Below are 115,343 nucleotides of genomic sequence, written 5' to 3'. Positions count from 1 at the left end.
CAGTTTACGCTGATAACACGTCCAGTTCCTGAGAAGTAACGTGTTGCAGATGGATTTGTTTGACCATAATAGGTTATATAAAACTCATCAGTAAGGTTATCAATACCCACACTAAATGCGCCGAATTGCTCAGTTTGATAGTTAACAGACAAGTCTAGCGTTGTGTAACCATCAAACTCACCGCCGGTATTAAAGTCACGATCGAATAAGGTACTCACTTGCAAGCGACTATCAATATTATTTGACCATTGTTGCTGCCAATAAAAATTTAAACGTGTTGGTGAAATGTTACTGCCGGCTAAATCGCTTTCTACTTTATTATCGCCATCACCATCATATTGACCTTGCGTATCAGCAAAGCTAGTTCCAAATGTAGTGGTGTCATTTAAGTAGTACTGGGCATTAAGCTCGAAGCCTGATATTTCAGTCCGCTCACGTTTTACACTGTAAATACCATCTGCGTTAGGTTGTAAGCGGGCCCCTAATTTAGAGGTCGACTCAAAATAGCTGGCTTTGAAGTTTAATAAATCATTTGAATATTCAAAACCAATTTCACGATTGTCGGAAATAACAGGTTCAAGGTTTAAAAAACTTTCTACAGATAAACCAGGTTGGCTAATGCTACGCAGTACTCGCCCTACATCAGCCATGCTAAAGCCTTCGCTGTAACTGGCGTATAGGCGTAAATCATCAGTAACTTTATAAACCACACCAAGGTTACCCAATAACTCGTTAAAACTAGGGTCACCACCTTCTACAAACTGGCTACCGTATGAGGCTAGGGTCGTGAAGTCATTAATTTTCAACTTTCCATATTCGTAACGTGCGCCAAGGTTAAGGGTCCAATTTTCAAATCCATCAAAGCGCAATTGCGCGAAAGGCGCTGCATTAGTAAATTTGGTTTCAGGTACCCAATTACGGCCTGTTTGTGCCAGCTCCTGATAGGTTTCATCGTTAAGTAAGTCAAGGCCAGTAACAAGATCAAAATTGCTGCCAACTAAATTATCTTTAGCATACGTTAATCGGCTACCAAATTTTTGTGATTTATTTTGCGATTGGTCAAAAAGTTCACCAATGTAATCTGGATCTTGGAAAGTCGCAAAAATACCGCCGCCATACATAGCGGCAAAGTCTTGCATAAACACTTGGACAGATAACTGACCATTTGCCAAATTATTATGGTTATAGTCAACAGTGGCTGTGGTTACACGGTTACGCGGCGTATTACCCGCAACATTACCTTTTTTAGCGCTAGTAGGGAGATTGCTAGCGGGATCACCTTTAATGGCGGCATAATTTCCCTTGCCTTCAATTTTATAGTGGTTGAGCATTGCGTGTATGCTTTGCTCATTATCTAACTGGTATTTAGCTTTAAAAAACACATCTAGGCTAGTTGAGTCTTGAGTATCACCTTGCGTGCCATCAACACCGACAAAATCACCGTGACCGTCACGATACATGCCGGTACTACGCGTTGAAATGCCCGCAACGATACTAAGACCATCTTTTTCTTGGCTAAATATATAACTCGCTTTATAACTTTGTGTATCATTTCCCCCTGCGGTTGGCGCGCTAAAGCCTGCGATCACATGATGGTTATTTTCACCAGGTGTTTTAGTAATGATATTAATAATACCGCCGCTGGCACCCATACCTTGAATTGCATTGGCGCCGCTTATCACCTCAATACGTTCTATCATCGCAGGATCAATAGTATTACCATCACGCGAACCATTTCTTAGCGGGTTTGATTGAGGTACGCCATCAATCATGTAGAGCGGTTCACGGCCACGCAATGTCTCACCAGAAGAAGTCATTTTTTGGCGACTTGGTGAAAAACTAGGTAACAAATTACCTAGAATTTGTGATAAATCTTGGGTATGCGCAAGTTGTTTTGCAATATCTTCACTGCTAATAACATTAATGGTAGCAGGAACGGTACTTACCGGTGCCGTACTACGTGTTGTTGATACTGTGATCCGTTCAATATCTGTTTGAGGATTAGCAAGTGTAGCTAAAGGCGTTAATAGAAAAGGTAAATAATATTTAAAGGTCACAATAATTCCGCTATTTTTTATAGGTAGTAAAAATCGTTCGTATTTATACATTCATTTACTTATTTTATCAATCTCGAGAATTACGCAGAAAATGAGGTGAAACCAATTTAATTCTAATGTTTCTTACTAAACTGTTGTGATTAATATAATTAATTGTGTGTTTATGTCGTGGCTATTAAAGTGGCGAAATAGGAAAGGTGATAAAAAGTTGGCAAATATAGCTTTCTCCTTTAACTTTAATATATGTATAACACGAGTGAGAAAACTATGAGCGATAAAATAACAAACCATCCACACGGTGTTTTCTGTTGGTCAGAATTGTGCACATCTGATTGGAAGAACGGTAAAGCATTTTACACTGAGCTATTTGGCTGGGGAGCAGATGATCAACCTATAGGCGACGATCTTTATTACACCATGCTACAAAAGCAAGGTGATGACGTGGCTGCAATGTACCAAATGCCTGTGGATCAAGCCCAATCAGATATACCAAGCCATTGGTTGGCGTATATAGCCGTCGATAATATTGATAGCGTGGCAGAGCAAGCAAAGTTACTCGGTGCAGAAATTATTGCTGGCCCCCATGATGTAATGGATGCTGGCCGTATGGTGCTATTAAACGAACCCGGAGGTGCGCTTTTTGCTCTTTGGCAAGGTAATCAGCATAAAGGGAGTAAGCGATTAGGTGAATTAAATACGCCATATTGGCATGAATTAGCCACTAGAAATAGTGAAAAAAGTCGCGCTTTTTATTGTCAATTATTAGGCTGGGAAAGTGAAATAACACCTATGGAAAACATGGATTATACTTTGTTTAAAGTCGATGGTAAGCCTGTAGCTGGTATGCTTGAAATGACAGACGAATGGCCTGCGGAAATTCCAGCGCACTGGATGATTTATTTAGCTGTAGATGACTGTGATAGCTATGCATTAAACGCACAGCAACTCGGAGGAGAAATATGTGTACCACCGACAGATATTCCTGACGTTGGTCGGTTTAGTGTGATCACAGATCCGCAAGGGGCAGTGTTTTCGATTATTACCTCCACAACGGATGATATAAAGTAAAGGTAGGGTATGTTTATCTTTTGAGGTTAAATTTGCTGCTGTGTGTTTGGTTTTTAGGCAAAGCAGCGCCTATGGTGTGCTGTTTCCCATAAATAGGCGATAACGCAGCATAAATGCCAAACACGCGCTGCCCAAAGGGTTCTGACTCGGGGCTATTTACCTACATGGGGGTAAGTAAGGGGCGTGAGCAGGACGCACAAGCTTTGCTCGATTCTTACTTATTCTGACATGGATGTGAGCCAGTAGAATAACGCAGGAGCAGTTATCGAGCTCACTCGATTCCAAACCTCGCGCCGCGATTAAATCGCCCCTAGATTGAACAAATTTCAACCCCACAGGGTAAGTAGACCCTCATCTAATTTATTAAAAAGTACCATGGTGCTTTTTTTATTTATATTTGCCCCAAAGTCTTACCTATTGATTGTTTATTGGAGCAAACGTATGACAAAGCACGTAGTAATCACAGGCGCAAACCGCGGTATAGGTCTTAATTTATGTCAGCAATATTTGGCACTCGGGTATGCAGTAACAGCCGTGGTCCGAAGCCCAACTGCCGAGCTTAAAGCTTTGGGTGTAAATGTGATCAGTAATATAGATGTTGCTAATTCAGCTGATATAGAAACGCTTGGCAACCAACTAGAGGGCCAAAAAGTTGATGTGTTGATAAATAATGCAGGTGTTTTCCACAATGAAACTCTAGCTGATATTGATTTTGATACAATTAACCAACAAATAGCGATAAATGCAGTTGCACCAATCAGAGTAACTCATGCGTTGCTTAACTGCCTTAGTGTTGATGCAAAAGTAGCGATGATAACCAGTCGTATGGGCTCAATTGCTGATAACGGCTCGGGTGGTTACATAGGTTATCGAATGTCAAAGGCTGCACTAAATGCTGCATCAGTAAGCTTGGCGCATGAATTGAAAGGCAAGCAAATTGCCGTTGGGCTATTTCATCCCGGTTTTGTACAAACACAAATGGTTAATTTTGCAGGTGATATTTCTCCTGAGGATGCAGCAGGGCGTTTAATACTGCGGATTAATGAATTAAACATAACGAATACGGGAGGCTTTTGGCACTCAAATGGTGAGACCTTGCCATGGTAAGCACCGCGCAATAACAAATAAAACTGGCTCCTTAATCGAAAGCCAGTTTTACTTTAAATAAATTATTTTTGCTATAATGCTGGCATATCAACGATTTTAGTATTTGAGAGCAGAGCATGGAACTTGAGCAAAACAGTAATTTAACCCTCCCGTTATTCCTTTTTGATGACACGTTAAATTCACGCGATTTAGAAACCCCCGACTTACTGTTAACAGTGGTATTAGACGAAACAGTATTAGCCCAGCTGTGTCAAAACCCGGGCGAAGACAGCAGTATTGGCATTAGCATTACTGATTATCAACTAGAGGCAAGCTCGCCTTTATTTTTAGACTTACTTAACCACGAACATCAAGCCCAATTAACGTTAACGCACGGTCCACTATTGAGCGCGATGCTTGATACGGATTCAGGGCAAACATTTGTATCACCGCAAATGGATATGATGCCGACGTTTGATCTTGGGGATGAGGACGAGTAAAAAATGAAGAAGTCTCTATTAGTAAGCTTTTTGGTAATAGTAATGAGTGGCTGCGCCTATTTAGGCGCTGCGCATTACGATGAAATATTTGGCCAAGAACAGATTCAACTACGAATAGTTGCACATAACACAGGCAGCGGAGCTGAATTTCTGCAGCATGTAAAACCGTTATTAGATACGCGCTGCGTAGTGTGCCATGGTTGTTATGATGCGCCTTGCCAATTAAAACTTTCATCGCCAGAAGGTATTGATAGAGGCTTAAGTAAAGACCTTGTTTACGATGGCACGCGTTTATTAGCCTTGAACCCAAGTCGATTGCTTTTTGATGCAACGGATACGCAGCAGTGGCGTGAAAAAAACTTTACCCCTGTATTGAACGAGCGTGCGCAAACTGAGCAAGCCAACTTAGCGGGGAGTGTGCTGTATAATAGTTTGCTTTTAAAAATGAGCTCACCGTTACCGAAAGAAGGAGTACTAGGTAAGGAATTTGATTTTTCTCTTGATCGCAAACAGAGCTGTACGACAATGGGCGAGTTTGATCGTTTTGCAAAAGCTCAACCTCATGCTGGTATGCCTTATGGATTACCAGGGATAACGCAAACTGAATTTAAACACTTAGAAAAGTGGCTAAAAGAAGGCGGAAAAGTAGCGCATATCCCAGCGCCGGATAAAGTAGCGCTAGCGCAGGTTTTACGGTGGGAACAGTTTTTAAACCAAGATAGTTTAAAGTACCAACTGACTGCGCGTTATATTTTTGAACACTGGTATTTAGCAAATATTTACTTCAGTAAAGACGACAATAAAAGTTTTTTTAAGTTAGTGCGTTCCAGTACCCCGCCGGGTGAAGATATTAAATTGATTAGTACACGTCGCCCCTACGATGACCCTAAAGTAGATCGCGTTTATTACCGTTTAATGCACGAGCGATCAACTATTCTAGCAAAAACCCATTTACCTTTAGCATTAGATGACGCAAAGCTTGCCCGTTTATATACGCAGTTTATTGAACCTGATTATACCGTAACAGCAATGCCTAGTTATAAACCTGAGATCGCATCAAACCCGTTTAAAGTATTTGCTTTAATGCCTGTGAAATCTAAATACCAGTTTATGCTTGATGAAGCTGAACTTATTATAATGGGATTTATTAAAGGGCCTGTATGTCGTGGTCAAATAGCGTTAAATGTTATTAACGATCATTTTTGGGTCGCGTTTGCAGATCCAGATAAAGTTGCCACGCCAGAGGTTGGGCACATGCTGCTACAGCATGAAGATGCGCTTGCACTGCCTGCAGCTGAAGAAAGTAATGCATTACCAATTTCAAGTTGGGTTAAATACGCGAACCGCCAGAGTACTTACTTAGAAGCAAAGGTTAAATTAGCAAATAAAATGTTTAAAAATGGCGAACATTTAACGACCGATCTACTGTGGCGTGGTGAAAATACCAATAACAATGCTGCATTAACAATTTTTCGTCATTTCGATAGTGCGACCGTCGTTAAAGGTTTAATAGGGCAAGAACCAAAAACAATGTGGGTGCTTGATTATGCGTTATTTGAACGTATTCATTACTTGTTAGTTGCAGGCTTTGATGTATATGGAAATGTTGGTCATCAATTACTTACTCGTTTGTATATGGACTTTTTACGCCTAGAGGGAGAGCAAAACTTTCTAGCATTATTACCTAAACAACAGCGCCAAGAATTAAAAGCTAATTGGTATCGTAAATCGCCAACAAGTTTAACTAACTTCTTTAAAAGTGGCGATGAGTTTAGTCAGCCAACGGGTATTACGTACAACACAAACGATCAACAACATGAATTATATAAGCTAATTAAAAGTACCTTAAAGCCAATATTAAGCCCTCGGTTTGATTACACCCAAGTGCCAGAGCCATTACAACAATTGAACGCAATGCCGGCTAAAGCAATTAATTTATTACCACAAGTCTCATATGTTTTAGTAAAAGAAACAGATGGCGAGCATCAAGCGTATACTTTGATTCACCACAATGCACACTTTAATATATCGAGTTTATTGAATGAAGATGGACAACGTGCATTTGCCGAAGACACAATAACAATTGTGCCTGGTTTTATTGGTGATTACCCTGAAGCAATTTGGTATTTGAATAACCAAGACCAAGTGACTGAATTTGCGCAGTTACTCCCAATGATGCAAGTTGAGGCTGACTATCGCTCTTTAAAAAGCCGGTTTGGAATTCGTCGTACCAACCCTGAGTTTTGGCTGTACAGTGATATTTTGCACAAAGTAGCAAAACAATATCGAGGGATTGAATATGGACTGTTTGATTATAATCGTTTAGAGAACCGCTAATTTAAAACATTTGCGTCACTTTAAGGGGAGGCTTTAAAGTGACAATACACAGTAAAATGGTGGTTGTTTATCATTGGTAGTCTACACTTAGACAAAAAGAGATGAGCCCGCAATGTTACAGATAATTGCTAATATTCGATCACGTTACCGCTGGGCATTACTAGCGATAGCTATACTCAGTACTGCAGCCGCATTGCTGATGCAGTATTTATTTGCAATACAAAAAGATGAATCACTGGTGATTAACATTGCAGGTAAACAGCGCATGCTCTCACAAAAAATTGCTTGGTATAGCAATATAATAAATGACAGTCATAAGCTACAACAGCATCCCAAATACAAAGAGGCCCTTGAAAATGCAGTTACTGAGTTTCAACAAGGTCACCAATTTTTAACGAAACAAGATCAGCAAGGTCATTATCTTTATCTAAATACAGAGTTGGAAGATCATTATTTTTCGATGCCTGATATGCTCGCAATACAAAGTGAGCAGTATATTCTTACTGCGCAACAAATATTAAAACAGTCAGAATCGAATATTGCTAATCTGCATATTTTTAGTCTTGATGAAGCTGAATTACTACTAACTAAACTAGACGACGCAGTTACTTTGTTTGAGCAACAAACGACTCACAAAGTAGCGCTAATATCTTATTTAGAGCTCTCTTTTTGGCTACTAACATTACTGCTATTGATGATTGAATTGAAATTTATTTTTCAGCCAATGGAACGTCAAATAATCGCAACATTAAATAAATACCAACAACAAAAAAAATATGCAGAACAAATCAGCCAAAACAAGGAACGGTTCATTGCGCGTACCAGTCATGAATTTAGAACCCCATTACAAGGGTTGATGCATGCAATTGATGAGCTAGAAGTTAACACAGCGCAACAGGCTGTAAAACAACAAGCGCAATACTGCGCTAATCGCCTTATCAATATGTTAGATGAGTTACATGAAGCCCAGTTGATAAATAAAGGTTTGTGGCAACTCAAATTGTCTCGTGCGAATATATTAGATAGCTTACAGTCGGTGGTTAATTCGTATCAATTTGCTTGCACACAAAAGCAACTCGCTTTATTTATAAATTTATCGCCAGAGCTTGACTGTGATGTGGAGTTGGATCATCCCCGTTTGCAGCAATTGGTTGGCGAGTTACTGAGCAATGCGATTAAATTTACAGATAAAGGCAATATAACGGTATCTGCATCCATACATAAAATGCAGCAACTGCATTTAACAGTAAGTGATACCGGGACGGGATTTTTAGGGGATTCACCAGCGTTTTTTTTACAAAATGAGACGCAACAAAATCACTTTCAAGGCCTGCAAATGGGGCTCTCTCGCGTGCAGAATATAGTTTCGGCACAGCAAGGAGATATCGAATTTTTAAGTAACAAACCTTACGGTGCAAAAGTGCATGTGGTGTTACCTGTTAAAGTCGCAAATGCCGGTGATGAAACTCAATTACCAGTAAATTTACATTGCCTAGTTGTTGAAGATAATCCACTTAATGCAATGATATTAGGGCGTATTTTGGCAGAGTTAAATTACACTTATGACATGGCTGAAAATGGTTTAATTGCAACGGATAAAGTAACTGAATCTCAGTACGATTTAATTTTTATGGACTTAAATATGCCCGTAATGGATGGTTTTCAGGCGATTAAGGTTATTCGTCAAGAATTAAAATCGCAAGTGCCTATTATTGTCGTCACTGCAAATACCTCAACCGCTGATTTAGAGAAGACCTACGAATTAGGCGTCAATAATCATGTATATAAACCGATTAATGCTGAGTATATTAAAAAAGCCCTAATTGAAGCTGTTAAGGGCTAAACTATTTATTTGCTGACAAGGTTAGCGAGTGATTTTAATATCACCTACGCCCACTTCAACATTAATAGAATATTGACCATTGCCACGGTATAGCGTTTCAGAACTTACCATTTTACGGGTATGCTGAGCATCATTTTTCATGTTAGATACACGCGTGTCGCCCACACCACTATCAAGTTCAATACGTTTGTAATCATCAAGTTCGCTGCTAATACGCACCGCACCAACACCTACGTCAATATCGGCTGAGTTAGCAAAATCATTGACTTCAATATCGCCCACGCCAAGCTCTAAATCAATAGCCATGCTCGTTGGTAAACTAACAACCCACTTTTGTTGGATGTCGTCATTATCTACATTTAGGCTTAATTTATTGGCGTTTTGTTGATGATCTAACGTGATACTTTCAAGATCAATCTCAGATTTGAATCCGTTATTGTTTTTAGCTTTAAACTCTATCGATACTTTAACATTAGAGCCTTGGTGAGTCGTCAGTTCTAAACTGCCAACAGGGACATTAATATCCAACTGCTGTTGCCCTGAAATATTAAATGTTTGCTCAATATGTGGCTCAGCATGAGCAAAAACGCTGGTTGTTAATAGTGCGCTGGCGGCTGTGAAAAGTAAAAAATTGTTCATAGTATTGCTCATTATTAGTTGGTTTATAAGTTAGACGCAGTGACGTTTAAAAAGGTTTAAAAAGGTTTAAAAAGGTTTAAATTAATTTTTACCATCAGTAGTTATCTTTATCAAAGTCATGTATTTTCAGGTTAAATAACGTAGAGGATCGTTTAGTGCAATCAATTCAACTGCAAAATATTACAGCTCGGTTAGGCGCTGAAGAGCGAGATGGTTACCTGCTTAAAGATATAAGCTGGCAAGTAAACAGTGGTGAACATTGGGTATTATTAGGTGGTAATGGCGCCGGAAAATCCGCAATTACAGCAACTCTATTATTTTACTAGCAAAGAAAAGGTTCTAGATGCTAGGCATTAGGAAAAGCCACTTACTTCTCAATCAATAAAAATAAACTGGCTTAAAGTATATGGATAGTAAACAGTTACATAATTTGTTATTAATGAGTAATGTATATAAGGGTACGCGCCTTTTGTCTAAAAGAGGAAGGCACTCTTTGATTGAATTGTTAGATATATCACATTGGAGCTACTATGGATGCAATGACTTGGGGGTTTGCTGGTACGCTTGTAGGGGTTACAGCAAGTATTGCTACTACCGCGATGACAAATTAGATTACATATAAAACTTCAAGAAACACCAAAATTCAAGATCGAGAAGAACGTGCAAGAGTATTCCAAAGAGAAACGTTACTTGAATTATAAATTGAAATTCGAAAATATATTCTCACCTGTTCTCGCTCATATCGATCAAAAATGAACATTCACGACTTAACTTGTGAATGGAAAGAGCATATTCCTGAAAATTTAGATGAACAATTATTTGAGTTGAATTCAAAAACATCAATTTTAATTCAGCGTGTATCAAACGACAAACTACGCAATAAATTAGATGAACTACAAACAGCAGCAACCAAGTGTAATAGGTCTAAAAATGAATGCGATGCTGAAACACATTATGTTGCTTATTCAGATGTTTATGAAAAGTTGCATGAACAATTAGGCTATGAATTGAGAGGTTTATACTAGTCAGAATGCCTAATAGATATAAGCCTTAACCAGTCGATAGGCGCTAGTAGTCTTTTTGGCCGCTTTATACAATGATGGTCAATTCTAAATCAATAAACAAATTCGTTCACTTCCTCTAAAGTGCAGCGCCTATTAATCTTTTTGAAAATAATTGCTTAAATTTTTTGCATAAAGAGGAAATAATGCTCATCCGGTAGGTCGTCATTTATGGCGACAGTTTTTAGTTATTGTATTTTACGCGCTAAAGCACGACCTACGCCAATCCCTGACTTTTAGTTACCTAACATACTAACTTAGATTTTACCTCTTAAGCGCAGCGCCTATTAATCTTTTTGAAAATAATTCGCGTAATTTTTTTGCGCAAAGAGGAAAGAATGAGAAGTAAGTGAGGGTAATTTAGCGCTTATTATTGGTATGTTTAAATGTGTAATCAAATCGGTATTGAAGTTAAAGCAGCCCGCTTGGCTATTAATAACCAAGCGGCTGGATTGTTTATCCGTGGTTGCTTACAGTCGAGTGACGGTAAAACCGTGATCTTTAAACTGCTTTAATAAACCGTGTTGCTCTGGTAAATGCAGTGCGCCGACTGCAATGAATAGCTTTTCTTTACCAATGCGAGGAGTGAGTTCCTTCACCCAGTTGTTGTTACGCTCAATGAGCATGACCTGTTCACTGATTTCGCCGTAGCTGCTGTCATCAAAGCTTTCATTGTAATACTTGGTTAACGTCGCCATATCGCCGTTTTTCCACGCATTTACTAGGGTAATAAAGTAAGTTTCAACATCAGCGAGTTGCTCAAATGTTTCTTCAATCATTTCATTGCTTAATAAAGACATATGATTAAACATTTCCATCTGATACTCAAGGGTTTCTAGCTCACCAATACTAATGCCATTGCTTTTGGAGTAAGCAAGTACTTGCTTGTCAATGCCATTTTGATCTGAAAACCCAGCATTTTGAAATTCAATTTGCATCATAGTGACCATAACGGCCCACGGTGCTAAGTTGTTAAACATCGCAATATCAATCGACTTTTCGGCGAAGTATTCTTTGAGCTTTTTGTAGTTATGTTCAGAGAGCTCTGACTGTAGTGTTTTACCATTTTTAAGCATCATAAAAGGCATTGAACGGCGCTGCATTTCGATTGGACTAATGGCGCTGATATCAACTTCTACAATTACTTTTTCGCTGGCATCAATTGCTTTGATAACTTTTTTAGGAAGTCCTTTCATGGAAGTGTCACCTACATGCACGGTGCCAAAAAGGTAAGAGTTAATGCCGTTTTTTTCTATTTTCCAAAGGCCTGGCTCACTATGGCTGGCAAAACTGGCACACAGTAAAAGAGATAAAATAAAGTAGCTGCTAATACGCTGTGTAAAATTCATAATTGTCCTTATTGTTTAGGTATGCGTTCATCTTAAACCAATATGTTTAATTGGGTAATATTAAAATTAGGGCTAAGCGGGAGTTTGATTTATTTTCTGCTTTGATAGTAAATTTATTAAGTGTACAAATGCTTTTAACTATTGCTAATCCTAAGCCATGGCGTTGGTTATTTGTTCTTGAGCTGTCAAGTTGGTATAAGGGATCAAAAATAGCTTCAAGCTGCTGAGCCGTTAAAGGTGTTGCCAAGGTATTACATAAGGTGATTGTTGTATTAGCAGGTGATTGCTCAACGTGTAAGTTGATTGGATCAGTGTTTAGGCCATAGAATAAGGCATTATCGAGTAGGTTTAATAAAATAGTATGCAAACAAAACCGATCAGCGATAACGCGAGCTGTCGGTGCAACTGTAAGATTTAAACGCTGCTTAATGTTTGGGTGTTTAAAATTTAATTCGTTACAGGTTTGTTGAATAAAATCAGCCAGAGTGATGATTTCTTTGGTTAGCTCTATCGAACTGCTTCCAGCGCGTTGTAATAACAATAAGTTATTTACAATGGCTTTCATTCGCACCGAAATAGCCAGTATATCACTGGTATAAGTGGCGCTAATTCGTTCATCGTTAGGATAACGCAGTGCGACTTCAGATAAGCTTATTAATTCAGCAATAGGTGTTTTTAACTCGTGGGCTATATCGCTTGTGAGGCGTTTTTCATTTTGATACAGCTGCTGGTTGGTGGTAATAAATTTATTGAGCTCGTTACGTATCGGCTCAATTTCCTCTACAGGAAAATCACTTTTTATTGTTTGCGATACACCAGTAATATCCAATAACTTAATTTGTTCATTTAAGTTATTTAGCGGATAAAGCCCTCGACTTACAATGCGCGTGACTAAATAGCGCACCCCAAAAACAGCAATAATACAGGTGAGTACAAACACCACATCAATAATAATCAGTACTTTATTTAAAGCGGCGGTAGGGGCTGCAATCGTTAATGTCATTGTCATAAAGTGATTATTATCTTGGGGGAGATCGTCATCTTTTTGAGCAATAAAATGGCTGATCATAGCGCGACCGCTTTCACCATTAGGTAATACGTAATCAATAATTTTAAACTCGTTGATTGGAATGTCTAAATTAGGCAGTTCAACGAATGGGTATAACGCTAATGAATCTGATTTTTCAAAAGTACGTTGCTCATGCCATAGTTGATAAAACTCTGTGGCATTAGCTTGTTCGTATTCAGACATAAACTCACCTGCAAAATCAAACTCTAGTATGCCGTTATCGTCCTCAACCAATGTTTTTAAATAGTTCGATTTATTTGAAAGAGATTGATTAAATTGATCTTCAACCCAGCCATCAACGCTTAAATCCACGGTTAAAAAAATAGTGACTAAAATAACGGATATAACCGCACTGATATTATTTACGAGTTTACGTTTAATTGAATGAATTTTAATTTTCTGAGGCGACATAGCCAAATCCACGTTTATTTTTTATTGGTAGTTCGCCGCCTAATAGACGCACTTTTTTACGAACGGCTGAAATATGCGCCTCTAGCGCGTTTTTTGAGAGCATATCAAATTGCCCAACGACGGCTTCGCTGATCATTTCAAGCCCAAGGACTCTGTCTTTTGCGCTAAATAAACACTCGATAATTTTGTATTCATTACGAGTGATATTGACTGACTGCTGCTGATAATTAAACGTTTTTAAACTCAAGTCTAATACGCAGTCACCAACACGTAATGTATTTTGTTGGCTTTGTAGTTGCCCTCTACGTGACAACGCAAGCACTCGAGCATGCAGCTCTTCAAACGAGAATGGCTTAGTGAGGTAATCATCAGCGCCTTTCATTAAGCCATTTATTTTATCGTGCGCTTCACTGCGTGCTGAGAGAATTAATACCCGTGTTTGGCTGGGCGTACTCCTTAGCGCTTGTAATATGCTCATACCATCAACACTGGGTAGCATTAAATCGAGTATGATTAAGTCATAATCACTTGATAGCGCCATACTCAAACCTTCAGAGCCATCGCCGCTTTCATCCACGGTAAAGCCTAAATTGTTTAGCCCCACGAGAAGGCTGCGCCTTAGCGGCTCTGAATCTTCGATTATTAGTATTTTCATGCTGTTAGCTTTTATAAAACATAACCTTTAGCTTCTAACTGTAGCAAGCTGCTTAAATTAATGATACCAACTTTTTTGGTAGGCAAGGTTGCCTAAATTAGCGTGAGCTAACGCTTGTTTGACCATTATTGGATCATTGCTAGTCGGCACCAGTTTATTTTGTGTGTAAGTGTACGTTGTAGCTGGTTTTTGTGGTTGTAATATGACGACTTTATTGCCTTGCATATAAGCAAAGTTTTTATCGTACTGCATTATCGCGCGATGTTTATCTGAGTGCATTGTTTGCGATAGGTCATGACCTATCATTGGGTGTTCGCCACTGGCACCAATAAGTGATAACAGTGTCACTGGGATATCTAATTGACTTGCTAGCTGGTGGTCGCGTTTAGCGGTAATACCATTACCAAAAATAACAGCAGGAATACGAAAGTGATCGATAGGCACAAGGCTTGCGCCAGAAACACGTGAGTCATGATCAGCAATAACAATAAAGATGGTATCTTCCCAATAGCGTGATTTTTTTGCCTTCTCAATAAAAGTGCCTAATGCGTAATCTGCATATTTAGCGGCATTATTGCGGGTTTGCTTTTGGTTATCGTATAAAGTGATTTTACCATCAGGAAATTCATAAGGGCTGTGGTTTGAGCTTGAAAAAATTAAACTAAAAAATGGCTTATTCTGTTGCTGCAATTTATTTAATTCTATATCGGCTTGGTTAAATAGATCTTCATCTGAGGCACCCCACGAGCCATTAAAGTCAATATTAGCAAAGTCATCACTATCAATAATCTGCTTAAAACCATTACCTAAAAAGAAGCTTTGCATATTATCGAAATGACTTTCACCGCCGTAAATAAACTGTGTGTGGTAATCCCGCTTGGCAAGAAAATCAGCGATAGTGAAAAAGTCTCGTTGTGATTTATCCAATTTGACAACGGCACGTGAAGGGGTTGGCACAAAGCCGGTGATCACAGCTTCAATGCCTCTGACGGAACGAGTGCCAGTGGCGTACAAATTATCAAACCCCCAACCTTGTTGATAGAGCGCGTCAATATTTGGTGTCAGTGGTAAGCCACCTAATGTCCCCACGTAACGTGCACCTAAACTTTCTTGTAAAATGATCACCAAATTCTTTGCTTTGCCTTGGTTGCTAGCGCTATGAAAGGTTTTTGTTGGTGCTGTTGTATCGTTAAATAATGCAGATTCGTTTTGCATTGCTGCTCTGACTAAATTGAGTAACTCTGGTTCAGGTATTGTGCCGTAGTAATCTTGGCTGGATTTTTCATTGCCTAATTGTTTAATTGCAAAGGCGACGCTATACAGTGAGTTTAATGTCAGGTCATTTAATAAATGATCAGTGGAAAATGCGACCATCGCAGGGTTAAGTGGGCGGTGCCCTAACGAGTTTCGTGCACCTAATACAGTTAAGCACAATAAGCCTACAGTTAGGAGTGTATGCGTTATAGCTGAGAGTTTACTTTGACTACGCCATTGACTTGAAAAAATTTTAGTGGCTAGCTTCACGCCTAAAACCAACACGAGTAAAGTGATAAATACTTCAATTTTATAACCTGAAAAAATCATTTTTGAGACTTCTTTAGGGTAAATGAGGTACTCAATAAATAAGCGGTTTGGACGTAAGTCGTATTCGTTAATAAAGGTTGGTGTGATCACTTCAAAAAAGATTAATAAAGCGGCCATGAATACTAAATAGTATTTAATGATAACGCGAATAACATGTTCTCTGGAGAATAAAGTACTGGCAATAATAAGTAATAATGCAGGCATTAAAATATAACTTAAGGTCGCGATATCAACCCGTAAACCACCTATAAAAATAGACATCCACGCGTGGGAGCTAAAAACTCTTTCGCCTTGCCATATGCTCAGACTAAAGCGAGCGAGTGTGAGGATACAGAGCGATAAAGCAAAAAACACCAGTAATACCCAGTATGGACCAAGACGATTTTTAAATGCTGTAAACGCGGTTTGATTAACTAAGCCCATAATAGTGCCCACCAAATTGCAGCGCAAATAAGCATGGCAATAAATACACTCGCAGAAGCGATGTCTTTGGCGAGTCCTGACAGCTCATGGTGCTCAGTCCCAATGCGATCTACTACCACTTCAACAGCGGTATTAATGAGCTCTGCAAACAGCACAAATAAAAGGCTGGCAGCTAATAGTAACTTATCTGATAGCGGGATCGTTTGAAGCCATAAGTACAGTCCGAGCAGGCTAAATAGCATGAGCTCTTGGCGAAATGCGGCCTCGTGTTTACTCATCCATTTTAAGCCATTAAAAGTATGGCGTAAGGTAAATATAAGGCGCATTAGTCCGTGGCGTTTTATCACTGTTTTATTATTCATAAGATTACTTCGCTGTGATGTTTAAGTTGGGTGATTGGCTGGCAATGGGCAAGTACATCTAAGTTTTGTTGGTAAGTGAGAGTGTTAATGCCGATTAAATTCACTAAGGTATGAAAAATATTGTCATGAGAAAGGCTTTGCGTTGGGTTTGCTTGCGCTATACATGTATTTGTAATGCCTTGATTTGTATGATCAGCCCAAATATAAAGAGGAACATGAGTTTGGCCGCTAGGGGCAAAGCTATATGGAAAACCATGCAGATACGCACCATTTTCACCTAGAGACTCACCATGATCAGAAATATATAAAAAGCTTTTTTCTATATTGTCAGGGAGTGCATTTAGTTGTGCGATGGCCAAGCTATTTACGTAATCGCTATAGGCAATGGTGTTGTCGTATGTATTCGTTAATTGTGTGCTAGAGCAGTTTTGAATATCACTGCGATCACAAGTGGGGGTAAATTGTTTAAATTGTTCAGGATAGCGCTGAAAATACGTAGGCCCATGAGAGCCCATCATATGCAATACAATAACGGTATTAGCGTGGCTAAGGTTTGCCAATTTGCGTCGTAAAGGTGCAATTAGCGCTTCATCGTAACAATGTGCTTGTTGACAAAAAGCAGCATTATTAGGGGTCTTAATTGCTTCATTGTTGATTGTAGTAACACGGTTGCATACCTCTTTACAGCCGCTGTTATTATCAATCCACAGTACATCTGCTCCCGCACTTTGAGCTAGGTCCAGTATATTTTGTTGGTTGTCAGTGTCGCGACGAGAAAATGCAACTTGTGGCTGAGCTGAAAACATGCAAGGAACAGACACTGCGGTAGCTGTACCACACGAAGCCACATTATTAAAATAATGCACGCCCAACGGTTGCGTATATTGATTAGTATTACGAGGGTAGCCTTGGTAGCTAAAATTTTCAGCGCGGGCTGTTTCGCCTACCATAATGACGGTAACGCGTGTTTGGCTTGGTTTAACTAATAGTGGATTGGTATCAAGTTGTTTAAATGGCATATCTTTGTATAGCCATTGATCACGGATATATTTATAGCTACTCGTTAAATATTGAAATGGAATGAGCTCTTTTTTCAGAATCCGATTATTACGCCCAGTTGCAGCGTAATCAGCATAAAAATTAACGACCACAAGTGCGATGAGCACTAAGCAGCCGGCAACTAGCTTGCTACGACTGAGTAGCTCTTGATGTGGGCGATTGAAGTTAATTTTCACTTTATTCAAAACAAATAGCGGTATGGCGCAAAACAACATTAAAAAGCCAATGAGCTGGGGATTTAAGTAGCTCATTGCTTCTTTGCCGTCGGTTTCAAAAGTGTTTTGAATCATTGAATAATCAAACACCACGCCGTAATTAACAGAGCCATATAGCGCGGCGCTAGAAATCACTAACAGTATGTAGGCGGCGGGCTTTAGTAGCCAGCGAGTGGAAAGCAGTGAGAAAAACAGCACCAGCAAACACATTAACAAAAGTGGTACAGACAGCAAAAATAACCATGAAAATGAATTTAAAGCAGTAATTGCCGTAAATGCACCTTCTATAAAAGGTATGTTGATCACTAAACAGTAGTAACAAGCTAGCACTACAATAAATACGTTGGCGCTACAGTGAAAATAGACGTGTTTATTATTGGTCGTAACTTTAAGCGAGGGTAATCTTTTAATTAAATCTAACATAGCAATACTCTGTAAACATAACCTCGCTATATTAATTAATTAGACTTAAGAAACGCTGAGGAGAAACTACTCTTTACCTGAAGACGTTGCTGCTGGTGTGGTATTTTTTCTGGTTTTTTGAATTAGACTGATTTAGTCGCTTAAAAAGAATAATTTATTGAAACAGTCACAAAAATTAATCAAACCGTTAATTGGTTATAACGGGGTATGAAATATCAATACTTTCGAATATAGGAAAAATAAATCTATTTATTGGTTTATGTTGGATTTTTATACCTTTTAAATGATATCAACCTCTTCTTTTTGGATTGATTTTAAGGTTGACTTGAGCTGCTCATCGCGGTACTAATATAAAAAGACAGCGGGGGAATTGATACCCTTGCCTAATTCAACAAATTTTTGGTATTTATTACATGCTTACAAACGCACTAAACCTAGTCCTAATTAACGTCGTGGTGATTATTATTACCGCGGGGGCTACTTAGTGCTTTAAGAAAGTGAAGCATTGATAAAGCCCCCCGCCTTAACAGTCGGGGGGCTTTTTAGTTTCAGGGTTTAGAACAGGTTATTGAGCTTTAAAATGTCACTGAGGAATGAGGGTTATTTAATGACAGGCGCAGAGTTAACAATCGATTTATTAGCCAAACATGGCGTAAATGAAGTGTTTGGTTACCCAGGTGGAGCCATCATGCCAATTTACGATGCGTTGTACGGCGCGCCAGTGAAGCATTATTTGACTCGCCATGAGCAAGGGGCTGGTTTTGCTGCTGTCGGGTTTGCTCGCAGCACGGGTAAGTTAGGGGTTTGTTTTGCGACCTCCGGCCCTGGTGCTACTAACTTAATTACCGCCCTGGCTGATGCAATGATGGACTCGGTGCCGCTACTTGCTATCACAGGTCAAGTACCAACAGCCGCAATCGGTTCAGATGCATTCCAAGAGATAGACGTGCTGGGCATGTCACTGTCATGTACTAAACACAGTTATATGGTGGAACGCCCTGAAGATTTAGCTGAAATACTCCAAGAAGCAATGCATTTGGCACAAAGTGGCCGTCCAGGTCCGGTGTTAGTTGATATCCCTAAAGATATTCAAATGGCGCAAGTGCCATTCAAACCTTGGTTAGCAGCTGATGATTACCTTCCAGAACTAGATTTAAATCAAGTTGCTATAGCTAATCAGCTATTAAGCGAAGCAAAACGCCCCGTTGCCTATGTTGGCGGCGGTGTTCAAGCGGCGGGTGCGCAAAATGAGTTAATGCAATTTTTAAATAAAACGCAAATGCCAGCAGTATCAACCTTAAAAGCACTGGGTAGTGTATTGCCTGAGTACGAATATGAACTGGGCATGCTTGGGATGCATGGCGGGCAAGCGGCTAACTTTGCAGTACAAGAATGTGACGTGTTGGTATGCATAGGCGCACGCTTTGATGACCGTGTGACGGGGAATTTAGGTAAATTTGCAGCCAAAGCAAAAGTAATCCATTTAGATATCGATGCCGCTGAAGTGGGTAAGCGTAAACCCGCTAGAGCGTCATTAATTGCAGATTTAAAAACATCATTACCGCAACTTGAGTGTTTTGTGACTGAGCAAGCATGGCGTGATCACACTAAAGCAATGAGCATTGAGCATGCATGGCGTTATGACTACCCAGGCGATAAAGTATTCGCCCCGTATTTACTTAACCAACTTAGTAAGCGTATGCCAAAAACAGGTGTGGTGTGTTGCGATGTGGGTCAGCACCAAATGTGGGTGGCGCAGCACATGAAATTTAGTCATCCAAGTAACCATTTAAGCAGTGGTGGCGCGGGTACAATGGGCTTTGGTTTACCCGCCGCCATAGGCGCGCAAGTAGCGCGTCCAGATGACTTTGTAATCACGGTATCTGGCGATGGTTCTATCATGATGAACATTCAAGAGCTTGCGACTATCCGCCGTAACAATTTACCTGTAAAAATACTCATACTTGATAACCAACGTTTGGGGATGGTTCGTCAATGGCAAGAGCTGTTTTTTGAAGGGCGCTACAGCGAAACCGATTTATCAGACAATCCGGATTTTGTGCAACTGGCTGCTGTATTTGGTATCCCAGGGCAAACAATTACCCACGCAAATCAAGTTGATGGTGCTATTAGTGCGCTAATAAGCAGTAAAGGCCCTTATATTGTTCATGCCTGTATTGATGATAAAGAAAATGTATGGCCATTGGTTCCACCAGGTGCTGCAAATGATGAAATGATGACGGAGAGTGCAAAATGAAACACAGTTTAACCGTATCTTTAAAGAGTCAAAGTATCGCTGTTGAACGCTTTTTACGCGTTGTGCGTCATCGTGGTTTTGATTTAACCCATTTTCAACTCAATATGGATGATGGCCAATACCATGTCGCAATGACAGTCGACAGTGATAAACCTATTTATTTATTAACCACGCAGCTTAATAAGCTGGTGGATGTTAAAAATGTGACATTGGAAAATTTACAACAACAAGCAATGTAACTTGTTATAAAAAATCAACAGCGTTAATAGGCATGTGCTAATTAACAATAAAAATTTAAGAATGAGGAAGTCAGCGTCCTAAATGCTGGTCGCTGCAAACACTGAGGTAACTATGGCTAAATTAAGAAGTGCAACAACTACGGAAGGACGAAAGCGCGCAGGTGCTCGTGCATTATGGCGTGCAACAGGAATGACTGACTCTGATTTCGGCAAACCGATTATCGCCGTTGTAAATTCGTTCACACAATTTGTGCCAGGTCATGTTCATCTTAACCAACTCAGTGAATTGATGGCTGAAACCATCACTCAAGCGGGTGGTGTGCCAAAAGAATTTAATACAATTGCAATTGATGATGGTATCGCGATGGGCCACGGCGGCATGCTGTACTCACTGCCTTCACGCGACTTAATTGCTGACTCAGTTGAATACATGGTTAATGGTCATTGTGCTGATGCGATGATCTGTATTTCAAACTGCGACAAAATCACTCCAGGGATGATGTTGGCAGCACTGCGTTTAAACATCCCCGTCATATTTGTCTCTGGCGGGCCAATGGAAGCAGGTAAAACTAAACTTGCGAATATTGATATTAAACTAGATTTAGTTGATGCCATGGTTAAAGGTGCTGATCCGAGTGTGAGTGATGCAGACTCAGAGCAAGTGGAGCGCTCGGCTTGCCCTACGTGTGGTTCATGTTCAGGCATGTTTACGGCTAATTCAATGAACTGTTTGTTAGAAGCGATAGGCTTAGCACTACCGGGTAATGGCACAACGCTTGCTACTCATAAAGATCGTAAACGATTGTATGTTGAAGCGGGTGCACGCATTGTTGATTTATGCCGTGAGTATTATCAAAAAGATAACCACGATGTATTGCCTCGTGCGATTGCTAACAAAACGGCTTTTATGAATTCAATGGTTGTTGATATTGCCATGGGCGGCTCGTCAAATACCGTATTGCATTTACTTGCAGCGGCGCAAGAGGCTGGGGTTGATTTTGATATGTCGCACATTGATGAATTATCTCGTAAAACGCCATTTTTATGTAAAGTTGCGCCAGCAACTCCTGAGTACCACATTGAAGATGTGCACAGAGCGGGTGGCATGATGGCGATAGTACGTGAGCTTGGCAAAGCGGGCTTAGTAGACTTATCGGTTAATCATGTTGCTGGTATGACGATGGGTGAACTGGTTAAAAAATGGGATGCGACAGATCCTAATAATGAAGTTGCACAAAAGTTTTATCGTGCAGGCCCTGCGGGTATTCGTACTACTAAAGCAATGAGCCAAGAGTGCCGTTGGGATGAAGGGGATAATGACCGTGAACATGGTTGTATACGCAGTGTTGAACATGCATTTCGTCAAGACGGCGGCTTAGCAGTATTGTCGGGTAATTTGGCCGAAAATGGCTGTATTGTTAAAAGTGCGGGTGTGGTTGATGAAATGCTGCATTTTGAAGGCACCGCCGTGGTATATGAATCTCAAGATGATTCGGTTGACGGTATATTAAATGATGAAGTAAAAGCTGGTGACATTGTAGTAATTCGCTACGAAGGACCTAAAGGTGGCCCAGGTATGCAAGAAATGCTTTACCCAACCAGTTATTTAAAATCAAAAGGCCTCGCTGAAAAGTGTGCTTTGATCACTGATGGCCGTTTCTCTGGTGGTACATCTGGTTTATCTATTGGTCATGTTTCACCTGAAGCGGCTAGTGGCGGCGCGATAGCCTATGTTGAAAATGGTGATAAAATCATTATTGATATCGCAACCCGTGAGATCACATTAGCGATTAGTGATGAAGAGCTGCAAGCACGTAAAGAAAAGCAACTTGCGCGCGGTAAACAAGCGTATAAACCACTGGATCGTGAGCGTTATGTATCATCTGCGTTAAAAGCGTATGCGCTGCTTGCCACCAGTGCCGATAAAGGTGCGGTGCGTGACTTAGCCAAACTGGAGGAGCTTAGCTAATTATGGTTTCTCAAGAGCTCGATTATTTTCGCGCTATAATCCAAGCGAATATGGAGCCACTGGCTAAGGTCACTGATGTAAGTGACATGGCTGAGCTTAGTACTCGCCTTGGTAATCAAGTGTGGTTAAAGCGCGAAGATCAGCAACCGGTTTATTCGTTTAAATTGCGCGGCGCGTATAACAAACTAGTAAAGTTACCAAAAGGCTCGGTAGTTATTACCGCTTCTGCGGGTAATCATGCTCAAGGTGTGGCGCTCAGTGCGTCACATTTGGGCCATCAAGCGACCATTGTAATGCCGCTTACTACACCTGAAATAAAAGTTAATGCAGTGCGCGCACTTGGCGGTGAAGTGATATTACATGGTCATCACTTTGATGCTGCAAAAGCACACGCACTGGAATTAACTGAACAACGAAATGGCGTGTTTGTCCCTCCATTTGATGATCCTGATGTTATTGTTGGACAAGGCACAGTAGCGCGAGAATTAATGCAGCAACTTAATGAATTAGATGCGGTGTTTATTCCTGTTGGCGGTGGCGGATTGCTCGCAGGTATGGCCGTTTATATTAAGTCATTACGTCCTGATATTAAGGTTATTGGCGTAGAGGCCGACGAGAGTGCGTGTTTGCAAGCGGCACTTAAAGCTGGCGAGCCCGTTGAGCTTGAGCGCGTTGGTAGCTTTGCAGACGGCGTAGCAGTAAAGATTATAGGTAAAGAAACCTTTCGTCTAGCGCAAAAATTTTGTGATGAGGTGGTAACAGTAACTGGCGATGAAATATGTGCAGCGATGCAGGATATTTTCGTATCAACCAGAGCTATTGCAGAGCCTTCTGGGGCATTAGCCACAGCGGGGCTAAAAAAGTGGTGCCAACAAACGGGGTATAAAGGCCTGCATTTAGCGGCTATATTGTCTGGCGCTAATTTGAACTTTGATCGCTTACGTTATGTTGCTGAACGCACGGCGCTTGGAGAAAAAAATGAAGCGTTATTAGCCGTTACTATCAATGAAGAAAAAGGCAGCTTTAAGCAGTTTTGCGCTTCATTGGGGGGGCGTGCCATTACAGAGTTTAATTACCGTTATGCAGGCCCGGGCGAAGCGCAAATATTTGTCGGTATTGCACTGCGTCAAGGCCAGCAGGAGCTGGATGAACTCAAGGGTGATTTAGCAACTAATGGTTACCAATTTTGCGACTTATCAGATAATGAATTAGCAAAGTTACATGTGCGTTATATGGTCGGCGGTAAAGCACCGGAGCAAATGCATGAGCGTTTACTGCGCTTTGAGTTCCCTGAGTATCCCGGTGCATTGGCACGCTTTTTAGATACTTTGGGCTGTAATTGGAATATTACGTTATTTCATTATCGTAACCATGGTGGCTCTATGGGGAATGTATTGGCTGGTTTTGCAATTGAACCAAGTCAGTATGAGATATTTAACGAGCACTTAAACCGTCTTGGTTACAGTGTACAAGATGAAACACACAATCCATGTTTCACTCAGTTTTTGACTAGTCAGGCTTCAGTTAATACAGCAAAAGCTGCCAATCACTAGCGCAACACGCCCTAGGGCGTGCTGCGCTTTCGTGATTGATTTTGCAGCAGTATGTTTGGTATTTAGGCAAGGTATAGCCTATGTTGTGTGGTTGTTCCCCATAAATAGACGATAGCGCAGTATAAATGCCAAACATGCGCTGCCCAAAGGGTTCTTCCTAGGGGCAATTGACTCTTTGTTGCTCGATTTTTACTTAGCCCGCTAGGTTACAAACCTCGCGCCGCGATTAAATCGCCCCTAGATTGAACAAATTTCAATCCACAAAGGTCAACACGCCCTAGCACTTTGCAATAAACAGTATTTAACGCGAGATACTGTTTATTGCACATATTTTTTGGTTTTATCAAGCCTGTTATCTATAGTTATATAATTAAAGTGCCTAGCTAGGTTTGCATGTTGCCATTTAAAAGGTTGTTAACACTAAGTGTGGCTGCTTTGTTGTTCAGTACAGCAAGCTTTGCCAGTAAAAATGTTACACTGCAATTGAAGTGGCTCCATCAATTTCAGTTTGCCGGCTATTATATGGCTGCTGAAAAAGGCTTTTATAAAGATGCTGGCTTGAATGTCACTATCTTACCCGCGGATCCAGATAACCCGGATACTTTTAGTAAAGTACTGGGTGGACAAGCCCACTTTGGGGTTGGCCATTCAGGAATATTACAGCATAGAATTGATGGCAAACCGCTGGTGGCTATGGCCGCGATATTACAATTTTCACCGTATTGTTGGATGGTAAAAAGAAGCTCCGAAATTTTTCATCCTAGGGATTTTGCTAATAAACGCATTAGCAGTATTAGTCGTAAAGAAAGTGCAGAACTACTGGTAATGCTAGAGCGCAGTGGTATTAACACTTCAAAACTCCCCGTTTATTCAGGAAGTGGTGGGAGCCAAGACTGGCTTGATGGATTACTTGATGCGATGCAGGTGTATGTAACTAACGAACCATTTTTGATGCGCCAGGCGGGGGTTGAACATAGATTAATTTGCCCACAAAAGTATGGCATTAATGTCTACAGCGATATTCTTTATACCACCGAAAATATGCTTTTATACCATCCACAAACAGTGGAAAATTTTCATCAGGCGAGCTTAAAAGGGTGGCGCTATGCGATGATGAATTTAGATGAGTCAATTGCCGTTATCCAACAACATTACGCTCCTAATAAAAGTCTTAGCGAATTAACGTATGAAGCTGAGGTCTTAAAGGATTATATTTTACCTCCTGGGACTCATCTCGGCGCTATGTCGATGGCTAAATGGCGATTGATCGCAGACTTATATAAGTTCGATCAGACTGTGTTTAATAGCGCAAAAGAAGGGTTTATCTACTCTTATGATAGACCTGAAGAAATACAAATGTCCTGGATGTTGATCGCTGCAATTATTTTAACTTTATTATCAATACCGCTTTATTTACGACTGATGCTGAGAAAAAGCGTATAATATACACATTCACATTTCACCGCTTATGATCATATGACCCTTGCTGAGCAGTTTACAGCCCTTGATAACCTATTAATAACACACCGTAATTTTTGGCAGTGTACAGCTTTTGATTTTGACGAATTACCATGGCCTGAGTTAGTCCCAGTTTTTGATTTATTAAGCGATGAACAGGTTGCTGAACTTGATACTGATCAGAATGCGCTCTACCAACTTTTTAGCCCCTATATACCCGGTTTGGATACTCTTACTTCTTTGTGTGAGTTAACGGCTGCAAACACAGATCGTGATGAATATCCTTTTTGGCTAAGTAATGGTATTAAAGGGCGTAAATTTACACAATTACAAGACTTTGTCAGTGCACTTGAGCGACCACAGCCTGCGTTACCTATTTTAGAATGGTGTGCGGGGAAAGGGCATTTAGGTCGAATGCTTGCATTTAACAAAGCCTCTAATGTGCACAGTATAGAACTCCAGCAATCATTATGTGAGCAAGGTGAAAAAAGTGCACAACAACAAGGGCTGGCTATGCGATTTACTCAGGCCGATGTGTTAAAAGACAACGTTGCTAAGCATTTTTATCCAGCTCTGCATGCCGTTGCTTTGCATGCCTGCGGCGGATTGCATCAAACGTTTATGTATCAGGCCTGCCTTGCAAAAACGCAGCAGATCAGCTTTTCACCGTGTTGCTATCACTTATTTACAGAGGATACTTATCAAGGCATGAGCGTTGAGGCTAAAAAAAGCGAGCTGCGCCTATGCCATCGTGATTTGAAATTAGCGCTACAGGAAATGGTTACGGCACCATCGCGGGTGGCTAAAATACGTGAGACAGAAGTTGAATGGCGCTTAGGGTTTGATGCACTGCGTAAATCTCTCACAGGCTCACAATGCTATGTTAGTGTGCCTTCAGTACATAAAGCTATTTTCTCCGGTTCATTTAAAGCATTTTGTGCATGGGCGGCGGATAAAAAATCGTTAGAGTTACCTCAAGACATTGATTACGAGTCATTTTTACTAAAGGGGAAAATGCGCAAAAAGGTGACTGATCGCATTGAACTGGTTCGACATGTATTTAGAAGAGCAATTGAGGTTTGGCTTGTGCTCGATCGTGCTTTATATTTGCAGCAACAGGGTTATCAAGTGAGCGTGACAACATTTTGCGAAAAGCAATTAACCCCACGTAATATCTTGATCCAAGCAAGTTTACCGTCATAAAAAGAGATGCAATGAGAAATTTAAAAAATTTATTTGAGAATAATAAACGCTGGGCCGAGCGTACTTGCAAAGACGATCCTGAGTTTTTTAAAATTCTATCAATGCAGCAAAACCCAGAATACTTATGGATAGGTTGCTCTGATTCACGTGTCCCTGCCAACGAGATTGTGGACTTAATGCCGGGTGAGTTATTTGTGCATCGTAATGTGGCAAATGTAGTAGTACATACAGATCATAATTGTTTATCTGTTATGCAGTACGCTGTTGAAGTACTCAAAGTAAAACATATTATGGTTGTTGGTCATTATGGCTGTGGTGGCGTACAAGCGGTGCTTAATGATGCAAAATTTGGCCTTATTGATAATTGGTTGCGTCATGTTGGTGATGTTAAAGAAAAATTCCTTAGCCAAATAAATAACATGCCCGAGCAAGAGCGTTTAAATTGTTTGATTGAGCTAAATGTTATTGAGCAAGTGCGTAATGTGTGCCGTACTAATATTGTGCAAGAAGCATGGTCTCGGGGGCAAGAGTTAACGATTCATGGTTGGGTGTATGGTTTAGCTAATGGTCATTTGCATGATTTAGGATCAGTTGTAACATGTGCGGATGAAGTAAATAGCCAATACCAAAATGCCTCAGTCGAAGTGTTTAAGCGTACATTATAATTTATACCCAAATATAGTTTTAGTATGTTTGGGTATAACCATCGTTTGATGTGCATTTAAATATCAGGTTTAAACTCTAGGCTAACTGCTATTCTATTCCAGCTATTGATCTCCAAAATAACAGTTGTTAGTTCTAGCATGCCTTGTTCGCCAAAGGCGTTGATTATGCTTTGGTAGATTTCGTCGGTGATAGTTGCCTGACTAATAGTGGTTAACGCTTCACTCCATGCTAATGCGGTTTTCTCTGCATCAGTAAAGGCATCGACTTCTTGCCATTCACTTAAAATATCTAACCGAGCTTGAGTTTCATGGTTTTTTCTGGCTTCATTAATGTGCATATTTAGACAAAACGCACAGTGATTAATTTGCGAAACCCGTATTTTAACTAAGTGGATGATGGTTTGATTGAGCGCATTATTTTTTGAAAAATCAACGTTACCTAGTTCTATAAGGTGCTTGGGAATGCGTGGGATCAGTGTATATAGTGCTTGTTGGGATAGACGATTAGCCATGTTTTTCCTCAATAGTGAATTGTTATTGAGGTTATACATTAAGTAATTATGTGTTTGCTGCCTTGTAGTTTTGCGACATTGTGGGGTAGTTTAGGTGAGAATGCTTAATATTTTACGTTTGCGATATTGCTGTGGTGTTTCAAAGGTGAAATTGAGAAACGAATGAGTGAAATGTGCATGATCATAATAACCACACTGTAATGCAATATCAGTTACTGAGGCGTGACTATTACTTAGTAATGCTCGCGCAGTTTTGAGCCGATAAAATTGCTGCAATTGGCCGGGGCTCACGCCTGCTTCTTTTTTTAAGCGCCGCTCTAACGTTCGCCGTGTTAATCCTAACTCTTTGCTTATATCGGTGGCAGAGTTCTTATGCTGGATTAGCTTTTGTATCACCTGCAGCGTGCTGCTTTTAGCAAGTTTATTGCTAATAGCTTGGTTGAGCAGCCATTGTTCGAGTAGGTATAATTGGCTGGTAAGTGGGCTGTTGTGCATTTTTTCAACGCATGCGATTAAACTGCTATACCAACGAGGGGTAAAGTCATAGCCTAGCAAGTAACTCTCTTCAGCTAAGTCATGCAATGCTATTCCGAGTAGGTGGTAAGCGCCTGTAGGAGCAAAGCGAATACTTAATAGACTATCGTGATTAGAAAAGGTTTTTGCAAGAGTATGGCGATTGAACGTGAAACTAACGATCGGCGTATCATGGCTAAAATCAATGGTTAAGCTCGCCCCTGCATCTGGGTAGAGTTTTTCGTCAAAAAATTGCGCTGTTTGCGCGCCCGAAGCACCAATTTTCCAATAACACTGCACCCAATCAGCTAAGCGTTGATCGGGCGAGAATTTTTCAAAGCTCAGGTGAGACAGTTGATTATTTACCAATAAAGTGGGCATTGTTTAGCTTAGTCTACACAATCGTTGGTGAGCTCTTCTTCTCGCAAGGTTAGCACTTCATAGCCATCAGCAGTGACAACAATAGTATGTTCCCATTGTGCAGAGAGTTTCTTGTCTCGGGTGATCACAGTCCAGCCATCTGGTTTGGTTTTTACCTTTGCGGCACCTTGATTGATCATTGGCTCAATAGTGAAGGTCATCCCTTCTTTTAGTTCTACCCCGGTGTTGCGTTTTCCGTAATGCAAAACTTGCGGTTCTTCATGCATTTGCTCACCAATGCCATGGCCGCAGTATTCACGAACAACACTGTAACCATTAGTGTGGGCAAAGTTAGCAATGGCGTTGCCAATATCGCCTAACCTTATTCCAGGCTTAACAAGTTTGATCCCTTGCCACATTGCCTCATAGGTTTTCTCAACTAAGCGTTGCGCTAGCGGTGAGACTTCACCAAGCATATACATTTTACTGGAATCAGCGATATACCCATTTTTTTCAAGAGTAATATCTAGATTAACAATATCACCCGACTTTAATGCTCGTTTAGCGTCAGGAAAACCATGGCATACAACTTCATTTACAGAACTATTTAGTACATAAGGGTAATCGTATTGACCTTTACTGGCAGGGCGAGCGGCGAGTTCATCAACAATATAGCGCTCGACTAAATCATTTATTTCCATCGTTGTGATGCCGATTTTTACCTGCTCGTCTAAATAAGCAAAGACCCGAGCGAGCAAACGACCAGACTCTCGCATCAGTGCAATTTGTGCGGGCGTTTTAATAATTATCTCACTCATGTAAATGTTCTCCCACTGTTACATTGGCATGTGCGAGTTGTTGTTTGATAATTTCGGCGTAGGTCATGGTTGGATTAAGCTCGGCCAACATGCCAATTTTTATCCAGTATTCAGATTGAGAGTTAATTGAACGCACCATAGTGGTACTAGCTTTACGAATTTCTTCGTGGAGTTGATCGCTGATTTTTACAATGCCCATGCGCTTGCCAATATATAAAACGTATACACATCGTATATAGGCAAGGATGTAAATGCAAGAGCTAAAACAAATCAGGCAGCCGAAGCTGCCTGAAAAAATAATTTTGGGCGTTATTATACTTGCGAGTCAGTGTTGTCATTGCTGCTAGTGAGTTGCTGCTCTAATAAGGCAACTTTGGCTTCAAGCTCGGTTAGCTTTTCACGGGTGCGAATAAGTACTTGGCTTTGCACATCAAATTCTTCGCGGCTGACAAAGTCCATCTCAGCAAGCTTATTTTGAATAGCTTGTTTGGTTTTTGCTTCAAACGTATCGGCAAGGTTTTTAACACCTTGTGGCATGTTGTTAGAAATTTGCTTGGCAATTTCTTCAAGTTTTGCTGGGTTGATCATGTCTGTCCCTTACTCTCGCGTAAATGATAATGACCAATATTACCTTATTGGCTAGGCGTATTGTAGTGATTACGTTAAAATTGGCTGTCTTTAATGCAATCTCTTTGGTCGATATGAAACTCAATCCTAAACAAGATGAAGCGGTAAAATATATTAGTGGTCCATGCCTAGTGCTGGCAGGGGCTGGCTCAGGGAAAACCCGTGTAATTACTAATAAAATCGCTTACTTAGTACAAAAATGTGAGTATCAAGCACGTAATATTGCAGCGGTAACCTTTACCAATAAAGCGGCAAAAGAGATGCGTGAGCGCGTTTTTCAAACCTTAGGTAAAAAAGAGTCTAAAGGCTTGTGGGTTTCTACGTTTCATACCCTAGGGCTTGAAATCATTAAAAAAGAGCTCACAACACTGGGATTTAAACCAGGTTTTTCGCTGTTTGATGATCAAGATACCAGCCAGCTGATTGCTGATTTAACCGAAGAAGAGCTCAAAAAAGACAAAGATTTACTCAACTTATTAAAAATGCAAATAGGTAGCTGGAAGAACGAATTAATTCTACCAGAGCAAGCCATTCGCGAAGCGCGAGATCCACAAAAAGCGTTATTTTCACAGTTGTATGCGCGTTATCAAATTCAGCTACGTGCTTACAACGCGCTGGATTTTGATGATTTGATTATGATCCCAACGTTGCTGCTTACCAATAATGCAACGTCGCGTGAGCGCTGGCAGCAACGGTTTCGTTACCTGTTAGTGGATGAATATCAAGATACTAACACCAGCCAATATCAATTAGTTAAGCTGTTAGTTGGTGAGCGTGCGCGTTTTACAGTGGTAGGTGATGATGATCAATCTATTTATTCTTGGCGTGGCGCTCGGCCACAAAACTTAGTACTCCTTAGCAAGGATTACCCAGGTTTAAGGTTAATCAAGTTAGAGCAAAATTATCGTAGTGTGAAGCGCGTTTTAAAAGCGGCTAATATTCTGATTGCCAATAATCCTCATGAATTTGAGAAAAAGCTGTTTAGTGATTTAGAAAATGGTGAGCCGTTAAAAGTAATTGGTTGTCGTGATGAAGAGCACGAATCAGAGCGCGTTGTTGCAGAAATTATCTCGCATAAATTTATGAAGCGCACCAGTTACAAAGATTACGCTATTTTATACCGTGGTAATCATCAGGCGCGTGGTTTTGAAAAATCACTCATGAGTAACCGCATACCGTATAAAATTAGTGGCGGTATGTCGTTTTTCTCACGTTCAGAAATTAAAGATATTATGGCGTACCTACGCTTATTGGTTAATCAAGATGACGATAACGCATTTTTACGTATCGTAAATACCCCGCGACGTGAAATTGGTACAGTGACGCTTGAAAAACTGGGCACTTTGGCCAATGAAAAGCATGCGAGCTTATTTGCTACTTGTTTTGATAATGACTTGGGTTACCGTTTAAAGGGACGAGGTTTGAACTCGCTGGCAGGATTTGCTCGTTGGGTTGTTGAGCTTTCAGATAATGCAGTACGTGGCGATACGTTAGAAGCAGTAAAAGATTTAGTGAGACAAATAAATTACGAAGCCTATTTGTACGAGTCATCTCCAAGTGCAAAAGCGGCTGAAATGCGTATGAAAAACGTCTCTGAATTATATCGTTGGATCACCGATATGTTAACCGGCGATGCTGATAATCAACCTTTAACGCTTGCTGAAGTTGTGAGTAAGTTAACTTTACGCGATATGCTAGAGCGTAATGAGGAAGAAGACGAAGCCGATGCCGTGCAGTTATCAACGTTACATGCATCAAAGGGTTTAGAGTATCCTTACGTGTTTATGGTCGGTATGGAAGAAGGATTACTGCCGCACCAAGTAAGTATTGACGAGGATAATGTAGATGAAGAGCGCCGTTTGGCGTACGTAGGTATTACCCGTGCTCAACAGGAGTTGACCATGACCTATGCAAAAATTCGTCGTCAATTTGGCGAAACATCACAAACCGAGTTGAGTCGATTTATACAAGAACTACCGCAAGATGATTTAGAGTTTGAGAATCGAAAGGCACCAAATACCCAAGCTCAGCGGATGGAAAAAGGCCAAGCTCGTGTTGCAAATTTAAGAGCGATGCTTAAAAAGCCAGAGTAGTGGTTTGGGTATGTTTATCCAGGGCTGGGCTAATTAAGTATCTGTTCGTTATTGAGTGGAGCATTTTTTATAAGGGGAATGTTTATCGCATGTTGTTTCCCAACAAAAAGTGATAATCCATGGGTATCGAGTAGGGCTCTAAAATTAAGAATTGAAGGGCCCTTTGCAATGACTTTTATTTGTTTTATTTTCGTAATTGCTAACACGCCTTGCAGCTGTAAATCATAGCTTTCTTGCTGCAAAACACGTTTACTAAAAGTAGAGCTAAGCAATAAATAATCAAACTGTAACTCGGTCAATAAATTTAGCTCGCAACGGTCTTTGGCAAAGTCATTTAAGCCAATTGAATATCCTTGTTCGCTTAAAGTTTTTAGGTTACTTACTTGAACCGCCGATGCATAACGAATTTCTTGTTCGTTAAATAACAGGCAAATATGGTTTTTAATATTCAAGTTTTTAAGTGATTGGCATAAGGCCCTAAATTCCGTTTTTTCTAGTAGTAGTCCTGAGCAGGGAAATAAAATCATCGCTAATTGTGCCGATTTAGCTTGCTCGCATGCATTACGCAGTAGTTGTAACTCAACCTCTAATTGTTGCGCTTTATCAGCTGCAAATTTCTTGAGTATGTCAAAACTGGTACTGCCAAGTACAGGATGCTCTCCAAATGCTTCAAGTAATGTTTCTGACTGATATTGTTCACTAAGGGTAACAATTTCAGAGCTGCGAAAATTCATCGGGAGTGAGTCTAAATGGTGGCTTGATTCAAACACATGACGACTTGAAGCTGCATTAACACTCAGCAGAGGATGATAAAATTCAAAACGGCTACGACCTGCATTTTTTGCGTAATACATCGCGGCATCGGCATCTCTAATAATTTCATCGGTATGTTTATAATTCTTTTTTGAATATGTAATGCCTATACTTGCACCACTTTGTACGCAAATTCCTTTCATACAAAATGGTTTTTTCATTATTTTAATCAATCTTTTAGCAATGTCTTCAGCTTGCTGACGACAGGTTAAATGCGTTAATAAGATAACAAATTCATCGCCTCCTAATCGCGCTAATAAATCGTGTTCGCGTATACATTGGGAGAATGACTCACCAACACCGATTAAAAATTGATCTCCAGCCTGATGGCCGAGTTGATCATTTATGTCTTTAAATTTATCCAAATCAATAAACAGTACTGCAAACTCTTGCTCAGGGTAGCGCTGATAATGCTGTAATGTTTTTTCTAACTGGGTTAAAAACAAACTACGATTTGGTAGTCCTGTAAGAGGATCATGATGAGCGTCATGGTACAATTGTTGTTCTATTTTTTTACGCTCTTCGATTTGCATATGCAAATGCATATTTGTTTGGCTGATTTCTTTTGTTTTTTTTGCAACGCGAAGTTCAAGATCTTGATGGCTTTCTTTTAATGCTTGGTTAGCTAAATGAGCCTGTAATACGGTCGCTATTTGATGCGAAACAAATGTAATTAGTTCAAAGTCATCTTGGCTAAAGTTATGTTTGTTACTATAGGCTTGGCAAACAATAAGACCAATAACACCTTGTGCTGTTTTCAGTGGAGCGCCGAGCCAGCTTGTGGCAGTCTGTGATTCAGGTACTTGGGTTGGTCGTTCAATTATACCAGAATCAATGAGAATGTTTGCTCGCTTATCATCAATTAACTGCGTTTGTTCAGTGCTGATCACTAATTCGCTGTAACCCTTAGCAAAGGGGCGAGGTTGGGTATTGTGATTAAACTCATCAATGCAATAGGGGAAGCTCAGCCAACCAGACTCTCGGTCATGCAAGGCTATATATAAGTTATCAGCATAAGTAATTGATTTTATTATTTCATGTACTTGTTGGTACACTTCTTCTATGTGTTTACTCTGTGTTGCAAGCTCTGAGATTTTAAACAAAATATGCTGGCGTTCTAGGGTTTTTTTATGCTGCTCTACTTCTAAGTTAAGTGCTTCGTTACTTTGAGTGAGTGCGCGCGTTCTAATTTTTACTTCTGACTCGAGTAGTTCCCGTTTTTTAACCCGCTCGATTGCTGTTGATAGATATAGCGACATTACTTCAAGTAGCTCTATCTGTTGTTCGCTATAGCTTTGTTGCTTATCGTAACTCTGCGCAACTAATACACCAATTATGCTTTGCTCTCGGTAGACGGGCACACCAACCCAATGTTCCGCGGGCGTACCAAGCACGCGGAATAAACCTTTATCAGCAGCAACCTGCATTTCATCACCTTGATAGTAGATGGTTTTTCCGCATTTAAATACATAACCGGTAACCCCATAGCTAAAATTATGGTCTTGATGAAGAGGCACCGAAATACCATCTTTTTCATCTGCAAAATAAGACAGCTCAAGTGTATTGGTAAATTGATTTAGTAGAACAACATAAAAGCTTTTACTTGGTACGTAATCTTGCAAAATGTTATGTATGGCGGGGTAGAGCAGGCTTAATTCGGCAACAGTACTGGCTTGCTCTGATAATTGTATCAGGGCATTTTGCAAGTGATGTGATTGCTTGTACTTCTGTACTAGTGCATTTAAACGTGCATTCTTGTGCTCTAGTTTTTGCAGTAAAGCTGCTTTATCTTCCACTAACGTTGGACCGATTGTTATTATTGTATATTTATTATTCTTATATTTTCATTTTTTAGCTTAATCGTCAAGTAGATAATAGTATTAGAAAGAGATAATGAAAAATAATGATATAAGACTTTGTTTTTATACTTCAGCAATAAAAAAGGCTGATAAAAATCAGCCTTTCATAATTTAGTCTAAGTAATTAAGTATTGCTATTTAGTCATGAACGTAATAGCTGCTTGAATCTCATCATCAGAGCAGTCCATACACGTGCCTCTAGGAGGCATTGCATTAAAGCCATTAATAGCATGTTCTAAAAGTGTGTCAGCACCTTTAGCTAAGCGAGGCGTCCAATCGTCAGCAGATTTAGGTGCACCTAATGCACCTGTACCGTGACATGCAAAACATGATGCTTGGTAAACTTGCTCGCCAGTACGAGGGCCAGTAGGCACATCAGCAACTGCTGCTTTAGCGCCTTCAAAGTAAACGGCACCAATAGGTGCGATACGTTTTTTGATTGCATCTTCAGTCATAGAGTTATCATATGGCTGTGCGTATGCGGTAGTTGTTAGCAATAATAATGCAGCTGATAGTTTTTTCATTTTGCCTTGCTCACTTCGATTTGAACGTGATCAATCACGATAGATGACGGAATTTAGAACGATTATAACGCTTAGCCACCATTTATAAAACGCTACGATGGATTTTTATTATGAAAAAACAATATTTTTTGCGTTAGCGCAAGAAATGACACAATGGAACTTGTCGGTTTAAGGGACTTGGCTGGTATTTTAGGCACGTTAGGCATGATGAAGTTTATAGTGGAATAACTTAACCACGCTAAACGTCTAACTGGCTAAGTTATTCTAATTATTATACCCAAACCACCTCAAGATGCGAGCGTCGTTGGAATTTAAAGCGATTTAGGCAAGGTATTGGTTGCAAGTAATAGTCGTTCTATTGTTAAAATCAATCTTTTATAAAAGTAACGCAGTATAAATCTCTTTAAAAACAACCAACCGGGTGTTTTAAAGGTACTTACTCTCATCGTTGTTACTTCTTAAAAGGGACTGCCATTGTTGCAAAATAACGCCTTGATATTAAGCCCCTGTGAAACGCTGAATTCTGTATCTTGAGGTGGCTCGGGTATGGTTGCTAGCTCATGCGTAATACTGCGCCAACTAGCTTTTCAATTCCAGCATCTGCTTCTAGAATCGATTGCGCTAACATGTAAGCAGGGGTGCTCACGAGTTTGTACTGTTCATCAATTACGATGTCACTTACTGCGCAATCAACGTGCTGAGCACCTAATTTTTGCATGGCGTGTGCTGTATTAGCATCATTACCAATTGTTGCTTTTACGCCAGTATTATAAATCAATGGGATCATTGCAGGGGCGATGCACATATAGCCTGCTGGCTTATTTGCATTAGCAAAGGCTTGGCAAGCACGTAACATCTGAGGATTCACCTGTGCATCAGATCCTTTTATAGCAAAATCACATAGGTTTTTTGCTGCACCAAAACCACCAGGAATAATTAAGCCATCAAAGTCATTTGCAGTGAGCTCTGTGAGAGCTTTTATATCACCGCGAGCAATACGTGCGGCTTCCACTAACACATTACGGTTAGGTTGCATTTCTTCACCATTGAGGTGATTAATGGTGTGCAATTGATCAATATCAGGAGCAAAACATTGATAACTAGCGCCTGCTTTAGCTATATGTAATAAAGTTAATACAGCTTCGTTGATTTCTGCGCCGTCATAAACACCACAACCAGCTAAAATTACAGCTATCTTTTTCATGCCTTTACTCTCCTTTAGTTTTAGTCGTATCAGTTTAGCATGGTCAACTAACTTGAGCTTCGGAATCGAGCGGGCTCGATAACTGTTCCTGCGTTATTCTACTGGCTCACATCCTGTGAGAATAAGTAAAAACCGAGCAAAGCTTCCGCGTCCTGCTCACGCCCTTACTTACATCGGTGTAGGCAACAAAGAGTTAATCGCCCCTAGGAAGAACCCTTTGGGCAGCGCATGTATGGCATTTATAATGCGTTATCGTCTATTTATGGGGGAACAACCACACGCCCTAGTCCAAAGCGCAAGTTAACTAATCGTAGTCGTGATTTCTATAAGATCACTGATGATCTTAGAAAGTTAATTTAAAATAATTTTACTTTTAAAATTAACTTTAAGCGGAGTAAAAGCACGCTATATACTTTTTTTTAAGTTTGCTAATAGGAAAAAATTATAAAGGATCGCTATGATCTTTGATCCATTGTGGTAGAATACTCGTCCGGTTATTTAGAAGCTTTAAAATAATCGAGAAACTAGATTGAATGAACAAAGACTTAAAAATTTTTTCCACATTCAGCTAATAAAATAATAAAAAAGAACATCGTATTATCTTTTTAAATAAAACAATAACTTACATTTTTTCTAAGTCGTTTTTACTACTTTGGAAGAATTTTCCGTGGTTGTTATCTACATAGTTATCCACAACTTACTCTTTTAATGATTACTTGCGTAACTAATTCACAGTCGTTTTCTGTACTGCCTTATGGCATGCTTGTAATTATTTAGTTTTTATCTCATTTAGGATCCAATTACACCATGGCTCAGATCCCCGAAAACCCACTTATTTTAGTTGATGGTTCATCGTATTTATTTCGTGCTTATCATTCTCCGCCACACTTAACAAACTCTAAAGGCGAAGCTACTGGCGCTATTTATGGCGTAGTTAATATGATGAAAAGTCTGATCAAGCAGTATGATCCAAGTCATATGGTGGTGATTTTTGATGCCAAAGGTAAAACCTTCCGTAACGATATGTACAGTGAATATAAAGCCAATCGCCCGCCTATGCCGGATGATTTACGCACTCAGATAGCGCCACTACACGATATTATTAGAGCGATGGGCTTTCCGTTGATCAGCATTGAAGGTGTTGAAGCCGATGATGTGATTGGTACGTTTGCACGTATTGCTTCTGAGCAAAAACGTCACGTATTAGTGTCAACGGGTGATAAAGACATGGCTCAGCTTGTTAATGAGCATGTTACTTTGATCAATACGATGACTGATAGCATTTCAGATCCCGTCACTGTGGTTGAAAAGTTCGGTGTTGGCCCTGAATTGATCATTGATTATTTAGCTTTGATGGGTGATAAGGTTGATAACATACCAGGTGTAGATGGGTGTGGACCAAAAACAGCGGTTAAGTGGCTACAAAAATATGGATCATTACAAGGTGTATTAGATCATGTGAGTGAGATCAAAGGTAAAATAGGTGAAAAGCTGGCAGCAGCCGTACCTCATTTACCATTGAGTTATGAACTTGCGACAATAAAGTGTGATGTTGAGGTTGAATCAGATCTAGATACGTTCAAGCTACAAGAGCCTGATCGTGATGCGTTGATTGCTTTATATGGTGAATGTGAATTCCGCCGCTGGTTGGCTGAGTTACTCGACAATCCAAAAGATGCTGAGACTCATTTAGCCGTGCCAAGTGAAGTGAGTGAATTGCCGCAAGTGGTAGACGCTCACTATGAAACAATCCTTACTGAAACACAGCTTGATACGTTAGTTGAGCAATTAAATGCTGCTGAATTATTTGCTTTTGATACTGAAACAACCAGCTTAGATTACATGCAAGCGCAGTTAGTCGGCATGAGCTTTGCCATAAAGGCTGGTGAAGCGGTTTATTTACCCGTTGCCCACGATTACCCCGGCGCACCGCAGCAATTAAGTTTAGAGACTGTGATGGCGAAGATTGGGCCAATTTTAGCAGATGAAAATAAAGCCAAAGTAGGGCAAAACCTTAAATACGATAAAAGCGTATTAGCGAATGCTGGTTTTGAACTAAAAGGGATTAAGTTCGATACCATGCTTGAGTCATACGTGTTTAACAGTGTAGGCACACGCCACGATATGGACTCTTTAGCATTAAAATATTTAGGTCATAAGAATATCAGCTTTGAAGATATTGCAGGTAAAGGCAAAAAACAGCTAACGTTTAACCAAATTGAACTTGAAAAAGCCGCACCGTATGCAGCAGAAGATGCGGATATAACCCTACGATTGCACCAAGTACTTTGGCCTAAAATTGAAGCCGACGATAAGCTTAAATCAGTATTCGAAGAAATTGAATTACCATTAATTAGTGTTATTTCAGATATAGAACGCACCGGCGTAGCGATTGATAGCAAGATGCTAGCAGCGCATAGCCAGCGTTTAGGTGAGCGACTTATTGAGCTTGAAAAAGAAGCGCATGAAATAGCAGGCGAACCATTTAATTTAAGTTCACCTAAGCAGTTACAAGTATTATTGTTTGAAAAGCTTGAGCTGCCAGTTATTAAGAAAACGCCAAAAGGTGCCCCATCAACCGCTGAAGAAGTGCTGCAAGAATTAGCGCATGATTATCCGTTGCCTAAAGTTATTATTGAGCACCGTGGTTTATCTAAGCTTAAATCGACCTACACTGACAAACTACCGCTAATGGTCAATGCGCAGACTAACCGCGTGCATACCTCGTATCATCAAGCAGTGACAGCAACAGGGCGTTTAAGCTCGACGGATCCAAATTTACAGAATATTCCAATTCGCTCAGAAGAAGGGCGTCGTATTCGTGAAGCATTTATAGCCGCTGAGGGTTATAAAATTGTCGCTGCCGATTACAGTCAAATTGAATTACGTATAATGGCGCATTTATCGCAAGATAAAGGCTTATTGAATGCGTTCGCACAAGGCTTAGATGTACACAGTGCAACTGCGGCTGAAGTGTTTGGTGTTGACTTAGATGATGTAACCACAGATATGCGCCGTAAAGCGAAAGCGGTAAACTTTGGTTTGATTTATGGTATGTCAGCCTTTGGTTTAGCACGTCAACTTGATGTGCCACGCCATGAAGCACAGCACTATATCGACAAATATTTTGAGCGTTTCCCGGGGGTATTAGAGTACATGGAATCAACGCGAGAAAAAGCCGCTAAAAATGGCTATGTTGAAACCATTTTTGGTCGTCGCTTACATTTACCTGAAATTAATGCTCGCAACGGTGCTCGTCGTAAAGGTGCTGAACGCGCAGCGATTAATGCGCCAATGCAAGGCACTGCGGCAGACATCATTAAAAAAGCTATGCTGACAGTTCACAAATGGGTGCATGAGCAAGCACCCAATACAGTGAAGTTATTGATGCAAGTACACGATGAATTAGTATTTGAAATCAAAACAGAATGTGCTGAAAAATACACGGTAGAAATTTGTAGATTAATGTCAGAAGCTGCGAAGCTAGATGTGCCATTAATTGTTGAAGCCGATGTTGGTGACAACTGGGAGCAAGCACATTAATAGATAAACAAGCTCTGAGGAGTTTACAGAGTGAAAAAACGCGGCTAGAGCCGCGTTTTTTATGTACGAGGATAAATTGCCAAAAATCGTCGCTTTTGGTTAGGTGTTAAATGCTCATCAAGTAAAGCCGTAATTTTTTGTTTGGCTTGTTCTTTATCATATTGCTCATTTAATAAATTTATTTGAGAGATTAATTGCTTACTCAATACTTGCCATTGTTCTCGCTGTTGCTGCAATGCGATTAAACGTGTTGCGCTCGCATCACCAAACTCGCTCGCCAGTTGGTTGTAATCGGAATTGATGAGTGCCTTTTCAAATTCATTATTCAATGCCTGTAACTGTTTGCTGGGTTTTAGTGCTTGAGTAAGGCGTTCAGGTAATGCACTTTCAAGATTCACTAGTAGCTGTTGTTTTAACTCATCGCTTATTGTTTCATCTTCGTTAATTTCAAGCTTAGCAATCGTATAGCGTTGCCATTGGTTGTCGTCATCGAATAGTAAAGCGATTTCATCGTCGCTAAAAAAGCGGCTTTGAAAAGCGATCATTGTTTTTAATTGCTCTGACAGTGGTAGCGCAATCAGCGTATATTGCAACTGAGCAAGTTCCTGCTTAAAGCTTAAGTAACGTGTAAATAAAGCCGCATGTTTTTTACATTGTACTATTTGCGTGCAGGCGTGTTGTGTTTGTTCAATATTAAAATGCTCGCGTTCTTGCTCAGCTAAAATAACGTGTTCAAATATGTCGTCAACCGCTGTGGGTATTGTTACAGCTGGCAAGGAGGCCCGTTTGTCAGCGGGGTAGAGAAAGTAACTAACAACAAGGACTGTGGTGATTACCACAAGTCCTATTCGATATGAGCGAGACATACTCTATAAGCCCATTCTTTTTAAACGGTTCGCATGTTGGCGGTAAACCGTTAATGGGTCAGTTTCAAAAATATGATGAAAGCCAATCATCTGATTTACTTCATCAAGGTGGTTCATTTTGTAGTTGTCCTTCAAAACATAACCAAGGTGGCTGCTACAACGAGATACTAACCCATCATCGTCCCCAGGGATAAGGAGTGATGTGATTGCTAATGCGGCATCTGACGGGTCAAAAATATTAGTAAGTGTACGCGTTCCACTCCATGAAAAATAGTAAACCCCATTACTTGCTTGCATAGGGCCTTGTTCGCATTGTGATGCAGGCAAACCCTCAGGGTATTTTAGATTAAACGCGAGTGCACCTTCAGTGGTTAAGCTCTCAAGTGCACCCACCGCATTTTGTGGCAAACCACTATTACCTGAAAGTAAGGCTATTAACCCGCCAAAAGCATTGAATGCTGTTTTGGCTACTCCCTCAAGCTTTGAGCCGGGGGTAAGACCTTGACGAACAACGTCTGCAACAGGGCTACCAAAGTTAACGCCTCCAACGCTGGTTGCTGAAGCTACAATGTCTGGGCGAATAGATGCTACATAACGAATACTCTGAGCCCCTTGACTATGGCCAATTAAATTAACTTTACTCGCCCCTGTTAATGCCATTATTTGCTCGACTTGCAGCAATAATTGTTCACCTCGTTGCTCAGAACTATTTACAGAGGAAACCGAAGTGACATAAACGCGTGCGCCATCTTTACTTAAATTTGTTGGTAGACGATAGAAGTAATCAATCCCTAATACATCATCAAAACCCATAATCCCATGTGCTAACACGAGGGGGTATTTAGTTTGGGTATAACCTGCACTTGCTGCAGAGCTAAAAATAAACAATAAGCTACAAATAGATAGAACGATTATTTTTTTCATCAAGAGTACTCTTTGTGTGTGTTTTATAATCACACTATTAAATTGCACTGGGCAGTAAAATGGTGTGGAGCTTTTATTCTATTATTGCTAATAGAGCAAATTATCACCGCTTTATCAATGTTAATTTTAAGTTAAATTAAAATATAATTTGTAGGATTAGTTATATGTTTATCAATTCTTTCAATTCGTCTGTGTATTTAGTTTATTTATGTGAACTAGTTTGGTAAAGTCCGCGCCGTCCTCATCCTGTAGGACATCCTGTTGATGATGCACTCGAAAGGGTGCAACGTATTGATAGCTTCTCCCCAGTTTGCTATGCCGGCCCCGCATTAATTTGCGGGGCCGTTTTTTTGTTATTTAGATGTTAATTATCAAGACGTTGATTGCACTTAATAATGCAAGTGATACTATTAAGACTCATTTTCATTATTAAAGAGTTGCGTCATGATTAAGTCATTTGCGATTATTGGTTTATCACTCACTAGTTTATTTTCAGCCAGCTTTGCGCATGCAGATTGGCAGCTTGATAACGAGCATAGTAAAGTTAGTTTTGTATCAATTAAAAGTAATTCAATTGCTGAGGCGCATCACTTTAAGGCATTAACGGGTGAGCTTTTGGAGCAAGGTCAATTTAAATTAGAAATAGACCTTAATTCAGTTGAAACGCTTATTCCTATTCGTAACGAGCGCATGAGTAAGTTGCTTTTTGAGGTTGCTAAATTTCCTGCTGCGACACTTAGCGCCGATTTATCAAGCGTAGTAAAAATACTAAAGCCAGGTTTGCACCTTCTTGAAGGAAAAAAAGCAGAGCTGAATTTTCATGGTCAAACAAAAACATTGAACATTGATGTATTAGTGACAGTATTAGAAAACGGCGATATGACGGTAAGTTCGTTTACACCTGTGATTATTAATGCCGCTGACTTTAGTGTGACTGAAGGCATTACACAGTTACAAAAGTTAGCTGGATTACCCTCTATAGCAACCGCAGTACCCGTCACGTTTACACTAACACTTAAAAAACAGTGATCTCACTCAAAGAGTTGGCTGCCCAATTGAGTCAGCCAAGCAAGCCGTTTGATAGTTGGCAACCGGCTCATTGTGGGGAGCTGCCCATTGTTATTGATGCGCAAGGCAAATGGCATTATGCAGGTAGCGAGATAACACGCAGTGCAATGGTTAAGCTATTTGCTAGCGTATTATGTAAAGAGCAAGGTCAGTTTTACTTAAAAACACCCGTTGAGAAAATCGCAATTACAGTTATTGATGCGCCTTTTAATATTATTGCATGGCACATGGAGCAGACAGCGCAAGGCACAGTACTGTGTTGTCGTGACAACATAGAAAGAACGTGGTTGGTCAGTGCTGATTTACCATTGGTAATGCAAAACTATCAAGGCGATGACATACCTTATTTACAATTACCAAATGGATGTAGTGCACGAATAGCGAGAAGTGTATTTTATCAGTGGGCTGAAGAAATAGCACAAGCTGATGAGCAAGGCTATTTCATTCAATCTGCAGGGCAGCGTTTTTATTTAAATGTGTAGTTGTTTAACTAAGCTGAGTTTAACTCGCATCTGATTCAGGTGTTTGTTCTGGTTCTTGTGGCGGGATAGCGATAATAGGCCCTAAGAACCATTCATCTAATTTTTTAGCAACTTCAGGTAAGCCTGTGCCTTTTAATGATGAAAAGGCATGCACAGTGATATCACCATCAAGTGTGCTAAGTTCACGGCGAACTTGCAATACTTGTGCTTTACGTGCACCTTGTTTTAGCTTATCAGCCTTTGTTAAAAGCGCTAACACAGGAATTTCACTGCCAATAGCCCAGTTAATTAAATCACGGTCTAAATCTTTTAATGGGTGGCGAATATCCATTAAAATCACGATACCTTTTAAGCTTTGGCGTTTTTGCAGATACTCACCTAATGATTTCTGCCACTTCTTTTTCATTTCGATTGGTACTTTAGCAAAACCATAACCAGGTAAATCGATTAAACGCATATCATCAACATCAGCAAGCTCAAATGTATTGATCAGCTGTGTACGACCAGGCGTTTTACTGGTACGTGCTAGTTTTTGATCTGTTAGTGCATTTAGCGCACTCGATTTACCTGCGTTGGAGCGACCAGCAAATGCAACTTCAATTCCCGTATCAGCAGGTAATTTAGTGATGTCTGGAGCGCTGGTAACGAACGACGCAGTGTTATATTTGATACGAGATTTGAGCACAGGCTTTCCTAAGTACATAAATAAAGAAGAAGAGTAAACTAATTTTACTCAAGGCGCGTATTTTATACTATTACAGCCGTATTAAAAAGCGTCTTTAGGTCTTCAAAAGGGCTTAAAATTGAGTAAAACTATGCAACTAAAGCTTAATCTAGGTCAAAACCCTATAATTTATAAGTTTAATGTGAGTAGAAAACGTGCCAGAGAATTTATTATCGTGTAGAATATACATATCACAACATCCATATTGTAGATGATACAGGGTCGGAACAGAGAATTCACCATGAAAAAAATAGCACTATCTTTAACTATATTGCTTGGTGCGTTGTCAGCAAGCAACGCAACAGCATTTGATGGCGATGTAAACGCAGGTAAAGAAAAATCAGCAACGTGTGCGGCTTGTCACGGCCCAGACGGTAATGCACCGATTAATATCTACCCGAAAATTGCAGGCCAACACGCAGATTACATATACAAGCAACTTACCGAATTTAAACTTGGTATGACTTCGGGTGGCAAAAGCGGCCGAATGGATCCTGTTATGAGCGCAATGGCAATGCCATTAAGCGATCAAGACATGAAAGACTTATCAGCTTATTTTTCGTCATTAAACATGTCTGAAGGTGAAACACCTAAAGATGTAGTTGAAGTTGGCGCAATGCTTTTTAAAGCTGGAGATGCTGAACGTGGTATTCCATCGTGTGCATCATGTCATGGTCCACGCGGCAATGGTTCTTCATTAGCTAAGTTTCCAAAAATTTCTTTCCAACATCCAGAATATATCAAAGCACAGCTTGAGAAATTCCGTGATGGCTCACGTGAAAATGATTTAAATGGAATGATGAAAGATATTGCTCAAAAACTAACAGATAAAGATATCGAAGTACTTTCTAAGTACTTAGGTGGTCTACACTAAAGTAGTATGGAATAGCTTGGTTTTTAGTACTAAGCTCTATACTAATGATAAAAAGCAGCATTCGCTGCTTTTTTTGTGTCCAGAATTTGCCGATATAACCTACTCGCCTGTGAGACATTGACCATACTGCGTTGTAAGCTAAGTCTTATTTTAATTTCACTTATTGAAGTAACCTATTGTAATTTAATGTTTTCGTCATGTTGCAATTTGAGCGGTGCAATAAATATTATATAAATTAGTTGTAACAAATTTATTAATGCGTAAATTAACCCCTGTCGCTGAAACAATAAAAACAATATGGATTTAACTATACGGAAAGTAGTACGGCGATAATACTGGGGTTAAAACATCGGTTGATGTTCTCAAAGGAAATACTAAAAAAGTGTCAATGAAGACCGATAATAATAAAAAGTCATGGAAGTTAAAAAATAATAATAAAATGGAATGCCACACGGAAGGTAAATATAATAAAAAAATGGAACAACAATAATAACAATAAAAATAAAGACTAAAAAGTCGAAGGGAGAAGTGTCCAGTTAAATGGCGCTCAGATTAGCAGGCGGTAGAGATGTTTTCTCTACCGCCTTTTTATTTGTCCTGTTACAATGGCAACCGTTTATACTTAAAAGTATAAAGTGCGCTAGTAGTCGAGTTACCCAACCTCAATCCGCACAAACCAAATTCTTCTGGCAAGGCCAGCATCGCAACGCTAAATGAGTGTTGCTCAAAACCTCTTAAGTGAGATGATCAAGATATGAGTAGAACGAAAAAATCACGTAAAAGCCCATCAAATGGCCCTGTTCGTTTAAGCCAAGATAAGCTTAAAGAAATGCGTGCACTGAAAGAACAACGTGTTAAAAAAACCAAAGGCGCTAAGTCAGGTTCACGTAATTCGATTGAAGCTTTAAAGCCTGATACAAAAAGTAATCAGCATAATAAAGATAAGCGTGTTGGTAGTAAAAAGCCAATATCTTTAGTTGCTGTTGCACCAGAGCCTGTCATTGAATTAAAGCGTAACTTAAAGCCACAAGTTGAGTTGAAAAAAGTTGTGCAGCCAGAGTTTACGCCAGAGCAAGAACTGGAAGCGCTAGAAAATGATGAGCGTTTGTTAAAACTAGTTGAGATACATGAAAGCGGTACTCTATTAACAGGTAAAGATGCAAAATACTTCAACAGTCGTATCGACCGTCATCAAGAGTTATGTGAATTGCTTGGTATAGAAGATGAAGACGGGGATGACTTTGATGATGAAGATTTCATCGAAGAAAGTAACAGTGACTTTGATAATTATTTATCTAATGATTTAGCCAATGAATGGCTAGATGATGAGGACGATAAATAATGAATGTGATGATCTTAGCTCTGTGTGTGGGCGCTGTGATCATCGCAGGGTTGGCATTTTATGCAGGGCAATTGCTGTATAAGGTGAGTGCGCAAAAGAAGCTCATAGCTAAAGAGCAGGCTAAGCAGCAAGCAAAGCTTGCTAAATCTCGTTTAGAGCGCAATGCTAAGCTTGCAGATAGTATTCATTTGATTGCTCGAGCAATGCATCAAGAGCAGTGTGAGTTCTCTGAAGGCTGTTTACGTATTTGGGTGTTGATGTCGCAATATAGCTTTGAACATGATGATGACCTTACTATGCGTTATCCTGGTATTTTTGCGATGTATGAAGTGGTTAAAGAAATGCCGACTCATGATGCGCGTAAAAAGTATTCAAAGAAAGAAATATTTAAGCTAGATAGTGCACGCTGGCGTGCTGAAGAAAGTAACGCTGATGCGATTAAAGCTGACTGTGAGAAAATCATTGAAGATTTCAAAGCTGCTCCGGGCAGCGAGAATGTCGTTTTTAACTAACTTGTTCACAATAGCTAAATTGAAAAAGCAGACCTAGGTCTGCTTTTTTGTTTTGACCATTTAGGCTAAATTACTCGTGAGAATCGCGTCGCGTTTATTTGTTTTTGCAAATGAGCATCAAAGCACATACAAATTATACGAATAAACAAATTACCACGAGCGGTGACAATAATACGTTTGCCGTCAATAGCTACCATACCGTCGGCAATTAGTGGCTCTAGAGCTTTGAGCGAGCTTTCAAAGTAGTGCTCAAAGTCGAGTTGATATAGATCAGCAATGCTTTGCATATTGAGTTCAAAGTGACAAATAAGTTGTTTGATGACAGTTGCGCGTATCACGTCATCGCTGTCCAGTTGCATTCCTTTAGTTATTGCACAGCCAAGTTGATGATCTAGGGCGTAGTAATAATGCTTCAACTCTTTTTGGTTCTGTAAAATGGCAGTGCCGATTTGTGAAATAGACGATACGCCTAACCCCAGTAAATCACAGTTTCCATGGGTGGTATAGCCTTGAAAGTTACGATGTAATTGTTGACTATTTTGCGCGACGGCTAATTCATTTGTGGTTTTAGCAAAGTGATCCATCCCTATAAATTGATAACCAGCATCGCTCATTTGCTCTAAGGTATTTTTAAACATGGTAAGTTTATCGTGCGCGTTAGGTAGATCGGCATCTTTAATTTTGCGCTGCGCGGCAAAGCGATCGGGTAAATGTGCATAATTAAATACAGAGACACGATCAGGACTAAGGGCAATAAGCTGATCTATCGTTTCTTTAAAGCTCTGAGGCGTTTGCAAAGGTAAGCCATAAATCATATCAGCGTTAATTGATGTAAAGCCAAGCTTGCGGGCTTCACTAATCAAGCCTTTCACATCATCGGCACTTTGTGGGCGATTGACTGCAAGCTGTACTGCATCATTAAAATCTTGAATTCCAAACGACACGCGATTAAAACCAAGTGTGCGTAAGTGGCTGAGCATACCATCAGCTAGTGATCGTGGATCTATTTCAATACCACGCTCAGCATTGGCTGTAAATTTAAAGTGTTGGTTTAATAACGAGATTAAGCGACTCATTTGTTCGGCGGTTAAAAAAGTGGGTGTGCCACCCCCTAAATGTAGCTGTTCAACATGATATTGTTCAAATAACGGTGCTTGCGCAATGATTTCTTTTTCAAGGTAATCAAGATACAGATCAGCTTTTGATTGATGGCGGGTAATCACTTTGTTACAACCACAGTAATAGCAAAGCTGGCTACAAAACGGGATATGAATATATAAAGATAAGCTGCGATTATTGGATGAATTAATTGCACGGAGCAAATCTTGCTGTTGGTAGCCATCATCAAACGACAATGCTGTGGGGTAGGAGGTGTACCTTGGTCCAGACACATTGTATTTATTTATTAAGCTTTGATCCCACTTGGGTAAATTAATCATCACGCGCACCTTTACGATTGTTTTAACAATTATAAAAAAGCTGTGTAATGTCAGTATTGATCTGCAACAAAAAAGAGTGCTGTAAGCGCACTCTTTTTATGGTTTGTAGAGTCGTTAAAGTTTGAATTGGTTTACAGTATTGTTCAATGAGCTTGCAAGATCATTGAGATCGCGCGCTTCGTCTGCAAGTTCAAGTGCATGATCTGCAGTACTATTCACTAAATGGTTGATAGCAGCTAAGCTATTATTTATATCTTCAGCAACCACTGTTTGTTGCTCGGTTGAGGTGGCAATGTGATGACTTTGATCTTGTACCTTAGTCACTGAGTCTGCAATGTTCTGCAATGCATCTAACACCTCTTGTGTTTGTGCCACCGAACTTTGTGCGCGCTCTTGTCCTTGTTGCATCATAGTGGAAGCTTGCTGCGCAATTTGCTGTAAGCGTGAAATCATATTGCGAATGTCATCCGTTGATTCTTGTGTACGACTTGCAAGCGATCGAACTTCATCGGCAACAACAGCAAAGCCACGGCCTTGCTCACCAGCACGCGCGGCTTCAATGGCAGCATTGAGCGCCAACAGGTTCGTCTGATCTGCGATGGCATTTATCACGTCAACAACCGCACCAATATTGCTACTTTCTTGCTCAAGGCCCGCAACCACTTTTGATGCTTCGCCAATATGCTCAGCGAGTGCCGTCATCACACTTTGTGCATTTTGCGAGCGCGATGTTCCGTCTGCGGTGATATGTTGCACTTCTTCAGCTGCATTATTAGTGTGTTGAGCGTTACGCGAGATCTCCATTACTGTAGAGGCCATTTCAGTCACTGCGGCACTAACACTATCGACCTGTTGTTTTTCCTGCTGAATTTCATCATTGGTTTTTTGCGACACTGATTTTAATTGCGCCGCGGCGTTAGTTAGTTGTTCTGCTTGAGCCGCTGTGTCGAGCATCATGGCACGCAACTTATCGATAAATGTATTCATGTGCAACGCAAGCTGGCCAACTTCATCTTGGCTATCGATGGTGATTTTTTGAGTTAAATCACCATCGCCTGAGGCAATGTCGCGCATAATATGAGTCAGTGTAATTATCGGTTTTGAGATCATGTGAGTAGCCCACAAGATCATTGCAATGATGATCAATAGAATAACCACAACAGATGTCGTCGTCGTCATGACGGCTTCGTTAACTGGCTCATCAATCATTGTTCTTGGCACTAAAATACCCACATACCAGTCTAAAGATGGCTGCTCTAATTGTAAGCGGTTATAAACAACAAAATACTCTTGGCCTTTTAAAATGACTGTAGCATCACCGCTAATAGTATTCTTCATTTGCAGATTAAGTTCAGTAAATCCTTGAGTATCGCTGAATTGTTTTTCGAGGGCATCTAAGCCTTGTTTGCCATTGGGTCCCTCGTCAGTTACTGAAAGTTTATGATTAGTACGTTTAGATAAATGAACAACTTTTTGGTCTCCATCAAGCAAGAAGCCATAGCCTTGACCATTAAAACGAACGTCTTCAACCATTTTATTGATTTTGTTAAGCTGTAAGTCCACACCACCGAAACCAACTAATTCACCTTGTTGGTTATACACTGGTTGTTGCACAACGGCAGAAGCATTACCAGTTGTTAGATCAACTGAAATTGGGCCAACATATAAGCGATTTATTTTTAATGCATCCTGCCACCATCCTCTCTTATACGCGTAATATGGCTGACCATTGTAGTGAGTAGTCCGTTCGTGTTCTTTAAAGTATTCACCCGTTTTAGCTGAAGCAAAAAATGCTGATAAGATATTCTCATCATTGCTACTAATACGCACAAAATCTTGGTTTACTTCATCGTAGCCAGGCGCACCTGTTAGTGTTTGATCTCGTTTATCCCATGCATCAAACCAATTTACTAAATGGGGATTATTAACGAATGTATTGACCAGTTTTCCGTATTGGGCAAAATAACCTTGCATTGAGAGTTGCTCACTTTGCAGATAACTGTGAGCTTCCCGTTCAATACTTTGGCGTGATAATGAAGCGATATGATTAACAAAGTAAGATGAAGCAGCGATCAACAGCACAGTGATAGTGCCACCGATTAGCAATAATATTTTTTTTCGCAATGATAAATTTTTTAACATAAGTGCACACATTCTTATTATTTAGTAGAGTAAGCAAGCTTATCTAATCATATATTAGTCCTAATCTCCATATTGTGAGGTAAGACAAATGAATAACATTTTATTAAATTGTAAGGACGATGTTACAAAGTGGGTACAATAAAAGAACGTTTAATTGTATTAGGTGCAGGCTGGCTTGGGCACCCTTTATGTTTGCAGCAACTAGCACAAGGCTGGGATGTGCAAGGAACCCATCGTGGTATTGAACATCAACATGCAGTTCAGCGCCGATTGGTGTTTGAAAATAATCAGTTAAGTCATCAACTCGATTTACAAGATGCTTGGTGGGTGTGTGCTATACCCCCCCGTAGTCGTCAGGCTGATAGCCATTATTTAGAGACTTTAAAGTTAGCGATTGAACTTGCTGGTAATATGAATGCGAAAGGTTTTTTATTATGCTCATCAACGGCAGTGTATGGGCCAGATAACTTAATTTATGATGAGCAAAGCCCGATCGTAGTAACTAGCCCACGCCAGCAACCGTTACTTGAGGCTGAGCAGTGTGTTTTAAATGCGGGCGGAAAAGTACTTAGATTAGGTGGTTTGATCGGGCCAGATCGAGAGCCTGGTCGTTTTGTGGCTGGTAAAGAACTACAAAGCTCAAGTAGACAAAGCGTTAATATGGTGCAGCAGCAAGATGTGATTAATGCGATTATTAGCGTGTTGGATAAGTGGCAAATTGCAGCGCCAATTTATAATGTAGTCAATCCTGCTCACCCTACAAAAGCAGATTATTATCAACAAAAATGCCAGCAATATGGTACTCAGACGCCTACCTTTATTAGTGACGAAAGTGCCGAACGCATCATTGATGGTTCGGCTATTGAATCACTTGGTTTTAACTACCAGTTTGATATTTAAAACGATGGTAATACGCCTTTAGGTAATAAATTACACAGCTCGCCTTGTTGTAATAACAAGTTAGCTGCTTCGATATCGGGGCCGAAATAACGGTCTTTGTCGTAGTAGCTAACTTTTGTGCGCAGAGTTGCTTTGGCTTGTTCAACTTTTTCAGATGCGAGTAATGGTTTTCTAAACTCTAAGCCTTGTGCTGATGCCAGCCATTCAATTGCCAGTACGCCTTGCGTGTTGTCGGCCATTTCACCTAGACGGCGCGCCGCAAAAGTTGCCATCGACACATGATCTTCTTGGTTTGCTGAAGTAGGTAAACTATCGACTGACGCTGGATGTGCCAGTGACTTGTTTTCTGATGCTAATGCTGCAGCTGTAACTTGCGCAATCATAAAGCCAGAGTTAACACCGCCATTTTCAACTAAGAAAGGTGGCAGTTTTGATAGGTTTGAATCAATTAATAACGCGATACGGCGCTCAGCGAGTGCACCTATTTCGGCAATCGCTAATGCTAAGTTATCAGCTGCCATTGCGACTGGTTCTGCGTGGAAGTTACCACCAGAGATAATATCGCCCACATCTGCAAATACCAGTGGATTATCAGTCACTCCATTTGATTCACACAATAATACTTCAGCGGCTTGGCGAATCTGCGTTAAACATGCGCCGAGTACTTGTGGTTGGCAGCGTAGGCAATATGGGTCTTGTACTTTTTCACAATCAACATGGGCTTCACTGATCTGTGATTGCTCACTTAACATCTCGCGGAAAATTGCAGCGGTATCTATTTGCCCACGTTGGCCACGTATATCATGGATGCGCGCATCAAATGGTGAACGACTGCCCATTGCGGCTTCAATGCTGATAGAGCCAATCGCACAGCTTTGCGCATATAAACCCTCAGCACGAAATAAACCTTGTAATGCAAATGCAGTTGAAGCTTGAGTGCCATTTAATAGTGCTAAACCTTCTTTTGCGGCTAAAGTCAGTGGCTCCAGGTTGGCAATTTTAAGGCCTTCAACAGCGCTAATTAGTTTACCTTGGTAGCGCATTTCGCCTTCACCAAGCAGTGGTAAGCACATGTGTGACAATGGCGCTAAATCACCTGATGCACCCACTGAACCTTTTTTTGGTACGCAAGGGTAAACTTGTGCTTCAAGCAATTGCATAAAAAACTCAATGACTTTTAAGCGAATGCCTGAAAAACCACGAGATAATGAATTAATTTTCAGCACCATCATTAATCTTACGGTACTGTCATCCATGTAGGCACCAATGCCGGCAGCATGCGAAAGCACAATTGAGCGCTGTAACAGCTCTAATTCATGTTCGGCAATTTTGGTATTAGCGAGTAAGCCAAAACCGGTATTGATACCATACACAGTACGATGTTGATCAATCACGTCTTGAACAGTTTGTGCGCTGGCAGCGATTTTAATTTCGCTATCTTGGGCAAGCGTCAATTTTACTGGCGATACATTAATTTGGCGTAGTGTCGCTAAATCAAGTTGGCCAGGTGTGAGAGTAAGTTCAAACATGATTATTCCTTATTTAACATTGGTAGATCGAGGCCTTGCTCGGTAGCACAGTTAATTGCAATATCGTAACCTGCATCAGCATGGCGCATTACGCCTGTTGCAGGGTCGTTCCATAATACACGGCCAATACGTGCAGCTGCTTCGTCAGTACCATCGGCAACAATAACCACACCAGAATGCTGGCTAAAGCCCATACCAACCCCGCCACCGTGATGTAAAGAAACCCACGTTGCACCGCCTGCAGTATTCAGCAATGCGTTAAGTAATGGCCAATCTGATACAGCATCTGAGCCGTCTTTCATTGCTTCGGTTTCACGGTTTGGACTGGCCACCGAGCCTGAGTCTAAATGGTCGCGACCAATTACAACCGGTGCTTTTAGTTCGCCATTTTTAACCATTTCATTAAACGCCAGAGCTAAACGCGCTCTGTCTTTTAGCCCAACCCAGCAAATACGCGCGGGTAAGCCTTGAAATTGAATACGCTCACGGGCCATATCAAGCCAATTGTGTAAGTGCTTATCGTCTGGGATAAGTTCTTTTACTTTTGCATCAGTTTTGTAAATATCCTCTGGATCACCAGAGAGTGCAACCCAGCGGAATGGGCCAATGCCTTCACAAAATAATGGGCGAATATAAGCGGGCACAAAACCTGGGAAATCAAAGGCATTTGTCACGCCTTCTTCAAACGCCATCTGGCGAATGTTATTACCATAATCAGTGGTTGCCGCGCCTGCTTGCTGTAATGCCAACATAGCAGTTACTTGCACCGCCATAGATTGCTTTGCAGCTTTAACCACGGCTTGTGGTTCTTGCTCACGCATTTTTGCAGCATGGTCCATGCTCCAACCTTGTGGTAAGTAACCATTGAGTGGGTCGTGAGCTGAGGTTTGATCGGTTACAACATCAGGGGTAATACCACGCTTAACTAATTCACTAAATACGTCAGCGGCGTTACCGAGTAAACCAACAGATAGTGCTTCACCTTTGGCGCAAGCAGCGTTGATAAGTTCAAGAGCATGATCTAAGTCAGTCGCTTTAACATCAACATAACGGGTTTTTATTCTAAAATCGATGCGAGTTTCGTCACATTCGATAACTAAAGCACTAAATCCTGCCATGGTTGCAGCAAGAGGTTGTGCACCACCCATGCCACCTAAACCACCGGTAAGTACCCACTTTCCAGCGGCGTTACCATTAAAGTGTTGTTTTGCCATCGCTACAAAGGTTTCGTATGTACCTTGTACAATACCCTGTGAGCCTATGTAAATCCACGAGCCCGCAGTCATTTGACCGTACATCATCAAACCAAGTTTATCGAGTTCGTTAAAATGCTCCCAATTAGCCCAATGCGGCACTAAGTTTGAGTTTGCAATTAAAACCCGTGGTGCATTACTGTGAGTTTTGAATACCCCAACTGGTTTACCTGATTGCACGAGTAACGTTTCGTCGTCTTCGAGTCTGTCGAGGGTTTCGATTATTTTATCGAAACAAGGCCAATCGCGCGCTGCTCGGCCAATGCCACCGTATACCACTAACGAGTGCGGGTGCTCAGCAACCTCTGGATCTAAGTTGTTCATTAACATGCGCTTAGCGGCTTCTGTGAGCCAGCTTTTAGCGCTGATCTTATCGCCATGTGGCGCGCGGATAACGCGAGATTCATCAAGTCTGTTGTTCATGGAGTACTCCTGTTGTATATACAACTGATTTTGTTTTAAAAAATACGCAATTAAGCGCATCTTTTTGATTCGTGTATTATTTTATTTTTTAAATGTTAAATGGCCACCTAAGCGATATTTACTCCCTGGTGACACTAAACGTGCAAAGCTAACAATGCCTGATGATGACCACGTACGGCGTATAACCTGTAAGCAAGGTTCTTCATGATATAAGTTTAGCCATTGGCACATTTCGCTGTTGGGCATTATCGCTTCCACTGTGTGGCGAGCTTCTGTTAACGGCGCAACGCTCGATAAATATTCGTGCGGCGTTAATACGGTAAAATTTTGTTGTAGGTAACTTTTTGCCAAAGCAGGATTAACAAAGCGTTCTTCTACTTGCAGCGGCTGATCATTTTCGTTGTGCACCAATACACTGCGATACACTAGGCTATCTACTTCAACACCTAAAGCAATGGCAATAGGTGCAACGGCGCTGATAGATTCAAGTACTAACACAGTGCAACTGTAATTACCGCTGCGGGCTTTAACTTCATCTGCAATATTTTTAATTTCAAGCAATGATGATTGTGATTTAAAGCTGGCAACAAACGTACCTAAACCTTGGCTACGAGTGAGGATATCCGCTTCTGTAAGTTCACTCAATGCTCGGCGTGCTGTCATCCGACTGACACTAAATTGCTCAGCTAATTCGTTTTCTGAAGGCACGCGTTGGTTTTCTTGCCATGCGCCGGATCGAATATTATCAACAATAAACTGCTTTATTTGTGCGAATTTAGGTGTCGTCATTAGAGTTTTTACAATCTTTTTAAATTACCTATTAACTATAAGATGACATATTTATCTTGTATATACAAGATGGCTTGCTAGACTAATAAAAAAGAATTTTAGGAACCGATATGACCACATTAACCGCGACAGATAACAGCAATGACTGGGACTTACTGATCACTGATGCCAATATAGCCACTATGGATAGCAATATTGATGCACCGTATGGTGCAATTGAAAATGCGGCGCTGGCGGTTAAAGATGGTCATATCGCATGGCTTGGTAAGCAAAGTGACTTACCAACATTTGATGTGTTAGCTACACCGACAGTGTCTGCTAAAGGGCAGTGGCTAACACCCGGTTTAATAGATTGTCATACTCACTTAGTCTTTGCTGGCTCACGGGCTGAAGAGTTCGAACAGCGTTTGCAAGGTGTTAGTTACGAGCAAATTGCCGCGCAAGGTGGTGGTATTGCCAGCACTGTAAGGGCAACACGAGAGGCTGACCATGAAGCGTTATTTGTGCTGGCGAAAGATCGCCTCAATGCACTCTATGCTGAAGGTGTAACTACGATTGAAATCAAGTCGGGCTACGGACTTGACTGCGAAAATGAAGTAAAAATTCTCGAAGTAGCGCGCCTACTTGGTGAAAATCATCCCGTTGATGTAAAAACCACTTTTTTAGGGGCACATGCATTACCACCTGAGTATAAAGGTCGTAGTGATGAGTATATTGATTTGGTGTGTAACGAAATGTTAGATCAGATTGTTGCAGCTAATTTAGCTGATGCGGTTGATGTATTTTGTGAAAATGTTGGTTTTAGTAATGAGCAAACACGTCGCGTGTTTACAGCCGCAAAAAAACATAGTTTGCCTGTAAAATGCCATGCCGAGCAGTTATCTAACCAACATGGCACAGAGCTTGTTGCTGAATTTAAAGGTTTATCGGCAGATCATATAGAGCATTTAGATGAAGCGGGAGTAAAGGCTATGGCCGCAGCGGGTACTGTGGCTGTTTTATTACCCGGCGCATTTTATTTTTTACGTGAAACTAAGCAGCCGCCAATTGAGTTATTAAAGCAATACAATGTACCAATGGCTATTTCAACAGACTTTAACCCGGGCACCTCACCCTTGTGTTCTTTGCAATTAATGATGAATATGGGGTGTACATTATTTCGTTTAACGCCAGAGGAAACTTTAGCTGGAGTGACGTGTAATGGAGCTAAAGCACTTGGTTTAAAAGACCGTGGTGAATTAAAAATAGGGCTACGAGCTGACATTGCACATTGGCAAATTTCTCACCCAGCGCAATTAAGTTATCAATTAGGCGTAAATAAACTGTTAAATCTGTGGATATTGGGTAGACTTAATTAGTCTATTTTAATGTTGTACTTACTCAATGTCTTTAATTGCGCTATTAACAAATACTGGATTTGAATACGCAGCAAGGAGCGCTTTTTTAAACAATACACAGTTACCCGTTTTTTTAGCCGGTATGGTATTGATGGCGATGGTTTGCGCTTTGTGTGTAGTTAATAAATCGCAGTTGCGATTTAGCTATATACTCAACGGAGTTATTTCGCTAGCGATATTAAGTGCTGCATTTCCTTATTTAGAATTGTTGTTAGCATTGAGCATTTGCCTTCACTTATGGCAAGCATCTAAACAAAATAACTCAACGTTACTCACGCTAAGTTACTGCGCAGCAATAATATTCATAATATTATTTGCTGCTAATTTGCTTTTAGGCATACCCTTATTTTTAGTCACATTGGCAAGTATTATACTGGCAGCATCTGGCTATTTTGATGAGCAAGATTTAGAGCCGCACAGCACCGAAACACAAAGCTTAGAGCAAGAAGGCTTTGCTGCAGCATCCCCGTTAATGAGTCTTCCTAGTTGTAAGCAATTACGTAATAGTTATTATGCGTGGCGTGAGCCACAGCATTATCGCGGTGTATTAATAATTATTCGCTTAGAAGGGTTTAAAGAAGTAAATCAACATATAGGACGAGATTTTGGGGATTTATTATTAGCTCAATCGGCAAATCGTATTAAAGAGTTTTTGAATATGGATGAAGTTGTTAGTTTAGGTGGGGACCAAAAGTTAGCACATTTAGGTGGGTTAAATTTCGCATTTATATGTAATTTGGAGCAGCAAAAGCACCTGCATGAACAGCTAATTAGTCAAATATTAGGTGCGACTCTAAAGCCTTTCAATGTCGCAAATTGTACAATTGAAGTGAAGGCACGTGCGAGTTATGTAGATTGTGATGAACAGGAAGGTAGTTTTGATAATCTTATCTCATGTGGTTACTTAGCGCTTGATAGTGTAGAACCACAGCAGGTAGTTGCTTATCACCAACAAATGAAAATAGAGCAGCTAGAGCAGCAGGCGCGCTTAAAAGAGTTGACTAATATAGACTTTGCACGAGAGCTTGAGCTCTATTTTCAGCCAGTGATAAGAAATACAGATGAAAAAATTGAGTTCTTAGAGCTGTTACTACGCTGGCAACACCCAAAGCAAGGGATATTATCAGCACACCGTTTTATTGATGACATACGTATTGCAGGGCTTGCTTTTCCACTTGCTACATTTGTGATTGAACGTGCGGCAGAATTGGCAATGGCACTGCGTGTGGAGGGTATTAGGATACCCTTGAGCATAAACGTGTTTGGTTCGGAAATGCTTAATGAAGAGTTTATTGATTTTATTGATGATGTTTTTACTGAGCACCAGCTTCAGCCTGGGGATTTGATAATTGAATGCCCGTTAAATTTATTTATGAGTTTAGATGATCAAGGTAAAGCAATGGTTGCACGCCTTAATAGTATTGGAATTAAGGTATGCGTTGATGGTTTAGGTGATAGCCCGGTTTGGTTAGCTAAATTACCAAATTTAGCGGTGGAGTATGTAAAGGTTGCACCAGCATTGACTGCCGACTTTAGTCATCAAGGTCATATTCGCAGTTTAGTTGGCGGTATGGTCGAAATGCATAATAAACAGAATGCCAAAGTGATTTGCGAAGGGGTAGAAACGATTGAGCAGCTCAATTTTGTGAAAAGTTTAAATGCTTACGCTGCACAAGGCTATTACTTTAGTCATCCGCTAAGCAGTGTAGGGATGATTACATGGTTAAAGCAATGGCAGCTTGAGCATTAAACGCTTTTTACATTTTCCCGCGCTTGTAAATACGCATTAGCTAGTGCACAAATGATTTGTCCGGCATCGTTAATACCTGCTTGCAATCCACTAGGGTGCTGGTTTGGTGCTGCTTCACATAGATGTAAATAGTGACTATTTGTTTGACTAGCAGCTAAATGCACAAAATGTTCTGCGTCGCTAACACTAAAACCGCAATTGGTATACGCGCTGACGGGCATTAATGAAATGCTATCAAGGTCGACTTCAACACCAAGTGGTGCATCTGTTAAGTTTTGCAAAGCTTGTTGGCATGCATCGCTAAGTGTTTTTTCACGTCTTACTTGCAGTGACTGATAGCTATCATAGTTAAAGTTGGCAGCAGCTAAAGCATCAATAATTGCTTGATTGTTTTTTAGCTCGTGCATACCAATAATATGATAATTATTTAAGAGTTGTTCATGATAAGCATAACGAAAGCCATTACCACTATGACGACCTTCGCAATCGCGAAAATCAGCATGAGGGTCAAAATTAATCGCATTAATAGGGTTATTTTTATGTTTACTTAATGCGCGAATAATACCCAGGCAATTATTATGACCACCGCCAATAACAATTGGCTCTAAACCTGCAGTAAATATTAAACTTAAAACTTGCTCAACACGCTGATCAAGTTGGGCACATAAGTCACGTAATTGCTCAAGTTGCCTTGGGTGTTGATTGCTTAAACTTGATGCAGCAAGGGTTAAATCGGCAACATCAACTTCGCCTAAAAGTAATACCTTATCACTGGCTAAAAATTGGTTGTCGGGTTGGTTTAAGAAACGTTTAACAAATGCTTGCCAGCCATCTTGCGCACCACCATTACCTACATTAGCGCGAGGACCGATATCTTCACAAATGCCAATGAGCACATAACGAATACCAAATTGGGCGGCATCTTGCATCGCTTGTAATGGGTCAACATGGGTGTCGAGGAGAGCGATTGACTGCCATGCTTTTTTTTCATTTGCACGACTGTTGCACCAAGGTTTAACAGTCGCTTCATCGTAGATATTTAAGTAGGCGGTCACTTTTAGTCTTCTATGATTTCCAGTTCAAGTTCTTCACCAGATAAAATAATACCAGTGCTATCTGCATAAACATAATCATCATCGAAAAAAGACACGCCAGCGAAATTAACGCCAATGCCATCTTCGCCAGCGCCTTCGCTATCAGCAGCGACAGGGATAGATGCAATTGCTTGAATACCTAAATTAATCTCTTCAAGTTCGTCAACATGGCGCACTGCACCATAGACAACAATACCTTGCCAGTTATTTTCTGTGGCTAACTCTGCCAGCTCTATATCAATAAGTGCCCGACGTGTAGAACCACCACCGTCAATGAGCAATATGCGATCTTCGCCTTCTTGAGAGAGTATCTCACGGATCAGTTCATTATTTTCAAAACATTTAGCTGTTTTGATGCGACCACCAAAGCTATGACGGCCACCAAAATTGATGAACATAGGTTCGAGCACGTCGACCACGTCGGCAAAGTGATCGCATAAATCTGAAGTGCTGTAATCCATTTTATTATCCTCTAAAGATACGTTAGCTTGTACTTCAGTATACCTTGCTGAAACGCAATAACAACGACTTAATACCAGTAAATAGCGCTCTTTTTAAACAAATAATGCGCTAAAACAGTAAAAGCAATATTAGTGTCTTAAAACTTTCACCTAATTGTTATTTCTAGCACCTATGCTGAAATTGTGCACAGGTTTGCATGAAAAAGGAGCAAGCAATGAGTGAGTACAATATATTAAAGAAGGTTGCGCAGCTGGATGAAAATTTATTTCTTAAGTTGTTTAATGGTAATTCCCCTTTATGGCTAAAAAATTCCGCATTGGGGTTATCTAAAAGTGGCAACGGAGGCTTGTATCTTGTTATCGCTTTTGCTGTTAGCTGGCTAGGTAGCGAGCAAGAGCTGTTGGCGGTTACTTTATTACTGGGCTTTTTAATCGAGCGTCCTATTTACTATATCGCTAAAAATGGGTTTGCACGCGTACGTCCTTGTGATTGCTTAGTGAAAGGCGCGTATATTGTGCCGGGTGACAAATTTAGTTTGCCATCAGGCCATAGTGCGGGGGCTTTTTTAGTGGCAATAATTCTTGCTCAATATTTTCCACAATTAAGCGTTGTGTGGTTTTTATGGGCGGTAGGCGTTGCTGCATCCCGAGTTGTGCTAGGTGTTCATTTTCCTGCCGATGTTGTACTGGGAGGGTTAATAGGTTCAAGTTGTGGTTTGGCAGCCATACTAGTGGTGGGTTATTTATGAGGGTATTGTACGGTATTCAGGGAACTGGAAACGGCCACATAACACGAGCTCGCGTGATGGCAAACGCATTTAGTAGTATGAATATTGACGTTGATTATGTTTTTTCAGGACGAGCTCAGGAAAATTATTTTGATATGGAGGCATTCACTAACTATCGCAGCTTTCGCGGGTTATCTTTCTCAACACAAAATGGCCAAATAAATAGTTATCGTACAATTAAAAATGCGCGAATGTGTAAATTGTTGTCTGATATAAAGCAGTTGGACTTATCTGGTTATGATTTTGTTTTTAATGATTTTGAACCTATCACTGCTTGGGCTGCAAAGCGCCAAGGCGTACCTGTTATTGGCATGAGTCATCAAGCTGCCTTTTTATCACCAAAGGTGCCAATGTTTAGACACGGGCTATTCCATCGTTCATTAATTAAGTGTTATGCCCCAGCAGATATTTACTTAGGGGTCCATTGGCAGCCATTTGCCGATAATATTATTCCACCTTTTATTGCTAATCATCCTCATGAAAATCCTGTAAGTGTCGATAATAAAGTGTTGGTGTATTTACCTTTTGAAAATCTGACTAGCGTGGTCGATTATCTAAAAGATTTTCCTGAAAAAGAATTTTACTGTTACCACCCCAATGCAAGCAATGAGTCTTGCTCTCACATTCATTTGAGAGGGTTATCACGCCAGGGGTTTTTAAACGATTTAGCTAACGCAAGTGGCGTAATTGCTAATGCTGGTTTTGAACTGTCAAGTGAAGCGCTTAAATTAGGTAAAAAATTATTGTTAAAGCCATTAGCTGGTCAATTTGAGCAAGATGCGAATGCACAAACGTTACTTGCTATGAAAGCGGCTCATGTAATGAGGTATTTAAATCCTTATGCATTAGATGATTGGATTAATAGTGAAAACAAAAGGTTAATTAATTTCCCAAGCGATCCGCAACCGTTGATTGAGTGGTTAACGGCTCGGCAGTGGGGAAGTACACACCAACTTCATAGATCATTGTGGTCAGGAGTCAGTTGAGGACTTTTGGTGCTTAAATAAGGCAACTGACTTAAATTGTCTATAAATTGTTAGATAATATGCGCGAAGAAAATATTATTTAACTATACTATATGGTGAGACCAATTTAAGGGCTGTTGTTAATGAGTTTACTTCAAAATTTGACGATTAAACGTCGCTTGCAATTCAATGCGGTAGTCGTTGGTTTAGCTATGATCGTAATGTTATTTGTTATCATTTATGAAGCACGCATTATGCTTAAGTTAAATGAAACAATTCAATACGCTGAAGAGCTAGATATCCACGAACTATCTATGAGAAAGTTTGAGAAGAACTTTTTATTCTATAAGCAAGAGGAGGACTTTGCGCTATTCGAAAATGAATACCAACAACTTGAAGCTAAGATATCAAAGCTTAAAGCCGTTACTGATGAGTTAGGTGTACCAAATAAAGAAGTCGATCAATTTAAAATATTAGCTGAGCGATATTACCAAGATTTTAATACAGTTGTAGTGTTACAAAGAGAAATTGGTTTACACCCAAAAGATGCCCTTTATGGTGAGTTGCGCGGTGCCGTACATCAAGTAGAGACGCTATTGAAAGAGCGTGAAAACTACGAACTTCTTTCGCTAATGTTGCAGCTGCGCCGTTCAGAAAAAGACTTTATGCTACGCTTTGATATTAAGTATCTTGATAAGTTTAATGATATTACTGAGTTACTGAATAAAAAAATAGCTCAAGCAGGCTTTGATAGTGGTTACCAAAGTCAGCTAATAAACTTACTTGGTAGTTACCAAACTAAGTTTGATGCACTAGTTCAAGCGCAAGTTGCTTTAGGCCTTGATTTAAATTCAGGTGCATTAGGTAAAATGAAGTCAAGCGTAAAAGAAAGTGATGCGGTTGTCTCTAAAATTACCAGCGATATAAAGCTGCAAGTTGAAAAACAAGCCAGTGATGCGCAGATGTTTGCAATTATTATATTTATTTTTGCCAGTATAATCGTAATGGCGCTCGTTTACTTTACAAGCAAATCTATCATTATTCCCATTGAACGGGTTTATCATACAATTAATGAGATTCGTCGTAACAATGATTTAAGCCTTACTATTGAGCAGATAGGAAAGGATGAAGTAACCACGATGACAATTGACTTTAATAGTTTGATTAGCGACTTTAAAAAACTTATTTATGAAGTTAATACGGCGCTAAAAACGCTTAATGTAGCAACAGAGCATTTATCAGAAACAACTGCGGCAACAAGTTCAGGTATGCAAGAACAACTTCATGAAGCTGATATGGTGGCAACCGCTGCAACTGAAATGCAGGCAACCATTCAAGATATTTCACATAATACAGAAGCCGCAGCTAAAAAAGCTGAATCAACGAATGTGAGTGCTCAGCAAGGCCGCCGTGAAGTTGAATCAACAGTTAATCATATTAATCAATTATCTGAATCTTTAGGTAAAGCCTCTAGTGTTGTATCACAGCTTGAAAAAGATGGTGAGACTATAGGGTCTGTACTTGATGTAATTCGAGCGATAGCTGAGCAAACTAATCTATTGGCATTAAATGCCGCAATTGAGGCTGCTCGTGCGGGTGAGCAAGGGCGAGGCTTTGCTGTAGTTGCAGATGAAGTTCGTTCGTTGGCGCAACGTACTCAAAGCTCAACGCAAGAAATAGAAAGTATTATTTCAACGTTACAAGAGCGCACTCAAGAAGTGGTTAGCATCATGCAACAATGCCGTACACAAGGTGGAGAAAGCGCAGCACAAGCGACTAAAGCGGGTGAGTTACTGAGCTCGATTACTGAAGATGTACAAACGATTATGGATATGAGTACGCATATAGCAACGGCAATTGATGAGCAAAGCCAAGTCGCCTCAGAAGTAAATAAAAACGTGGTACGGATACGTGATATTGCTGAAGATGCATCGGCCCATTCAGTGACCAATGCACAAACAAGTGAAGAAGTATCTGAACAAGCACGTGTACTTCATAAAGCGATTGATAAGTTTAAGGTTTAGCTGTCAGCCGTCAGCCGTCAGCCGTCAGCCGTCAGTTATAAGTTATAAGTTATAAGCCATAAGTTTTAAGCAGCCTTGAGTTGCTTTGAGCTTATGGCTTTTTTGTTTGGGTAATTAAATGAGGAAAAAACAACAGATTTATTGAGCTGAATCCATTAGCCACAAAGCCTAATTATTCATCCTGTAGGTCGTCATTTATGGCGAAAATCAATTAACCATTGGAATTGACGCGCTAAAGCACGACCTACGCCAATCTCAGGCTCTAGTTAACTTCCTTGTGAATAATTCAGTTAAAGATCTTTTGCACAAAGAGAAGGGAATGAGAAGTAAATGAGGGGAAACTTAGCGCTTAATTAGTATTGGCATGTTTAAATAATCGATAATCTAACACGAGTATTACTAAGCGATTGAATCAAAATAGCAACTCAGCTATGGTTATGCCATCAATAACAATAAATTAAAAACGAGTTAATCTACAGACTCGTTATTTATAGTATTAGGTAAATTTTGAGTCCTTATTTTGAAATTAAAATAGAGCCCAGCGTGGATTACTTTTTGTGGATGTTCCCCGTGTTATTTTTGTTTGCTATTTTGATCAGGTTTTCGGCTGTTTCAGACCTTGCAACGAGTTTAGTAAATATTTCTCGCAATTGGCTTTTAACAATTATCGGGTTCATTTTTTTCATCGGACTGTTTGTAACATACTCAGAGTTGAAACGAGATCGCGAGATTAAAAAGCAGATCGATGCGGGAGATTTTTCAGTTGTATCAGGCTGCATTCAAAACTATAGGTTAGACAAGGTTAAGAGGCAAACAGCTACATTCGAAGTTGAAGGGGTTGAGTTTTCATTTAATAGTTACACAAAAACACCTTTTTTCTATGAAAAAGAGTTACCTGGTAAAGTTGTAAAAAATGGTGGCTGCTTAAAAGTTAGCTACTTACCAACAATCAAAGAAAACAAAATCATAAAAATCGTAAAGCTAACAAAGTAATTAAAAAAGGGCAGATAACAGTTGGTTTTTGCTCCTTCTGCACTTATTTTAGTCAATTGATATTTTTTATTATATGGGCGTTAATCATTTGATACCGCAGTACAAGCTCGACTGTCAGATTTGATTGAAGCTTATTAATCTAAAACTTGTCCAGACTATTTTAGAGCTTATGAAAACCTAGAATCTAGCTACCTAGCGCCTTCTGATTATCTTCGTTGCACTCAACCAGAACCACATAGTTAACTTTAACGCCGAGCAGCTTAAAACTTATCGCTTAAAACTTAAAACTTAAAACTTACCACTTAAAACTTATAGCTCATTAAGGCACAAACTTTATCGGTACGCTGTCTTTGCTAGCTTGATGCTCTGCGATGCGTTGTTGGTAGGTTTGCCATAATTCATCATGTTGGGCTTGTAGGTGGCTGAAGTATGCCCAGCTGAATAAGCCGCTGTTGTGGCCATCGTCAAAGTCTAAGCGCAGTGCGTAGTGGCCTACGGGTTCTATGTGTTTAATACCGACGGATTGCTTATTAAGTACGAGTTTCATCGGTTCGTTGCCGTGGCCTTGTACTTCTGCTGAAGGGGAGTGAACACGTAAAAACTCACAGCTAAAGGTGCAATGGCTGTTATCGTCAAAATAAACATCAAGGTTTTTACTAACACTGTGATAATGAACTTTAGTGACTTGTTTCATGGCTAAACTCGCGTAAATAAAAAGCCTCCAACTGGAGGCTTTAAAGTATATCTTAAAATAAGAGAGGAAATTAAAGAATAAAGCGACTTAAGTCTTCATCTTCAACCAATGCGCCTAGGTGTTTTTCAACATATGCGGCATCAATAACAATGCTTGTACCGGCCTGCTCTGATGCGTCGTATGAAATTTCTTCCATTAACTTTTCCATCACAGTGTGTAGGCGGCGAGCGCCGATATTTTCGGTTTTCTCATTTACTTGCCATGCGGCTTTAGCTATGCGCTCTATTGCGTCGTCGCTAAACTCTACTGTAACTTGCTCAGTTTTAAGTAGCTCACGCTGTTGCTCAGTAAGCGATGCGTGTGGCTCTGTTAGAATGCGTTTAAAGTCATCTGCGGTGAGCGCTTCAAGTTCAACGCGAATAGGCAGGCGACCTTGCAGCTCTGGGATCATGTCAGATGGTTTAGACATTTGGAATGCGCCCGAGGCAATAAATAACATGTGATCTGTTTTAACCATGCCATGCTTAGTGCTAACGGTTGAACCTTCAATTAGCGGCAGTAAGTCACGTTGCACGCCTTCACGGCTCACGTCAGGGCCTGAAGAGTCACCGCGCTTACAAATCTTGTCAATTTCATCGATGAAAACAATGCCGTTTTGCTCTGCGGCAAAAATAGCTTGTTCTTTTAGCTCTTCAGGGTTAACTAATTTTGCAGCTTCTTCTTCAATTAACAGTTTAAACGCTTCTTTAATTTTAAGTTTGCGTTTAGTGCGCTTGTCGCCCGACATATTTTGGAACATGCCTTGCAATTGATTGGTCATTTCTTCCATACCAGGAGGTGCCATGATTTCAACATTGGGCTGTGCTTGCGCTACATCAATATCGATTTCTTTGTCGTCTAACTGACCTTCACGTAATTTTTTGCGGAAAACTTGACGAGTCGACGAGCCTTCATCACGCTGGTTTTCACCAAATGAATCTTTTGCCGGTGGCAGTAGGGCATCTAAAATGCGTTCTTCTGCGGCTTCTTCAGCGCGGTGCTTAAATTTTTTGGTTTGTTGTTCACGTGTCATTTTGATTGATACGTCAACTAAGTCACGAATAATCGTTTCTACTTCTTTACCTACGTAGCCCACTTCAGTGAACTTCGTTGCTTCCACTTTAATAAAAGGTGCGTTGGCAAGTTTAGCTAAGCGACGTGCTATTTCAGTTTTACCTACGCCGGTTGGGCCGATAAGTAAAATATTTTTTGGTGTTACTTCAGCACGCAAATCTTCATTTAATTGCATGCGGCGCCAGCGATTACGAAGTGCAATAGACACGGCTTTTTTTGCTTTTGCTTGGCCAATGATATGTTGGTCAAGTTCATGGACGATTTCTCTGGGAGTCATAGCAGACATAGCAGTTCCTATTACAATTCTTCGATGGTTTGGAAGTTATTTGTGAATACACAGATATTGCCGGCAATTGTTAGGCTTTTTTCTACAATTTCATGGGCACTTAAATCGGTGTTTTCTAATAATGCGGTGGCGGCGGATTGAGCAAAATTACCACCGCTGCCGATTGCTATTAAGTCATTTTCTGGCTGCACTACATCACCGTTACCTGTAATGATCAGTGAGGCGGTTGAATCTGCAACAGCAAGGAGGGCTTCTAATTTTCGCAGCGCGCGGTCACTTCGCCAATCTTTAGCCATTTCTACTGCGGCTTTGGTTAGGTTGCCTTGGTGCATTTCAAGTTTGCTTTCAAAACGTTCGAATAGGGTAAAGGCATCAGCAGTGCCGCCAGCGAAACCAGCGATCACTTTGCCATTATAAAGGCGTCGAACTTTGCGGGCATTGCCCTTCATTACGGTGTTGCCAAGCGAAACTTGGCCATCGCCACCAATGACGACTTTATCGCCGCGACGTACACTTACAATAGTGGTCATGTTATTCCTCATCATCGAGACGCAGGGGCGACTCGTTAAAAACGATTGATGATGAGTTAATATGGGTTAATGGGCTAAATTCAAGTCCAAAGCCAAATTCCGCAGCCAGTTATTTTGCTACGCTTGAGTTTGTTTTTGTCGCTTTCAGCTAAGCGCTTGGTTTTATAGGGGCCTAAACGTACTTTATACCAAATACCATTGGTGCCAGTGGTTTCACGTATCTCAGCAATTAAACCTGCAAAGGCAATTTTAGCTTTGAGGGTTTCAGCTTGACCATGGGTTCTAAAAGATCCGCATTGCATGACATAAGGACCTTTTTGCTCAAGCTCTTTTACTTCAACTTGAATTTCGTGTTCTTTTATTTCTTTAATAAACTCAGGCGGACGCGGTTTTGCGGGCTCAACTTTTACTGTGGGTTGCGTTGGATTTGCCTGCTGCTCTACAAGTTTTGGATCTGCATTATTTTTTACGTACCACAGGCCAAAACTAAAACCACCAACAAGAAGCATAGTTAGCAATACTAACAATACTGGAAATGGCTTTTTTGGTGGGGCTTGTTTTTTACTGGAACGTTTGCCTGGTTCTTTATTGATAAAATCGTGTCGTGCCATGGCTTTTTGTTTCTTACCTTAAATCATATCTATTGGGTCTACATCTAAGCTCCAGCGCACCTTCTGTGCTAATTTACTGGTGCTTAAATAATCGACCATCTGCGCGAGATATTGGTGTAAAAGAGGGCGATCGTGCGCTTGAATGTGTAATTGAAAACGATACTTACCTGCTACTCGCTCTAATGGAGCAGGAATTGGACCTAGCAATTGTATACCAGTTAGACCATGCACTGGAACTAAATCTGTTAAAAAATCGACGACTTGTTTTATGCTGTGTCCTTCTGCTCGCACAATTGCCATGTTGGTAATGGGGGGCAATAGTGCGTCCTCACGTTCTTGTATCGCAAAGCGGGCAAAATCTTGATAACCATTGTTTACCAAATCTTGTAATAGTGGGTGTTCAGGAAAATGAGTTTGTAGTAATACTTGCCCAGGCTCCCCGCTGCGTCCAGCTCGCCCAGCTACTTGGGTAACTAGCTGTGCCAAATGTTCTGTAGCACGAAAATCACAGGAATATAAACCGCTGTCTACGTCTAAAATCAGCACTAAGCTTACATCCGGGAAATGATGCCCTTTAGCGAGCATTTGTGTACCAACCAAGATGCGTGAGCCGCCTAAGTTAATTTCATCAAGGGCTTTTTCTAGGCTGCCTTTTCGCCGTGTTGAATCGCGATCGATGCGGCTTATCGGTGTATCTGGAAATTCACCTGTTAAAAATTCTTCAATTTGTTCAGTGCCTTTACCGTTAGGGAATATTTGTGTACTCCCGCAATCAGGGCATTGATGGGGTACTGGATGTTGTTCACCGCAGTGGTGGCAAATCATCTGACCAATTGCTTTATGAAAGGTTGCGCTAGTGCTACAGCGCGTGCACTCACTTAACCAGCCACATTCATGGCAGATTAGCGTGGGCGAAAAACCACGGCGATTTAAAAACACCATGACTTGTTTGTTGCGCTTTAAGTGTTGGCGAATGGTTGCAAGGCTTGCATGTGCAATGCCTGCTTGATCTGGTTGGCCTTTCATATCAAGCAATTGAAATTTATTATCGGTACTGGTTTGTGCGCGCTGAGTAAGGCTTAGTAATTGATATTTATTATTAATCGCTTTATGCAATGTTTCTAGAGCTGGCGTAGCAGAGCCGAGTATGAGCGGTATCTTATGCTGAAAAGCGCGATACGCGGCTAAATCACGAGCGTGATAGCGTAAGGTGTCTTGTTGCTTGAAAGAGCTATCATGTTCTTCATCAACAATGATCATCCCAAGTTTTAAAAAAGGCAAAAAAATGCTCGAACGAGTACCAATTACGATTGCGCAGCTGGCTTTTTCACAAAATCGCCAGGTTTGCAGGCGTTCGTTATCGGTTAATGCTGAGTGCCATAGCATAATAGGCGTGTCGGGAAAACGACGGCGAAACCGGTTGACTGTTTGTGGTGTTAGGCCAATTTCAGGCACTAAGACGAGTGCTTGTTCTGCGCGTTTTAACACCTCTTCAAGGCACTGTAGGTAAACCTCTGTTTTCCCGCTGCCGGTCACGCCTTCAAGTAAAAAACTATTAAAGCCAGTGCTTTGATTTATTGCTGTGCAGGCGACTGCTTGTTCTTTATTCAGCGTTGGTTTAGTACCGACTGTTGGTGCTTGCTGCTGCCACAAGTTGTCATGCTCAATGCTTTGATTAATGAGCTCTTTGCTGATCAGACTATCAATGGTTTTTTTATTAAACCCTAACGCTTTTAATTCTGTTAAGGATGATTTACCTGATTGCGCTAATTGTTTAAGTAAATTTAATTGGCTTTTTGCTTTTAACGAAGGAAGTTTGGCACCTTTTTCAGTTAACGCGACCATAGAAATACTCGTTTTATCAGGGCAATGGCCTTGGCGTAGTGCACTTGGCAACGCTATATGGATTGTTTCACCTAGTGGGTAGCAATAATAACGAGCAGTAAATCGTAATAGATCTAGGTGGCTTGTGGTTAATATTGGCGCGTCGTCAATAACTTCAAAAATACTTTTTATTTTATTTAAAGGCACCTCGGTTGTGTCTTTAAGTGCTAAAACCACCGCAACCTTTCGTTGATTACCAAAAGGGACTAATACGCGTGAGCCAATATGTAGCTGTGAACTCAACCCATCAAGTTGCTCAGGTAGGCGATAATCAAAGGTGCGATGTAATGGCACCTTTATAGCAACTTCAACAAAACTCATAACAACTCAAATAAAAGCAAGTAAGAGTGATAATGTACTAAAATTGCAGAAAAAAGCCTACCAGCAAATAGGCTGTTTATTTTTTTTGTTTATATTATTAGCAAATAATGTATTTAAAGCTTGTCGTAGGCAGGGTTGTTGCTTAGAATACGCGTCCTAATTATTTTGATTTTAACGACGTATGGTGCCAGACTTCGGGTTTGGAGAGCGATGCGGCCTTAACTAGAGGTTTCTATGAAAGAAGGTATTCACCCTAAGTACGAAGTAATTTCAGCATCTTGTTCATGCGGAAATAAGTTCGAAACTCGTTCTACTTTGTGTAAAGACATTCACCTAGACGTATGTTCTGCGTGTCACCCGTTTTACACTGGTAAGCAAAAGATTTTAGACACTGGTGGCCGTGTTGATCGCTTTAACAAGCGTTTCGGTGCACTTAGCAGCAAGTAATTATTGCTGTTGTGTCGGAAAAAGCACCTTAGGGTGCTTTTTTTATGCCTGCAATTTAATTAGAACTGGTTAGGGCGTGTTGACCTTTCGTGATTGATTCTGCAGCAGACTGTTTGGTATTTAAGCAAGGCAGCGCCTATAGTAGTGTGGTGTTCCCCACAAATAGGCGATAACGCAGTATAAATGCCAAACATGCGCTGCCTAAAGAGTTATTCCTTGGGGCGATTAACTCTTTGTTACCTACATGGGGGTAGGCAAGGGGCGTGAGCAGGACGCGGAAGCTTTGCTCGGTTTTTACTTAGCCCACTCGATTCCAAACCTCGCGCCGCGATTAAATCGCCCCTAGATTGAACAAATTTCAATCCACAAAGGACAACACGCCCAAGTATCAGCGGTTAAATTCACCCTTTTTTACCCCTGCCTAAAGTAACCATCATTTTTAGTTTTTATAGTGACTATAGCCACTAAATAACAGACAAACAGTTAGATTTTAACTATATTCAGTAATATATTTTGTTTAATTAATTGATGTTATGTTGATAAAAAGTCATTTAATGAGCCTAAATGACGCTAACGTCGTATATTTATATCTTTTATAGGGAATGTGTATTTTAGGTGTAATAAAGTACTATTTAGATGATTTTAGAACAGGTTTTTTGATGCTTTCTTGGCGTGTTATTGTTGGATTTTGAGGTTTTTTTACAAAACTGGTCGATAAAACGCATAAAATTAACAGATCTAGCTTATAACAGGATAGACCTGATATTGCTTGAATTTAATTGTAATATAGGTATCGTTCCAAGATACAGACTATAGAATAGAACTGCTTACTCTCACTTTTAACTTACTTGCAGGATAAAATCGCGTTATGTCAGACTTTCGTGAACAAGCTTTACATTACCATTCGCACCCCGTTCCAGGAAAAATCAGTGTTGAGCTTACTAAGCCAGCCGAAACCGTACAAGATCTCGCTCTAGCTTATAGCCCTGGTGTGGCTGAGCCTGTGCGTGAAATTGCCGCAGATCCAGCTAATGCTTATAAATATACTGGCAAAGGTAATATGGTTGCAGTAATTACCAATGGTACTGCTATTTTAGGCCTAGGTAATTTAGGACCTCTTGCTTCAAAACCAGTTATGGAAGGCAAAGCTTTGTTGTTTAAACGCTTTGCTGGCCTTGACTCAATTGATATTGAAGTAAAACACACAACCACAGAAGATTTCATCAATACCGTTGCAAATATTGCTGATACTTTTGGTGGTATCAACCTAGAAGATATTAAAGCCCCAGAGTGTTTTGAAATTGAAAAAGCATTGATTGAGCGCTGTAGTATTCCAGTGTTTCATGATGATCAACACGGTACAGCTATTGTAACTGCTGCGGGTATGATTAACGCACTTGAAGTGCAGGGTAAAAGCATTGAAGATGCGATTATCGTTTGTTTGGGTGCCGGTGCGGCCGCTGTTGCATGTATGGAGTTATTAATTAAGTGTGGCGCATTGCGTGAGCACATTTATATGCTTGATCGTAAAGGTGTTATTCATACGCGTCGTGATGACTTAAATGAATATAAACAGTTGTTTGCTAACAATACAGATAAGCGCACTTTGCAAGATGTTATTGCTGATGCTGATGTATTTGTTGGTGTATCAGGACCGAACCTGCTTGCACCGGAAGATCTTAAGCTGATGGCTGATAGGCCAGTTGTTTTTGCATGTTCAAACCCAGATCCAGAAATTGCACCTGCGCTTGCTCATGGTGCGCGCGATGATTTGATTATGGCAACGGGTCGTTCTGATTATCCAAATCAAGTAAATAACGTGTTGTGTTTCCCGTTTATTTTTCGTGGTGCATTAGACGTACGTGCGAGCAAAATAAATGATGAAATGAAAATTGCCGCAGTTGAGGCAATTCGCAGTATTACTAAAGAGCCAGTGCCTGCTGAAGTATTAAAAGCAGCAGGTGTTGATAAACTTGAATTTGGACCACAGTATATTATCCCTAAACCAATGGACCCGCGTTTATTACCGCGCATTGCAAAAGCAGTGGCGCAAGCGGCTATTGATTCAGGTGTTGCACAAATTGATATGCCTGAAAACTATATGGCGTAATAGGCACTATTTGGCAATAAAAAACCTCAATTCACTGAATTGAGGTTTTTTGTATCCAAATCATTGCCTGAAACAGGTGCACGTTATTTACAGGTGAAGATCAGTCTTCATTCAGGATAGGCACTTCTAAACCCATCTCTTGCATAATCTTTTTAACTTCTTCTGGTACTTTTTCTGGATTATCTTTACGTAAGTCTTCATCGTTTGGCAATGGTTGGCCAGTAAATGCGTGTAAAAATGCTTCGCAAAGTAATTCACTATTTGTTGCATGTCTAAGGTTATTAATTTGACGGCGAGTACGCTCATCAGTTAAAACCTTTAATACATTTAACGGGATCGAAACGGTGATCTTCTTAACTTGTTCTGATTTTTTCCCGTGTTCTGCATATGGGTGAATATATTCACCATTCCATTTAGCCATAAGATGTATCGTTGCCTCAGGTTGTTAATTGTTTGCGCGACCATTTTGTAGCGCAAAGATGCGGAAATTCTATCGTTTTAAAAAAGATAGTCAAATACTAGTTATTTAGCCATCTAGGGGTATAAATGTTTTGACTTCTTAAATTTGATCATCTAACCTTTTAGACGTCTAAACATCCAGTTAATATAGGTGACGGTATGAGCAAAAAAAATAAAGCGACAATCGCAGTACGTAATGGCATTGATGCTGATAAACATCACGGTGCTGTTGTGCCTCCTATCCACCTATCGACCACCTATTCATTTGCCGATTTTGATACTAAGCGCGAATATGATTATGGCCGTAGCGGTAATCCTAATCGTGATTTACTTGGCGAAACACTCGCAAAGCTTGAAGGCGGTGCCAAAGGCATTATAACTGCTACCGGCATGGCGGCAGTACATTTAGCAACACAATTACTAAATAGTGATGATACGTTAGTCATTCCACATGATTGTTATGGCGGCAGCTACCGTTTGTTTACTTCGCTTGAAAAGCGCGGCTTATTAAAATTAGTGGTTCTAGATTTAACAAACGCTGAAAACCATCAAAAAATACTTGAGATTAAACCTAAGCTAATTTGGATTGAAACACCAAGCAACCCAATTTTACGTTTAACTGATATTAAAGCGATTACGACAATTGCAAAGCAGTGCGGCGCTTTAGTTGGCGCAGATAACACGTTTTTATCACCGGCCTTACAAAACCCAATTGAATTTGGTGTTGATATTGTTGTGCATTCAACCACTAAATATATTAATGGCCACTCCGATGTTGTTGGCGGCGCTGTCATTGCAGCAACACAAGAGCTGGGTGACGAGCTTGCTTGGTGGGCAAATAATATTGGTATTACAGGTGCACCATTTGATAGTTATTTAACATTACGTGGCCTGCGGACTTTAAATGTACGTTTACGTCAGCACCAAGAAAATGCCTTTATCATTGCGCAATATTTAGAAAGTTCACCCTATGTGAGCCAAGTATATTACCCTGGTTTAGAATCTCATCCACAACATCAGTTAGCAAAACAACAACAACGTGGTTTTGGTGGCATGGTAAGTTTTGATATAGCTGGTGATGTAAATGATGCAGCAGCATTTTTAACGAGCCTAGAAGAATTCAGTTTAGCGGAATCGTTAGGCGGTGTAGAAAGCCTAATATGTCACCCTGCAACGATGACTCATGCTGGTATGGATGCAACAGCTCGCTTAGAGGCGGGTGTGGGTGATACGTTGATCAGAATTTCGGTGGGTATTGAAGATGTAAAAGACTTAGTTTCTGATTTAGAACGTGTGTTTAACAAAGTTAAGCCAGGCCAAGGTAATTGTAGTTCGACGACTACTAAGAGTAACTCGACGCAGCAAAGTACAGAGCAAACAAATTCATTCAAATTAACGCCTGCACATACGGCTTTGTGGTAATAGAAAATGGTAAATATAGTTCATAAATTTGGCGGTTCAAGCTTAAGCTCCGCGGAGCGTTATCAAGCCGTAGCAAATATTATTTTAGCACACACCGAAGCAGGTGACTGTGTCGTTGTGTCGGCAGCAGGTAAAACAACCAATACGTTGGTTAAGTTATGGCAAAGTTATCAGCAAGGTGATCAACAAGCCGTAAGTGATATTTTATTACAGCTTGATAATCATCAGCGTACTTTGATTGAGCAGCTATTAAGCCCAACAGCGCAATACGACGCAATTGATGTGTTAAAGCAAGAGTTAGCCTTAATAGCACAGCAAGCTCAACAGCAAAGCTTACAGGAAGCTTCATTGCTTGCTCACGGTGAAGTATGGTCAGCCCGTTTATTGGCTGCTTATTTACAGCAACTAGGACTTGAGGCGAAAGATATTGATGCGCGCCAGTTATTTACACTTAATGACGGGCAGTTGCTGCACCAAAAAAATCAACAAGCATGTGCAGACTTGGTTTCGGCTAACTGTATTAATGTTGTAACCGGTTTTATTGCGTCAGATTGTCAGGGCAATACGATTACTCTCGGGCGCAATGGCAGTGATTACAGTGCCACTTTATTAGGGAGTTACTGTCATGCTAATCAGGTGTCAATTTGGACCGACACGCAAGGTGTATTTAGTACTGATCCGCGTAAAGTTAAAAAAGCGCTTAAGTATTCTAAGGTCTGTCGTGGTCAAGCTAATTTACTTGCGCGTTTAGGTAACCCTGTTTTACATGCTAAGACGTTATCACCTTTGAAAAATACCGACATAAAACTAGTGGTACGCAGTAGTTATGATACGGATGCCAGTGCCACAGAAATTGTTAAAGAAGGTTACAGTAAAGCTAAACGGTTTATTACGACGTTGGAGAATATTGATTTACTGCGCATTGATCAGCTTCGTGCTGGTGAAGTGGGAGAGTTAAGTCAGATAATTCAACATAGCCTGCATCATTTTATTCAAAATGGCGATACATACCTATTAGTACCAGCAGAAGCGACGCATCAAGTCGTCAGCCACCTGCAAGGGCGAGCTAATATTATAGAATCAAATTTACATGGTTGTGCGGTTGTTGCGCCACGCAATGATGTAACTCAGTTACTTGAGCAAGCAACGCAGGTGCTGAGTGAGCAAAGTTTAGCGCCGCGTTTTAGTCATCAAGATAATGATTATTTACTACTGCTTACCGATCAATCTATTGATAGCGATGTACTTACATTACTGCATGACAAGTTAATAAATAAAGGTCAAGAGCTCGCGATCATTGTTGCTGGTATTGGTAATGTAGGTGAGGTATTTATTGATCAATTAAGTCAGCAGCTTAATCGCTTACAGCAGCATTTTAGTGTCAAGCTCGTTGGTTTATTGCGTTCACGTTCTATGTTATTTAGCCCAAGTGGTATAACACTTGAACAGTGGCAAGCGCAATGGCAAAACGAGGCTGTAGACTACCAAGAAGAAGATCTGTTAGCACATATTGGTGAATTAGATTACGAACATAAAGTAGTGATTGATATTACAGCGAGTGAAGCGTTTAGTAAGCTTTACCCTGCGTTTGTTAATTTAGATTGTCATATGATTAGTGCTAATAAATATGCCGGTACAGCAAATAACGACTGGTATCAAAGTTTGCGTCAAAACTTAGCTGAGCGTAACTTATTGTGGCGTTATAACACCAGTGTGGGTGCCGGTTTACCGATTAACTTCGCATTAGCTGATTTACAAAACAGTGGCGATTGTATTACTCATATCGAAGGGGTTTTTTCGGGTACTTTATCTTGGTTGTGCAGTAGCTATGACGGTAGTGTAGCATTTTCAGATTTAGTATTAGAAGCGCAGAAGATGGGCTTTACTGAGCCTGATCCGCGCGAAGATTTATCTGGTCGCGATATGCAGCGCAAGTTGCTTATTTTAGCGCGTGAGCTTGGACTTACGCTTGAGTTAGATGATATCGCATTAACACCGTTAATGCCTACAGAGTTAGCACAAGGGGATTGGCAGTCATTCTTGGATAAAAAACATTTACTTGATAATTTTATTGCTGAAAAAGCGCAAGACGCGGCCAAAGATAATAAAGTACTGCGCTACACTGGCGCATTATCAATTCTTGATGGCAAAGTAACGGCTAAAGTTGGTTTAGCCTATGCAACACAAGGCGATGCACTTGCTAATTTAACACCAGGCGATAATATTTTTGTGATTAACAGCCAGTGGTATAGCGATAATGCGTTAGTTATTCAAGGCCCCGGCGCAGGTAAAGAAGTCACCGCTGCGGGTGTGCATTCTGATTTATATTGGTTAGTACAAAACTTAAAGTGATGCCAAGTTAAGTTATGAGAAACATAACAAAAAAGCGCCAAGTTGGCGCTTTTTTAGTTTAAAAGAGACTATATTCTGTTTAAAATAGCTCTTCTTCCGTTTTCGTGTCTTCTTCAAATATATTTTCTACATCTTGCAGTACATATTTAGTAGGTGCAGTACCTTTATCAAAATATTCAAAGCGGCTAGTGTAGTCATTCTTTTTACTTAATAGTCCTGTTGCTAAGTCGATACGTACCGACACTAGATCTTCAGGCGGTTCGATCGGCGCCTCAGGCTTACCATCAAGCGCTACACGCATAAAATCAACCCATGCAGGCTGTGCTGTTTTTGCACCAGACTCAGCACCGGAGATTTGAGCACTGGATAAGTTATTGTTGTAAGTTGAGCGTCCAAGTGGATTGCCTGGATTATCAAAACCTACCCAAACGGTTGTTAATACGTTTCGATTGAAACCACTAAACCAAGTATCAACAGAGTCATTGGTTGTACCAGTTTTGCCAGATAAATCGCGTCGATCTAATGCTTGTGCGCGCCAACCTGTACCACTCCAGCCTGTTTTATGACTCCAACTGCCACCACCCCATATAGCGCTGTTCATAGCGTCAGCAACTAAGAATGCATTTTGTTTAGAAATGACACGTGGAGCACAGCGGGGGAGGGCGGGTATATCTGCGTTATTTTGGTCGTGTTGATTTAATTGTGTCGTTGTTAACGTTTGATCTGCAAATAGCTCATTTTCTATAGCATCACAGGTTAACAAAGGCTCAGTTTTAAATAGTACTTCACCAGTAAAGTCTTGGATTTCGCTTATAAAATAGGGTGAAATCAAATGGCCACCGTTTGCAAATGCACTCATACCACGGGCAAGTTCTATCGGTGTTATTGAAGCACTGCCTAATGCCAAAGATTCACTGCGATTGATATCTGTATTTTGAAAACCAAACTTAAGTAAATGATCCGCTGTACGCTGCAAACCAACACCACGTAATAAACGCACTGAAATAACGTTTTTAGATTGTGCTAAGGCGCGGCGAATACGAATAGGACCATTATATATCGCAGGGCTATTTTTAGGTCGCCATGCAACACCTAGGCTTTTATCCCACTGATTAATTGGCGCATCGTTTAAAATTGAGGCCAGCGTATAACCACTGTCAAGCGCAGCAGAGTAAATGAAAGGTTTAATATTTGAGCCGACTTGTCGCTTTGCTTGAACTGCACGATTATATTGGCTTTGTTCAAAGCTATAGCCGCCGACAATGGCCTTAATTCGGCCATCATTAGGGTCTAAAGACACTAATGCACTTGATGCTTCAGGAAGTTGGCTAAGTACATAGCTATTGTCTTTATTTTTGCGAAGCCAAATTTGCGCGCCTGGGTTGAATATATCGCTTACTTTTTTAGGCGGAAAACTTTGGCGGTAGCGCGTAATGTATTTACGCGCCCATTTTAAACCATTCCAATCAAGCGTCACTTGTTCGCCATTTTTGAGTAACGCAGTTGCTGTTTTTTCATCAACGCTCAGTACGGCTGCTGCCAGTAATGGGCCAATTTCCTTTACTGATTTGAGTTTATCTATAATATCAGCGTGGCTTAATGCGGTTTGAGTCTCAAAATCCCACAGTAACTGCGTTATACCTCGGTAGCCGTGGCGCATATCGTAAGCATGTAAATTATCAACAATTGCTGTTTGAGCTGCTTTTTGTACATCAGACTCAACGCTGGTATAAACTTTAAAACCAGTGTTGTAAGCGCGTTCATAGCCATAGCGTTCGACCATTTCTGCGCGTACCATTTCAGAGATATAAGGTGCGTATAACTCAATCTCAGCACCATGGAAACGGGCTGTAATTGGCTCGTTAATCGTACTTTCGTAGAGTTCACGCGTTATGTGTTTTTCATCAAGCATTCGGCCAAGTACAACGTTTCGTCGAGCTTTAGCACGTTCGGGATTACGAATAGGGTTTAAGGCAGAAGGGGCTTTTGGTAAACCTGCTAGCATCGCCATTTGTGCTAAAGTTAATTCCTTCAGTTCTTTTCCGTAGTATACTTGAGCTGCAGCACCAATACCGAAAGCACGATTGCCTAACTCAATCTTATTAAGATACAAAGCAAGTATTTCATCTTTGGTTAGTAAGTTCTCAATATGCAGTGCAATGAAGATTTCTTTAACTTTACGAATATAGGCTTTTTCTCTTGTTAAGAAAAAGTTACGGGCAAGCTGCATTGTAATAGTACTTGCGCCTTGTTTTTTCTCGCCAGTTGAAACAAGCACTAGCGCTGAGCGTACGATACCGATAGGATCAATGCCTATATGATCGTAAAAACGGGAGTCCTCAGTAGCCAAAAGTGCATCAATTAATGGTTGAGGGATCTCATCTATCGTAACGGGAATACGTCGTTTTTCACCAAATTGGTTGATGAGCAGTCCGTCGCGAGAAAAAACTTGCATCGGTGTTTGCAGTTGTACATCTTTTAAAACTTGCACACTGGGGATGTCAGATTTAACGTAATAATAAAGGCTTAGTAAAGTAATAAGCCCAAGAAATGTGCAAATGATAAAAAATTGTAAAGTTCGTTTGAATAAAATCACGTATATTTTCCCGAAATGGACTCCCAATTAGAATCGTAGACTGATAGTATATATTGATTAAAAAATGAATAATATTTTTTCAGACAAAAATTATAACTTGTTTATTATTAAAACAAAGGCAAAGTTGCAAACATGTTAAGCCAATTCTTTAATAAGTCGTCATCTGTGATGATAGGGATAGACATCGGTTCACACGCTATCAAAGCGGTGTTACTGAATGAAACGGACAGTGGCTATCGGCTAGAGGCGTTAGCAATTGAGCCCATGCCCAAAGGCGCAATGTCCGAACGTAGCATTCAAGATATTGAAGCTATTGGGAACATTATAAATAAATTAAAACGTAAATTGCCTAAGACGGTTCAATATGCAGCGGTTGCAGTATCTGGGCAAACCGTTATAACGAAAGTTATTTTTATGGATGTTACGCTCAGTGATGCCGAACTGGAATCACAGATAGAAATAGAAGCAGATAGCCTTATTCCCTATCCACTTGATGAAGTTAGCCTTGATTTTGAAAAACTGGCAACCAATGAAGCAGACCCATCAAAAATGAACGTATTGCTTTCAGCAGCTCGAACAGAGAGTGTTGAAGCGAGGGTCGGTGCACTGGAGGCTGCAGGTTTGACTGCCAAGGTTGTAGATGTTGAAAGCTACGCGTTAAGCCGTGCTATGGACGTTTATTATCAACAACTACCAAGTGATGCATTTAACAAATGTGTTGCTGTGGTTGATATAGGTGCGGTATTGATGTTGGTCAGCGTGGTGCTCGGCGGTGAAACAATCTATACGCGAGACCAAGTTTTTGGTGGTGATCAATACACAAATAGTATTGTAGCTTACTATAACAAAAGCTTTGATGAGGCCGAGATAGGTAAAACAACGGGTGATTTACCACCTAATTATACCTTTGAGGTTCTAGCGCCTTTTCAAACTTCGTTACTACAGCAAGTTCGACGTTCCGTACAAATGTTTTTAACCACCAGTGGCAAAGATCAAATAGATTACATTGTTTTGACTGGTGGCACAGCCATGATAGATGGTCTTGATAGATTGTTAATTGAAGAGTTAGGTATACATACTATTGTTGCTGAGCCTTTTGAAAATATGGATGTTTCACCTAAAGTTGACCGCAATGTGCTCAAGCGTCATCGTACGCAGTTTGCAATTGCAACAGGACTGGCATTAAGGAGTTTTTCATCATGCCACATATAAATCTGCTGCCATGGCGTGAACAGCAACGAAAGCAATCACAAAACAAGTTTGCTACGATCTTATTTTTGGTGGTGTTTGTGAGCTTTTTGAGCATGTATATGCTGAGCACGTATTATGGCAATCTTAGAGATGGTCAAAATATTAAGAATAACTATTTAAGTACTGAAATAACTCAGTTAGACATGCGGATTCGTGAAATACGAGAGTTAGATAAAAAGAAAGAAAGCTTGCAGCAGCGTATGCGACTAATTGAAGAGTTGCAGAGTAACCGAAATCTTGGCACCCAAATTATGGATGAAGTTGCCAAAATTGTACCAGCCGGAGTTTATCTAACGAAGTTAGAGCGCCGCGGTAATACAATTCATGTGGTTGGGCGTAGTGAATCTAATAATCGTCTATCGACAATGCTACGCGAAGTGCAAGGCTCCTATTTATTAGAAAAGCCCACCATGCAAGGTATTGTTGCGGGTGAAACGTCATCACGTCTGTTGAGTGATTTTAATATGGAATTTTATGTAAAAGCCTTTGATAAAATCGGAGAGGTAAAGCAATGAGCCTTGATATCAAAGCATTGACAGAAATCGAATGGAATGAGATCGAATTAGAAAACATTGGTGATTGGCCAATTGTAGTGAAAATAATTTGCTGTGCATTTATTGCTGCCTTAGTCTTGTTTTTTAGCTACAGCTTATTGGTTTCTGATGAGATTGACAGTTATCATAGCTCTGTTTCGCAAGAAGTTGAGCTGCGAAGCACTTATCGTGTTAAGTACGCTGTAGCCAGCAATTTAGAAATTTATCGCCAACAAATGGTTGAAATGGAAGAGAAGTTCTCTCTACTTTTAAAGCGATTACCCACCTCGAATGAAACGCCTGGTTTGCTAGATGACTTATCATATGTAGGCACTACAAGTGGTTTAACCTTTTTAAAAATTGGTTGGCTACCAGAAGTTGAAAAAGAATTTTATACCGAGTTACCGATTAAAATTGAAGTGGTAGGGACTTATCATGAATTTGGAGACTTTGTCGGAAAGGTAGCTCAACTGCCGCGTATTGTAAGCCTGCATGACTTTTCTGTTAATAGTTTTAGCTCAGGAAAGCTAATATTTAGTGTTGTAGCGAAAACATACCGCTACGAGAGTGAACCCAAAAAAGTAGGGGCTAAAAAATGAAAAAGTTAGCGCTTATCTTTTTTGCCACCGCACTGATCACAGCATGTAATGATGATACCTCTGAACAAAAAGAGTTTATTGATCAGGTTAAAGCCAGTACAACGCCAAAAGTTGAGGCAATCCCTAAGCTAATTCAGTTTGAGCATTTTGAATATAACTCGCGACAACTACGTAGTCCTTTTGTTGCACCACAGCCTGAAATTATTCAAAATAATATGATACAAGTAAAAAACTGCCTACACCCAGATCCAAAGCGTATGCGTGAACCTTTAGAAAAATACCCTTTGGATAATTTAGCGATGAAAGGAACATTAGGGTCAAGTGGTGAAATGTGGGCATTAATAAGAGCCGCAGACGAAACCCTGCATAGAGTGACTGTTGGGGATTATTTAGGTTTGTATCATGGCGAAGTTCAAAATGTTAAAAGTGATTTTATAGAATTGTTAGAATTAATTCCCGATGGGTCTGGTTGTTGGAAAGAGCGCCTGACGAAGCTTGAAATGTTAGAGGCGCCAAAGAATGACGCGAGTTAAAAATCAAAAAGGTAAAAATAAAATGTATAAGGGAGTATCTTGGAGTCGTCGCATTCATCATGTCATGTTTGTTGTTGTAGCCCTGTTTATAACACAGTCAGCGATCGCAGCACCGCTGTTATATGATATTCGCTATAATCCTTTATTAGCTGGAGAAACGGAATTACAGCTAGTATTTGATGAAGAGTTAAAACAAGCACCTAAAGTTCAGGTGTTTAATAACCCAGCTCGCATTGAAATGCGTTTTAACGCAATGGATGTTGACGATGATCTTGGTGACGTGCAAATCAACCAGTCAGGTATAGTGAAAGTTAGCAGTGTTGCCACTGATGGTAATTTAGTTGTTACTGTTCACTTAGAGCGATTAAAAATTTATCAAACTAAAGTAAAAGATAACCTTTTATCACTGCATGTTTCAGATAACCCTTTAGCAATAGAGGCGACTCCAGAAGGTGAGGCTAGTGACGCCAATGGCAGTTATATAAACAGTATTCAATCGATTGATTTTCGCCGTGGCGAAAAAGGGGAGGCGCGCGTTCTTGTCTTCTTAAAGGACACTCAAGCGGCTATTGATGTACATGAAAGTGGTGGTAAGATTATTGTAGACTTCCATCATACAGATATTCTCGATGAGCTTTTGTATGAATTGGATGTGCTTGATTTTGGTACGGTCGTCAGCTCAATTGAGACATTTAAAGAAGGTAGTGTAAGTAGAATGGTGGTTGCACCTAATGCAGCTTTTAAATTTACTTATCAGCAAATAGAAAACATTCTTACTTTAAGTGTAGAAAAAGATAATACTCAACGTTCATATTTAGATGGTGGCAAGGAATATCAGGGTCGTCCTATGACTCTAAATTTTCAAGACATCTCAGTACGCGCCGTTTTGCAAATTATTGCAGGGTACAACGACTTTAACTTGGTAACGAGTGATTCTGTTGAGGGAAATATTACTTTGCGCTTAGATGGCGTTGCCTGGGATCAAGCCTTAGATGTAGTCTTAAGAGTTAAGGGCCTAGATAAGCGTATGGATGGTTCAATCTTAATGGTTGCTCCATCAGAGGAATTTGCAGAGCGTGAAGCGAAAGAGCTTAAGGCAAAGCAACAAGTTGAAGAGTTAGAGCCGTTATACAGTGAGTACATTCGTTTAAATTATGCAAAAGCAGAAGAGTTTGCTGATTTATTAAAAACGGATACTAACAGTATTATAAGTCAGCGCGGCAGTGTATCTGTTGATAAGCGTACTAATACGCTTCTAATTAAAGATACGGTTGGTAGTATTGAAAGTATTCGCCGAATGGTTGAAACGCTAGATATCCCAGTAAGACAGGTTTTAATAGAATCTCGTATGGTAACAGTGCGTGATAATGTAAAAGAAGATTTGGGTATTCGTTGGGGATTCAGTGATCAGCAAGGCAGTGATGGTATTTCAGGGACTTTAGAAGGCGCTAATACAATTTCTAATGGCACAATACCAGGTGTATCCGATCGCTTAAATATCAACTTACCTATTGCGAACCCAGCGGGCAGTATTGGTATGCACGTTGCTAAATTGGCAAATGGTACTTTGATAGATTTAGAGTTAACGGCGTTGGAAGAAGAAAATCGCGGTGAGATTATCGCAAGTCCACGTATTACGACTGCAAACCAACAAAAAGCGAGGATTGAACAAGGTACTGAAATACCTTATGTAGAATCAGCTTCAAGTGGTGCAACAACCGTAACATTTAAAAAGGCAGTACTAAGTCTCGAGGTGACGCCTCACATCACACCAGATAATAAAGTGATACTCGATTTAGTAATTACCCAAGATACACGTGGTGATACAGTACAGACGGGAACAGGCCAAGCGGTTGCTATTGATACACAGCAAATTAAAACGCAAGTATTGGTAGAAAATGGCCAAACAATTGTACTGGGTGGAATATTCCAACAACAAATCATTAATTCAACCAAAAAGGTACCATTATTGGGCGATATTCCTTATTTAGGCGTATTGTTTAGAAGTACCAGTGAGTTTAATGAGAAAAAAGAGTTGTTGATATTTGTAACACCTAAGATTCAAGTTGATTAATTTCGCTCTCGACTTGTGTTAGTTTAATATTTTTGTAGCGTTTTATTTTTTAGTTGGTGAGTACTTAAATACTCACCAATTTGGATTTTAAACGGCTATAATATGAGAATGTTTTTACCCATATTGAAATGTAAATGTGGGTAAAAATAGAGAGAATGGTGGAAATATTGTGTTATTAAGCCATAGAAAAGTTATGGCTTAGGTATCACACCACAATAAAAGCACTTTGGGTTGGATGTTTTTTGACCGAAAAATGTTAGCCGAACCTATTTTTGGTCGGTTTTTTCTTAATCAATGAGCATTTATTCACTTTAATTGCTCGTTAGTTGGCTTTTTGTTCTATTTGACTTGAAATACCTAATCAATTACTGAGATAATCCCCTCCTTAATTTTGGGGCCAGGTCGTTAGGCGGGGTTTTATTTCAAATTTTAGAGTTCGTTTGTACTAAAAGATATGGCTGAGAAACGTAATATATTTCTAGTTGGTCCTATGGGGGCTGGCAAAAGCACAATTGGTCGTCACATTGCTGACCAATTGCACCTTGAATTTGTCGATTCTGATCAAGAAATCGAACGCCGTACCGGTGCAGATATTGCCTGGGTGTTCGATCTTGAAGGTGAAGAAGGCTTTCGACTTCGTGAAGAAGGCGTCATTGGTGACTTAACCGAAATGCAAGGTATTGTACTTGCAACTGGTGGTGGTTCCGTGATGAGTAAAGAAGTTCGAAATAAGCTTTCGGCTCGAGGTATCGTTGTATACCTAGAGACACCTATCGAAAAGCAAGTTGCACGCACGCAGCGCGACAAGCGTCGCCCATTACTGCAAACAGAAGAAGCACCTCGTGATGTATTAGAGCGCTTAGCTGAAGAACGCGAACCGTTATATAAAGAAGTTGCTGATTTTACTGTACGCACTGATGAGCAAAGCGCTAAAGTTGTTGCTAATCAAATCATTGAGAAATTAGATTTTTAAATACCAATAAGAAAGGATGCTAGCGATGCTTGAATTAACTGTTAATTTAGACGAGCGAAGTTATCCTATCTATATTGGTCAATCTGCACTTCAACAGACTGACAGGCTACTTCATCATATTGGTGATTGTCGACCTATCATTATCACTAATGACACCATTGCACCTTTATACTTAAGTGATGCAATGGCGTTATTAGCTGATTTAAATCCGCTAAATTTTATAATTCCAGATGGTGAGCAATATAAATCACTAGAATGGTTTGAGAAAATTTCAGCATTCCTACTTGAAAATAATTGTGGCAGAGATACCTGTTTAATCGCTCTTGGTGGTGGTGTTATAGGTGATCTTACTGGCTTTGTTGCTGCGTGTTATCAACGCGGTGTTCCGTTTATTCAAGTACCAACTACATTACTATCGCAAGTTGATTCATCAGTTGGCGGTAAGACAGCGGTTAACCATCCTTTGGGTAAAAACATGATTGGGGCATTTTATCAGCCACAAGCTGTGTTTATCGATACTAAATCATTGCATACACTTCCTGCTCGTGAATTTGCAGCCGGTATGGCTGAAGTCATAAAATATGGTTTAATTTACGATACTGAGCTATTTGGTTTTTTAGAAAGCAATGTTGCTCAGTTACAAGCTTTGGATGAAGAAACAATTCAGCATGTTATTTTTCGTTGTTGTGAAATCAAAGCGTTAATAGTTGCACAAGATGAAAAAGAAGCAGGTCTGCGGGCTTTACTTAATTTGGGTCATACATTTGCTCATGCAATTGAAGCTCAAATGGGGTACGGACAGTGGCTACATGGCGAAGCTGTAGCGACAGGTATGGTATTAGCTGTGCAACTTGCACATACGCGAGGTGATTTAACCGAGCAAGAAGTGATAAGAGTGTGTGACTTGATTAGCAAGTATAATTTACCTGTTGTGATCCCTGAGATTATGACTAGTGAGCACTTTTTGCATCATATGCGTAAAGATAAAAAGAATAAAAAAGGGACTATTCGTTTTATTTTACCTACTCAATTTGGCCAATGTGCATTGGTTGATGATGTCTCAGATCAGCAAGTCCGAGATTTAATAGGGCGCTAATGCAATCGCAAATCTTACCAAGCCGTGCGGCTTTGGTTGATCGTATTGCCCTTCAGTTTGAATACGGGCAAAGCCTTATTGCTCTGCTAGGCTCTTCAGGGCTTGGTAAAAGTTACCTTCTAGAAACCTTCATTACAGATAAATATAGCGACTTTAATAAAGCATTTGTTCAGCTATCGGCTCGAATGACCGACGTTCAATTAATGGGTGAATTACTTGAACAGAGCTTTCGTGCACCATTAATAGATCAAAACCTTAGTTTGTCAGAGAATTTTTATCAGCTTGCGAAGCAGCAAAATTGTGGTGCGTGTTTATGGGTTCTCGATGGTGGAAGACACCTGTCAGATGAAATGGCTGAAGAGTTAGTTAAACTTGCAAAGCAAAGCCCCACTACGTTGTATATCTTAGTTGCCACACAGGTTGTGGCACAATTTAGTAGCAGTGTAGAAATTCATCTTGAAGCGTTATCAATTGCTGAAAGTAAGCAGCTTATGAGCTGGTATTTTAAAGATCTCCCGATAAATGAAGATCCTGTTTTTCAAACTTTTTTGCATGAAACTCACGGTAATCCTAGTTTACTCTTAGCTTGGGAGCCGACCCTGCATAGCGCAAAAGTTGAACCAAAAGCGAAGCCATCATGGCCAATTCATTTAGTAACATTAATGCTGATTATTATGTTATTGATTATTGGTTTTTTATACCAGTCAGATATGACTCGTTGGTGGAAAGACGTTTATCAGGCGCAGCCTGAGCAAGCAATTCCTACTGCATTAAGTGTTAACACGTTTAAATCAGGTGCTGAGGATAGACAGAACACAGATGTAATTACATTGGCCGATAATACGGATAGTGAGCAGTTGCTTGTAGATGAAAGTATTGAAACAAAGAGTAGTAAAGTTAATGCTATCGCCAACGATACATCAATTGAGCTTGATGCAATTGAGTCACCCTCTGCCACTCATAAAAATAACGTAGCGGCTATTTTAGATAGTTTAGCCATAAGTGAGCAAAAGAAAGATCCAGTAAATATTGTTGAACAACCAAGCAAGGTAATCGACGTTTCGATTGCAGAATTACCAGCAGATAATGCGTGGTATTTATCACAAACGGACAACAATGTAGTTATTCAATTATTAGCCGTTACTCAGCAGTCTGTTAGTGAGCAATTTATTGCCCAACAGCAATTACAAGCAAATGCTAAAGTGTACCAAACATGGCGCAATGGAAAGCTGTGGTGGGTTGTCACCTATGGTAATTATCCAAGTATGCAAGCAGCGCGCGCTGTGTTACCAAGCCTACCTGAGCAAGTTCGTAAAAATCAGCCTTTTTATAAAAAAATTGCCAAAATAAAACAAGAAATTGCATTACTAGATCAGTAAATTAGTACTGATTAGTGTAAAATTGCGCTACACACGTTTGAAGTAAAGAGCCGATGCAGAAAAAGACCAGAGCCTTCCTTAAATGGGCCGGCGGAAAATACAGCTTAGTTGAAGATATTAGTGCCCGTTTGAATCTAGCGAGCAAGCATGCTGACACATTAGTTGAACCGTTTGTGGGTGCTGGTTCAGTATTTTTAAATACTGATTTTAAGCATTATATTTTAAATGATATAAATGCTGATCTGATCAATCTTTATAACGAATTAAAAAGCTCGCCAGATGAATTTATAAGTGATGCAAAAAAACTGTTTGTAGATCTTAATAACCATGCTGATGCTTACTATGATTACCGTGTGCAGTTTAATCAAAGTAATGACATTTATGAGCGTGCTATTTTATTTTTGTACATGAATCGTCATGGCTACAATGGTTTGTGTCGTTATAATCTGAAGGGAATTTTTAATGTTCCATTTGGTAAGTATAAACGTCCTTATTTTCCTGAAAAAGAAATGTACTTTTTTGCTGAGAAAGCGCAGCAAGCCACATTTACCTGTCTAGGTTATGATGATGTGTTTAAGCTAGTACCCAGCAATGCGGTAATTTACTGCGATCCACCGTATGTGCCTTTAAGTAAAACAGCGTCATTTACCTCTTATGCTAAAGGGGGCTTTAATTTAGATGATCAAGCGAACTTAGCCAACTTAGCTGAGCAAGCAGCCTTTGAGCAAAAGACACCGGTATTGATTTCGAACCATGATACTGTCTGGACGCGAAAAATATACAGTCAAGCAACGCTGAATGAAATTCAAGTAAAGCGGACTATCAGCCCAAAAGGTGGTTCACGCAATAAAGTAAATGAACTAATGGCTATGTATTTAGCACCCAAGTCACCACGCCATAAATAGCGGCTACAAAAAATACAAATAAAACAATAGCGATGAGAATAATACTCAATGGGGAGTGTTGTTTGAAGTCAGATTGGCGCTTTTTTTCAGATTGCACACCAAAAAAAGCCGCTACGACACTTTGTAGAGCATCGAGTAGTTGTCGCATTTAATTAAAAGTTCGGGCTAAGTGAGCGTGCTTTTTTTGGTTCATCTGAGCTGGTAAGCAATTCTAATAAATCTAAGTAATGAAATTGTGCACTACGGCTGTCGCCAGTGATCCAAGACATCCAACTAGACTCTTGTTCAAGGTGCATACAGTGAACAGGTACGACAGAGATAACCTCTGCATTGTTTTGGCAATGATTGGCAGCGATGATTACATCATCATTTTGAGAAAAATAGGTTACTGTTAAAGTAGTGACAACAGTAGCAATTAAGATCCCAGTTTTAAAAGCACGCATTTTATCTAACCCAAAGTGGTATGACTTAACCAAGCATACATAAAGAATGCTTAAATAACAACCTTAATTTATACTTAACAAATATAAATGTTTAATATAATTAATAGCTTAAGGTAAATGTAATGTTTTAAAAAAGTTGTTTTTTAATTGCTCTTTAGATATCTGCAATAGAGCATATGTTCTATATTGGGATGATCCTTGGGGATCTTCGCTATTTGGGTTACATTAGGCACATACATGCAATTTAGGCTGTGACTCATAAAGAGTTAGCCACAATCGAATCTATGGGTTTGTTTATGTTAGATACTTTGCCAAAATATTTAATCGCTCCGTCAATTTTATCAGCTGATTTTGCGCGATTGGGAGAAGATGTTGATCGTGTTTTAGCCGCAGGTGCGGACGTGGTCCATTTTGATGTCATGGATAACCATTATGTGCCAAACTTAACCATCGGCCCTATGGTTTGCAAGGCGTTGAGAGATTACGGTATTACAGCGCCAATTGATGTGCATCTAATGGTAAAACCGGTAGATAGCTTGATCCCGCAATTTGCCGAAGCTGGCGCATCCATTATTACTTTTCATCCAGAAGCAAGTGAGCATATAGATCGCACTTTACAGTTGATCAAAGATCACGGCTGTCAAGCGGGTTTAGTATTCAACCCAGCTACGAGCTTAAGCTATTTAGAGCATGTGATTGACAAACTCGATGTGATCTTACTTATGTCGGTTAATCCAGGGTTTGGCGGACAGAGTTTTATTCCTCATACTTTGGAAAAGTTACGCCAAGCACGAAAAATTATTGATGATTCAGGCCGTGCAATTCGTTTAGAAGTTGATGGTGGTATTAAAGTCGATAATATTGGTGCTGCTGCAGAAGCTGGTGCTGATATGTTTGTTGCGGGCTCTGCAATTTTTAATCAGCCAGATTATAAAGTGGTTATTGATCAAATGCGTGAGCAATTACAGGTTGTTAAATAATGAAATATGAAGCCGCTTTGTTTGATCTAGACGGCACCCTTGTCGATAGTGTGTATGATTTATATATAGCGATGAATCTGACTTTATCTGACTTAGCTTTTCCGATTGTAAGCCAGCGTTTAGTCGAAAGTTGGGTGGGTAATGGCATTGATGTTTTGGTTAAACGAGGCTTAAGTGGCGATATGCAAATAAGTGAGCATTTAGACTCAGCGCTTGCAGATAAAGCGATTGCACTTTTCTATGGTCACTATGAACAGCAGGTCGGCGAGTACAGCGTATTATATCAACATGTAGAAACAGGTCTGGCGGCATTACGCGGTATGCCAAAAGCGTTAATCACTAATAAAGCACGACGCTTCACTGAAAAGCTACTTGATAAGTTGGCTTTAACAAGTCATTTTGATGTAATAGTATGTGGTGATGATATGGCTAAAAAGCCGTCACCTGAGCCACTGTTGTTTGCTTGTCAGCAATTAAATGTACAAGCGAGCCAAGCAATTATGATCGGTGACTCAAAAAGTGATATTTTAGCGGCGCAAGCAGCCAGGATAGACGTGGTTGCGTTGACTTATGGTTATAACCAAGGGGAGAGTTTAAGTGATTATAATCCGCAGTACCTCTGCGGTACATTCTTAGATATACTACCGGTGCTTAATCAGCGGTAAACGACATTTAATTTTAGTATTTTAATTTTAGCAATATAAAGGAACATCATGAGTAAACCAGTAGTGTTAAGTGGCATTCAGCCAACCGGTGGTATGACAATAGGCAACTATGTTGGCGCTATTAACCAGTGGCTTAAGCTACAGGAAGACCACGAAAGTTACTTTATGCTGGTTGACTTGCATGCGATAACAGTACGCCAAGATCCAAAGTTGCTTCGGTCACGTGTATTAGATGGCATCGCGCTTTATGCCGCATGTGGTATTGATCCAGAAAAAGCCGCGTTATTTGTGCAATCACAAGTGCCAGAGCATGCACAATTAGGTTGGGTATTAAATTGTTATGCGCAAATGGGCGAGCTGAATCGCATGACCCAGTTTAAAGATAAATCATCAAAGCATGCTAACAATGTGAACGTTGGTTTATTTGCTTATCCGGTATTACAGGCCGCTGATATTTTGCTTTATCAAGCAGATCAAGTACCAGTGGGAGATGATCAAAAACAGCATTTAGAACTTACGCGTGATATCGCGACACGTTTTAATAATTTATACGGCGATGTGTTCACAGTTCCTGAACCTTATATCCCTGAGTTCGGCGCGCGTGTAATGAGCTTACAAGATCCACTTAAAAAAATGTCTAAATCTGATGAAAATCCAAATGGTTACATCATGTTGTTAGATGAACCGAAAAAGATCGAGAAAAAGCTGAAAAAAGCAGTAACTGATTCAGACGAGCAGGCACGTATTTATTTTGATCGTACTGAAAAACCAGGTGTATCTAATTTACTTACTCTTATGTCAGTAGCAACTAAACGTTCAATTGAAGAGTTAGTGCCAGAGTACGAAGATAAAATGTATGGTCATCTGAAAAAAGACACCGCTGATGCTGTTGTTAGCATGATTGAGCCAATTCAAGCGCTCTTTAAAGAAATTCGTGAAGATCAAACATTGCTTGATAACATCATGAGGACAGGAGCCGAAAAAGCCAGCGCACGTGCAGAGGTAACGTTAAAGGCAGTTTACAATGCACTAGGATTTATACCACGCCCGTAATCTCGTTAACTAATAACATAAAGCCAGATGCTTCCAACTACAACGGAACATCTGGTTTTTTTGTGTCTTAATAACCTGAAGTTTGGTTAATTCCAACTTTATTAATAACGAGTAATTCAACAGACTCGTTAGTTGTCATCAAGGGTTGAGCAATGTCTGATATTATATACCCAAGCCACCTCAAGATGCAGAATTCAGCGTTTCACAGGGGCTTAATATCAAGGCGTTACTTTGCAATAATGGCCGTCCCTTTTAATAAGTAACAACGATGAGAGTGAGCACCTGTGAAACGCCCAACAGGTTGGCTTAAAAGCGATTTATACAGCGTTATTGATTTTAACAATAGAACCACTATTATTTGCAATCAATGCCTTGCCTAAATCGCTTTTAATTCCAACTGAAACTCGCATCTTGAGGTGGCTTGGGTATGGATTTCGAGAAATTAAAAGATCTCATTAAAGCAGCCTCGAAAGCTACATTTGAAAATCTTAAAATTAAGCATCTTAATGAGACCTTAACTGGTTATGCCTTATGTACAGATGATGGAGCAATGACAATCTATCATATTGCGACTACACAACAGTGGGCTGAAAAAGGTGGTAATTTTGAATTGGAGTTTTCTCCAGTACAGTGGCAATACAGTGATAATGGCAGTTTTTTCGATGAAGCTTATGAACTTATAATGAAACGTGTGGAGCGTCAGGATGATGAAGAAAATGAGGGTAAATTCCAAGAGCTTGTTGATCGCACTTTTAGCATATTCGTTTCGGCTCTTCTTGAACTTCGAGCCGAAGGTGTTTTCTCTGAAAGCGTATTTTTATCTGTCTTAAGTACAGATCCGAGTGATCACATGCTTGAGCTAGAGAATAAAGCGAACAGGGAGCTTAACAGTTCCTTGTTGTTTTCAAAATGGGAAGTTTGGTGTGGGCAATATACCTAAACCACTTCAAGATGCAGACTTTAGGCTTCACGGGGTCTTAATAACAAGCGTTACTTTGCAACAATGGCAGTCCTTTTTAAGAAGTAACAACGTTGAGAGTAAGTCCCATGAAATTCCTAACGGATTGGTTTAAAAGTCTTATACTGCGTTATTGATTTTAATAATAGGATTCAAGCAATCAATGTCTTGCCTAAATCGCTTTTAATTCCAACGAAGCTCGTATCTTGTGGTAGGAAGCAAGCTCTAAATCTCATTTTCCACCACAAATTTTAACAAGGGTGAATTCTGCTTTTAATATATTTAGATAGGTTGATTCAATATATCGAAAATGGAAAGCTAGAGTTTCCTTGTTCTAACCGTCCATAACTGATTTTATCTATTGTCTTTAAACTTAAAGCGTTATCGAATCTTGAACTCAGAGATCGTAAAACCCTTATTTTAATAATAAGGGCTTTAAGTAATGGCCCGTATGTGAGCGCTCACATTCAGCGACTTCTTCTGGCGTACCAGCAATGAGAATTTCACCACCACCGGCGCCACCTTCAGGACCTAAATCAACAATCCAATCTGCTGTTTTTATCACATCTAAGTTGTGCTCAATGACAACAATTGTATTGCCATGGTCACGTAAACGATGCAAAACGACAAGCAGTTGTTCAATATCGGCAAAGTGTAGCCCTGTGGTTGGCTCATCAAGAATATACAAGGTTTTTCCGGTATCACGCTTTGATAGCTCTCGAGCGAGTTTAACTCGCTGTGCTTCACCGCCAGAGAGTGTGGTAGCAGCTTGACCTAAACGAATATACGATAAACCAACATCCATCAATGTTTTTAGTTTGCGTGCAATTGCTGGTATTTTATCAAAGTAGTCATGCGCATCTTCAACAGTCATTTCAAGTACTTGATGAATATTTTTGCCTTTGTATTGTACTTCTAAAGTTTCGCGGTTATAACGCTGCCCTTTACATACATCACAAGGGACATAAACATCCGGTAAAAAGTGCATTTCGACTTTGATTACGCCGTCACCTTGGCAAGCTTCACAGCGTCCGCCTTTAACGTTAAAGCTAAAACGACCTACTTTATAACCACGAGAACGTGACTCTTGTGTGCCGGCAAACAACTCACGAATACCTGTAAATATACCGGTATAAGTTGCAGGATTTGAGCGCGGAGTACGGCCAATTGGGCTCTGGTCGATATCAATGACTTTATCAAAGTGTTCAAGGCCGCTAATTGATTTATATGCAGCGGCTTCTGCGGTTGTGGCACCATTGAGCTCAGTATGTGCAAGCTTAAATAAAGTGTCGTTTATTAACGTTGATTTACCTGAGCCAGACACACCCGTAATACAGGTCATTAACCCAAATGGAATTTTTAAATCTACATTTTTAAGATTGTTGCCTGTAGCGCCAAATAACTCTAACCACTTATCATTAATAAGGTGGCGTTGTGCGGGTACTTCAATTTTACGTTTACCAGATAAAAACTGGCCAGTGACAGATTCTTCGCTTGCTAAAATATCATCACGAGTACCTTCAGCTATAACATAACCTCCATGCACACCAGCACCTGGACCAATATCAATAATATGATCAGCCGCACGAATAGCATCTTCATCGTGTTCTACGACAATAACTGTATTGCCTAAATCACGTAAGTGAATAAGGGTTTGTAATAGGCGGTCGTTGTCGCGTTGATGTAAACCAATTGAAGGTTCATCAAGTACGTACATAACACCGACAAGACCTGCACCAATTTGGCTTGCTAGGCGAATACGCTGTGCTTCACCACCTGATAAGGTATCGGCGCTGCGCTCAAGTGAGAGGTAATTTAAACCAACATTGATTAAAAATGACAAACGATCGCGAATTTCTTTTAAGATCTTTTCTGCGATCTGGCCTTTTTGACCCGTTAAGCTTAGCCCTTCAAAAAAGGCCATGGCTTCACCAATACTCATTGAAGTAATGGTTGGTAAATTAGTTTGACCTATAAATACGCTACGCGCTTCTTGGCGCAAGCGTGATCCCTTACAGCTTGGACATGCTTGGCTTGTTTGGTATTTTGCTAGTTCTTCGCGTACAGAGTTTGATTCTGTCTCGCGGTAGCGGCGGTTCATATTATTGAGCACGCCTTCAAACTCATGGTTACGGGTAATTAAATCACCACGGTCATTACGGTAGTTAAAAGCGATTTTGGTATCGCCAGAGCCTTCAAGAATTATTTTTTTAGCATCTTTAGTGAGTTCTTGAAAAGGGACTTCTAAATCAAATTTATAGTGATCGGCAACGGCTTGCAGCATTTGGAAATAATAAAAGCTGCGTTTATCCCAGCCCTTTATAGCGCCACCTGACAAACTAAGTTCCGGGTTTTGTATAACGCGATTAGGATCAAAGTACTGACGAACGCCTAAACCATCACAGCTTTGACATGCTCCTGCGGGATTGTTAAATGAGAACAGGCGCGGTTCAAGTTCACTCATTGCATAGCCACACGTTGGGCAAGCAAAATTAGCAGATAAAAGCAGCTCTTCGCTATCAGGGTCATCCATTGAGGCAATAGTTGCAACGCCTGATGAAAGTTCCAAGGCTGTTTCAAATGACTCAGCTAAACGTTGTTGTAGGCCATCTTTTACTTTAAAGCGATCAACCACAACTTCTATCGTGTGCTTTTTATGTAATTCTAAAGTTGGGGGATCTGATAGGTCACATACTTCACCGTCAATACGGGCACGAATGTAACCTTGGCTCGAAAGCTGTTCAAGTAATTTTACGTGTTCGCCTTTACGCTCTTTTACTACGGGAGCAAGCAACATTAATTTACTGCCTTCAGGAAACGCTAAAACAGTGTCGACCATTTGGCTCACTGTTTGCGCAGCAAGGGGTAAATCATGTGTAGGGCAACGCGGCTCACCAACACGGGCAAACATTAAACGTAAGTAATCATATATTTCGGTAATGGTACCAACGGTTGAGCGTGGGTTATGCGACGTTGATTTTTGCTCAATTGAAATGGCGGGTGATAAGCCTTCAATATGATCAACATCGGGTTTTTCCATTAAAGATAAAAATTGTCTGGCGTAGGCCGATAAAGATTCAACATACCGACGTTGCCCTTCTGCATATAACGTATCAAATGCTAAAGACGATTTACCTGAACCAGATAGGCCAGTGATAACAATTAATTTATCACGGGGGATGGTTAGGCTGATGTCTTTTAAATTGTGCGTTCGGGCGCCTCGGACTTCAATGTTTTCCATGCTATCTCGTTTCATTACCAAATTGATTTACTGAGTATCTCATAATACGACAGAAGATTAATCCTTGATCAATGAAAAATCATCGCTTAGAGGCGATTATTTATTAGCAAGCTTGTGGTAGAATCCCTGCTCGAATTTTAATAGACAGCAAGAACACGCGAATCATGACAGCATCTTCACTCAATTCACGAGAAAAACGCGCCGCAGTTTCCCTAGCGAGCGTGTTTGCATTTCGTATGCTTGGCCTATTTATGTTAATGCCAGTACTGGCTATTTATGGGCAAGATTTATCTGGTTTTTCACCGCTTTGGATTGGTTTTGCAATTGGCGCGTATGGATTAACGCAGGCTGTATTACAAATTCCCATGGGTTGGCTTTCCGATAAAATCGGCCGCAAAAAAGTTATTGTTGGTGGCTTATGTGTATTTGCTTTGGGCTCTGTTATCGCAGCCATGGCTGATTCTATGCAAATGGTTACCGTAGGTCGTGCATTACAAGGTATGGGAGCTATTGCCAGTTCTTTACTTGCCTTTGCCTCCGATTTAAGCCGTGATGAACAACGTCCTAAGGTGATGGCTGTGATTGGTATGAGTATTGGTATGAGCTTTGCTGTAGCCATGTTACTTGGGCCGATGGTTGCTGCTTCTTGGGGAATTGCAGGGGTATTTTGGCTTACCGCTATTTTGGCTGTTGCGGGTATTTTTATCGTACTGTTTTTAGTCCCAAAAGCCGTAAATAAAGCCCCGAAGGGCGATACATTGGCAAGCTTCACTGATATTAAAAAATTGATTAAACACCCCCAATTAGCTCGTTTAGATTTAGGGGTTATGTTGTTACATTTAACGCTTACGACTATTTTTGTTGCATTACCAGGACAACTAATTGCCAAGGGGTTAGCTGCACAATCACATTGGCAAGTGTATATTCCCGTACTCATATTAGCATTTTTATTAATGGCGCCAGTGATGATTATTGCCATTCGTAAAGAAAAAGAAAAACAAGCGTTTATTGGCTCTATCGCCTTACTGGCACTGAGCATGTTGGCAATGGCGTTTGGCGTAAACTCAGTAATAGGCATGGCGTTATGTATGTTGGCATACTTTATTGCGTTTAATTTTTTAGAAGCCACCATGCCCGCCTTGGTTTCGCGGTTAGCGCCAGCTAATCAAAAAGGATCTGCGATGGGGGTATTTTCATCGGGGCAGTTTTTTGGTGCATTTTTAGGTGGTATTTTAGGGGGTTACGTTGCGCAATCAACAACCCCGCAAGCAGTGTTTGCTGCAGCCGCAGTTGTTGGGGTAATATGGCTTATCCTTGCGTGGAATATGCAAGTCCCGCCAAGAAGTAAAATGATAAGCTTAATGACAGAATTAAGTAACGAGGAGCAAGCGCAATCCCTCGCTTCTCGTTTAGTTGCTTTGCCGGGCGTAATTGAAGCAACAGTAGTTTGTGATGAAAATCGCAGTTATTTAAAGATTGATGACAAAAAATTTGACCTAGACCAAGCCCGAAAAATGGCTGGTTTAATCTAACGTTTATAGGAGAGTAGTCCATGGCACGCGGTGTAAATAAAGTAATCTTGGTTGGTAATTTAGGTCAAGATCCAGAAGTACGTTATATGCCTAATGGCAACGGTGTAGCGAACATTACTTTAGCTACTTCAGATAGCTATAAAGATAAAAATACCGGTCAAATGGTTGATAAAACAGAATGGCACCGCGTAGTGTTTTTTGGCAAGCTAGCTGAAATTGTAGGTGAATACTGTCGTAAAGGTTCGCAAATTTACGTTGAAGGTAAACTTCAAACACGTAAGTGGACTGATCAACAAGGCCAGGAAAAATACACGACAGAAATCGTTGTTGATGGTTTCACTGGCCAAATGCAAATGCTGGGCGCACGTGGCGGCGACCAACAAAGTGGTGGCTATCAAGGTGGTCAGCAAAGCGGTGGTCAATCTCAAGGTGGTTATCAGCAGCAAAATGCACCACAACAAGGTGGTTATAACCAACAAGCAAACGCACCAGCAGCACAACCACAACAAAGCTACTCACCTGCTCCACAGCAAGCACCTGCGGCTCGTCCACAGTCAGCGCCTGCAGCAGCACCACAGCAAAGTAATCAATATCAAGGTGGCCAAGGTGGCGGATATGCTCCACAAGGCGGCGGACAGCCACAAGGTGGGTTTGCACCTAAACCACAAAGTGCCCCACAAGGCGGCGCGTCAAATCCGATGGAACCACCAATCGATTTTGACGACGATATCCCGTTCTAGATCATGGTTAACTTGAAAAGTTTTATTGAAAGCCGCTATTAAGCGGCTTTTTTTAGTTTTATTAGAAAGTAGTCATACCGTATGAGCTCCACTTTGCGTAAACCCAAATACATGACTGTGGTTTAACCCCGCAATATAAACCTGGCACAGTATCTCCTAGGAAATTTCTTTAAATCCAGCTGTAGCCTTGTGTTAATAAGGATCTTGAACAACACTTTAGCTATTAAAAATAATAGCGAAATAATAAAAGTGATTGAATCGAGGAATGCACAAATGCGTATGCTGAGCATCTATGTGATTGCTTTTACGCTGTTACTTGGCATATTTAATATTATGCTAGGGGAAGTTTTACATCAAAAAGTTCACCACACAGGTGGGCAGTTGGCAAAGCAAGTTTATGATTTAAAAATAGATGTTATTACTGAACGGGATGTAATAGCAGCGCTTGCTGAAAATCATGGGTTTATGCTCGAACCACACGAGGCACCACTGCACTTTTCTGCATTCATGGCAGAGGAAAGCGAGGTGTTCAGTTATAAATCAGTGAGCTTAAAGCTATACCATTGGCCTTCATGGATTGTTGAAAGTTATTTATTTATCTTATTGAATCTAATATTAATAGGAGTCGCTGTATGGAGTTATCGCTGGTGGTGTGTTTTATTTAAAAATAAGCTTAAGCCTGTTTTGAGTGCACCTCAAGATGATTTACCATTTACATTAGCTAAGTCTGTTGAAGATAAAATTGAAGAACCGCATATAGATAAAAGTAATCAAGAGCTTAAACAACTTCCGCCAGAGAACGCGCTCACGACCTTGTATGCTATACAGAATAATTATAATCATCTTTTTGCGTTATTTTACTGTGGTCAGCCATTTCCACATAATATTGATTTAGAAAACCACTTTAAGCTCGTTATTGTAAAAGGCTTTAAAGAACTGTCTAAAATTTCAGTAAAACTTCTGCCTTCAGGCGGTTTGGCTATTACCTTAGAGAATATTTCCCAGACAGATGTTGATAATTATATGAAGCGCTTACATCAAATAATATTCCAAGCTGCGCTGGTATACCGTGGTGACTTGTCCCGTAAAGATGTAAAAGTAGGTGTGTGTAATTACCGTGATGGTGCCGATCAAACGATTGTTTATCAATTAACTAAATCTGCATTAGTGCAGGCTAAACAAAGTGCGTGGCAGCATATTCAACGAATTCCATTTAATTATACTCGTTCAATCGAGTTAGCTGAAGGTGCGGATACATTACCTGATTACATAACGAAGAAAAAGTTTATGTTGTTTTTTCAACCTTTGTTTGATTTGGCAACAGGCGAAATGTTACAGCATGAGGCTTTAATACGCATTAGACATAAGTCTTTAGGAATGCTATCTGCTCGACAGTTTATCCCACAGTTAACGAATGAGACAGCGATAGTGCAATTGGATCAGGCGGTTGTTGAGCAGGTAATTAAATTATTGGAAGCTGAGCCTAGCTCGTTAACGGTGAGTATTAACGTGCACCCACTTAATTGGTTTAGTCGTCAATTTTGGTTATGGTTTGATAAAAAAATGCGTAGCTTTAAAGGCTCGAATAAGCTTCAATTCGAGATTTTAGAAGATGATTTTTACCAACATCTCCCTAAACTAACGTCTGCATTGAGCGCTATTAAAGCCATCAGTGGTACTGTATTAATTGATAATGTGACCACCAGTAATAAAATAGGTTTACTGGAGCCTTATAAAATAGTGAAAGGCTTAAAGCTTAGTTTTGAGCTGATCCATAATATAGATAGTAATCTAAAACAGCAAAAAGCTGTTCGCCAAATTGTTTTGCAAAGTACACGTATTAATCTACCCGTATATGGAGTGGGAGTTGAGACACAATTGGAGCTCAATACATTAAAAAAATTAGGCGTAGTGGCGGCGCAAGGCTTTTATTTTACTGAACCACTGCAAGAATTTAATCAAGTAACATCTAGTTAGGTGTTACTTATAGAACACCCTTAAAAGTACATCAATTCGAAAAATGATTTAAATGAGTTTTCGATAGCGCAAACCCTTTAACCCCTGAAGTCCACCAGTATGTATAGCAATAATTCGACTGCCTGCGGGGAAAAAATCTTGTTCTATTAATTGCCAAAGCGCATACATCATTTTACCTGAGTAAATTGGTTCTAAAGGTAGCTGATACCGTACTTGCATCGCCTGGCAAAACTGCCAAAGTTCAGGCGTGAATTTTCCATAACCACCACCATGAAACTCAGTTAGTAATTGCCAGTTATTTTGTTCTCGTGCGGCTTGGCTGAGTATTTTTATCTCATTTATTAAATATTCCGCTTGTTTTAGCACCGCAATACCTAATACTTTAGTGGTTTTATTACTGCCTTCAATGAGCCCCGCTAGAGTGCCGCCACTGCCCGTAGGGCAAATAATATAGTCGGCCACTGGTAGGGTTTGTGCCAATTCTTTTCCTCCTTGAAGGGCTGCTTTGTTTGTTCCTCCTTCCGGTAGGATGTAGGCGTTTGGGAACTGTTTTTGAAGTTGTGTAATATAATCTGTGTTATTACGCTCTTTATATTCTAAGCGGGTAACTGCATGTAATTGCATGCCGCAGTGTTGAGAAAACTGCAATGTAGGGTTATTTAGATCGAGTTCAGGACCACGAATAATTCCGCGTGTCTTAAAGTTTAGAAGCTTCCCAGCTGCTGCGCATGCATGGATATGATTTGAGAAAGCCCCTCCAAATGTAAGTAATTCGTTTTTCTTTTGAGCCTGCATAGCAGATAAATTATATTTTAATTTACGCCATTTATTGCCATTTATAGAATGGTGCAGCAGATCGTCACGCTTAATACTTAAAAATAAATTTCTTTTTTTTAAGTTATCTCCATCTATTTGTTTTAACGGTGAGTTTTCATTTATCGTGCTGAGTTTTAACATTATTGCCTCTTTATTTCTTTGCAATACTTGCGACCTAGGAAATATATACAATACTTAGAAAATCGTACTAATATTTAAGTAGCTATATGAAAAAAAGGCTTTTTTCATTATTTCCATGGTTGCAGCAAGGGATAGATCCTAACTGCATAATAGGTGTTGCTACATATGCTAAAACCGTGAATGCAGTTTGTTTGAAGCAAATACAAGGCTTGTGGCAAATTGAGAAAACACATACAGAATACGTGACAGACCTTCGTGATTATACAACGGCGATTACTACCTGTACAAACGAAGTAAGTCGCCAAACATGTGCTGTTAATTTAGTAGTACCACATTATTTTTATCAAATCTTGCAGATGGAAAAGCCTAACCTGACAGATGAAGAGATTATTCAGTCACTGCCGTGGACGAGTAAAGATCTAGTTAATATCGCCCCAGAAAATATTGTCGCCGATTTTATTGATTATCCAATTGCTTTACCGATGCAAAGTAAAAAAATGAATGTGTTTATAACTGATAAGCAGCAAATAATACCGCTTATCAATTGTTTTATAGATACAGACGCCGTATTACGTTCGCTCACTTCTGAAGAAATGGTACTGCTTGCTTTATTTGGTAAAAACAAAGATGCACATATGTTGGTGGTTCAACACGCAGATACTGAACCAAGAATACTCATCGTACGAGATGGTCAGTTAGTTTTGGTTAGGCGCTTAAATGGCTTTATTGGTATTACAGATAAAGATAGTGCAGTTGTTGATGCATTAGCTTTAGAAATACAGCGTTCAATGGATTTCTTTGAATCGCAATTAAAACAACCTCCGATCCGTAGTGTGCAATTACAGTGTGACAGTTTGTCTTCATTAGCGGTGCGTGCAGAGCTTGCTGAGTTATTACAAACTAAAGTCGTCGACTTTCAACCTAATTCAGATATGGCTAAAGGTGTTGAAAAGCAGTTCTATTATGCTTTAGGTGCGGCTCTATTGATGACTAATAAGGATTAATCAGGTGAAGAATAGGATTAATTTTTATCATAAATCATTAAGAAAGCGTCGTGACTTGATGCCACTCCAAGGTGTTTTAGTTATATGGACTATTGTTGCTTTTATAGTGACAGCTAGTTGGGGAGGCTTCACATTACAAACACAACATAATAAAACTGAAAAAGATGGAAGCCAGCAACGATTAGATAGTTTGTATGTAGAGCTTGAGGCAATAAAAATTAAGCTGGCAGAAAAACAAAATAAAGACCGGTTAGTTACAAAGTTAAAGTTAATCGAGCAAGAAATAGCTCATAAGCAGCAAATATTCAGTTATTTAAAAGTAGTTAACGAATTATCGGGCACTGATTATAGCCGAATAATGATTGATTTAGCGCGTCACCATGAGCCGAGCATTTGGTTAACTGAACTGATATTTGCAGGGAAAAAAATTACCCTCAAAGGACAAACCTCCGAATCAAGTCAACTACCTATTTGGCTAAGTAATTTAAAGCAATCACCTTACTTTGCAGGGAAAGAATTCTCAGTATTGGAGTTTAATAAAAAAGAGGATGGCATTAATGAATTTAATGTTTCATCTGAGCTAGTTGTTAAAGGGAATTCGCTATGAAGACGAATAGTAAAAAAAGTCTACGTAGTTGGCCTTTATGGGTGAAATATCAAACACGATTTGAAGCACTACAGTTACGCGAAAAATATGCCGTATTAGCTGTTGGTTTATTTTTGATTATTTATTTAGGTTGTTGGTTTTTAGTGCTCCCACAGCAAGAGTCGGCAAAATTACAGCAAGACTCGTTAAAGGCCATTAAGGTTGAGTTACAGCAGTCTCAAGTTCAGTTTGCAATGTTAGAGGAGGCGTTAAATACCGACTATACAAAAGCGCTTCGTCAACAAATAATCAATGCAGAACAAGCATTAATAGATACTGATGAGAGGTTGAGTGCGTTTAGCCAAGGCTTTGTAGCTGCTGAGAGTGTGCCTGACATGTTAAGAGGATTATTAAAAAGTCATCCGAATGTCAAAGTATTGAGCTTTAAAGTGCTACCAGCAAAAGGGATTGATGTTGCAAAGCTAGGTGAGCAAGATGCGCAAGTTTTATTTTTTGAACATCAAATGATTTTGACGTTAGAGGGCGAGTACTTTGGCCTGCAAAACTATCTTGAATCACTTAAAAAAAACCAAGAAAAGTTGTTGATCCAAGAGTTTAATTATCAAGTGACAGTATATCCAAATGCTCAATTAACCATACAGTTAGCAACGGTAAGCGCGAATGAAAAATTTCTTTCACTGTAGTTTATGGCTGATATCAATATGCGCCAGTGTAGCTGCGGTTGCACAAACTTTAAAAGATCCGACTAGACCGCAAACCATTACAACAAAGGGAAGCGGGAATGTGTTGACTGGAAATTTGATATTGCAGTCAATAATAAAGAAACAGCAAGGGTATAAAGCAATTATTTCTGGGCAATTATATGCCATTGGCGATCAGATAGATGGCTACAAAGTGCTAGCAATAAACTCTAAAAGAGTCGTACTAGCGAATGATAACAAGCAAATAAAATTAGATTTATATGACTATGACATTAAAAATTAATTTTCCCCACAAGTTGGCTGTTTTATTGCTGTTACCTATTATTTTAAATGGTTGTCACAGCTTTTCACCAGGTAAAGGGATCAAGCCTCATATCGAGCAAGAGTTAAAAGCACTTCCAAATAATACGCCTACAGTTGCACCGTTAAATGTACCTGAGGAGCTAGCTCAAAGCCTATTATCTTCAGTGGGCCCTCAGCAGAGTTTAAATAACGAGCTTTCGGTGAAGCGTTTTGAAGTATCTGCTAATAATGTTGATATACGAGCCTTTTTTGCAGGTCTTACGGACGATACACCTTACAGTGTTGCAGTACACCCAGAGGTAAGTGGAACAATTAGCTTAACCTTAAAAAGCGTAACATTTGATGAGGTTATTACCGTTATTAAACGAATGTATCCGCTTGATATTATTAACGAAGGGCGAATTGTACAGGTACTTCCCGCAAAAATGCGTACAGAAACTATTCCTGTTAATTATTTAATGATGAAGCGAAGTGGCCAATCTACAGTCAGTGTTGTTGCTGGTGGTGTGAGTCAAATGGCGGGAAATAGTAGCTCAAGATCAAGTAACAACTCAAGTGATAGTGACCAGCAAAATGGCCAATCCAGCAATAATCAGAATATTGAATTGAATGGTTCTCGTATACAAACCACAAATCAAAATGATTTTTGGAAAGACTTAGAGATCGCTTTAAAAACACTGGTTGGTACTGGAGAGGGGCGTTATGTTATTGCCAGCCCTCAGGCAAGTTTAGTGACTGTAAATGCCTTGCCAAGTGAAATTATGCAATTGAAAGATTTTTTACGCCAAAGCCAAGAAAACTTGCAACGACAAGTTATTTTAGAAGCGAAGATTGTCGAAGTAACTTTGAAAGATGAATATCAACAGGGGGTTAATTGGAATGAAATTGCAAGCTCTATAGGTAGTACGAGTTTGTCATTTGCAACAACGGCCGCAGGGCAAATTAGTAACAGCATTTCAGCCACGCTTGGTGGTGTTTCAAATTTAGTTATCAATAACGCTGATTTTACAGGTGTGATTAGCTTATTAGAAACCCAAGGCGATGTACAAATGCTATCAAACCCAAGGGTAACAGCAACTAATAATCAAAAAGCAGTAATTAAAGTCGGTCAGGATGAGTACTTTGTTACTAATGTTTCAAGTACGACGGTTACAGGTAATGCAACAACAACAACACCAGAAATTGATTTAACACCATTTTTCTCAGGGATTGCATTAGATGTTACACCACAGATTGATAAATACGGCTCAGTCATTTTACATGTTCATCCGTCTGTAACACAAACAGAGGAACAGCAAAAAGTAATTACTTTGAATAATGACGAATTTATCCTACCGCTGGCGCAAAGTAATATTCGTGAATCTGATACGGTGATCCGTGCTCAAAGTGGTGAAATTGTGGTGATCGGTGGTTTAATGCAAACGATCACAACGGATGAAGAATCAAAAACACCGCTACTAGGCGACATACCATTATTTGGTAATCTTTTTAGAAGTGTGCGTAAGCGTCAAGAGAAGAAAGAGCTAGTTATTTTATTAAAGCCAACTGTTGTAATGCCTGATACGTGGAAGAAGCAACAAGCTCGCAGTCGCCAATTACTTAATACTTGGTATGAGAATTAATCATGTATTTGAGCTTTTTCAATCTAAGTGAAATGCCTTTCACCTTAACCCCAAATACCGAGTTCTTCTGTGCTCTGGCACCGCATAATGAAGCGATGCAAGTGTTGCTTACGGCGCTAGAAATGGGGGAGGGGTTTATTAAAGTAACGGGCGAGGTAGGCACTGGGAAAACGCTTTTATGTCGTAAATTGTTAAATCAAATAGAGCAAGATTTTACGGTAGCCTATTTACCAAACTCTTACTTAAACCCTGATGAACTACGCTGGGCATTAGCTGTTGAGTTAGGGATGGATCTAAATAAAGAGCTCGATCAGCAAGCTTTAAGTCAATTGATTAACCATCATTTACTAAGCTTGCAGCAGGTTGGGAAAAAAGTGGTGTTATTGATCGACGAAGCGCAGTGCTTGAGCTGGGATACGCTAGAAGCATTGCGTTTATTTACTAATTTAGAAACAGAAACGGAAAAGCTAATTCAAGTCGTGTTATTTGGGCAGCCTGAGTTGGATGAAAAACTAGCGAATAGCCGTGTTCGTCAGTTGCGTCAACGGATTGGTTTTTCCTATCAATTACGTGCAATGACACCTGCTGAAGTTGTGTATTACATCAACCATAGGCTACAAGTTGCAGGTTTTAATGGGCCGCAACTATTTACGCAGCAGTTAGGGTTACGCATAGCAAAAGCTAGCCGTGGGGTCCCGCGTTTGGTTAATGTGCTTTGCCATAAAGTACTGTTGCAAGCCTACGGTGAAGGGGTGAATGAAATAAAGATGCTGCACATTTACAGTGCGGTAAAAGACACTGAAGATTGCCAAAATACGCACTTAATAAATTATTGGAGTTACATAGTTGCCAGCTGCAGTGTGTTAGTGATTGCTGGTATTTGGTTTTGGAGGCAATGGCTATGAGTGTAATTAATTCGATGCTTAAAAGCATAGAGCAGCGTGAAAGTGGTGCAACACTGCCGTTTGCGCAAAAAAGTATTGTCGTTGCCCCCATTTATGATTACCAAACAATTGCACTGAAGTGTGGGGTCGTTTTAATCGCAATCACAGCAATTGTATTGGCTTATATTTATCTACCAACGGCTGATAAAAAAATTAAGCGTGTAGATTCAATTGTAGAGAGATCAGCAACCAAAGTAGCTATCGATCCATTAATTAAGAGTGAGGTATTAGATAAACCTAACACGTTAGTCACCGCTGGTAAAAATAAGCTTATGAATTCGGCATCTTATGTAGAGGAAAAAGCATTAGTTAATGATAGTGGGGCTAATCAGGTTACACGTTTTCAAAAGCCAGCAATAAACCAACAGCCAATGATGGAAAGTAATAGTGAGTCAGGGGGGCCTGTTGCAGCCGTAGTATTGAAAAGCAGTGCACCTGAAATAGTGAATGCTGCAATCAGTAAGCCGATGATTAATAGCTCTGAAGATACCTTTAGCATCAAAAAGGCTTCAGTAATAACGACCATGGATCAGCAAAATTCAGCCTTGTTGGCACAAGCCAGAAATGCGCTAGAGTTTGGTTTACAACAAGAGGCTACGGATGATCTGGTACTTATTTTACAGCGTGACCCTGAGCACATTGAAGCGCGTAATTTATTGGCGGCAAGTTACTTTTTACAGCAGGACATTCTTGCTGCGCAGAGTATTCTAGAAGAAGGCATAGGGTATGATCCTAACGTGTTGCACTGGCGCGTATTGCTCAGCAAAATTTACATTACTCGACGTCAGTACAGTATGGTTTTACAGCTTCTCGGCGATGAGTTTGAACCGCAAGCAGATAATCAATTTTGGACTTTAAAAGGCACTGCTGCGCAGCAACTAGAGGAACATGATGTTGCATTGCGATGTTTTGAAAAACTAACTCGATTACAGCCGCAAGAAAGTAAGTGGTGGTTAGCACTGGCAACCTCTAAAGATGCGCTTGGGGATTACCAAAACGCAAAGCGTTATTATCAAACAGCTCTTAAAATGGGAGGGTTGAGTCCGGTAATACAAAGCTATGCAGAGCAACGCTTGTTAGCGATCAAGGAGGTATCATGAGACCTAGTTTAAGAATGCGTTTGGGGGATCTTTTAGTTGATGAGCAGATGATCACAGAAGCGCAACTAAGTGAGGCTCTTAATGCGCAAGCTGCAACGGGGCGTAAACTCGGTGCAACGTTAATCGCACTTGAGTTTATTAGTGAACCTCAGTTACTACGATTTTTAGCCCAGCAACTTAAAGTGCCATTTTTAGATATTTCACAACGCAAAATATCCCCAGAAGTGTCTAAGTTGCTATCAGAGGTTATGGCTAGGCGTTACCGTGCACTTGTAATTGAAGATAATGGCGACTCAGTACTTATAGGTATGAGTGATCCGGCTGATTTAAGAGGGTTAGATCAACTAGGGCCAATATTTGCACCAAAAAGAATTGATTTGGCGGTAGTGCAAGAAAGCCAAATTATGGTTGCATTCGATAATGTCTATCGTCGTACGGAAGAGATAACCAGCTTTGCGGAACAGTTACATGAAGAGTACGAGGATGTTGAAGAATTTGACTTAAACTCTCTCGGTGATGATTCTTCAGATGCAACTGTTGTTAAATTACTACAGTCTATTTTTGAAGATGCAGTACAAGTAAGGGCATCGGATATCCATATCGAGCCAGATGAAAGTATGTTGCGTATTCGCCAGCGTGTTGACGGTGTATTACAAGAGCACATATTACATCAGGTGAAAATTGCCTCTGCATTAGTATTACGTCTTAAGTTGATGTCTGGCTTAGATATATCAGAAAAACGTCTACCACAAGATGGCCGATTTAATATTAAAGTTCATACACATAGTATTGATGTGAGGTTATCCACGATGCCGGTGCAGTATGGTGAATCGGTAGTTATGCGGTTACTTGATCAATCAGCTGGATTACTAACTTTAGATGAAACAGGTATGCCGACGCATATTTTGAAACGCTTGCGCAGTATTTTAAAGCGCCCCCATGGGATGATTTTAGTTACAGGGCCGACAGGGTCCGGGAAAACGACCACTCTTTATGGGGCGCTAAGTGAGCTTAATCAGCCTGAAAAGAAAATTATTACAGTTGAAGATCCTGTTGAGTATCGAATTGGCCGTATTAATCAGGTGCAAATAAAAAACAAAATAGGGCTCAGTTTTGCCAGTATTCTACGCACTGCATTACGCCAAGATCCTGATATTTTGATGGTTGGTGAAATGCGAGATCAGGAAACCGTAGAAATTGGCTTAAGAGGTGCATTAACAGGGCACTTAGTCTTATCAACGCTACATACCAATGATGCGATCACCAGTGCAATGCGTTTAATTGATATGGGCGCGCCAGCCTATCTGGTTGCCAGCTCATTACGTGCCATTATAGCTCAACGGCTAGTAAGGCGAGTATGTGAAAACTGCAAAACGCAATACCACCCTGATCATCAAGAAACGAGTTGGTTAAAGTATTTGAAAGTTGATGTTGCTAATAGTCAGTTTTGGTGTGGGAAAGGATGTACTGCGTGTAACCATACGGGCTATAAAGGTCGTGTTGGGGTGTTTGAGCTACTGGAAATGGATGATGCCATGATGGATGCATTACGCCAAGATGATACGCAAGGTTTTTCTGACGCGGCTAAAAATAGCGCTCAATTCACACCTTTATCAAGTATGGCACTAGAGTATGCAAAACAGGGCCTAACCACATTGGATGAAGTGTTTAAAGTTGCTGAATATATCCCTGAGATAATAGGAGATGACGATGCAACTTTATAGCTACCAAGCTAAAGATCATAAAGGAACATTAGTAAAAGGCAAGCTTGAAGCGGTCAATCAAGCCGGCGTAGCTGATAACTTAATGCGTCGTCAATTTATACCAATAACGATCACACTGATCGAGCGTGAAAATGATATTCAATTTCCAGGTTTACAACTATTTAAACAAAAAGTAGGCCTTGACGACATGATTATGTTTTCTCGGCAAATGTATTCATTACTCAAAGCAGGCATACCTATAATTCGTGCCATTGTTGGGTTAGCAGATACTACACAAAATAAAGAGTTTAAAGCGGTTTTAACTGAGGTTATTAAGCAGTTAGAGCAAGGTCGAGATTTATCTAGTGCAATGAGCATGCATAATAAAGTGTTTAGTCGTTTGACTATTTCGATGGTGTTGGTGGGCGAAGGTTCAGGGCGTTTAGAAGATGCTTTTTTACAACTTGCTAATTATTTTGAAAAAGAACAAGACACACGAAAACGTATTAAAACAGCGATGCGTTACCCTATTTTTGTTATCGCAGCTTTAGTGATAGCCATGGTGATTTTAAACATTTTTGTAATCCCCACATTTGCCACTATGTTTGCTCGATTTAATGCTGAGTTGCCTTTGATGACGCAGATATTAATAGGAACCAGCCACTTTTTTGTTAACTACTGGTGGTTACTATTATTGATAATTGCAATGACTATTTTTTTCTGGAAGCGCTACTTAGCGACTGAACAAGGTTTGTATAACTGGGATCACTACAAGTTAAAAATCCCTTTTGTAGGCCATATTATTCATCGCTCACTTCTTGCTCGTTATAGCCAAAGCTTGGCTATGGTACTGCGCTCAGGTGTACCGATGACTACAGGCTTATCGCTTACAGCACAAGCCGTTGATAATAGTTACATGGAAAAAGCTATTTTATCTATTCGTCAGGAAATAGAAAAGGGCGATAGCTTATTGCGAGCTTCGCGTAGTAGTGAGCTGTTTTCGCAGCTGGTATTACAAATGGTTGCAGTGGGTGAAGAAACAGGCCGTGTTGATGAAATGCTACAAGAGGCTGCTGATTATTATGAGCGAGAAGTTGATTACGATTTACGTAGTTTAACTGCGAAGATAGAACCTATTTTAACTGTATTTGTTGCCATTATGGTCCTTATTTTAGCGTTGGGTATATTTATGCCGATGTGGAATATGATGTCAGCAATAAAGGGGGGGTGATAATGCTCAATATGGCGCAACACAATAATGGTTTTTCACTGTTTGAAATGGTTTTAGTTGTGATTTTGTTGGCCGTAGTTATGAGTGTAGCTGTACCACAATTTATGAATGTTAAAGAGCAGGCTCATAGTGCAAACATTGATGCTGTAGCGGGTGGTTTTGCCAGCGCAGTCGGGTTTGTCAGAGGGCAATGGGAATTAGAAGCACGACCTAAAGGTAGCGCTGCTTCACGGTTTGTTACTTATATTAATTATGGAGGTGTGGTTGTAGGAGTTGATGGTGAAACAGGTACTCCTACCAGTGATGAAACAGAGCAAAAAGACACACGGGCATTAGCAATGAGTAGTGCAAGATGCCAACAGGTGCTGAATGTGATTTTACAAGATGCGCCAAGCAGTACCCTAAGTAGTACAGTGTCAGAGGTTAAAGATGTACGTTTTTTAGTAAGGTACGACGCAGATGCGTTGCAGTGTATCTACTATCTTAGTCATTCTTTAGATGCTGAAAATATCCCTAAGAATGGTAAGCAATTAATTGATACCAAAGGGTTTTCGTACTTTCCTAAAATAGGCAAAGTGCAAATTTTTAAATCTTAAGTAATAACAAAAGAGGCTTACTTATGAAAACGCAATCAATGAATAGCAATGAAATGAACAACCAAGCAGGTTTTACCCTAGTAGAATTGATCATTGTGATCGTGATCCTTGGCATACTTGCGGTAACGGCTGCTCCGCGCTTTTTGAACTTACAAGGCGATGCAAATGCATCAACACTTGAAGGTTTGCAGGGCTCTATTCGCAGCGGTATGAACATCGTTAATGGTAAATCAATAATCTCAAGTGATCATAAAAAACCAACCGCAACAGTAACGGTTGATACAGGCGCTGCAGTTGATACTATTTATGGTTATCCTGCTGCGAGTACTGCTGCATTTGAAGCTTTCTTAGATGTTGACTTTGCAACTGGTGATGCGGGTGACTTTAACTTAGACGACACGACTAAAGCCGCTACTGGAACTGCAATTATTTTTCCTAACAGCTATGTAAGCACAGATGATTGTCGTATTGAATATACACAAGCTAAAGACTCTAACGATGGTACCCCGCCAGTCAAAGTTGTGGCGCCAGTATTAACAATTATACTTACAGGGTGTTAATCATATAGATGGGAAGCTCGACTAAGCAACGATTGCGTGGCTTTACTTTAGTTGAACTGATAATTACTTTGGTTATTTTGGGTATCCTGTCGGTAACGGCAGGGCCCAAATTCTTAGGTAGTTCAACCGAAGACGCCTATTCATATCGTGATCGCGTATTGGCCGCACTACGCACAACTCAATTACGAGCGATGCAAAACAGTGCAATAGCGAGTTGCCATAAGTTATACATAAGCGCAGTGTTAATTGCTGGGCCAACAACAGATACATGCAATGGAGGAGCGGATCCTAACAACCAAGACGATTTGGTAGTGAAGATAGACACGCAACGTAGCGAAATAGTATTTACTGCGTTAGATGGTCAAGGATCGCTATTTACTGAAATTAATTTTGACCCATTGGGGCGAAGTGATCGAAATTGCAACAATACATGTCGAATAGATGTGGGGTTAGCTGGTGTATGTATTAGTGGTGAGGGGCTGATTTATGCGTGCCCTTAATACGGGTTTTACCCTTATTGAGCTAATCATTAGCATTGTTATTTTTGCGATAGCCCTGACAATTATTACCGGTTTAATTGCGCCGCAGGCACGTCAAAGTGCGGATCCTATTTTACAGTTACGTGCTAATGAATTGGGTCAATCATTAATGAATGAGATCCAAAGTAAGGCATTTGATGAGCATAGTGAACGTGCGCCGCCGTTTAGACGATGCTCAGAGAGTGGTTTTGCTGCACCAAATTGCACCGTTGTAGCCGATTTAGGTGCAGATAGCGGAGAAACCCGGACTACGTATGATGATGTGGATGATTATTTAGCACTCAATGCTCAGCCTATAACAAATAGCTTAGGTGAGCAGTTAACGCAGTATCAAGATTTTAGTGTTGCCGTTACTGTGGTTTATGACAGTGACCGTAATAGTACAACCGTAAATGATGGAACAACATTAAAGCTCATCACACTTATTGTTAGTGCTCCAAATGGAGAGCAATATGGGTTTAGTGCTTATAAAGGTAATTATTGATGTTTAGCTTTATAAAACAATGCGGGTTTACCCTTATAGAGTTATTAATAGTCATGGTGATTGTGGGGATATTAGGGGTTACTTCGGTTGCTTATATTAATGCTGGGGTAAATATCTACAGCCAAGGTGTTGAGCGTCAAGAAGCCGTTGCACAAGCACGATTTATGCTAACACGCTTAGCTAAAGAGCTACGGCACGCCACACCAAACTCTCTTCGGTTACAGTGTGAAGGAGGGTGCACATTTGATCAGTGTCTTGAGTTTATTCCTTTCCAATCAGCGACTCATTATACCGGCTACCTACCAACGTCAGCCCCTTTTAATGTTACAGCGGTAGACTTCGAATTAAATAATTTAGCACAGCCAACAATTGGAAATTGGGCCACTGTATACCCATTACACCACAGTGATTTATACGATGTAGCAAACAATAAACGATTACAAGTAACAGGGTTTGTAAGCTCAACAACGAGCGAGCTGGATCAATGGCAATTTAGCCAAGCATTTATGCAAGAGTCGTCATCAAAGCGTATCTATTTACTGGCTGAGCCTGTGAGCTTTTGTGTTGAAGGTAATGCCTTATATCGATACCAAGATTATGGTTTTAATGTAAACCAATTAAATGCAGTACAGCTACAGGCAAGCAGTGGGGTAAAACGAGATTTACTTGCGCTTCATATAAGCAACAACTTAGTTAGCAATGAGTTTTTCAATTTAGATGATGCAGCGTTAACACGTAATTCTGTATTAAATATTCATGCAATTATGACGTTTAATGATAGTGAAGCAATGATGTTTAATCATGAGGTGCATATACCCAATGTACCTTAAAAATAATAGGAATCAAGCAAGTCAAAATGCCGCTCGTCAAAAAGGTAATTTACTCGTTGTTACACTGGTGATTATTGTTGTATTTTTGATGTTGGGCTTAGCGCTAGTGAAAATACTTTCTGCATCAGCACAACAAAATATTATTGAGTATTATGGCGCTCGTGCTTATATGGCTGCCCAAAGTGGGTTAGAAAATGCTTTAACAGAGCTTTTCCCGTTAAATAACCCTGCACAGAATTGCGCGGCAGTATCAACGACGCTAGCTTTGCAAGTAACTTATCTTGAAAACTGTGTGGTTACACTCAGTTGCAAGCAATACTTGGCTGTGCCAGATAGTAGTAATAGTGCTGGTACTGTTAGTATTTTTTATCTGCAAAGTACGGCTATTTGCGCCCCTATTGCATGCGCCATTGGTGAGGCTTGTCGAAAAGATTATTGGCAAACACAACGTACATTGAGCGTTGAAGCGAAGACCTTACCATGATGATTTACCGTACATTAATACTATTAGGATTGCTATGCTGTAGTTGTGTGTGTGTAGCCGCAACGCCAAAAATAGAAGGCCGCTTTATTGAACTGCAAGACACGTATGTTTCACCTATTTGGACCAAAATAAATTTTCAACAAGAATATGATGTTCCGCCTGCGGTGTTTATGCTTTCGACCAATCAAGGCGGTAACCCTGCAATAGTACGCATACGCAATGTGACTACAACTGGCTTTGAAGCTCTACCACTTGAACCAACAGGAGAAGATGGTGAGCATATTACCATGGGGGCGCATTATTTAGCGGTTGAATATGGCGTACATGAATTCCCTGATGGCACAATCATGGAAGTTGGTAGCACAGATATATTGCTTGAAATTCAATATGGGCCTCAATCTAATTATGTTTTGCCGAAGAGCTATAAAGGCGTTACCTTCTCGATGCCATTTACTACACGGCCAAATTTTTTTCATTCACTACAAACAATCAATAGCTTGGAAACAACTCCTCCGAGAGATGCGTTAAGACCATTTTTAACCGTGGCTGTTGAAACTAATTCATTAACATCAGTGGGAGTAAATATAGCGCTTGAAGCATCAGAGACAAGTAGTGGCTTAATCAAAAGCGAGACAATTGCCTACCTTGTTGTGGAGCCAGGAAGTAACCGTACTTTTGTGGATGATAATCAAGTCGAAGTGTTATGGGAGAGTTTTTTCACTGGGTATAAAGTGGATGGTTGGAGTGATGGTTGTAATTACTTTTACTTTAATAATGACTTTGACGTAGCCCCTTTAGTTGTCGCAAGTAAGAATAGTCGGGTTGGTGAAG

Annotated in this window: 101 protein-coding genes (2 of these 101 cut by a window edge); 64 read left to right on the top strand and 37 right to left on the bottom strand. The window is 40.2% G+C overall.

Features of this window, described 5'->3' with window-relative positions:
- Positions 1 to 2,057: the 5' portion of a TonB-dependent receptor gene (locus tag HJP15_RS12090; protein ID WP_349304626.1), read on the bottom strand. 16 nt of this gene lie to the left of the window's left edge; the window shows 2,057 of its 2,073 coding nt (coding positions 1–2,057); it begins with the start codon at positions 2,055 to 2,057; its stop codon lies off the left edge, out of view.
- A gap of 267 nt (positions 2,058 to 2,324) precedes the next feature.
- On the opposite strand from HJP15_RS12090, the gene HJP15_RS12085 reads away from it, so the two are divergent.
- From HJP15_RS12085 to HJP15_RS12065, 5 genes are all read left to right on the top strand, one after another.
- Positions 2,325 to 3,125 (top strand): VOC family protein, encoded by an 801-nt coding sequence (locus HJP15_RS12085; protein ID WP_054204955.1) that lies wholly within the window; start codon positions 2,325 to 2,327, stop codon positions 3,123 to 3,125.
- Between the two features lie 441 nt (positions 3,126 to 3,566).
- Positions 3,567 to 4,232, top strand: coding sequence for an SDR family oxidoreductase (locus HJP15_RS12080; protein WP_054455802.1), 666 nt, complete (start codon positions 3,567 to 3,569; stop codon positions 4,230 to 4,232).
- 116 nt (positions 4,233 to 4,348) lie between these two features.
- Positions 4,349 to 4,711 carry a hypothetical protein gene (locus HJP15_RS12075; RefSeq protein WP_054204937.1) on the top strand — a complete coding sequence of 121 codons (363 nt, stop codon included), beginning with the start codon at positions 4,349 to 4,351 and terminating at the stop codon, positions 4,709 to 4,711.
- Between the two features lie 3 nt (positions 4,712 to 4,714).
- Positions 4,715 to 7,048, top strand: coding sequence for a fatty acid cis/trans isomerase (locus tag HJP15_RS12070; protein WP_170173874.1), 2,334 nt, complete (start codon positions 4,715 to 4,717; stop codon positions 7,046 to 7,048).
- 112 nt (positions 7,049 to 7,160) lie between these two features.
- Entirely contained in the window at positions 7,161 to 8,891 is a 1,731-nt protein-coding gene (locus tag HJP15_RS12065; protein ID WP_054204935.1) for a response regulator, read from the top strand.
- Positions 8,892 to 8,912: 21 nt separating this feature from the next.
- Here HJP15_RS12065 and HJP15_RS12060 read toward each other — a convergent pair whose 3' ends face one another.
- Positions 8,913 to 9,530, bottom strand: coding sequence for a toast rack family protein (locus HJP15_RS12060; RefSeq protein ID WP_170173873.1), 618 nt, complete (start codon positions 9,528 to 9,530; stop codon positions 8,913 to 8,915).
- A gap of 155 nt (positions 9,531 to 9,685) precedes the next feature.
- Between HJP15_RS12060 and HJP15_RS12055 the strand changes: the two genes are divergently transcribed.
- Positions 9,686 to 9,856, top strand: coding sequence for an ATP-binding cassette domain-containing protein (locus tag HJP15_RS12055; protein ID WP_082379027.1), 171 nt, complete (start codon positions 9,686 to 9,688; stop codon positions 9,854 to 9,856).
- 426 nt (positions 9,857 to 10,282) lie between these two features.
- The gene (locus tag HJP15_RS21935) at positions 10,283 to 10,555 is read left to right on the top strand and encodes a hypothetical protein (RefSeq protein WP_249365855.1); all 273 of its coding nucleotides are present in this window, start codon (positions 10,283 to 10,285) and stop codon (positions 10,553 to 10,555) included.
- 506 nt (positions 10,556 to 11,061) lie between these two features.
- Here HJP15_RS21935 and HJP15_RS12045 read toward each other — a convergent pair.
- From HJP15_RS12045 to HJP15_RS12020, 6 genes are read right to left on the bottom strand one after another with little or no spacing between them, the layout of a single operon-like run.
- Positions 11,062 to 11,940: a TraB/GumN family protein gene (locus tag HJP15_RS12045; protein WP_170173872.1), complete on the bottom strand. Its 879-nt coding sequence runs from the start codon at positions 11,938 to 11,940 to the stop codon at positions 11,062 to 11,064.
- Positions 11,941 to 11,986: 46 nt separating this feature from the next.
- Positions 11,987 to 13,420: a sensor histidine kinase gene (locus HJP15_RS12040; RefSeq protein WP_170173871.1), complete on the bottom strand. Its 1,434-nt coding sequence runs from the start codon at positions 13,418 to 13,420 to the stop codon at positions 11,987 to 11,989.
- Complete coding sequence (locus tag HJP15_RS12035) at positions 13,401 to 14,075, bottom strand: response regulator transcription factor (RefSeq protein WP_054204930.1); 675 nt, start codon at positions 14,073 to 14,075, stop codon at positions 13,401 to 13,403. The genes HJP15_RS12040 and HJP15_RS12035 overlap by 20 nt, the downstream gene beginning before the upstream one ends.
- Positions 14,076 to 14,132: 57 nt before the next feature.
- On the bottom strand, positions 14,133 to 16,082 hold the full coding sequence (locus HJP15_RS12030; protein ID WP_170173870.1) for an LTA synthase family protein: 1,950 nt from the start codon (positions 16,080 to 16,082) through the stop codon (positions 14,133 to 14,135).
- Positions 16,073 to 16,444 (bottom strand): diacylglycerol kinase, encoded by a 372-nt coding sequence (locus HJP15_RS12025; RefSeq protein WP_170173869.1) that lies wholly within the window; start codon positions 16,442 to 16,444, stop codon positions 16,073 to 16,075. Before HJP15_RS12025 ends, HJP15_RS12030 begins: the two co-directional genes overlap by 10 nt.
- Entirely contained in the window at positions 16,441 to 18,141 is a 1,701-nt protein-coding gene (locus tag HJP15_RS12020) for a phosphoethanolamine transferase (protein ID WP_054455785.1), read from the bottom strand. The genes HJP15_RS12025 and HJP15_RS12020 overlap by 4 nt, the downstream gene beginning before the upstream one ends.
- Positions 18,142 to 18,748: 607 nt before the next feature.
- Between HJP15_RS12020 and ilvG the strand changes: the two genes are divergently transcribed.
- The 7 genes from ilvG to can all read left to right on the top strand — a co-directional run bounded on the left by ilvG (position 18,749) and on the right by can (position 27,485).
- Positions 18,749 to 20,398 (top strand): acetolactate synthase 2 catalytic subunit, encoded by a 1,650-nt coding sequence (ilvG, locus tag HJP15_RS12015; RefSeq protein WP_170173868.1) that lies wholly within the window; start codon positions 18,749 to 18,751, stop codon positions 20,396 to 20,398.
- Positions 20,395 to 20,637 carry an acetolactate synthase 2 small subunit gene (ilvM, locus tag HJP15_RS12010; protein WP_054204925.1) on the top strand — a complete coding sequence of 81 codons (243 nt, stop codon included), beginning with the start codon at positions 20,395 to 20,397 and terminating at the stop codon, positions 20,635 to 20,637. Before ilvG ends, ilvM begins: the two co-directional genes overlap by 4 nt.
- Before the next feature lie 112 nt (positions 20,638 to 20,749).
- Entirely contained in the window at positions 20,750 to 22,606 is a 1,857-nt protein-coding gene (gene ilvD / locus HJP15_RS12005) for a dihydroxy-acid dehydratase (protein ID WP_054204924.1), read from the top strand.
- Between the two features lie 2 nt (positions 22,607 to 22,608).
- On the top strand, positions 22,609 to 24,159 hold the full coding sequence (ilvA, locus tag HJP15_RS12000; protein ID WP_054455781.1) for a threonine ammonia-lyase, biosynthetic: 1,551 nt from the start codon (positions 22,609 to 22,611) through the stop codon (positions 24,157 to 24,159).
- 393 nt (positions 24,160 to 24,552) lie between these two features.
- A complete protein-coding gene (locus HJP15_RS11995) occupies positions 24,553 to 25,602 on the top strand; it encodes an ABC transporter substrate-binding protein (RefSeq protein WP_082355724.1) in 1,050 nt (349 codons plus the stop codon).
- 33 nt (positions 25,603 to 25,635) lie between these two features.
- Entirely contained in the window at positions 25,636 to 26,820 is a 1,185-nt protein-coding gene (locus HJP15_RS11990) for a methyltransferase (RefSeq protein ID WP_054455779.1), read from the top strand.
- Between the two features lie 11 nt (positions 26,821 to 26,831).
- Positions 26,832 to 27,485 (top strand): carbonate dehydratase, encoded by a 654-nt coding sequence (gene can, locus HJP15_RS11985; RefSeq protein WP_054204921.1) that lies wholly within the window; start codon positions 26,832 to 26,834, stop codon positions 27,483 to 27,485.
- A 56-nt stretch (positions 27,486 to 27,541) separates the two neighbouring features.
- On the opposite strand, the gene HJP15_RS11980 is transcribed toward can, so the two are convergent.
- The 5 genes from HJP15_RS11980 to ubiK form a co-directional block, all read right to left on the bottom strand.
- Entirely contained in the window at positions 27,542 to 27,997 is a 456-nt protein-coding gene (locus HJP15_RS11980) for a carboxymuconolactone decarboxylase family protein (RefSeq protein WP_054204920.1), read from the bottom strand.
- A gap of 90 nt (positions 27,998 to 28,087) precedes the next feature.
- Positions 28,088 to 28,891: a helix-turn-helix domain-containing protein gene (locus tag HJP15_RS11975; protein ID WP_170173867.1), complete on the bottom strand. Its 804-nt coding sequence runs from the start codon at positions 28,889 to 28,891 to the stop codon at positions 28,088 to 28,090.
- Between the two features lie 8 nt (positions 28,892 to 28,899).
- A complete protein-coding gene (gene map, locus HJP15_RS11970; protein WP_054204918.1) occupies positions 28,900 to 29,688 on the bottom strand; it encodes a type I methionyl aminopeptidase in 789 nt (262 codons plus the stop codon).
- The gene (locus tag HJP15_RS11965) at positions 29,681 to 29,887 is read right to left on the bottom strand and encodes a ParD-like family protein (RefSeq protein ID WP_170173866.1); all 207 of its coding nucleotides are present in this window, start codon (positions 29,885 to 29,887) and stop codon (positions 29,681 to 29,683) included. Before HJP15_RS11965 ends, map begins: the two co-directional genes overlap by 8 nt.
- Positions 29,888 to 30,000: 113 nt before the next feature.
- A complete protein-coding gene (ubiK, locus tag HJP15_RS11960) occupies positions 30,001 to 30,276 on the bottom strand; it encodes a ubiquinone biosynthesis accessory factor UbiK (protein ID WP_054455777.1) in 276 nt (91 codons plus the stop codon).
- A 113-nt stretch (positions 30,277 to 30,389) separates the two neighbouring features.
- Here ubiK and rep point away from each other — a divergent pair, with 113 nt between their 5' ends.
- Positions 30,390 to 32,408: a DNA helicase Rep gene (rep, locus tag HJP15_RS11955; RefSeq protein WP_170173883.1), complete on the top strand. Its 2,019-nt coding sequence runs from the start codon at positions 30,390 to 30,392 to the stop codon at positions 32,406 to 32,408.
- A 29-nt stretch (positions 32,409 to 32,437) separates the two neighbouring features.
- On the opposite strand, the gene HJP15_RS11950 is transcribed toward rep, so the two are convergent.
- The 3 genes from HJP15_RS11950 to elbB form a co-directional block, all read right to left on the bottom strand.
- On the bottom strand, positions 32,438 to 35,017 hold the full coding sequence (locus tag HJP15_RS11950; protein WP_170173865.1) for a diguanylate cyclase domain-containing protein: 2,580 nt from the start codon (positions 35,015 to 35,017) through the stop codon (positions 32,438 to 32,440).
- Between the two features lie 197 nt (positions 35,018 to 35,214).
- Positions 35,215 to 35,604 carry a c-type cytochrome gene (locus HJP15_RS11945; protein ID WP_054204914.1) on the bottom strand — a complete coding sequence of 130 codons (390 nt, stop codon included), beginning with the start codon at positions 35,602 to 35,604 and terminating at the stop codon, positions 35,215 to 35,217.
- A gap of 553 nt (positions 35,605 to 36,157) precedes the next feature.
- Positions 36,158 to 36,808 (bottom strand): isoprenoid biosynthesis glyoxalase ElbB, encoded by a 651-nt coding sequence (gene elbB / locus HJP15_RS11940; protein WP_054455775.1) that lies wholly within the window; start codon positions 36,806 to 36,808, stop codon positions 36,158 to 36,160.
- A gap of 807 nt (positions 36,809 to 37,615) precedes the next feature.
- Here elbB and polA point away from each other — a divergent pair.
- Positions 37,616 to 40,351: a DNA polymerase I gene (gene polA / locus HJP15_RS11935; protein WP_170173864.1), complete on the top strand. Its 2,736-nt coding sequence runs from the start codon at positions 37,616 to 37,618 to the stop codon at positions 40,349 to 40,351.
- A gap of 59 nt (positions 40,352 to 40,410) precedes the next feature.
- Here polA and HJP15_RS11930 read toward each other — a convergent pair whose 3' ends face one another.
- Both HJP15_RS11930 and HJP15_RS11925 read right to left on the bottom strand, forming a co-directional pair.
- On the bottom strand, positions 40,411 to 41,217 hold the full coding sequence (locus HJP15_RS11930; protein WP_170173863.1) for a lipase secretion chaperone: 807 nt from the start codon (positions 41,215 to 41,217) through the stop codon (positions 40,411 to 40,413).
- A gap of 3 nt (positions 41,218 to 41,220) precedes the next feature.
- Complete coding sequence (locus HJP15_RS11925; RefSeq protein WP_054204910.1) at positions 41,221 to 42,141, bottom strand: lipase family alpha/beta hydrolase; 921 nt, start codon at positions 42,139 to 42,141, stop codon at positions 41,221 to 41,223.
- A gap of 444 nt (positions 42,142 to 42,585) precedes the next feature.
- Here HJP15_RS11925 and HJP15_RS11920 point away from each other — a divergent pair, with 444 nt between their 5' ends.
- Both HJP15_RS11920 and HJP15_RS11915 read left to right on the top strand, forming a co-directional pair.
- Positions 42,586 to 43,170, top strand: coding sequence for a YceI family protein (locus HJP15_RS11920; RefSeq protein ID WP_054204909.1), 585 nt, complete (start codon positions 42,586 to 42,588; stop codon positions 43,168 to 43,170).
- Positions 43,167 to 43,691 carry a DUF1285 domain-containing protein gene (locus HJP15_RS11915; protein ID WP_170173862.1) on the top strand — a complete coding sequence of 175 codons (525 nt, stop codon included), beginning with the start codon at positions 43,167 to 43,169 and terminating at the stop codon, positions 43,689 to 43,691. The genes HJP15_RS11920 and HJP15_RS11915 overlap by 4 nt, the downstream gene beginning before the upstream one ends.
- A gap of 19 nt (positions 43,692 to 43,710) precedes the next feature.
- On the opposite strand, the gene yihA is transcribed toward HJP15_RS11915, so the two are convergent.
- The gene (yihA, locus tag HJP15_RS11910; RefSeq protein ID WP_054204907.1) at positions 43,711 to 44,376 is read right to left on the bottom strand and encodes a ribosome biogenesis GTP-binding protein YihA/YsxC; all 666 of its coding nucleotides are present in this window, start codon (positions 44,374 to 44,376) and stop codon (positions 43,711 to 43,713) included.
- A gap of 280 nt (positions 44,377 to 44,656) precedes the next feature.
- On the opposite strand from yihA, the gene HJP15_RS11905 reads away from it, so the two are divergent.
- The 3 genes from HJP15_RS11905 to HJP15_RS11895 all read left to right on the top strand — a co-directional run bounded on the left by HJP15_RS11905 (position 44,657) and on the right by HJP15_RS11895 (position 47,143).
- On the top strand, positions 44,657 to 45,289 hold the full coding sequence (locus HJP15_RS11905; RefSeq protein ID WP_054204906.1) for a c-type cytochrome: 633 nt from the start codon (positions 44,657 to 44,659) through the stop codon (positions 45,287 to 45,289).
- Positions 45,290 to 46,043: 754 nt separating this feature from the next.
- Complete coding sequence (yihI, locus tag HJP15_RS11900; RefSeq protein ID WP_054204905.1) at positions 46,044 to 46,631, top strand: Der GTPase-activating protein YihI; 588 nt, start codon at positions 46,044 to 46,046, stop codon at positions 46,629 to 46,631.
- The gene (locus HJP15_RS11895) at positions 46,631 to 47,143 is read left to right on the top strand and encodes a DUF2489 domain-containing protein (RefSeq protein ID WP_054204904.1); all 513 of its coding nucleotides are present in this window, start codon (positions 46,631 to 46,633) and stop codon (positions 47,141 to 47,143) included. The genes yihI and HJP15_RS11895 overlap by 1 nt, the downstream gene beginning before the upstream one ends.
- Before the next feature lie 65 nt (positions 47,144 to 47,208).
- On the opposite strand, the gene hemN is transcribed toward HJP15_RS11895, so the two are convergent.
- Positions 47,209 to 48,582 carry an oxygen-independent coproporphyrinogen III oxidase gene (gene hemN, locus HJP15_RS11890; RefSeq protein ID WP_054204903.1) on the bottom strand — a complete coding sequence of 458 codons (1,374 nt, stop codon included), beginning with the start codon at positions 48,580 to 48,582 and terminating at the stop codon, positions 47,209 to 47,211.
- Between the two features lie 114 nt (positions 48,583 to 48,696).
- Positions 48,697 to 50,724: a methyl-accepting chemotaxis protein gene (locus HJP15_RS11885; RefSeq protein ID WP_054204902.1), complete on the bottom strand. Its 2,028-nt coding sequence runs from the start codon at positions 50,722 to 50,724 to the stop codon at positions 48,697 to 48,699.
- 129 nt (positions 50,725 to 50,853) lie between these two features.
- Here HJP15_RS11885 and HJP15_RS11880 point away from each other — a divergent pair, with 129 nt between their 5' ends.
- Positions 50,854 to 51,624, top strand: a complete 771-nt coding sequence (locus HJP15_RS11880) for a Rossmann-fold NAD(P)-binding domain-containing protein (RefSeq protein ID WP_170173861.1) — start codon at positions 50,854 to 50,856, stop codon at positions 51,622 to 51,624.
- Here the strand turns inward: HJP15_RS11880 and hutH are convergent.
- The 3 genes from hutH to hutC all read right to left on the bottom strand — a co-directional run bounded on the left by hutH (position 51,621) and on the right by hutC (position 55,618).
- Positions 51,621 to 53,153, bottom strand: a complete 1,533-nt coding sequence (gene hutH, locus HJP15_RS11875; RefSeq protein ID WP_170173860.1) for a histidine ammonia-lyase — start codon at positions 53,151 to 53,153, stop codon at positions 51,621 to 51,623. The genes HJP15_RS11880 and hutH overlap by 4 nt on opposite strands.
- A 2-nt stretch (positions 53,154 to 53,155) precedes the next feature.
- A complete protein-coding gene (hutU, locus tag HJP15_RS11870; RefSeq protein WP_054204899.1) occupies positions 53,156 to 54,829 on the bottom strand; it encodes a urocanate hydratase in 1,674 nt (557 codons plus the stop codon).
- Between the two features lie 81 nt (positions 54,830 to 54,910).
- Positions 54,911 to 55,618, bottom strand: coding sequence for a histidine utilization transcriptional repressor HutC (gene hutC / locus HJP15_RS11865; RefSeq protein ID WP_054204898.1), 708 nt, complete (start codon positions 55,616 to 55,618; stop codon positions 54,911 to 54,913).
- Positions 55,619 to 55,728: 110 nt separating this feature from the next.
- Here hutC and hutI point away from each other — a divergent pair, with 110 nt between their 5' ends.
- Positions 55,729 to 56,976: an imidazolonepropionase gene (hutI, locus tag HJP15_RS11860; protein WP_054204897.1), complete on the top strand. Its 1,248-nt coding sequence runs from the start codon at positions 55,729 to 55,731 to the stop codon at positions 56,974 to 56,976.
- A 130-nt stretch (positions 56,977 to 57,106) separates the two neighbouring features.
- Positions 57,107 to 58,765 carry a GGDEF domain-containing phosphodiesterase gene (locus HJP15_RS11855; RefSeq protein WP_169326902.1) on the top strand — a complete coding sequence of 553 codons (1,659 nt, stop codon included), beginning with the start codon at positions 57,107 to 57,109 and terminating at the stop codon, positions 58,763 to 58,765.
- Here the strand turns inward: HJP15_RS11855 and HJP15_RS11850 are convergent.
- Together HJP15_RS11850 and rraA are read right to left on the bottom strand one after the other, a co-directional pair.
- On the bottom strand, positions 58,762 to 59,820 hold the full coding sequence (locus tag HJP15_RS11850) for an arginase family protein (protein WP_170173859.1): 1,059 nt from the start codon (positions 59,818 to 59,820) through the stop codon (positions 58,762 to 58,764). The genes HJP15_RS11855 and HJP15_RS11850 overlap by 4 nt on opposite strands.
- A gap of 2 nt (positions 59,821 to 59,822) precedes the next feature.
- Entirely contained in the window at positions 59,823 to 60,320 is a 498-nt protein-coding gene (gene rraA, locus HJP15_RS11845; RefSeq protein WP_054204895.1) for a ribonuclease E activity regulator RraA, read from the bottom strand.
- A 215-nt stretch (positions 60,321 to 60,535) separates the two neighbouring features.
- Here rraA and HJP15_RS11840 point away from each other — a divergent pair, with 215 nt between their 5' ends.
- The 4 genes from HJP15_RS11840 to HJP15_RS11825 all read left to right on the top strand — a co-directional run bounded on the left by HJP15_RS11840 (position 60,536) and on the right by HJP15_RS11825 (position 65,090).
- A complete protein-coding gene (locus HJP15_RS11840) occupies positions 60,536 to 61,069 on the top strand; it encodes a phosphatase PAP2 family protein (protein WP_054204894.1) in 534 nt (177 codons plus the stop codon).
- Positions 61,066 to 62,094 carry an MJ1255/VC2487 family glycosyltransferase gene (locus HJP15_RS11835; RefSeq protein ID WP_170173858.1) on the top strand — a complete coding sequence of 343 codons (1,029 nt, stop codon included), beginning with the start codon at positions 61,066 to 61,068 and terminating at the stop codon, positions 62,092 to 62,094. The genes HJP15_RS11840 and HJP15_RS11835 overlap by 4 nt, the downstream gene beginning before the upstream one ends.
- Positions 62,095 to 62,216: 122 nt before the next feature.
- Positions 62,217 to 64,097, top strand: a complete 1,881-nt coding sequence (locus HJP15_RS11830; RefSeq protein ID WP_170173857.1) for a methyl-accepting chemotaxis protein — start codon at positions 62,217 to 62,219, stop codon at positions 64,095 to 64,097.
- Between the two features lie 543 nt (positions 64,098 to 64,640).
- Entirely contained in the window at positions 64,641 to 65,090 is a 450-nt protein-coding gene (locus tag HJP15_RS11825) for a hypothetical protein (protein ID WP_244507105.1), read from the top strand.
- Positions 65,091 to 65,409: 319 nt separating this feature from the next.
- Here the strand turns inward: HJP15_RS11825 and HJP15_RS11820 are convergent, their stop codons facing one another.
- The 5 genes from HJP15_RS11820 to priA all read right to left on the bottom strand — a co-directional run bounded on the left by HJP15_RS11820 (position 65,410) and on the right by priA (position 70,529).
- Positions 65,410 to 65,784, bottom strand: coding sequence for a gamma-butyrobetaine hydroxylase family protein (locus HJP15_RS11820; protein WP_054454769.1), 375 nt, complete (start codon positions 65,782 to 65,784; stop codon positions 65,410 to 65,412).
- A 70-nt stretch (positions 65,785 to 65,854) separates the two neighbouring features.
- Positions 65,855 to 67,183 (bottom strand): ATP-dependent protease ATPase subunit HslU, encoded by a 1,329-nt coding sequence (gene hslU, locus HJP15_RS11815; RefSeq protein ID WP_054204889.1) that lies wholly within the window; start codon positions 67,181 to 67,183, stop codon positions 65,855 to 65,857.
- Positions 67,184 to 67,194: 11 nt separating this feature from the next.
- Complete coding sequence (hslV, locus tag HJP15_RS11810; RefSeq protein ID WP_054204888.1) at positions 67,195 to 67,713, bottom strand: ATP-dependent protease subunit HslV; 519 nt, start codon at positions 67,711 to 67,713, stop codon at positions 67,195 to 67,197.
- An 80-nt stretch (positions 67,714 to 67,793) separates the two neighbouring features.
- Complete coding sequence (locus tag HJP15_RS11805; RefSeq protein WP_054454770.1) at positions 67,794 to 68,324, bottom strand: SPOR domain-containing protein; 531 nt, start codon at positions 68,322 to 68,324, stop codon at positions 67,794 to 67,796.
- An 18-nt stretch (positions 68,325 to 68,342) separates the two neighbouring features.
- Entirely contained in the window at positions 68,343 to 70,529 is a 2,187-nt protein-coding gene (gene priA, locus HJP15_RS11800; protein ID WP_170173855.1) for a primosomal protein N', read from the bottom strand.
- 234 nt (positions 70,530 to 70,763) lie between these two features.
- Here priA and rpmE point away from each other — a divergent pair, with 234 nt between their 5' ends.
- Together rpmE and HJP15_RS11790 are read left to right on the top strand one after the other, a co-directional pair.
- Positions 70,764 to 70,976, top strand: coding sequence for a 50S ribosomal protein L31 (rpmE, locus tag HJP15_RS11795; RefSeq protein ID WP_054204885.1), 213 nt, complete (start codon positions 70,764 to 70,766; stop codon positions 70,974 to 70,976).
- A gap of 868 nt (positions 70,977 to 71,844) precedes the next feature.
- Entirely contained in the window at positions 71,845 to 73,086 is a 1,242-nt protein-coding gene (locus HJP15_RS11790) for a malic enzyme-like NAD(P)-binding protein (protein WP_054204884.1), read from the top strand.
- Positions 73,087 to 73,186: 100 nt separating this feature from the next.
- Here the strand turns inward: HJP15_RS11790 and metJ are convergent, their stop codons facing one another.
- Positions 73,187 to 73,507, bottom strand: a complete 321-nt coding sequence (metJ, locus tag HJP15_RS11785; protein WP_054204883.1) for a met regulon transcriptional regulator MetJ — start codon at positions 73,505 to 73,507, stop codon at positions 73,187 to 73,189.
- A gap of 197 nt (positions 73,508 to 73,704) precedes the next feature.
- On the opposite strand from metJ, the gene metB reads away from it, so the two are divergent.
- Both metB and metL read left to right on the top strand, forming a co-directional pair.
- Positions 73,705 to 74,967, top strand: a complete 1,263-nt coding sequence (gene metB, locus HJP15_RS11780; protein ID WP_170173854.1) for a cystathionine gamma-synthase — start codon at positions 73,705 to 73,707, stop codon at positions 74,965 to 74,967.
- 6 nt (positions 74,968 to 74,973) lie between these two features.
- The gene (gene metL / locus HJP15_RS11775; RefSeq protein ID WP_170173853.1) at positions 74,974 to 77,319 is read left to right on the top strand and encodes a bifunctional aspartate kinase/homoserine dehydrogenase II; all 2,346 of its coding nucleotides are present in this window, start codon (positions 74,974 to 74,976) and stop codon (positions 77,317 to 77,319) included.
- Between the two features lie 79 nt (positions 77,320 to 77,398).
- Here the strand turns inward: metL and HJP15_RS11770 are convergent, their stop codons facing one another.
- Positions 77,399 to 79,915: a PBP1A family penicillin-binding protein gene (locus tag HJP15_RS11770; RefSeq protein WP_170173852.1), complete on the bottom strand. Its 2,517-nt coding sequence runs from the start codon at positions 79,913 to 79,915 to the stop codon at positions 77,399 to 77,401.
- A 132-nt stretch (positions 79,916 to 80,047) separates the two neighbouring features.
- On the opposite strand from HJP15_RS11770, the gene HJP15_RS11765 reads away from it, so the two are divergent.
- The 9 genes from HJP15_RS11765 to HJP15_RS11725 all read left to right on the top strand — a co-directional run bounded on the left by HJP15_RS11765 (position 80,048) and on the right by HJP15_RS11725 (position 89,258).
- The gene (locus HJP15_RS11765; RefSeq protein WP_170173851.1) at positions 80,048 to 81,127 is read left to right on the top strand and encodes a pilus assembly protein PilM; all 1,080 of its coding nucleotides are present in this window, start codon (positions 80,048 to 80,050) and stop codon (positions 81,125 to 81,127) included.
- Positions 81,115 to 81,681, top strand: a complete 567-nt coding sequence (locus tag HJP15_RS11760; RefSeq protein WP_054204878.1) for a PilN domain-containing protein — start codon at positions 81,115 to 81,117, stop codon at positions 81,679 to 81,681. The genes HJP15_RS11765 and HJP15_RS11760 overlap by 13 nt, the downstream gene beginning before the upstream one ends.
- A complete protein-coding gene (locus HJP15_RS11755; RefSeq protein WP_054204877.1) occupies positions 81,678 to 82,298 on the top strand; it encodes a type IV pilus inner membrane component PilO in 621 nt (206 codons plus the stop codon). Before HJP15_RS11760 ends, HJP15_RS11755 begins: the two co-directional genes overlap by 4 nt.
- Positions 82,295 to 82,831, top strand: coding sequence for a pilus assembly protein PilP (locus HJP15_RS11750; RefSeq protein WP_054204876.1), 537 nt, complete (start codon positions 82,295 to 82,297; stop codon positions 82,829 to 82,831). Before HJP15_RS11755 ends, HJP15_RS11750 begins: the two co-directional genes overlap by 4 nt.
- A gap of 22 nt (positions 82,832 to 82,853) precedes the next feature.
- Entirely contained in the window at positions 82,854 to 84,905 is a 2,052-nt protein-coding gene (locus HJP15_RS11745; RefSeq protein ID WP_405633184.1) for a type IV pilus secretin PilQ, read from the top strand.
- 454 nt (positions 84,906 to 85,359) lie between these two features.
- Positions 85,360 to 85,878 carry a shikimate kinase AroK gene (aroK, locus tag HJP15_RS11740; RefSeq protein WP_054204874.1) on the top strand — a complete coding sequence of 173 codons (519 nt, stop codon included), beginning with the start codon at positions 85,360 to 85,362 and terminating at the stop codon, positions 85,876 to 85,878.
- A gap of 25 nt (positions 85,879 to 85,903) precedes the next feature.
- Entirely contained in the window at positions 85,904 to 86,974 is a 1,071-nt protein-coding gene (aroB, locus tag HJP15_RS11735; protein ID WP_170173850.1) for a 3-dehydroquinate synthase, read from the top strand.
- On the top strand, positions 86,974 to 88,353 hold the full coding sequence (locus HJP15_RS11730) for an AAA family ATPase (protein ID WP_170173849.1): 1,380 nt from the start codon (positions 86,974 to 86,976) through the stop codon (positions 88,351 to 88,353). The genes aroB and HJP15_RS11730 overlap by 1 nt, the downstream gene beginning before the upstream one ends.
- Before the next feature lie 53 nt (positions 88,354 to 88,406).
- Positions 88,407 to 89,258: a Dam family site-specific DNA-(adenine-N6)-methyltransferase gene (locus tag HJP15_RS11725; protein ID WP_054204871.1), complete on the top strand. Its 852-nt coding sequence runs from the start codon at positions 88,407 to 88,409 to the stop codon at positions 89,256 to 89,258.
- On the opposite strand, the gene HJP15_RS11720 is transcribed toward HJP15_RS11725, so the two are convergent.
- Both HJP15_RS11720 and HJP15_RS11715 read right to left on the bottom strand, forming a co-directional pair.
- Positions 89,221 to 89,406: a DUF2970 domain-containing protein gene (locus HJP15_RS11720; protein WP_082355688.1), complete on the bottom strand. Its 186-nt coding sequence runs from the start codon at positions 89,404 to 89,406 to the stop codon at positions 89,221 to 89,223. The genes HJP15_RS11725 and HJP15_RS11720 overlap by 38 nt on opposite strands.
- 4 nt (positions 89,407 to 89,410) lie before the next feature.
- Positions 89,411 to 89,701 (bottom strand): hypothetical protein, encoded by a 291-nt coding sequence (locus HJP15_RS11715; RefSeq protein ID WP_054204951.1) that lies wholly within the window; start codon positions 89,699 to 89,701, stop codon positions 89,411 to 89,413.
- 296 nt (positions 89,702 to 89,997) lie between these two features.
- On the opposite strand from HJP15_RS11715, the gene rpe reads away from it, so the two are divergent.
- From rpe to HJP15_RS11695, 4 genes are all read left to right on the top strand, one after another.
- Complete coding sequence (rpe, locus tag HJP15_RS11710; RefSeq protein WP_054204950.1) at positions 89,998 to 90,681, top strand: ribulose-phosphate 3-epimerase; 684 nt, start codon at positions 89,998 to 90,000, stop codon at positions 90,679 to 90,681.
- Positions 90,681 to 91,346, top strand: coding sequence for a phosphoglycolate phosphatase (locus HJP15_RS11705; RefSeq protein WP_170173848.1), 666 nt, complete (start codon positions 90,681 to 90,683; stop codon positions 91,344 to 91,346). Before rpe ends, HJP15_RS11705 begins: the two co-directional genes overlap by 1 nt.
- A gap of 48 nt (positions 91,347 to 91,394) precedes the next feature.
- Complete coding sequence (trpS, locus tag HJP15_RS11700; RefSeq protein ID WP_170173847.1) at positions 91,395 to 92,399, top strand: tryptophan--tRNA ligase; 1,005 nt, start codon at positions 91,395 to 91,397, stop codon at positions 92,397 to 92,399.
- Positions 92,400 to 92,826: 427 nt separating this feature from the next.
- Entirely contained in the window at positions 92,827 to 93,339 is a 513-nt protein-coding gene (locus tag HJP15_RS11695; RefSeq protein WP_170173846.1) for a DUF4303 domain-containing protein, read from the top strand.
- Positions 93,340 to 93,772: 433 nt separating this feature from the next.
- Here HJP15_RS11695 and uvrA read toward each other — a convergent pair whose 3' ends face one another.
- Positions 93,773 to 96,598 carry an excinuclease ABC subunit UvrA gene (gene uvrA, locus HJP15_RS11690; RefSeq protein ID WP_054204865.1) on the bottom strand — a complete coding sequence of 942 codons (2,826 nt, stop codon included), beginning with the start codon at positions 96,596 to 96,598 and terminating at the stop codon, positions 93,773 to 93,775.
- Between the two features lie 164 nt (positions 96,599 to 96,762).
- Between uvrA and HJP15_RS11685 the strand changes: the two genes are divergently transcribed.
- The 3 genes from HJP15_RS11685 (at position 96,763) to HJP15_RS11675 (ending at position 100,847) form a co-directional block, all read left to right on the top strand.
- On the top strand, positions 96,763 to 98,130 hold the full coding sequence (locus HJP15_RS11685; protein ID WP_054204864.1) for an MFS transporter: 1,368 nt from the start codon (positions 96,763 to 96,765) through the stop codon (positions 98,128 to 98,130).
- A 20-nt stretch (positions 98,131 to 98,150) separates the two neighbouring features.
- Positions 98,151 to 98,870, top strand: coding sequence for a single-stranded DNA-binding protein (gene ssb / locus HJP15_RS11680; RefSeq protein WP_054454790.1), 720 nt, complete (start codon positions 98,151 to 98,153; stop codon positions 98,868 to 98,870).
- Between the two features lie 204 nt (positions 98,871 to 99,074).
- A complete protein-coding gene (locus HJP15_RS11675; RefSeq protein ID WP_170173845.1) occupies positions 99,075 to 100,847 on the top strand; it encodes an EAL domain-containing protein in 1,773 nt (590 codons plus the stop codon).
- Between the two features lie 48 nt (positions 100,848 to 100,895).
- On the opposite strand, the gene HJP15_RS11670 is transcribed toward HJP15_RS11675, so the two are convergent.
- A complete protein-coding gene (locus HJP15_RS11670) occupies positions 100,896 to 101,804 on the bottom strand; it encodes a 1-aminocyclopropane-1-carboxylate deaminase/D-cysteine desulfhydrase (protein ID WP_170173844.1) in 909 nt (302 codons plus the stop codon).
- Between the two features lie 86 nt (positions 101,805 to 101,890).
- On the opposite strand from HJP15_RS11670, the gene HJP15_RS11665 reads away from it, so the two are divergent.
- The 16 genes in view from HJP15_RS11665 to HJP15_RS11590 are tightly spaced (at most 23 nt apart) and all read left to right on the top strand, a layout consistent with a single transcriptional unit that may run on beyond the window.
- Positions 101,891 to 102,808 carry a hypothetical protein gene (locus HJP15_RS11665; protein WP_054204852.1) on the top strand — a complete coding sequence of 306 codons (918 nt, stop codon included), beginning with the start codon at positions 101,891 to 101,893 and terminating at the stop codon, positions 102,806 to 102,808.
- 4 nt (positions 102,809 to 102,812) lie between these two features.
- Positions 102,813 to 103,415, top strand: a complete 603-nt coding sequence (locus HJP15_RS22315) for a PilN domain-containing protein (protein WP_152960621.1) — start codon at positions 102,813 to 102,815, stop codon at positions 103,413 to 103,415.
- Positions 103,412 to 104,098 carry a type II secretion system protein M gene (locus HJP15_RS11655; RefSeq protein WP_054454794.1) on the top strand — a complete coding sequence of 229 codons (687 nt, stop codon included), beginning with the start codon at positions 103,412 to 103,414 and terminating at the stop codon, positions 104,096 to 104,098. Before HJP15_RS22315 ends, HJP15_RS11655 begins: the two co-directional genes overlap by 4 nt.
- Entirely contained in the window at positions 104,076 to 104,399 is a 324-nt protein-coding gene (locus HJP15_RS21725) for a hypothetical protein (protein ID WP_064435812.1), read from the top strand. Before HJP15_RS11655 ends, HJP15_RS21725 begins: the two co-directional genes overlap by 23 nt.
- On the top strand, positions 104,383 to 106,041 hold the full coding sequence (mshL, locus tag HJP15_RS11645) for a pilus (MSHA type) biogenesis protein MshL (RefSeq protein ID WP_054454796.1): 1,659 nt from the start codon (positions 104,383 to 104,385) through the stop codon (positions 106,039 to 106,041). Before HJP15_RS21725 ends, mshL begins: the two co-directional genes overlap by 17 nt.
- Positions 106,042 to 106,043: 2 nt before the next feature.
- Complete coding sequence (locus HJP15_RS11640) at positions 106,044 to 106,946, top strand: ExeA family protein (protein WP_170173843.1); 903 nt, start codon at positions 106,044 to 106,046, stop codon at positions 106,944 to 106,946.
- Positions 106,943 to 108,085: a tetratricopeptide repeat protein gene (locus HJP15_RS11635; RefSeq protein WP_170173842.1), complete on the top strand. Its 1,143-nt coding sequence runs from the start codon at positions 106,943 to 106,945 to the stop codon at positions 108,083 to 108,085. The genes HJP15_RS11640 and HJP15_RS11635 overlap by 4 nt, the downstream gene beginning before the upstream one ends.
- The gene (locus HJP15_RS11630) at positions 108,082 to 109,809 is read left to right on the top strand and encodes a GspE/PulE family protein (protein ID WP_054204846.1); all 1,728 of its coding nucleotides are present in this window, start codon (positions 108,082 to 108,084) and stop codon (positions 109,807 to 109,809) included. Before HJP15_RS11635 ends, HJP15_RS11630 begins: the two co-directional genes overlap by 4 nt.
- A complete protein-coding gene (locus HJP15_RS11625) occupies positions 109,796 to 111,019 on the top strand; it encodes a type II secretion system F family protein (RefSeq protein WP_054204845.1) in 1,224 nt (407 codons plus the stop codon). The genes HJP15_RS11630 and HJP15_RS11625 overlap by 14 nt, the downstream gene beginning before the upstream one ends.
- A 2-nt stretch (positions 111,020 to 111,021) precedes the next feature.
- On the top strand, positions 111,022 to 111,615 hold the full coding sequence (locus HJP15_RS11620) for a prepilin-type N-terminal cleavage/methylation domain-containing protein (protein WP_169326870.1): 594 nt from the start codon (positions 111,022 to 111,024) through the stop codon (positions 111,613 to 111,615).
- Between the two features lie 23 nt (positions 111,616 to 111,638).
- Complete coding sequence (locus HJP15_RS11615; RefSeq protein WP_054204843.1) at positions 111,639 to 112,175, top strand: prepilin-type N-terminal cleavage/methylation domain-containing protein; 537 nt, start codon at positions 111,639 to 111,641, stop codon at positions 112,173 to 112,175.
- An 8-nt stretch (positions 112,176 to 112,183) separates the two neighbouring features.
- Positions 112,184 to 112,675 carry a type II secretion system protein gene (locus HJP15_RS11610; RefSeq protein WP_054204842.1) on the top strand — a complete coding sequence of 164 codons (492 nt, stop codon included), beginning with the start codon at positions 112,184 to 112,186 and terminating at the stop codon, positions 112,673 to 112,675.
- The gene (locus tag HJP15_RS11605) at positions 112,662 to 113,198 is read left to right on the top strand and encodes a prepilin-type N-terminal cleavage/methylation domain-containing protein (RefSeq protein WP_170173841.1); all 537 of its coding nucleotides are present in this window, start codon (positions 112,662 to 112,664) and stop codon (positions 113,196 to 113,198) included. The genes HJP15_RS11610 and HJP15_RS11605 overlap by 14 nt, the downstream gene beginning before the upstream one ends.
- Positions 113,198 to 114,028, top strand: coding sequence for a PulJ/GspJ family protein (locus tag HJP15_RS11600; RefSeq protein ID WP_054454805.1), 831 nt, complete (start codon positions 113,198 to 113,200; stop codon positions 114,026 to 114,028). Before HJP15_RS11605 ends, HJP15_RS11600 begins: the two co-directional genes overlap by 1 nt.
- Positions 114,018 to 114,512 carry a hypothetical protein gene (locus tag HJP15_RS11595; protein WP_054204839.1) on the top strand — a complete coding sequence of 165 codons (495 nt, stop codon included), beginning with the start codon at positions 114,018 to 114,020 and terminating at the stop codon, positions 114,510 to 114,512. Before HJP15_RS11600 ends, HJP15_RS11595 begins: the two co-directional genes overlap by 11 nt.
- Positions 114,509 to 115,343, top strand: the start of a protein-coding gene (locus HJP15_RS11590) for an H-type lectin domain-containing protein (protein ID WP_170173839.1). Its footprint extends 2,909 nt past the window's final position; the window shows 835 of its 3,744 coding nt (coding positions 1–835); its start codon is at positions 114,509 to 114,511; its stop codon lies beyond the right edge, outside the window. The genes HJP15_RS11595 and HJP15_RS11590 overlap by 4 nt, the downstream gene beginning before the upstream one ends.

Source organism: Pseudoalteromonas sp. NEC-BIFX-2020_002 (assembly GCF_013002825.1).
GTDB lineage: Bacteria > Pseudomonadota > Gammaproteobacteria > Enterobacterales > Alteromonadaceae > Pseudoalteromonas > Pseudoalteromonas neustonica.
The sequence above is the reverse complement of the archived record's forward strand: the minus strand, read 5'-3'. Positions and strand labels throughout refer to the sequence as shown.

What these genes read in the sequence shown, in the direction of transcription:
- can (WP_054204921.1), top strand. Translation starts at nt 26,832, where the DNA reads ATGAGAAATTTAAAAAATTTATTTGAGAATAATAAACGCTGGGCCGAG.
- ilvD (WP_054204924.1), top strand. Translation starts at nt 20,750, where the DNA reads ATGGCTAAATTAAGAAGTGCAACAACTACGGAAGGACGAAAGCGCGCA.
- HJP15_RS12080 (WP_054455802.1), top strand. Translation starts at nt 3,567, where the DNA reads ATGACAAAGCACGTAGTAATCACAGGCGCAAACCGCGGTATAGGTCTT.
- HJP15_RS11905 (WP_054204906.1), top strand. Translation starts at nt 44,657, where the DNA reads ATGAAAAAAATAGCACTATCTTTAACTATATTGCTTGGTGCGTTGTCA.
- HJP15_RS11930 (WP_170173863.1), bottom strand. Translation starts at nt 41,217, where the DNA reads ATGTCTCGCTCATATCGAATAGGACTTGTGGTAATCACCACAGTCCTT.
- hemN (WP_054204903.1), bottom strand. Translation starts at nt 48,582, where the DNA reads ATGATTAATTTACCCAAGTGGGATCAAAGCTTAATAAATAAATACAAT.
- HJP15_RS11755 (WP_054204877.1), top strand. Translation starts at nt 81,678, where the DNA reads ATGAGCCTTGATATCAAAGCATTGACAGAAATCGAATGGAATGAGATC.
- hslU (WP_054204889.1), bottom strand. Translation starts at nt 67,183, where the DNA reads ATGTCTGCTATGACTCCCAGAGAAATCGTCCATGAACTTGACCAACAT.
- hutH (WP_170173860.1), bottom strand. Translation starts at nt 53,153, where the DNA reads ATGTTTGAACTTACTCTCACACCTGGCCAACTTGATTTAGCGACACTA.
- trpS (WP_170173847.1), top strand. Translation starts at nt 91,395, where the DNA reads ATGAGTAAACCAGTAGTGTTAAGTGGCATTCAGCCAACCGGTGGTATG.
- metL (WP_170173853.1), top strand. Translation starts at nt 74,974, where the DNA reads ATGGTAAATATAGTTCATAAATTTGGCGGTTCAAGCTTAAGCTCCGCG.
- HJP15_RS11620 (WP_169326870.1), top strand. Translation starts at nt 111,022, where the DNA reads ATGCTCAATATGGCGCAACACAATAATGGTTTTTCACTGTTTGAAATG.
- hslV (WP_054204888.1), bottom strand. Translation starts at nt 67,713, where the DNA reads ATGACCACTATTGTAAGTGTACGTCGCGGCGATAAAGTCGTCATTGGT.
- HJP15_RS11925 (WP_054204910.1), bottom strand. Translation starts at nt 42,141, where the DNA reads ATGAAAAAAATAATCGTTCTATCTATTTGTAGCTTATTGTTTATTTTT.
- HJP15_RS11855 (WP_169326902.1), top strand. Translation starts at nt 57,107, where the DNA reads ATGGCGATGGTTTGCGCTTTGTGTGTAGTTAATAAATCGCAGTTGCGA.
- HJP15_RS11760 (WP_054204878.1), top strand. Translation starts at nt 81,115, where the DNA reads ATGCCACATATAAATCTGCTGCCATGGCGTGAACAGCAACGAAAGCAA.
- rep (WP_170173883.1), top strand. Translation starts at nt 30,390, where the DNA reads ATGAAACTCAATCCTAAACAAGATGAAGCGGTAAAATATATTAGTGGT.
- HJP15_RS11685 (WP_054204864.1), top strand. Translation starts at nt 96,763, where the DNA reads ATGACAGCATCTTCACTCAATTCACGAGAAAAACGCGCCGCAGTTTCC.
- uvrA (WP_054204865.1), bottom strand. Translation starts at nt 96,598, where the DNA reads ATGGAAAACATTGAAGTCCGAGGCGCCCGAACGCACAATTTAAAAGAC.
- HJP15_RS11790 (WP_054204884.1), top strand. Translation starts at nt 71,845, where the DNA reads ATGTCAGACTTTCGTGAACAAGCTTTACATTACCATTCGCACCCCGTT.
- polA (WP_170173864.1), top strand. Translation starts at nt 37,616, where the DNA reads ATGGCTCAGATCCCCGAAAACCCACTTATTTTAGTTGATGGTTCATCG.
- HJP15_RS11605 (WP_170173841.1), top strand. Translation starts at nt 112,662, where the DNA reads ATGCGTGCCCTTAATACGGGTTTTACCCTTATTGAGCTAATCATTAGC.
- mshL (WP_054454796.1), top strand. Translation starts at nt 104,383, where the DNA reads ATGACATTAAAAATTAATTTTCCCCACAAGTTGGCTGTTTTATTGCTG.
- ssb (WP_054454790.1), top strand. Translation starts at nt 98,151, where the DNA reads ATGGCACGCGGTGTAAATAAAGTAATCTTGGTTGGTAATTTAGGTCAA.
- map (WP_054204918.1), bottom strand. Translation starts at nt 29,688, where the DNA reads ATGAGTGAGATAATTATTAAAACGCCCGCACAAATTGCACTGATGCGA.
- aroK (WP_054204874.1), top strand. Translation starts at nt 85,360, where the DNA reads ATGGCTGAGAAACGTAATATATTTCTAGTTGGTCCTATGGGGGCTGGC.
- HJP15_RS11595 (WP_054204839.1), top strand. Translation starts at nt 114,018, where the DNA reads ATGTACCTTAAAAATAATAGGAATCAAGCAAGTCAAAATGCCGCTCGT.
- HJP15_RS12065 (WP_054204935.1), top strand. Translation starts at nt 7,161, where the DNA reads ATGTTACAGATAATTGCTAATATTCGATCACGTTACCGCTGGGCATTA.
- hutI (WP_054204897.1), top strand. Translation starts at nt 55,729, where the DNA reads ATGACCACATTAACCGCGACAGATAACAGCAATGACTGGGACTTACTG.
- HJP15_RS11965 (WP_170173866.1), bottom strand. Translation starts at nt 29,887, where the DNA reads ATGGGCATTGTAAAAATCAGCGATCAACTCCACGAAGAAATTCGTAAA.
- HJP15_RS11635 (WP_170173842.1), top strand. Translation starts at nt 106,943, where the DNA reads ATGAGTGTAATTAATTCGATGCTTAAAAGCATAGAGCAGCGTGAAAGT.
- HJP15_RS12030 (WP_170173870.1), bottom strand. Translation starts at nt 16,082, where the DNA reads ATGGGCTTAGTTAATCAAACCGCGTTTACAGCATTTAAAAATCGTCTT.
- HJP15_RS11835 (WP_170173858.1), top strand. Translation starts at nt 61,066, where the DNA reads ATGAGGGTATTGTACGGTATTCAGGGAACTGGAAACGGCCACATAACA.
- HJP15_RS12070 (WP_170173874.1), top strand. Translation starts at nt 4,715, where the DNA reads ATGAAGAAGTCTCTATTAGTAAGCTTTTTGGTAATAGTAATGAGTGGC.
- HJP15_RS11615 (WP_054204843.1), top strand. Translation starts at nt 111,639, where the DNA reads ATGAAAACGCAATCAATGAATAGCAATGAAATGAACAACCAAGCAGGT.
- HJP15_RS21725 (WP_064435812.1), top strand. Translation starts at nt 104,076, where the DNA reads ATGAAAAATTTCTTTCACTGTAGTTTATGGCTGATATCAATATGCGCC.
- HJP15_RS11670 (WP_170173844.1), bottom strand. Translation starts at nt 101,804, where the DNA reads ATGTTAAAACTCAGCACGATAAATGAAAACTCACCGTTAAAACAAATA.
- HJP15_RS12025 (WP_170173869.1), bottom strand. Translation starts at nt 16,444, where the DNA reads ATGAATAATAAAACAGTGATAAAACGCCACGGACTAATGCGCCTTATA.
- hutU (WP_054204899.1), bottom strand. Translation starts at nt 54,829, where the DNA reads ATGAACAACAGACTTGATGAATCTCGCGTTATCCGCGCGCCACATGGC.
- HJP15_RS21935 (WP_249365855.1), top strand. Translation starts at nt 10,283, where the DNA reads ATGAACATTCACGACTTAACTTGTGAATGGAAAGAGCATATTCCTGAA.
- HJP15_RS11630 (WP_054204846.1), top strand. Translation starts at nt 108,082, where the DNA reads ATGAGACCTAGTTTAAGAATGCGTTTGGGGGATCTTTTAGTTGATGAG.
- metJ (WP_054204883.1), bottom strand. Translation starts at nt 73,507, where the DNA reads ATGGCTAAATGGAATGGTGAATATATTCACCCATATGCAGAACACGGG.
- HJP15_RS11830 (WP_170173857.1), top strand. Translation starts at nt 62,217, where the DNA reads ATGAGTTTACTTCAAAATTTGACGATTAAACGTCGCTTGCAATTCAAT.
- metB (WP_170173854.1), top strand. Translation starts at nt 73,705, where the DNA reads ATGAGCAAAAAAAATAAAGCGACAATCGCAGTACGTAATGGCATTGAT.
- HJP15_RS12075 (WP_054204937.1), top strand. Translation starts at nt 4,349, where the DNA reads ATGGAACTTGAGCAAAACAGTAATTTAACCCTCCCGTTATTCCTTTTT.
- HJP15_RS12060 (WP_170173873.1), bottom strand. Translation starts at nt 9,530, where the DNA reads ATGAACAATTTTTTACTTTTCACAGCCGCCAGCGCACTATTAACAACC.
- HJP15_RS11990 (WP_054455779.1), top strand. Translation starts at nt 25,636, where the DNA reads ATGACCCTTGCTGAGCAGTTTACAGCCCTTGATAACCTATTAATAACA.
- hutC (WP_054204898.1), bottom strand. Translation starts at nt 55,618, where the DNA reads ATGACGACACCTAAATTCGCACAAATAAAGCAGTTTATTGTTGATAAT.
- HJP15_RS11995 (WP_082355724.1), top strand. Translation starts at nt 24,553, where the DNA reads ATGTTGCCATTTAAAAGGTTGTTAACACTAAGTGTGGCTGCTTTGTTG.
- HJP15_RS11750 (WP_054204876.1), top strand. Translation starts at nt 82,295, where the DNA reads ATGAAAAAGTTAGCGCTTATCTTTTTTGCCACCGCACTGATCACAGCA.
- HJP15_RS11695 (WP_170173846.1), top strand. Translation starts at nt 92,827, where the DNA reads ATGGATTTCGAGAAATTAAAAGATCTCATTAAAGCAGCCTCGAAAGCT.
- ilvM (WP_054204925.1), top strand. Translation starts at nt 20,395, where the DNA reads ATGAAACACAGTTTAACCGTATCTTTAAAGAGTCAAAGTATCGCTGTT.
- HJP15_RS11655 (WP_054454794.1), top strand. Translation starts at nt 103,412, where the DNA reads ATGAAGACGAATAGTAAAAAAAGTCTACGTAGTTGGCCTTTATGGGTG.
- ilvG (WP_170173868.1), top strand. Translation starts at nt 18,749, where the DNA reads ATGACAGGCGCAGAGTTAACAATCGATTTATTAGCCAAACATGGCGTA.
- rpmE (WP_054204885.1), top strand. Translation starts at nt 70,764, where the DNA reads ATGAAAGAAGGTATTCACCCTAAGTACGAAGTAATTTCAGCATCTTGT.
- aroB (WP_170173850.1), top strand. Translation starts at nt 85,904, where the DNA reads ATGCTTGAATTAACTGTTAATTTAGACGAGCGAAGTTATCCTATCTAT.
- priA (WP_170173855.1), bottom strand. Translation starts at nt 70,529, where the DNA reads ATGAGTTTTGTTGAAGTTGCTATAAAGGTGCCATTACATCGCACCTTT.
- ubiK (WP_054455777.1), bottom strand. Translation starts at nt 30,276, where the DNA reads ATGATCAACCCAGCAAAACTTGAAGAAATTGCCAAGCAAATTTCTAAC.
- rpe (WP_054204950.1), top strand. Translation starts at nt 89,998, where the DNA reads ATGTTAGATACTTTGCCAAAATATTTAATCGCTCCGTCAATTTTATCA.
- HJP15_RS12020 (WP_054455785.1), bottom strand. Translation starts at nt 18,141, where the DNA reads ATGTTAGATTTAATTAAAAGATTACCCTCGCTTAAAGTTACGACCAAT.
- HJP15_RS12035 (WP_054204930.1), bottom strand. Translation starts at nt 14,075, where the DNA reads ATGAAAATACTAATAATCGAAGATTCAGAGCCGCTAAGGCGCAGCCTT.
- HJP15_RS11895 (WP_054204904.1), top strand. Translation starts at nt 46,631, where the DNA reads ATGAATGTGATGATCTTAGCTCTGTGTGTGGGCGCTGTGATCATCGCA.
- ilvA (WP_054455781.1), top strand. Translation starts at nt 22,609, where the DNA reads ATGGTTTCTCAAGAGCTCGATTATTTTCGCGCTATAATCCAAGCGAAT.
- elbB (WP_054455775.1), bottom strand. Translation starts at nt 36,808, where the DNA reads ATGAAAAAGATAGCTGTAATTTTAGCTGGTTGTGGTGTTTATGACGGC.
- HJP15_RS11725 (WP_054204871.1), top strand. Translation starts at nt 88,407, where the DNA reads ATGCAGAAAAAGACCAGAGCCTTCCTTAAATGGGCCGGCGGAAAATAC.
- HJP15_RS11715 (WP_054204951.1), bottom strand. Translation starts at nt 89,701, where the DNA reads ATGCGTGCTTTTAAAACTGGGATCTTAATTGCTACTGTTGTCACTACT.
- HJP15_RS11705 (WP_170173848.1), top strand. Translation starts at nt 90,681, where the DNA reads ATGAAATATGAAGCCGCTTTGTTTGATCTAGACGGCACCCTTGTCGAT.
- HJP15_RS11600 (WP_054454805.1), top strand. Translation starts at nt 113,198, where the DNA reads ATGTTTAGCTTTATAAAACAATGCGGGTTTACCCTTATAGAGTTATTA.
- HJP15_RS11820 (WP_054454769.1), bottom strand. Translation starts at nt 65,784, where the DNA reads ATGAAACAAGTCACTAAAGTTCATTATCACAGTGTTAGTAAAAACCTT.
- HJP15_RS11840 (WP_054204894.1), top strand. Translation starts at nt 60,536, where the DNA reads ATGAGTGAGTACAATATATTAAAGAAGGTTGCGCAGCTGGATGAAAAT.
- HJP15_RS11980 (WP_054204920.1), bottom strand. Translation starts at nt 27,997, where the DNA reads ATGGCTAATCGTCTATCCCAACAAGCACTATATACACTGATCCCACGC.
- rraA (WP_054204895.1), bottom strand. Translation starts at nt 60,320, where the DNA reads ATGGATTACAGCACTTCAGATTTATGCGATCACTTTGCCGACGTGGTC.
- HJP15_RS11945 (WP_054204914.1), bottom strand. Translation starts at nt 35,604, where the DNA reads ATGAAAAAACTATCAGCTGCATTATTATTGCTAACAACTACCGCATAC.
- HJP15_RS11625 (WP_054204845.1), top strand. Translation starts at nt 109,796, where the DNA reads ATGCAACTTTATAGCTACCAAGCTAAAGATCATAAAGGAACATTAGTA.
- HJP15_RS11805 (WP_054454770.1), bottom strand. Translation starts at nt 68,324, where the DNA reads ATGGCACGACACGATTTTATCAATAAAGAACCAGGCAAACGTTCCAGT.
- HJP15_RS11885 (WP_054204902.1), bottom strand. Translation starts at nt 50,724, where the DNA reads ATGTTAAAAAATTTATCATTGCGAAAAAAAATATTATTGCTAATCGGT.
- HJP15_RS11665 (WP_054204852.1), top strand. Translation starts at nt 101,891, where the DNA reads ATGAAAAAAAGGCTTTTTTCATTATTTCCATGGTTGCAGCAAGGGATA.
- yihI (WP_054204905.1), top strand. Translation starts at nt 46,044, where the DNA reads ATGAGTAGAACGAAAAAATCACGTAAAAGCCCATCAAATGGCCCTGTT.
- HJP15_RS11745 (WP_405633184.1), top strand. Translation starts at nt 82,854, where the DNA reads ATGTATAAGGGAGTATCTTGGAGTCGTCGCATTCATCATGTCATGTTT.
- HJP15_RS11920 (WP_054204909.1), top strand. Translation starts at nt 42,586, where the DNA reads ATGATTAAGTCATTTGCGATTATTGGTTTATCACTCACTAGTTTATTT.
- HJP15_RS11720 (WP_082355688.1), bottom strand. Translation starts at nt 89,406, where the DNA reads ATGCGACAACTACTCGATGCTCTACAAAGTGTCGTAGCGGCTTTTTTT.
- HJP15_RS12085 (WP_054204955.1), top strand. Translation starts at nt 2,325, where the DNA reads ATGAGCGATAAAATAACAAACCATCCACACGGTGTTTTCTGTTGGTCA.
- HJP15_RS11730 (WP_170173849.1), top strand. Translation starts at nt 86,974, where the DNA reads ATGCAATCGCAAATCTTACCAAGCCGTGCGGCTTTGGTTGATCGTATT.
- HJP15_RS12040 (WP_170173871.1), bottom strand. Translation starts at nt 13,420, where the DNA reads ATGTCGCCTCAGAAAATTAAAATTCATTCAATTAAACGTAAACTCGTA.
- HJP15_RS11765 (WP_170173851.1), top strand. Translation starts at nt 80,048, where the DNA reads ATGTTAAGCCAATTCTTTAATAAGTCGTCATCTGTGATGATAGGGATA.
- HJP15_RS11640 (WP_170173843.1), top strand. Translation starts at nt 106,044, where the DNA reads ATGTATTTGAGCTTTTTCAATCTAAGTGAAATGCCTTTCACCTTAACC.
- HJP15_RS12045 (WP_170173872.1), bottom strand. Translation starts at nt 11,940, where the DNA reads ATGAATTTTACACAGCGTATTAGCAGCTACTTTATTTTATCTCTTTTA.
- HJP15_RS11610 (WP_054204842.1), top strand. Translation starts at nt 112,184, where the DNA reads ATGGGAAGCTCGACTAAGCAACGATTGCGTGGCTTTACTTTAGTTGAA.
- HJP15_RS11975 (WP_170173867.1), bottom strand. Translation starts at nt 28,891, where the DNA reads ATGCCCACTTTATTGGTAAATAATCAACTGTCTCACCTGAGCTTTGAA.